The 111,455-nt window shown below is 68.8% G+C and carries 103 protein-coding genes, 2 tRNA genes, 1 pseudogene and 1 riboswitch (2 of these 107 running past the window's edge); of the genes and pseudogenes, 44 read left to right on the top strand and 62 right to left on the bottom strand.

The window, feature by feature from the left end:
* The 3 genes in view from LK409_RS16325 to LK409_RS16315 are tightly spaced (at most 26 nt apart) and all read left to right on the top strand, a layout consistent with a single transcriptional unit that may run on beyond the window.
* Positions 1–237, top strand: the final stretch of a protein-coding gene (locus LK409_RS16325; protein WP_010929166.1) for a TRAP transporter large permease subunit. The gene continues 1,866 nt to the left of window position 1, outside the view; only the last 237 of its 2,103 coding nucleotides appear in the window; its start codon lies beyond the left edge, outside the window; its stop codon occupies positions 235–237.
* Positions 234–1,628, top strand: a complete 1,395-nt coding sequence (locus tag LK409_RS16320) for an MmgE/PrpD family protein (RefSeq protein ID WP_010927027.1) — start codon at positions 234–236, stop codon at positions 1,626–1,628. The genes LK409_RS16325 and LK409_RS16320 overlap by 4 nt, the downstream gene beginning before the upstream one ends.
* 26 nt (positions 1,629–1,654) lie before the next feature.
* Entirely contained in the window at positions 1,655–2,611 is a 957-nt protein-coding gene (locus LK409_RS16315) for a tripartite tricarboxylate transporter substrate binding protein (RefSeq protein WP_003814351.1), read from the top strand.
* A gap of 18 nt (positions 2,612–2,629) precedes the next feature.
* Here the strand turns inward: LK409_RS16315 and LK409_RS16310 are convergent, their stop codons facing one another.
* The 4 genes from LK409_RS16310 to hda are packed head-to-tail and all read right to left on the bottom strand — an operon-like array spanning position 2,630 to position 5,870.
* Entirely contained in the window at positions 2,630–3,121 is a 492-nt protein-coding gene (locus LK409_RS16310; RefSeq protein ID WP_010929165.1) for a 2-amino-4-hydroxy-6-hydroxymethyldihydropteridine diphosphokinase, read from the bottom strand.
* A complete protein-coding gene (gene pcnB / locus LK409_RS16305; protein ID WP_010929164.1) occupies positions 3,118–4,473 on the bottom strand; it encodes a polynucleotide adenylyltransferase PcnB in 1,356 nt (451 codons plus the stop codon). The genes LK409_RS16310 and pcnB overlap by 4 nt, the downstream gene beginning before the upstream one ends.
* The gene (locus tag LK409_RS16300) at positions 4,474–5,172 is read right to left on the bottom strand and encodes an HAD family hydrolase (protein ID WP_003814344.1); all 699 of its coding nucleotides are present in this window, start codon (positions 5,170–5,172) and stop codon (positions 4,474–4,476) included. It abuts the gene before it with no gap.
* Positions 5,169–5,870, bottom strand: coding sequence for a DnaA regulatory inactivator Hda (hda, locus tag LK409_RS16295; protein ID WP_041937284.1), 702 nt, complete (start codon positions 5,868–5,870; stop codon positions 5,169–5,171). Before hda ends, LK409_RS16300 begins: the two co-directional genes overlap by 4 nt.
* 252 nt (positions 5,871–6,122) lie before the next feature.
* On the opposite strand from hda, the gene purM reads away from it, so the two are divergent.
* Complete coding sequence (gene purM, locus LK409_RS16290; RefSeq protein WP_010929162.1) at positions 6,123–7,172, top strand: phosphoribosylformylglycinamidine cyclo-ligase; 1,050 nt, start codon at positions 6,123–6,125, stop codon at positions 7,170–7,172.
* A gap of 105 nt (positions 7,173–7,277) precedes the next feature.
* Here purM and miaA read toward each other — a convergent pair whose 3' ends face one another.
* Both miaA and mutL read right to left on the bottom strand, forming a co-directional pair.
* Positions 7,278–8,219, bottom strand: coding sequence for a tRNA (adenosine(37)-N6)-dimethylallyltransferase MiaA (gene miaA / locus LK409_RS16285; protein WP_010929161.1), 942 nt, complete (start codon positions 8,217–8,219; stop codon positions 7,278–7,280).
* A complete protein-coding gene (gene mutL, locus LK409_RS16280; RefSeq protein ID WP_010929160.1) occupies positions 8,216–10,105 on the bottom strand; it encodes a DNA mismatch repair endonuclease MutL in 1,890 nt (629 codons plus the stop codon). The genes miaA and mutL overlap by 4 nt, the downstream gene beginning before the upstream one ends.
* Positions 10,106–10,191: 86 nt before the next feature.
* Here mutL and LK409_RS16275 point away from each other — a divergent pair, with 86 nt between their 5' ends.
* Complete coding sequence (locus LK409_RS16275) at positions 10,192–10,830, top strand: VTT domain-containing protein (protein ID WP_003814332.1); 639 nt, start codon at positions 10,192–10,194, stop codon at positions 10,828–10,830.
* Between the two features lie 142 nt (positions 10,831–10,972).
* Here LK409_RS16275 and LK409_RS16270 read toward each other — a convergent pair whose 3' ends face one another.
* Positions 10,973–12,358, bottom strand: coding sequence for an N-acetylmuramoyl-L-alanine amidase (locus tag LK409_RS16270; RefSeq protein WP_019247543.1), 1,386 nt, complete (start codon positions 12,356–12,358; stop codon positions 10,973–10,975).
* A complete protein-coding gene (locus LK409_RS16265) occupies positions 12,289–12,825 on the bottom strand; it encodes a bifunctional alanine racemase/tRNA (adenosine(37)-N6)-threonylcarbamoyltransferase complex ATPase subunit type 1 TsaE (protein WP_003814329.1) in 537 nt (178 codons plus the stop codon). The genes LK409_RS16270 and LK409_RS16265 overlap by 70 nt, the downstream gene beginning before the upstream one ends.
* A 151-nt stretch (positions 12,826–12,976) precedes the next feature.
* Here LK409_RS16265 and fumC point away from each other — a divergent pair, with 151 nt between their 5' ends.
* Positions 12,977–14,368: a class II fumarate hydratase gene (gene fumC / locus LK409_RS16260; RefSeq protein ID WP_003814327.1), complete on the top strand. Its 1,392-nt coding sequence runs from the start codon at positions 12,977–12,979 to the stop codon at positions 14,366–14,368.
* Positions 14,369–14,384: 16 nt separating this feature from the next.
* Here fumC and LK409_RS16255 read toward each other — a convergent pair whose 3' ends face one another.
* A complete protein-coding gene (locus LK409_RS16255) occupies positions 14,385–15,365 on the bottom strand; it encodes an AEC family transporter (protein WP_003814325.1) in 981 nt (326 codons plus the stop codon).
* 135 nt (positions 15,366–15,500) lie between these two features.
* Between LK409_RS16255 and LK409_RS16250 the strand changes: the two genes are divergently transcribed.
* Complete coding sequence (locus LK409_RS16250) at positions 15,501–16,484, top strand: tripartite tricarboxylate transporter substrate binding protein BugE (protein ID WP_010929159.1); 984 nt, start codon at positions 15,501–15,503, stop codon at positions 16,482–16,484.
* Between the two features lie 64 nt (positions 16,485–16,548).
* On the opposite strand, the gene LK409_RS16245 is transcribed toward LK409_RS16250, so the two are convergent.
* Positions 16,549–17,445, bottom strand: a complete 897-nt coding sequence (locus LK409_RS16245; RefSeq protein WP_010929158.1) for a LysR family transcriptional regulator — start codon at positions 17,443–17,445, stop codon at positions 16,549–16,551.
* Between the two features lie 106 nt (positions 17,446–17,551).
* Between LK409_RS16245 and ggt the strand changes: the two genes are divergently transcribed.
* Positions 17,552–19,306, top strand: coding sequence for a gamma-glutamyltransferase (ggt, locus tag LK409_RS16240; protein ID WP_059565532.1), 1,755 nt, complete (start codon positions 17,552–17,554; stop codon positions 19,304–19,306).
* A gap of 7 nt (positions 19,307–19,313) precedes the next feature.
* Here ggt and LK409_RS16235 read toward each other — a convergent pair whose 3' ends face one another.
* The 3 genes from LK409_RS16235 to LK409_RS16225 are packed head-to-tail and all read right to left on the bottom strand — an operon-like array spanning position 19,314 to position 23,177.
* On the bottom strand, positions 19,314–20,438 hold the full coding sequence (locus LK409_RS16235) for a CaiB/BaiF CoA transferase family protein (protein WP_010929157.1): 1,125 nt from the start codon (positions 20,436–20,438) through the stop codon (positions 19,314–19,316).
* 13 nt (positions 20,439–20,451) lie between these two features.
* Complete coding sequence (locus LK409_RS16230) at positions 20,452–21,432, bottom strand: Bug family tripartite tricarboxylate transporter substrate binding protein (RefSeq protein ID WP_003814318.1); 981 nt, start codon at positions 21,430–21,432, stop codon at positions 20,452–20,454.
* Positions 21,433–21,467: 35 nt separating this feature from the next.
* Complete coding sequence (locus LK409_RS16225) at positions 21,468–23,177, bottom strand: acyl-CoA dehydrogenase family protein (RefSeq protein WP_003814316.1); 1,710 nt, start codon at positions 23,175–23,177, stop codon at positions 21,468–21,470.
* 109 nt (positions 23,178–23,286) lie between these two features.
* On the opposite strand from LK409_RS16225, the gene LK409_RS16220 reads away from it, so the two are divergent.
* Complete coding sequence (locus tag LK409_RS16220; RefSeq protein WP_010929156.1) at positions 23,287–24,189, top strand: LysR substrate-binding domain-containing protein; 903 nt, start codon at positions 23,287–23,289, stop codon at positions 24,187–24,189.
* Between the two features lies 1 nt (position 24,190).
* Here the strand turns inward: LK409_RS16220 and purU are convergent, their stop codons facing one another.
* The 6 genes from purU to LK409_RS16190 all read right to left on the bottom strand — a co-directional run bounded on the left by purU (position 24,191) and on the right by LK409_RS16190 (position 29,340).
* Positions 24,191–25,045: a formyltetrahydrofolate deformylase gene (purU, locus tag LK409_RS16215; RefSeq protein WP_003814312.1), complete on the bottom strand. Its 855-nt coding sequence runs from the start codon at positions 25,043–25,045 to the stop codon at positions 24,191–24,193.
* Between the two features lie 46 nt (positions 25,046–25,091).
* Positions 25,092–26,201: an NAD(P)/FAD-dependent oxidoreductase gene (locus LK409_RS16210; protein ID WP_010929155.1), complete on the bottom strand. Its 1,110-nt coding sequence runs from the start codon at positions 26,199–26,201 to the stop codon at positions 25,092–25,094.
* Between the two features lie 10 nt (positions 26,202–26,211).
* Positions 26,212–26,730 (bottom strand): flavin reductase family protein, encoded by a 519-nt coding sequence (locus LK409_RS16205; protein WP_010929154.1) that lies wholly within the window; start codon positions 26,728–26,730, stop codon positions 26,212–26,214.
* Between the two features lie 29 nt (positions 26,731–26,759).
* Positions 26,760–27,392 (bottom strand): pyridoxamine 5'-phosphate oxidase, encoded by a 633-nt coding sequence (gene pdxH / locus LK409_RS16200; RefSeq protein WP_003814302.1) that lies wholly within the window; start codon positions 27,390–27,392, stop codon positions 26,760–26,762.
* A gap of 71 nt (positions 27,393–27,463) precedes the next feature.
* On the bottom strand, positions 27,464–28,123 hold the full coding sequence (locus LK409_RS16195) for a gamma-glutamylcyclotransferase (RefSeq protein WP_010929153.1): 660 nt from the start codon (positions 28,121–28,123) through the stop codon (positions 27,464–27,466).
* The gene (locus LK409_RS16190; protein WP_003814298.1) at positions 28,120–29,340 is read right to left on the bottom strand and encodes an MFS transporter; all 1,221 of its coding nucleotides are present in this window, start codon (positions 29,338–29,340) and stop codon (positions 28,120–28,122) included. The genes LK409_RS16195 and LK409_RS16190 overlap by 4 nt, the downstream gene beginning before the upstream one ends.
* A 268-nt stretch (positions 29,341–29,608) precedes the next feature.
* Here LK409_RS16190 and LK409_RS16185 point away from each other — a divergent pair, with 268 nt between their 5' ends.
* Positions 29,609–30,481, top strand: a complete 873-nt coding sequence (locus LK409_RS16185; RefSeq protein WP_010929152.1) for a tRNA threonylcarbamoyladenosine dehydratase — start codon at positions 29,609–29,611, stop codon at positions 30,479–30,481.
* 87 nt (positions 30,482–30,568) lie between these two features.
* Here the strand turns inward: LK409_RS16185 and LK409_RS16180 are convergent, their stop codons facing one another.
* Together LK409_RS16180 and LK409_RS16175 are read right to left on the bottom strand one after the other, a co-directional pair.
* Positions 30,569–31,306 (bottom strand): GntR family transcriptional regulator, encoded by a 738-nt coding sequence (locus LK409_RS16180; RefSeq protein ID WP_010929151.1) that lies wholly within the window; start codon positions 31,304–31,306, stop codon positions 30,569–30,571.
* A 2-nt stretch (positions 31,307–31,308) separates the two neighbouring features.
* The gene (locus tag LK409_RS16175; RefSeq protein ID WP_076879836.1) at positions 31,309–32,904 is read right to left on the bottom strand and encodes an AMP-binding protein; all 1,596 of its coding nucleotides are present in this window, start codon (positions 32,902–32,904) and stop codon (positions 31,309–31,311) included.
* A gap of 131 nt (positions 32,905–33,035) precedes the next feature.
* On the opposite strand from LK409_RS16175, the gene LK409_RS16170 reads away from it, so the two are divergent.
* Both LK409_RS16170 and LK409_RS16165 read left to right on the top strand, forming a co-directional pair.
* On the top strand, positions 33,036–34,040 hold the full coding sequence (locus LK409_RS16170) for a Bug family tripartite tricarboxylate transporter substrate binding protein (protein ID WP_010929149.1): 1,005 nt from the start codon (positions 33,036–33,038) through the stop codon (positions 34,038–34,040).
* On the top strand, positions 34,037–34,747 hold the full coding sequence (locus LK409_RS16165) for an SDR family NAD(P)-dependent oxidoreductase (RefSeq protein WP_010929148.1): 711 nt from the start codon (positions 34,037–34,039) through the stop codon (positions 34,745–34,747). The genes LK409_RS16170 and LK409_RS16165 overlap by 4 nt, the downstream gene beginning before the upstream one ends.
* 171 nt (positions 34,748–34,918) lie before the next feature.
* Here LK409_RS16165 and LK409_RS16160 read toward each other — a convergent pair whose 3' ends face one another.
* From LK409_RS16160 to uvrA, 3 genes are read right to left on the bottom strand one after another with little or no spacing between them, the layout of a single operon-like run.
* Positions 34,919–35,545, bottom strand: a complete 627-nt coding sequence (locus tag LK409_RS16160; RefSeq protein ID WP_003814287.1) for an aminotransferase class IV family protein — start codon at positions 35,543–35,545, stop codon at positions 34,919–34,921.
* Positions 35,546–35,600: 55 nt separating this feature from the next.
* Positions 35,601–36,728 (bottom strand): aminodeoxychorismate synthase component I, encoded by a 1,128-nt coding sequence (locus tag LK409_RS16155; protein WP_010929147.1) that lies wholly within the window; start codon positions 36,726–36,728, stop codon positions 35,601–35,603.
* A gap of 5 nt (positions 36,729–36,733) precedes the next feature.
* Positions 36,734–42,451 carry an excinuclease ABC subunit UvrA gene (gene uvrA / locus LK409_RS16150; protein ID WP_010929146.1) on the bottom strand — a complete coding sequence of 1,906 codons (5,718 nt, stop codon included), beginning with the start codon at positions 42,449–42,451 and terminating at the stop codon, positions 36,734–36,736.
* A gap of 370 nt (positions 42,452–42,821) precedes the next feature.
* Between uvrA and LK409_RS22710 the strand changes: the two genes are divergently transcribed.
* Positions 42,822–42,950 carry a hypothetical protein gene (locus LK409_RS22710; RefSeq protein WP_006226408.1) on the top strand — a complete coding sequence of 43 codons (129 nt, stop codon included), beginning with the start codon at positions 42,822–42,824 and terminating at the stop codon, positions 42,948–42,950.
* A gap of 70 nt (positions 42,951–43,020) precedes the next feature.
* Here the strand turns inward: LK409_RS22710 and LK409_RS16145 are convergent, their stop codons facing one another.
* Positions 43,021–43,965, bottom strand: a complete 945-nt coding sequence (locus LK409_RS16145) for a LysR family transcriptional regulator (protein ID WP_041937283.1) — start codon at positions 43,963–43,965, stop codon at positions 43,021–43,023.
* A gap of 188 nt (positions 43,966–44,153) precedes the next feature.
* On the opposite strand from LK409_RS16145, the gene LK409_RS16140 reads away from it, so the two are divergent.
* The 6 genes from LK409_RS16140 to LK409_RS16115 all read left to right on the top strand — a co-directional run bounded on the left by LK409_RS16140 (position 44,154) and on the right by LK409_RS16115 (position 50,729).
* Entirely contained in the window at positions 44,154–45,089 is a 936-nt protein-coding gene (locus tag LK409_RS16140) for a glycosyltransferase family 2 protein (protein WP_003814275.1), read from the top strand.
* Between the two features lie 117 nt (positions 45,090–45,206).
* On the top strand, positions 45,207–46,778 hold the full coding sequence (locus LK409_RS16135; protein ID WP_010929143.1) for an ABC transporter substrate-binding protein: 1,572 nt from the start codon (positions 45,207–45,209) through the stop codon (positions 46,776–46,778).
* 79 nt (positions 46,779–46,857) lie between these two features.
* Complete coding sequence (locus tag LK409_RS16130; RefSeq protein ID WP_010929142.1) at positions 46,858–47,844, top strand: ABC transporter permease; 987 nt, start codon at positions 46,858–46,860, stop codon at positions 47,842–47,844.
* A complete protein-coding gene (locus tag LK409_RS16125; protein ID WP_010929141.1) occupies positions 47,844–48,758 on the top strand; it encodes an ABC transporter permease in 915 nt (304 codons plus the stop codon). The genes LK409_RS16130 and LK409_RS16125 overlap by 1 nt, the downstream gene beginning before the upstream one ends.
* A 7-nt stretch (positions 48,759–48,765) precedes the next feature.
* Positions 48,766–49,740 carry an ABC transporter ATP-binding protein gene (locus LK409_RS16120; protein WP_003814268.1) on the top strand — a complete coding sequence of 325 codons (975 nt, stop codon included), beginning with the start codon at positions 48,766–48,768 and terminating at the stop codon, positions 49,738–49,740.
* Positions 49,737–50,729 carry an ABC transporter ATP-binding protein gene (locus LK409_RS16115; protein ID WP_010929140.1) on the top strand — a complete coding sequence of 331 codons (993 nt, stop codon included), beginning with the start codon at positions 49,737–49,739 and terminating at the stop codon, positions 50,727–50,729. Before LK409_RS16120 ends, LK409_RS16115 begins: the two co-directional genes overlap by 4 nt.
* Positions 50,730–50,741: 12 nt before the next feature.
* Here LK409_RS16115 and LK409_RS16110 read toward each other — a convergent pair whose 3' ends face one another.
* The 3 genes from LK409_RS16110 to LK409_RS16100 all read right to left on the bottom strand — a co-directional run bounded on the left by LK409_RS16110 (position 50,742) and on the right by LK409_RS16100 (position 53,489).
* Positions 50,742–51,239, bottom strand: a complete 498-nt coding sequence (locus LK409_RS16110; RefSeq protein ID WP_010929139.1) for a VOC family protein — start codon at positions 51,237–51,239, stop codon at positions 50,742–50,744.
* A gap of 132 nt (positions 51,240–51,371) precedes the next feature.
* Positions 51,372–52,853, bottom strand: coding sequence for an indoleacetamide hydrolase (iaaH, locus tag LK409_RS16105; RefSeq protein WP_003814263.1), 1,482 nt, complete (start codon positions 52,851–52,853; stop codon positions 51,372–51,374).
* A 120-nt stretch (positions 52,854–52,973) separates the two neighbouring features.
* Positions 52,974–53,489 (bottom strand): hypothetical protein, encoded by a 516-nt coding sequence (locus tag LK409_RS16100; RefSeq protein WP_010929138.1) that lies wholly within the window; start codon positions 53,487–53,489, stop codon positions 52,974–52,976.
* Positions 53,490–53,601: 112 nt separating this feature from the next.
* On the opposite strand from LK409_RS16100, the gene LK409_RS16095 reads away from it, so the two are divergent.
* The 4 genes from LK409_RS16095 (at position 53,602) to LK409_RS16080 (ending at position 57,266) form a co-directional block, all read left to right on the top strand.
* Complete coding sequence (locus LK409_RS16095; RefSeq protein WP_003814259.1) at positions 53,602–54,519, top strand: DMT family transporter; 918 nt, start codon at positions 53,602–53,604, stop codon at positions 54,517–54,519.
* A gap of 94 nt (positions 54,520–54,613) precedes the next feature.
* A complete protein-coding gene (gene ettA / locus LK409_RS16090) occupies positions 54,614–56,287 on the top strand; it encodes an energy-dependent translational throttle protein EttA (RefSeq protein ID WP_003820955.1) in 1,674 nt (557 codons plus the stop codon).
* A gap of 20 nt (positions 56,288–56,307) precedes the next feature.
* Positions 56,308–56,847, top strand: coding sequence for an isochorismatase family protein (locus LK409_RS16085; protein ID WP_003820956.1), 540 nt, complete (start codon positions 56,308–56,310; stop codon positions 56,845–56,847).
* Between the two features lie 197 nt (positions 56,848–57,044).
* On the top strand, positions 57,045–57,266 hold the full coding sequence (locus LK409_RS16080) for a glycine zipper 2TM domain-containing protein (protein ID WP_003814254.1): 222 nt from the start codon (positions 57,045–57,047) through the stop codon (positions 57,264–57,266).
* Positions 57,267–57,401: 135 nt separating this feature from the next.
* Here the strand turns inward: LK409_RS16080 and minE are convergent, their stop codons facing one another.
* The 4 genes from minE to LK409_RS16060 all read right to left on the bottom strand — a co-directional run bounded on the left by minE (position 57,402) and on the right by LK409_RS16060 (position 61,338).
* Entirely contained in the window at positions 57,402–57,653 is a 252-nt protein-coding gene (gene minE, locus LK409_RS16075; RefSeq protein WP_003814252.1) for a cell division topological specificity factor MinE, read from the bottom strand.
* Between the two features lie 3 nt (positions 57,654–57,656).
* Complete coding sequence (gene minD, locus LK409_RS16070; RefSeq protein ID WP_003814250.1) at positions 57,657–58,472, bottom strand: septum site-determining protein MinD; 816 nt, start codon at positions 58,470–58,472, stop codon at positions 57,657–57,659.
* A 112-nt stretch (positions 58,473–58,584) separates the two neighbouring features.
* Entirely contained in the window at positions 58,585–59,463 is an 879-nt protein-coding gene (gene minC / locus LK409_RS16065; protein WP_010929137.1) for a septum site-determining protein MinC, read from the bottom strand.
* 111 nt (positions 59,464–59,574) lie between these two features.
* Positions 59,575–61,338, bottom strand: coding sequence for a glutamine--tRNA ligase/YqeY domain fusion protein (locus LK409_RS16060; RefSeq protein ID WP_010929136.1), 1,764 nt, complete (start codon positions 61,336–61,338; stop codon positions 59,575–59,577).
* 115 nt (positions 61,339–61,453) lie between these two features.
* On the opposite strand from LK409_RS16060, the gene LK409_RS16055 reads away from it, so the two are divergent.
* Together LK409_RS16055 and LK409_RS16050 are read left to right on the top strand one after the other, a co-directional pair.
* On the top strand, positions 61,454–62,794 hold the full coding sequence (locus LK409_RS16055; protein WP_041937282.1) for a cytochrome ubiquinol oxidase subunit I: 1,341 nt from the start codon (positions 61,454–61,456) through the stop codon (positions 62,792–62,794).
* Complete coding sequence (locus tag LK409_RS16050; RefSeq protein WP_010929134.1) at positions 62,791–63,849, top strand: cytochrome d ubiquinol oxidase subunit II; 1,059 nt, start codon at positions 62,791–62,793, stop codon at positions 63,847–63,849. The genes LK409_RS16055 and LK409_RS16050 overlap by 4 nt, the downstream gene beginning before the upstream one ends.
* Before the next feature lie 16 nt (positions 63,850–63,865).
* Here the strand turns inward: LK409_RS16050 and risK are convergent, their stop codons facing one another.
* Entirely contained in the window at positions 63,866–65,281 is a 1,416-nt protein-coding gene (gene risK, locus LK409_RS16045; protein WP_010929133.1) for a sensor histidine kinase RisK, read from the bottom strand.
* Positions 65,281–65,982: a response regulator gene (locus LK409_RS16040; RefSeq protein ID WP_003814239.1), complete on the bottom strand. Its 702-nt coding sequence runs from the start codon at positions 65,980–65,982 to the stop codon at positions 65,281–65,283. Before LK409_RS16040 ends, risK begins: the two co-directional genes overlap by 1 nt.
* Before the next feature lie 157 nt (positions 65,983–66,139).
* Between LK409_RS16040 and LK409_RS16035 the strand changes: the two genes are divergently transcribed.
* Positions 66,140–67,591, top strand: coding sequence for a fimbrial protein (locus tag LK409_RS16035; protein ID WP_041937281.1), 1,452 nt, complete (start codon positions 66,140–66,142; stop codon positions 67,589–67,591).
* A 76-nt stretch (positions 67,592–67,667) separates the two neighbouring features.
* Complete coding sequence (recQ, locus tag LK409_RS16030; RefSeq protein ID WP_010929131.1) at positions 67,668–69,488, top strand: DNA helicase RecQ; 1,821 nt, start codon at positions 67,668–67,670, stop codon at positions 69,486–69,488.
* 6 nt (positions 69,489–69,494) lie between these two features.
* Here the strand turns inward: recQ and ruvB are convergent, their stop codons facing one another.
* Positions 69,495–70,568 (bottom strand): Holliday junction branch migration DNA helicase RuvB, encoded by a 1,074-nt coding sequence (gene ruvB, locus LK409_RS16025; RefSeq protein WP_003820965.1) that lies wholly within the window; start codon positions 70,566–70,568, stop codon positions 69,495–69,497.
* A gap of 122 nt (positions 70,569–70,690) precedes the next feature.
* Here ruvB and LK409_RS16020 point away from each other — a divergent pair, with 122 nt between their 5' ends.
* The gene (locus tag LK409_RS16020; RefSeq protein WP_010929130.1) at positions 70,691–71,659 is read left to right on the top strand and encodes a threo-3-hydroxy-L-aspartate ammonia-lyase; all 969 of its coding nucleotides are present in this window, start codon (positions 70,691–70,693) and stop codon (positions 71,657–71,659) included.
* Positions 71,660–71,734: 75 nt separating this feature from the next.
* A complete protein-coding gene (locus LK409_RS16015) occupies positions 71,735–72,646 on the top strand; it encodes a complex I NDUFA9 subunit family protein (protein WP_010927008.1) in 912 nt (303 codons plus the stop codon).
* Positions 72,647–72,664: 18 nt separating this feature from the next.
* On the opposite strand, the gene ruvA is transcribed toward LK409_RS16015, so the two are convergent.
* The 6 genes from ruvA to LK409_RS15985 form a co-directional block, all read right to left on the bottom strand.
* On the bottom strand, positions 72,665–73,237 hold the full coding sequence (gene ruvA, locus LK409_RS16010) for a Holliday junction branch migration protein RuvA (RefSeq protein ID WP_010929129.1): 573 nt from the start codon (positions 73,235–73,237) through the stop codon (positions 72,665–72,667).
* 80 nt (positions 73,238–73,317) lie between these two features.
* Positions 73,318–73,866 carry a crossover junction endodeoxyribonuclease RuvC gene (gene ruvC / locus LK409_RS16005; RefSeq protein WP_003820969.1) on the bottom strand — a complete coding sequence of 183 codons (549 nt, stop codon included), beginning with the start codon at positions 73,864–73,866 and terminating at the stop codon, positions 73,318–73,320.
* On the bottom strand, positions 73,866–75,455 hold the full coding sequence (gene purH, locus LK409_RS16000) for a bifunctional phosphoribosylaminoimidazolecarboxamide formyltransferase/IMP cyclohydrolase (RefSeq protein WP_010929128.1): 1,590 nt from the start codon (positions 75,453–75,455) through the stop codon (positions 73,866–73,868). Before purH ends, ruvC begins: the two co-directional genes overlap by 1 nt.
* 69 nt (positions 75,456–75,524) lie before the next feature.
* Entirely contained in the window at positions 75,525–75,764 is a 240-nt protein-coding gene (locus LK409_RS15995) for a helix-turn-helix domain-containing protein (protein WP_003814221.1), read from the bottom strand.
* Positions 75,765–75,804: 40 nt separating this feature from the next.
* On the bottom strand, positions 75,805–76,830 hold the full coding sequence (dusB, locus tag LK409_RS15990) for a tRNA dihydrouridine synthase DusB (RefSeq protein WP_023995141.1): 1,026 nt from the start codon (positions 76,828–76,830) through the stop codon (positions 75,805–75,807).
* Between the two features lie 65 nt (positions 76,831–76,895).
* Entirely contained in the window at positions 76,896–78,077 is a 1,182-nt protein-coding gene (locus tag LK409_RS15985) for a UbiH/UbiF/VisC/COQ6 family ubiquinone biosynthesis hydroxylase (RefSeq protein WP_010929127.1), read from the bottom strand.
* 96 nt (positions 78,078–78,173) lie between these two features.
* On the opposite strand from LK409_RS15985, the gene LK409_RS15980 reads away from it, so the two are divergent.
* Complete coding sequence (locus LK409_RS15980) at positions 78,174–78,626, top strand: TM2 domain-containing protein (RefSeq protein WP_003814215.1); 453 nt, start codon at positions 78,174–78,176, stop codon at positions 78,624–78,626.
* Between the two features lie 9 nt (positions 78,627–78,635).
* On the opposite strand, the gene LK409_RS15975 is transcribed toward LK409_RS15980, so the two are convergent.
* Entirely contained in the window at positions 78,636–79,976 is a 1,341-nt protein-coding gene (locus tag LK409_RS15975) for an aminopeptidase P N-terminal domain-containing protein (protein ID WP_010929126.1), read from the bottom strand.
* A 79-nt stretch (positions 79,977–80,055) separates the two neighbouring features.
* Positions 80,056–80,249, top strand: a riboswitch (yybP-ykoY riboswitch).
* Positions 80,250–80,292: 43 nt separating this feature from the next.
* Here LK409_RS15975 and LK409_RS15970 point away from each other — a divergent pair.
* The 4 genes and pseudogenes from LK409_RS15970 (at position 80,293) to LK409_RS15955 (ending at position 84,357) form a co-directional block, all read left to right on the top strand.
* Positions 80,293–81,301, top strand: a pseudogene (locus tag LK409_RS15970) (sodium:calcium antiporter).
* A 381-nt stretch (positions 81,302–81,682) separates the two neighbouring features.
* The gene (locus tag LK409_RS15965) at positions 81,683–82,042 is read left to right on the top strand and encodes a hypothetical protein (RefSeq protein WP_010929125.1); all 360 of its coding nucleotides are present in this window, start codon (positions 81,683–81,685) and stop codon (positions 82,040–82,042) included.
* 257 nt (positions 82,043–82,299) lie between these two features.
* Complete coding sequence (locus tag LK409_RS15960) at positions 82,300–83,394, top strand: porin (RefSeq protein WP_003814206.1); 1,095 nt, start codon at positions 82,300–82,302, stop codon at positions 83,392–83,394.
* A gap of 81 nt (positions 83,395–83,475) precedes the next feature.
* A complete protein-coding gene (locus LK409_RS15955; RefSeq protein WP_010929124.1) occupies positions 83,476–84,357 on the top strand; it encodes a cytochrome c oxidase assembly protein in 882 nt (293 codons plus the stop codon).
* Positions 84,358–84,378: 21 nt separating this feature from the next.
* Here the strand turns inward: LK409_RS15955 and galU are convergent, their stop codons facing one another.
* On the bottom strand, positions 84,379–85,218 hold the full coding sequence (galU, locus tag LK409_RS15950) for a UTP--glucose-1-phosphate uridylyltransferase GalU (protein ID WP_003814203.1): 840 nt from the start codon (positions 85,216–85,218) through the stop codon (positions 84,379–84,381).
* Positions 85,219–85,293: 75 nt separating this feature from the next.
* Between galU and LK409_RS15945 the strand changes: the two genes are divergently transcribed.
* Positions 85,294–86,811, top strand: a complete 1,518-nt coding sequence (locus tag LK409_RS15945) for a M48 family metalloprotease (protein ID WP_003814201.1) — start codon at positions 85,294–85,296, stop codon at positions 86,809–86,811.
* Positions 86,812–86,907: 96 nt separating this feature from the next.
* Here LK409_RS15945 and LK409_RS15940 read toward each other — a convergent pair whose 3' ends face one another.
* Genes LK409_RS15940 through LK409_RS15925 form a run of 4 tightly spaced genes read right to left on the bottom strand, consistent with a single transcriptional unit; the run spans position 86,908 to position 89,649 of the window.
* A complete protein-coding gene (locus LK409_RS15940; RefSeq protein ID WP_003814199.1) occupies positions 86,908–88,008 on the bottom strand; it encodes a YheT family hydrolase in 1,101 nt (366 codons plus the stop codon).
* A gap of 16 nt (positions 88,009–88,024) precedes the next feature.
* Positions 88,025–88,447 (bottom strand): YybH family protein, encoded by a 423-nt coding sequence (locus tag LK409_RS15935; RefSeq protein ID WP_003814197.1) that lies wholly within the window; start codon positions 88,445–88,447, stop codon positions 88,025–88,027.
* A gap of 22 nt (positions 88,448–88,469) precedes the next feature.
* Positions 88,470–88,682, bottom strand: a complete 213-nt coding sequence (locus LK409_RS15930; protein WP_010929123.1) for a zinc-finger domain-containing protein — start codon at positions 88,680–88,682, stop codon at positions 88,470–88,472.
* Between the two features lie 46 nt (positions 88,683–88,728).
* Positions 88,729–89,649, bottom strand: coding sequence for a branched-chain amino acid transaminase (locus tag LK409_RS15925; RefSeq protein ID WP_003814193.1), 921 nt, complete (start codon positions 89,647–89,649; stop codon positions 88,729–88,731).
* A gap of 182 nt (positions 89,650–89,831) precedes the next feature.
* Here LK409_RS15925 and LK409_RS15920 point away from each other — a divergent pair, with 182 nt between their 5' ends.
* From LK409_RS15920 to LK409_RS15910, 3 genes are all read left to right on the top strand, one after another.
* The gene (locus LK409_RS15920; protein WP_161952233.1) at positions 89,832–90,515 is read left to right on the top strand and encodes an AzlC family ABC transporter permease; all 684 of its coding nucleotides are present in this window, start codon (positions 89,832–89,834) and stop codon (positions 90,513–90,515) included.
* A gap of 2 nt (positions 90,516–90,517) precedes the next feature.
* Positions 90,518–90,847, top strand: a complete 330-nt coding sequence (locus LK409_RS15915; RefSeq protein ID WP_003814188.1) for an AzlD domain-containing protein — start codon at positions 90,518–90,520, stop codon at positions 90,845–90,847.
* A gap of 206 nt (positions 90,848–91,053) precedes the next feature.
* The gene (locus LK409_RS15910) at positions 91,054–92,487 is read left to right on the top strand and encodes a DEAD/DEAH box helicase (protein ID WP_010929121.1); all 1,434 of its coding nucleotides are present in this window, start codon (positions 91,054–91,056) and stop codon (positions 92,485–92,487) included.
* A gap of 11 nt (positions 92,488–92,498) precedes the next feature.
* Here LK409_RS15910 and LK409_RS15905 read toward each other — a convergent pair whose 3' ends face one another.
* Complete coding sequence (locus LK409_RS15905; protein ID WP_003814185.1) at positions 92,499–92,882, bottom strand: thioredoxin family protein; 384 nt, start codon at positions 92,880–92,882, stop codon at positions 92,499–92,501.
* A 61-nt stretch (positions 92,883–92,943) separates the two neighbouring features.
* Here LK409_RS15905 and LK409_RS15900 point away from each other — a divergent pair, with 61 nt between their 5' ends.
* From LK409_RS15900 to dnt, 4 genes are all read left to right on the top strand, one after another.
* A complete protein-coding gene (locus LK409_RS15900) occupies positions 92,944–93,744 on the top strand; it encodes an EI24 domain-containing protein (protein ID WP_003814183.1) in 801 nt (266 codons plus the stop codon).
* 54 nt (positions 93,745–93,798) lie between these two features.
* Entirely contained in the window at positions 93,799–94,611 is an 813-nt protein-coding gene (locus LK409_RS15895) for a competence/damage-inducible protein A (RefSeq protein WP_003814179.1), read from the top strand.
* A gap of 158 nt (positions 94,612–94,769) precedes the next feature.
* Positions 94,770–95,618, top strand: a complete 849-nt coding sequence (locus tag LK409_RS15890; RefSeq protein WP_003814178.1) for an IclR family transcriptional regulator — start codon at positions 94,770–94,772, stop codon at positions 95,616–95,618.
* Between the two features lie 200 nt (positions 95,619–95,818).
* Complete coding sequence (gene dnt, locus LK409_RS15885; RefSeq protein ID WP_010929119.1) at positions 95,819–100,213, top strand: dermonecrotic toxin; 4,395 nt, start codon at positions 95,819–95,821, stop codon at positions 100,211–100,213.
* Positions 100,214–100,306: 93 nt separating this feature from the next.
* Here the strand turns inward: dnt and LK409_RS15880 are convergent, their stop codons facing one another.
* Positions 100,307–101,284 (bottom strand): tripartite tricarboxylate transporter substrate binding protein BugD, encoded by a 978-nt coding sequence (locus tag LK409_RS15880; RefSeq protein ID WP_010929118.1) that lies wholly within the window; start codon positions 101,282–101,284, stop codon positions 100,307–100,309.
* 386 nt (positions 101,285–101,670) lie between these two features.
* On the opposite strand from LK409_RS15880, the gene phaP reads away from it, so the two are divergent.
* Positions 101,671–102,249: a TIGR01841 family phasin gene (gene phaP / locus LK409_RS15875; RefSeq protein ID WP_003814172.1), complete on the top strand. Its 579-nt coding sequence runs from the start codon at positions 101,671–101,673 to the stop codon at positions 102,247–102,249.
* A 147-nt stretch (positions 102,250–102,396) separates the two neighbouring features.
* Here the strand turns inward: phaP and LK409_RS15870 are convergent, their stop codons facing one another.
* From LK409_RS15870 to LK409_RS15850, 5 genes are read right to left on the bottom strand one after another with little or no spacing between them, the layout of a single operon-like run.
* Positions 102,397–103,446, bottom strand: a complete 1,050-nt coding sequence (locus LK409_RS15870) for a quinone-dependent dihydroorotate dehydrogenase (RefSeq protein WP_010929117.1) — start codon at positions 103,444–103,446, stop codon at positions 102,397–102,399.
* Between the two features lie 40 nt (positions 103,447–103,486).
* On the bottom strand, positions 103,487–104,221 hold the full coding sequence (locus tag LK409_RS15865; protein WP_010929116.1) for an arginyltransferase: 735 nt from the start codon (positions 104,219–104,221) through the stop codon (positions 103,487–103,489).
* 27 nt (positions 104,222–104,248) lie between these two features.
* Positions 104,249–105,013, bottom strand: coding sequence for a leucyl/phenylalanyl-tRNA--protein transferase (gene aat, locus LK409_RS15860; protein ID WP_010929115.1), 765 nt, complete (start codon positions 105,011–105,013; stop codon positions 104,249–104,251).
* Positions 105,014–105,017: 4 nt separating this feature from the next.
* A complete protein-coding gene (locus tag LK409_RS15855; protein ID WP_003814161.1) occupies positions 105,018–105,599 on the bottom strand; it encodes an NUDIX hydrolase in 582 nt (193 codons plus the stop codon).
* Positions 105,596–106,489: a LysR family transcriptional regulator gene (locus tag LK409_RS15850; protein WP_003814158.1), complete on the bottom strand. Its 894-nt coding sequence runs from the start codon at positions 106,487–106,489 to the stop codon at positions 105,596–105,598. Before LK409_RS15850 ends, LK409_RS15855 begins: the two co-directional genes overlap by 4 nt.
* Before the next feature lie 133 nt (positions 106,490–106,622).
* On the opposite strand from LK409_RS15850, the gene LK409_RS15845 reads away from it, so the two are divergent.
* Positions 106,623–107,024, top strand: a complete 402-nt coding sequence (locus tag LK409_RS15845; RefSeq protein ID WP_010929114.1) for a DoxX family protein — start codon at positions 106,623–106,625, stop codon at positions 107,022–107,024.
* Between the two features lie 17 nt (positions 107,025–107,041).
* On the opposite strand, the gene LK409_RS15840 is transcribed toward LK409_RS15845, so the two are convergent.
* The 8 genes from LK409_RS15840 to LK409_RS15805 all read right to left on the bottom strand — a co-directional run.
* Positions 107,042–107,644 (bottom strand): DUF2946 family protein, encoded by a 603-nt coding sequence (locus tag LK409_RS15840; RefSeq protein ID WP_010929113.1) that lies wholly within the window; start codon positions 107,642–107,644, stop codon positions 107,042–107,044.
* 57 nt (positions 107,645–107,701) lie between these two features.
* The gene (locus LK409_RS15835; protein WP_003814152.1) at positions 107,702–108,085 is read right to left on the bottom strand and encodes a membrane protein; all 384 of its coding nucleotides are present in this window, start codon (positions 108,083–108,085) and stop codon (positions 107,702–107,704) included.
* A 113-nt stretch (positions 108,086–108,198) separates the two neighbouring features.
* Positions 108,199–108,272: transfer RNA gene (locus tag LK409_RS15830), tRNA-Cys, on the bottom strand.
* Positions 108,273–108,332: 60 nt separating this feature from the next.
* Positions 108,333–108,408, bottom strand: a tRNA-Gly gene (locus LK409_RS15825).
* Positions 108,409–108,529: 121 nt separating this feature from the next.
* Positions 108,530–109,138, bottom strand: coding sequence for a LysE family translocator (locus LK409_RS15820; RefSeq protein ID WP_010929111.1), 609 nt, complete (start codon positions 109,136–109,138; stop codon positions 108,530–108,532).
* 74 nt (positions 109,139–109,212) lie between these two features.
* Entirely contained in the window at positions 109,213–109,986 is a 774-nt protein-coding gene (gene modA / locus LK409_RS15815) for a molybdate ABC transporter substrate-binding protein (RefSeq protein ID WP_003814148.1), read from the bottom strand.
* A gap of 132 nt (positions 109,987–110,118) precedes the next feature.
* Positions 110,119–111,129 carry a tripartite tricarboxylate transporter substrate binding protein gene (locus tag LK409_RS15810; protein WP_003814146.1) on the bottom strand — a complete coding sequence of 337 codons (1,011 nt, stop codon included), beginning with the start codon at positions 111,127–111,129 and terminating at the stop codon, positions 110,119–110,121.
* Positions 111,130–111,178: 49 nt separating this feature from the next.
* Positions 111,179–111,455, bottom strand: the 3' portion of a protein-coding gene (locus tag LK409_RS15805; RefSeq protein WP_010929110.1) for a gamma-glutamyltransferase family protein. It continues 1,481 nt past the right edge of the window; the window shows 277 of its 1,758 coding nt (coding positions 1,482–1,758); the start codon falls outside the window, past its right edge — the gene reads right to left on this strand; its stop codon occupies positions 111,179–111,181.

Raw genomic sequence — 111,455 nt, 5'->3', positions numbered from 1 at the left:
TCGCTGGGCCTGGACCCCATCTGGTTCGGCGTCTTCCTGGTGCTGATGATCGAGCTCGGGCTGATCACGCCGCCCGTGGGCATGGTTCTGTTCGTGTTGCGCAGCATGAACGAGAAGGCGCGTTTCACGGATATCATCCGCGGCGCCTTGCCCTTCGTGCTGATCATCCTGCTCTTCCTGTGCCTGATCTACATTTATCCGCAGATCGTGATGTGGCTTCCCCAACAAGTGAAATGACCATGAATCAAGCTGTCTCGCCGCTCGCCGGCACGCCCGCGGTCAGCGCGGAACTGGCGCGCTTCGCGGCCACCAGCCGCTGGGAGGATGTGCCGCAGGCGGTGCGCCACGAAGGCCGGCGCAGCCTGTTGAATTACTTCGCTGTGGCGCTGGCGGCCGCGCGCGATCCCGTCCTGGACACCGCCACGCGCACCTATGCCCGGTTCGCCTCGGACGCGCGGGCGTCGCTGGTGGGCCGCGCGCGGCGCCTGGACATGCTCAACGCGGCCGCGCTCAATGCCATGGCGGCCAATGTCTACGATTTCGACGACACGCATCACCCCACCATCATCCATCCCACGGCGCCCGTGGCGCCGGCCCTGTTCGCGCTGGCCGAAACCCGGCCGCTGAGCGGCGCGCAGCTGCTGCATGCGTTCGTGCTCGGCGTCGAGGCGACCTGCCGCATCGGCAACGCCATGTCGCCGGGGCACTATGCGCGCGGCTGGCATATCACGTCGACCTGCGGCGTATTCGGCGCCGCGCTGGGCGCCGCGCGCTGCCTGGGACTGCCGGGCGACGCCATGGTGGCGGCACTGGGTTGCGCGGCGGTGCAGGCAGGCGGGCTGGTGGAAACGCTGGGCACCGCGGCCAAGAGCATCAGCGTGGGCAATGCGGCGCGCAACGGGCTGCTGTCGGCCCTGCTGGCGGCGGAGGGGTTCGACGGACCGCCGCAACCGCTGGAGGGCGTGCGCGGCTATCTGCGCGTGGCCGCCGACGCGCCCGATATCGCTGCGGTCAGCGCCGGCCTGGGCGAACGCTGGGAGGTGCTGAACAACACGTACAAGCCGTATCCCTGCGGCGTGGTGCTCAATCCGGTGATCGACGCCTGCCTGGCGCTGGCGGCCGATCCCCGCATCGCCGGCGGCGGCTGGGCCGCCATCGAGCGCATCGAACTGACCGGGCACCCGCTGTTGAAACAGCGCACCGACCGGCCGGGCGTCGCCACCGGCCGGCAGTCGCAAGTCAGCGCCCAGCATGCCGTGGCCGTGGCGCTGGTGCGCGGCCGCGCCGGGCTGCCCGAGTTTTCGGACGAGGCGGTCGCCGACGCCGGGCTGCGGGCGTTGGGCCTGCGGCTGGGCTTTCGCGACGATGCCAGCATGTCGGTCGACGCCGTGAAGGTGCGCATCGCGTTCCAGGACGGCACGCTGCTCGAGCGCGAGGTGCAGGCCGCGCGCGGGTCGCGGGAGCGGCCGCTGCAAGACGGCGAGATCGAGGAAAAACTACGCGAACTGTGCCGCCATGGCGGCGCGCGCGTGGATGCGGACCGGCTGATCGAGGCGGTCTGGACATTGGATGAGGCGGGCGATGCCGCCGCCGTCATGCGACTGGCGGCGGAACAGCCGGCCGCCTGAATGCACGTGCAACATAGGAGACATACGTGAAGAAGAGAATCTGGGGAACGCTGCTGGCCGCGGCGATGACGGTGGGAAGCGGCGCGGCGCATGCCGGCTACCCCGACAAGGCGGTGCGCATCGTGGTGCCGTTTGCCGCGGGCGGCGGCGTCGATGCGCTGGCGCGTCCCTTCGCCAAGGAGCTTGGAGATATCCTGGGCCAGAGCATCGTGGTCGAGAACAAGCCCAGCAACACCGGGCAGATCGGCGCCACCGACGTCGCGCGGGCCGCGGCCGACGGCTACACGCTGCTGCTGAGTTCGGCCGCCTTCGCCACGACGCCGGCGTTCTATCCGCAGGTGCCGTACGACCCGGTCAAGGATTTCTCTCCGGTCATGATCATGGCGGCGGCGCCCCAGGTGCTGGTGGCCAGCAACAGGTTCAAGGCGGCGTCGCTGCCGGACGTGCTGGCGCAGGCCAGGCAGTCGGACCGCATCAATTTCGCCCTGAGCGCCAGCACCGGCATCCAGGCGCTGGCCACCGCCATGCTCGCCGGGCAGGGCGGGGTGACGTTCATGACGATTCCCTACAAGGGGGCGGGCGCGGCGTTCATGGACCTGATCAGCGGTGAAGTGGACCTGATGATCGACAACCCGGCTTCGTCCCTGGTCCACGTGCGCGCAGGCAAGCTGCGCGTGCTGGCGACCACGGGGTCCAAGCGCATGGCCATCCTGCCCGACGTGCCGACCGTGGCCGAGACCCTGCCGGGCTTCGAGGCCCGCAACTGGTTCGTGCTGGCCGCGCCGCAGGGCACGCCGCCGGCGGTGATCCAGAAGCTGAACGAAGCGTCGGCGCGCGCGCTGAACACGCCGGCCATGCGCCAGATGCTCGAGCGCGACGGTATCGATCTGGTGGCGGACAGCCCGGCGCACGCGGCGGCCTTTCTGCAGGACGAGATCGCCAAGTGGGGCAAGGTGGTCAAGGAAGGCAATCTGCAGCCCTGACCAGGGGAGCCGCTGCCCTCAGCGCAGCGGCTCGATGGCCTGGTCTTCCAGCGCGGCCAGCAGCGCCGCGCAGTCGCCTTGCGCCAGGCGCAGGCCGGGGGCCAGTTCGCACAGCGGCGCCAGCACGAAGGCGCGTTCATGTATGCGCGGATGCGGCACGCTCAGGCGGGGATGGTCGATGGCCTGTTCGCCATACAGCAGCAGGTCCAGGTCCAGGGTGCGCGGCGCATTGCGGTAGGGCCGCTCGCGGCCATGGCGCTGTTCCAGCGCCTGCAACAGGTCCAGCAGGTCCAGCGGCGCCAGCGTGGTGTCGAGCGCGGCGACCGCGTTGACGAAGTCGGGGCCCTGGGCGTCGACGGGCGCCGTCCGGTACAGGCGCGAAGCCTTGCAGGCGAGGATGCCTGGCGCGGCGGCCAGTTCGGCCAGCACGCTGCGCAGCGTGGCGGCCGCGTCGCCCAGGTTGGCTCCCAGGCCAACGTATGCCAGGGCGGAAGCCGGGCTGCCGTTCATTGCGGTTCGCGCGGGCGGTTGGACGGGCGGCGGCGCGGACGGCGGCGCTTTTGCGCCGGCGCGTCGCTCGCTTCGCGCGGCAGGTGGGCGGTTTCCTCGATCATTTCGGCGCGCGTGGCATCGTCGCCATTGGCCAGGTCCATCCACCACTGGGCCAGCACGCTGTCGAACTCGCCGGCGGCGGCGCGCAGCTGCAGGAAGTCGCAGGCGGCGCGAAAGCGCGGCTGCTCCAGCATGCGGTAGATGGTCTTGCCGGCGCGGCGCTCGAAGCGCGGCTGCATGAACCAGATCTCGCGCATATCGGACGAGAAGCGGCGCTGGATGGCCAGTTTCTCGGTCTGTTCGTCCAGCACCGAGTCGGCGGCCTGCACCAGCGCGGGGATGTTGTGCTCGCCCTGGGCCCGCAGCTGTTTCCAGCGCACGTCGACCAGTTGCCACAGCAGCGCCGCGAACAGGAAGCTGGGGCTGATGGTCTTGCCGGCGCGCACGCGCGCATCGGTGCGCTCCAGCGCCAGTTCGACGAAATTCTCGCCGCCGGGCTGCTCGAGCACGACGTCGAGCAAGGGCAGCAGGCCGTGGTGCAGGCCGTCGTTGCGCAACTGCCGCAGGCAGTCCATGGCGTGGCCGCAGGTCAGCAGCTTGAGCATTTCGTCGAACAGGCGCGAGGCCGGCACGTTCTCGATCAGGCTGGCCATGGTGCGGATCGGCTGCCGCGTGGCGGTATCGATGCTGCCGTTCAGCTTGGCGGCGAAGCGCACCGCCCGCAGCATGCGCACGGGGTCTTCGCGATAGCGCTTGACCGGATCGCCGATGATGCGCACCTGGCGCTTTTTCAGGTCCTGCACGCCCTGGTGGTAGTCGATGACTTCCTCGGTGTGCGGGTCGTAGTACAGCGCGTTCATGGTGAAGTCGCGGCGCGCCGCGTCTTCTTCCTGGCTGCCGAATACGTTGTCGCGCAGGATGCGGCCGTGCTCGTCGGTTTCCTGGTCGTCCGAGGCCGGCGCGCGGAAGGTCGAGGTTTCGATGATTTCCTGGCCGAACACCACGTGCACCAGCTGGAAGCGCCGGCCGATGATGCGGGCGCGGCGAAACAGCGGCCGGATCTGCTCGGGCGTGGCATTGGTGGCCACGTCGAAATCCTTGGGCTCCAGGCCCACGATCAGGTCGCGCACCGCGCCGCCGACGATATAGGCTTCGTAGCCATGCTGGCGCAGGACGTCGCAGACTTTGATGGCGTGGCGCGAGACATTGCGGCGATCGATGCCATGGCGTTCCGCGCCGATGCGCTGTGGGCCGCGCAGGGCCGGCGCGAACAGCCGGCCGACAAATTTTCTTATGGTTTCGGTAATCATTTAGGACTTCGCATCTTCGAGGTGGTCGAACAGGTCGATCACCTGCCATCCGCGCGCCTGGGCGATTTCGCGCAGGCCCGGGCTGGGATTGGCGGCGATAGGCCGTGTTACCGCTTCCAGCAAGGGAACATCGTTGACCGAATCGCTGTAGAAGTACGACTCGGCGAAATCGCCCAGCGCCAGGCCCATGCCGGCCAGCCACTGGTTGACCCGCACCACCTTGCCTTCGCGGAAGCTGGGCGTGCCTTCGATGCGACCAGTGTACCGGCCGTCGCGGTATTCCGGGTCGGTGGCGATCAGGTGCTGCACGCCGAAGGCGCGCGCGATCGGGGCGGTGACAAAACTGTTGGTGGCGGTCACCAGCGCGCACAGGTCGCCGGCCGCCAGGTGTCCGCGCACCACGTCCACCGCCTGGGCCGTGAGGCTGGGGCGGATCACATCGCGCATGAATTCCTCGTGCCAGGCGGCCAGCTCCACCGGCGAGTGCGCCGCCAGCAGGCCCAGCATGAACTCGGCGGCCTGCTCGGCGGTCAGTTCGCCGCGGTTGTAGCGCTCCATCAGGTCGTCGTTGCGCCGGCGCGCCTCGGCGGGATCGCCGGCGCGGCCGGTGCGGGCCAGGAAGTCGGCCCATTGGTAGTCGCTGTCCAACGGCAACAGGGTGTGGTCGAGGTCGAACAGGGCTAGGCGTCGGGTCGTCATGTCGCTTGCGAGTGAGGGTCTGCCAGCATGGCGCGAAGCAGGGGAGTGGTAATGGGCCGGCCGGTGGCCAGCGAATAGCGGTCCAGCGCGTCCAGCAAGGCGGCCAGCTTCCGGATGTCGCGTTCGTGGTGGGTGAGCATCCAGTTGATGACCTCGGGCGCCAGCTGCAGGCCGCGCTCGGCGGCCTGGGCGGTCAGCGCGGCCAGTTTGTCCGCGTCGGACAGGGGGTCGAGCCGGAAGACCAGGTCCCAGCCCAGCCGGGTGCGCAGGTCTTCGCGCAGCGGCAGCGACATCGGGGCGCGGTCGCCGGAGACGGCCAGCGCGAAGGCCCGGCCGGTGGCGGCCGATTCGCGCCAGCGATTGTACAGGGCGAACAGGCCGGCCTGCCGCGCGTCGTCCATGCGGTGCACGTCGTCGACGGCCACCAGCCGCGGCATGGGCGCGGTGGAGTCGGCCTCGGCCAGCTCGCGCAGCGACTGCGCCGCGCGCGCGGCGTCGATGTAGATGGCCTCGGGCCGGGCGCTCAGGCCGCGCAGCAGGTGCGTACGGCCGCAGCCGGCCGGCCCCCACAGGTAGATGGCCCGCCCGGCCGTCAGGGCGTGCGCGGCCGCCAGCGCCTGGCCGTTGGGACCGGCAATGTAGTTGTTCAGCGTAGGCGCAGGCGCAGGAAGAACGTCAAGCAGCAGCTGGCGGTTCATGTATGGCGATAAAACAGGCTTTCCGGATCGCGGCGCGCGGCGCATGGCATGCCCCGGCGCGGCCAACCCTGCATTAAACCACTGCGGGCCGGGCAGTGTCGCGCAATGGCGAACGCGCAGGGGCGAAACCCGGCGGGCGGAGCATTTCGGAGCATTTCCAGGGGTTTGCGGCCAGGATCGCGCCCGGCGTCGTAAAATCCCGGACGTACCACCCAAAATCCCGCAATTGTTACATACCCCACGGTTTTTCACATGACTAATCAACATTCCGCTCCCTTGACCTATCGCGATGCCGGGGTCGACATCGATGCAGGCGACGCGCTGGTCGACCGCATCAAACCCCTGGCCGCGCGCACCATGCGTCCCGGAGTGTTGGTAGGCATCGGCGGCTTCGGCGCCCTGTTCGAGGTGCCGAAGAAATTCCGCGAGCCCGTGCTGGTGTCCGGCACCGACGGCGTGGGCACCAAGCTGCGCCTGGCGTTCGACTGGAACCGCCATGACACCGTGGGCATCGACCTGGTCGCCATGAGCGTCAACGACATCCTGGTGCAGGGCGCCGAGCCGCTGTACTTCCTCGACTACTTCGCCTGCGGCAAGCTGTCGGTGGATACGGCGGCCGCGGTGGTGGGCGGTATCGCGCGCGGCTGCGAACTGGCCGGCTGCGCGCTGATCGGCGGCGAAACCGCCGAGATGCCGGGAATGTATCCCGACGGCGAATACGATCTGGCGGGCTTCGCGGTGGGCGCGGTCGACAAGTCGGCCATCATCGACGGCAAGTCGATCCAGCCGGGCGACGTGGTGCTGGGCCTGGCTTCCAGCGGCGCGCACTCGAACGGCTATTCGCTGGTGCGCAAGATCCTCGAGCGCGCCGGCGCGCGCCCCGACCAGGACTTCCACGGCCAGCCGCTGGTCGACGTGGTCATGGCGCCGACCCGCATCTACGTCAAGCAGGTGCTGGCGGCCCTGGATCGCCACGGCCCGGCCATCAAGGGCCTGGCGCATATCACCGGCGGCGGCCTGCTCGACAACGTGCCGCGCATCCTGCAACCCGGCATGGCCGCGCAATTGCAGCGCGACGGCTGGGAAATGCCCAAGCTGTTCCAGTGGCTGCAGCAGCAGGGCAGCGTGGCCGATGCCGAGATGCACCGCGTGTTCAACTGCGGCATCGGCATGGTGCTGGTGGTCGCGGCGGACCAGGCCGACGCCGTCGCCGCCACGCTGCGCGAGCAGGGCGAGATCGTCAACCGGATCGGCGAAATCGTGCCGCAGCAGGACGGCATGGCCCAGACCGTCGTGGTCTGAGGCAGGGTTCGGTGCCTGTCCCCGCGGGGACAGATACCGTCTTGGCCGTCAAGCGTTCATGGCGTATGACAGGGTGCCTGTCCCCGCGGGGACAGGCACCCTTGCTCAGTCGGGCAGCGCCCGCGCCATCGCGTCGACGGTGCGCGCCACGGCGTCGCCGGCCAGGCAATCGATGATCACGCGCTCCGGCTGCGCGCGCAGCCAGGTAAGCTGGCGCTTGGCCAGCTGGCGCGTGGCCGCCACGCCTTGTTCGCGCGCGGTATCCAGGTCGATATCGCCATCCAGGTACGACCACATCTGCCGGTAACCGACGCAGCGCACCGACGGCAGCCCCGGGTGCAGGTCCGGTCGCGCGTGCAGGCCGCGTACTTCCTCGACCAGCCCGGCCGCCAGCATGGCGTCGAAACGCTGCGCGATGCGCGCGTGCAGCGCCGCGCGCTCGGAGGGCTCCAGGCTGAGCGTGACGTAGCGGTAGGGCGATGGCGCGTCGCCGCGCCGTTCGCCTTGCAGCAGGGCCGACATGGGTTGGCCGGCCAGGCGGCAGATTTCCAGCGCGCGCTGGATGCGCTGGCTGTCGTTGGGCGACAGGCGCGCCGCGGTGGCGGGGTCCAGCAACGCCAGCTCGGCATGCAGCGCAGGCCAGCCCAGCCGCGCGGCGCGCGCCTCGAGTTCGGCGCGCAGCGCCGGATCGGCCTGCGGCAAATCGTCCAGCCCTTCGCGCAGCGCCTTGTAGTACAGCATGGTGCCGCCGGCCAGCAGCGGAATGCGGCCGCGCGCGTGGATCTCTGCGATCAGCCGCAGCGCGTCGGCGCGAAATTTGGCGGCCGAATACGATTGCGCCGGATCGCGGATATCCAGCAGGTGCTGGGGAACCTGGGCGCGCTCGGCCGCCGACGGCTTGGCGGTGCCGATGTCCATGCCGCGGTAGATGGTGGCCGAATCGACGTTGATGATTTCGAGCGGCCAGCGCTGCGCCAGCGCGAGGGTCGAAGCGCTCTTGCCGGCCGCCGTGGGGCCGGCCAGGCAGATGATGGCGCGCGGGGTCATTGGCCGCGCAGGAACAGTTTGTCGAGGTCGTTGACCGACCATTGCACCCAGGTGGGGCGGCCGTGGTTGCACTGGTCGGCGCGCTCGGTGATTTCCATCTGGCGCAGCAGCGCGTTCATTTCCTCCAGCGTCAGGCGCCGGTTGGCGCGCACCGAGCCATGGCAGGCCATGGTGCTCAGCAGCTCGTTGCGCTGCTCGGTCAGCAGGCGCGACACGCCCACCGCGCCCAGGTCGCGCAGCACGGCGCGCGCCAGGCTTTCGATGTCGCCGCGCGCCAGCAGGGCCGGCACGCTGCGCACCGCGATGGAGGCGGGGCCGGACGGGCGCATCTCGAAACCCAGCTCGTTCAGCTGGGTCTCGTGCTCTTCGACCAGCGCCACGTCCTTCTCGGCGGCGTGGAACACGACCGGCACCAGCAAGTCCTGGCGCGGCAGCGCCCGGTCGTCCAGGGCGCGCTTGAGCTGTTCGTAAACCACCCGCTCGTGCGCGGCGTGCATGTCGACCAGCACCAGCCCGCGCGAGTTCTGCGCCAGGATGTAGATGCCGTGCAGCTGCGCCAGGGCCTGCCCCAGCGGATGCTCGTCGGCCGTCGGCAGCGGCGTGGCGGGGGCGGCGCGCAGTGCCGTGGCGGCCGGCGCCGCATCTCCGGGCAGGGGGCGGTACAGGCTTTGCCAGTCGGTCGCGGGTATGCCGGCGGGTTCGCCGTGCAGGCGGAACGGCACCTGCGTGTGCGGCCGTGCCGGCGACCCTTGGTAGGGCGACTGGCCCGGCGACGGATACGCAGCGGGATAGGGCGCGCGTGGCTCGGCCAGGCCGGGCGCGGCGGCGGCCGGCTCGCCGGCGTAGGCCGCGTCGGGGGCGGCGCCGTCCGGGACGCCGGCCGGCACCGCTTCGGCCCCGCCGGTCTGCGCCAGCGTCTGGCCCACCACCTGCGAAACGAACCGGTGCACCGCGCCGCTGTCGCGAAAGCGCACTTCGTGCTTGGCCGGGTGCACGTTGACGTCGACCGCGCCCGGGTCGATGTCCAGATACAGCACATAGGCGGGTTGCCGGTCGCCGTGCAGCACGTCGGCATAGGCGCTGCGCAAGGCATGGCTGACGGTGCGGTCGCGCACGAAGCGGCCATTGACGTACAGGTACTGGCGGTCGGCGCGCGCCCGCGCGGCGGTGGGCCGCGTCACCATGCCCATCAGGGCGATGGCGCCGGCGGCCGCCTGCACCGGCAGCACATGGTCGACGAATTCGGCGCCCAGCACGTCGCGGATGCGCTGTCCATGGTCGGCCGGCAGCCATTGGCGCTGCGCGCGGTCGTGGTGGAACAGGCGGAAAGCGACTTCGGGATGGGCCAGCGCGATGCGTTCCATGGCGTCGACGCAATGGCCGAATTCGGTGGCTTCCGAGCGCAGGAACTTGCGCCGCGCCGGAACGCGGTCGAACAGCTGGCGTACGTCTATCGTCGTGCCTGGCGGCCCCGAGGCCGGGCTGACCTGCAGGCTGCCGCCGTCGATCTGCCAGGCGTGCTCGGCGCCGCGCGTGCGCGAGATGATGGTGAGGTCGGCCACCGAGGCGATCGACGCCAGGGCCTCGCCGCGAAACCCCATCGAGGCCACCGACTCCAGTTCGTCGAGCGAGCGGATCTTGCTGGTGGCATGGCGCGTGAGCGCCAGCGGCAGTTCCTCGGGCGGGATGCCGCTGCCGTCGTCGGTGACGGCGATGCGGCGGATGCCGCCGCCTTCCAGGCGCACCTCGATGGCGCGCGCGCCGGCGTCGATGGCGTTTTCAAGGATTTCCTTGAGCACCGACGCCGGCCGTTCGATCACCTCGCCGGCGGCGATCTGGCTGATCAACAGGTCGGGCAGGGTAGCAATCGGGCGGCGATCGGACATGGAGGGGCGGCAAACGGAATAGGCAATAATGGCGATTTTAGCCCTACGCTACCGCCCGGCGGCCGGCCTCGTATCCACGGACCCTCATGCTCGACTTCTTCAATATGGTGCTCCACATCGACCAGACCCTAGGCATCTGGGTCGAACAGTATGGCGTGTGGGTGTACCTGGTGCTGTTTCTCATCGTGTTTGCCGAGACCGGGCTGGTGGTGCTGCCGTTCCTGCCCGGCGACTCGCTGCTGTTCATCGCCGGCGCGTTCGGCGCCACCGGCCACATGGACCCGGTGCTGACGGCAGCGCTGCTGATCGTGGCGGCCATCAGTGGCAATACGGTCAACTACACGATAGGGCGCTACATCGGGCCGCGCGTGTTCTCGATGAACCTGCGCTTCCTGGACCGCAATGCGCTGATGCGCACGCACGCGTTCTACGAGAAGCACGGCGGCAAGACCATTGTCATGTCGCGCTTCATTCCCGTGATCCGCACCTTCGCGCCGTTCGTGGCCGGCGTGGCGGACATGCGCCTGGCGCGCTTCCAGCTGTTCAACATCGGCGGCGCGCTGCTGTGGGTGATCAGCCTGGTGGCCGCGGGCTATTTCTTCGGCAACATTCCGCTGGTGCGCGAACACCTGAACACCATCGTGCTGATCGGATTGGGCGCGGCCATCGTGCCCGTGGTGATCGGCGCGCTGGTGCGCCTGCTGCAGGTACGGCGCGGGCAGTGAGAAGCGGGCGCCCGTCCCCGTTGGGGAGGAGCGACACCCGCGGCAAGGGTGCCTGTCCCAGCCGGGACAGGCACCCTGCTGTACGCCATCGACGCTTGACGGTCAAGGCGGTATCTGTCCCTGCCGGGGCAGGCGCTCCGGCTCAGCTCACGTCGCCTACGCGCGCCAGCGGCGGGTTGGCGGTGAAGTAGCGGTCGATGCCGGTCATCATGGCCTGCGCCAGCTTTTCCTGGTGCGCCGCGCTGCGCAGCAGGGCTTCTTCCTTCGGATTGCTGATGAAGGCCGTCTCGACCAGGATGGACGGGATATCGGGCGCCTTCAGTACCGCGAAGCCCGCCTGCTCGACCCGGTTCTTGTGCAGCCGGTTGATCTTCTTGATCTCGTCCAGGAAGGCGCTGCCGACCTTGAGCGAATCGTTGATCTGCGCCGTGGTGGACAGGTCCAGCAGCACCTTGGCCACCTGGCGGTCGTGGCTGCCGAGGTTGACGCCGCCGATCAGGTCGGCCGCGTTCTCCTTGTCGGCCAGCCAGCGCGCCTGCGTGCTGGATGCGCCGCGTTCGGACAGCGCGAACACCGACGAGCCGTTGGCCGTGGGCTTGATGAAGGCGTCGGCGTGGATGGACACGAACAGGTCGGCGCGCACGCGCCGCGCCTTCTGCACGCGCACGTGCAGCGGCACGAAGTAATCGTCGTCGCGCGTCAGATAGGCGCGCATGTACGGCTGGGCGTCGATCAGGGTCTTCAGCCGCCGCGCGATGCGCAGCACCACGTCCTTCTCGCGCAGGCCCGAGCGGCCGATGGCGCCGGGGTCCTCGCCGCCATGTCCGGGATCGAGCGCGATGGTCAGCATGCGCTTGCGGCTGGCCGAGCGGCCGGGCGCGGGAAGCGGCTTGATGGGCGGGGCGGGCAGCGCGGGCGCCGGCTCCTGGCCGCGGGCCAGCGGCGCGGCCGGCTGGTCGGGCGCGGGCTGGTTGCGCGCGATCTCGTCGAGCACGCGCGCCAGCGGGTCGTCGACATCGGGCCCGGACTGCTTGTTCAGGATCGCCATCAGCGGGTCCTGCGCCACCTTCGGGTACAGGTCCAGCACCAGGCGGTACTGGTAGTCGGCCACCGGCTTGAGGGTGAACACCTGGGGCGCCACCGACTGCTTGAGGTCGAATACCAGGCGCACCACGTTGGGCCGGTTCTGCGCCACGCGCAGGCCCTGGATGTACGGGTCGTCGTGCCGCACCTTGGACACGAGGTCGTTGAGGGCGGCATTGACCGACAGGCCTTCGATGTCGACCACCAGGCGGTGGGGGTTCTCCAGCGTGAAGTGTTCCGCCTTGAGCTCGCTGTCGAGCTCGAGCGTGACGCGCGTGTACTCATCGGCCGGCCAGGTGCGCACGGCCAGGATGGTGGCCGCATGCGCCAGGCGGGGAACGACAGGGAGGACGAGCAGGGTCGCGGCGACGCTGATCAGGCGTCGGCGGGCGGCGGCGCGGGGAGAGAGCGCGCCGTGGGCGGGGGGACAATCGCGTTCAACCATGTTTGTCCTCGGGCGGTATGGGCGGTCAGGCTGGCGTCCCGTCCCTGGTCCGCGTAAGCCAGGGAGATCAGCAGGTCCGGAGGGGGCAGCAAGCCTGCCGCGCGCTCCGGCCATTCGATCAAAACTACCGCGTCGTCACGCAGTAAATCTCGGAAACCGGCGTCCAGCCATTCGCGCGAATCGCTAAACCTATAAAAATCAAGGTGATAGAAGTATAAGTTAGAAACTTTATAGGATTCAAGCAGCGCGTAGCTGGGACTCTTGATCCGGCCCTGGATGCCGCATTCACGCAACAGTGCGCGCGTGAAGGCCGTCTTGCCGGCGCCCAGGTCGCCTTGCAGGTGGATCTGTCCCCCCGGCTGGCCGCCGCGCCGCCCGTCGACCAGCGGCGCAAGCTGGCGCGCCAGGTCTTCGGTGGCGGCTTCGTCGGGCAGGTGCAGGCAGAGGGTGGTCGGTGGGGCGGACATGGCGGGTCTCGAGTGGTAAAACGCAAAGCGTGGAGCGGATTATAGGAAGCGTGCTTTCTGCTACGCTTGCCGACAGGATTGATTCTCGTTCACCTGTTGCCGGATGCGTCCGGCAACCCGACCAACTCGCCGCAAACGGAGCTGTACCGCCATGAAAACCCGCACCGAAAAAGACACTTTCGGCCCGATCGAGGTGCCCGAGCAGCACCTGTGGGGCGCGCAGACCCAGCGCTCGCTGCATTTCTTCGCGATCTCGACCGAGAAGATGCCGGTGCCGCTGGTCGCCGCCATGGCGCGCCTGAAGCGCGCCGCCGCCAAGGTCAACGCCGAGCTGGGCGAGCTGGATCCGCAGGTCGCAGACGCCATCATGCGGGCCGCCGATGAGGTGGTCGCCGGCAAGTGGCCCGACGAGTTTCCGCTGTCGGTCTGGCAGACCGGCTCGGGCACGCAGAGCAACATGAACATGAACGAGGTGCTGGCCAACCGCGCCTCCGAGCTGCTGGGCGGCGAGCGCGGCGAAGGCCGCAAGGTGCACCCCAACGACCACGTGAACCGGGGCCAGTCGTCCAACGATACCTTTCCGACCGCCATGCACGTGGCCGCCGCGGTCGAGGTCGAGCACCGCGTGCTGCCCGCCCTGAAGGCGTTGCGCGGCACGCTGGCCGCCAAGAGCGCGGCGTTCTACGACATCGTCAAGATCGGCCGCACCCATTTGCAGGACGCCACCCCGTTGACGCTGGGCCAGGAGATCTCCGGCTACGTGGCGCAGCTGGACCTGGCCGAGCAGCAGATCCGCGCGACGCTGGCCGGCCTGCACCAGCTGGCCATCGGCGGCACGGCGGTGGGCACCGGCCTGAACGCGCATCCGCAGTTCAGCGCCAAGGTATCGGCCGAACTGGCCCATGACACGGGCAGCGCGTTCGTGTCGGCGCCCAACAAGTTCCAGGCGCTGGCTTCGCACGAGGCGCTGCTGTTCGCGCACGGCGCCTTGAAGACGCTGGCCGCCGGCCTGATGAAGATCGCCAACGATGTGCGCTGGCTGGCCAGCGGCCCGCGCTCGGGGCTGGGCGAAATCAGCATTCCCGAGAACGAGCCGGGCAGCTCCATCATGCCGGGCAAGGTCAACCCGACCCAGTGCGAAGCCGTCACGATGCTGGCCGCGCAGGTCATGGGCAACGACGTGGCCATCAATGTCGGCGGGGCCAGCGGCAACTTCGAGCTGAACGTCTTCAAGCCGCTGGTGATCCACAATTTCCTGCAGTCGGTGCGCCTGCTGGCCGACGGCATGGTCAGCTTCGACAAGCACTGCGCGGCCGGCATCGAGCCCAACCGCGAGCGCATCACCGAGCTGGTCGAGCGTTCGCTGATGCTGGTGACTGCGCTCAACCCGCACATCGGCTACGACAAGGCCGCGCAGATCGCCAAGAAGGCGCACAAGGAAAACCTGTCGCTGAAAGAGGCGGCGCTGGCGCTGGGGCACCTGACCGAGGCGCAGTTCGCCGAGTGGGTGGTGCCGGGCGACATGACCAACGCGCGCCGCTAGAGCGGCGCCGGGCGCGTCAGTTGGGCGCGCCCAGCCCCGCGGCCGCGGTCAGCCAGAGCGGGATGGTCGCGGCCGAGGCCAGCGTGCCCAGCGAGATCAGCACCGCGACCATGCGGCCGTCGCCGCCCATGCGCATGGCCAGCACATACGCCGCCGAGGCGGTGGGCAGGGCGGAAAACAGCACCAGCATGCGCGTCTCCAGCGCCGGCAGCCCCAGCGCCCAGGCGATGCCCAGCGCCGCCGACGGCATGGCGGCCAGCTTGACCGCCAGCATCCAGCCGATCAGCCGGCCATGGCCCTTGCCGCCTTCCCAGGCGAGGCTGGCGCCCACGCACATGATGCCCAGCGCCAGGGCGGCCGCGCCCAGCCGCGCCATCACGGTGTCGATGGGCCCGGGCAGGCTCAGCCCGGCGAGGTTGCAGGCCAGGCCCAGCAGGGTCGAGACCAGCAGCGGGTTGCGCGCCAGCTCGCGCAGCAGGCCGTTGCCGCTGTGGCGCGCCAGGCCGTACACGGCGGCGACATTGGCCATGGGCACGGCAAAGCCCACGATCAGCGCCATGATGGTCTGGCCGGGGCCGCCGGCCAGGCTGGCGGCCAGGGCCAGGCCGATATAGGTATTGAAGCGGTAGCCGCATTGCGCCGCCGAGGCCAGCGCCACCGGCGCGGGCCTGAGCACGGGGCCGGCCAGCCAGGCCAGCGCCACGCCGCAGGCCATCAGGGCCGCGGTGGCCTGCAGCAGCTGCATGGCATGGCCGGCGCTGATGGGAGTGCGCAGGATGGACTGGAACAGCAGCGCGGGGAACAGCACGAAATACACCATGCGCTCGGTGCCGGCGAAGAATTCGCGGGAGAATCCCAGTTTGTGGCGCAGGGCCCAGCCCAGGGCGACGAGCATGAAATCGGGCAAAACCAGCAGGGCAACCGACATGGAACCTGGAAGGAAAATTGACAGGAGCGGCGCTTCCGCGTCGCGGCGCAAGCTGCTATTCTCCGACATTCTGGCAGCGCCTTGGCCATAAGCAATCCTTTGAAGGCGCGCGCCAACACTCAAAAAGGCCGCCGCACACCGGTACGCCCACCGCACAGCCGGCCCGTTACGCACGGCGCCGAAATCCCTGGAGGAAACAAACTCATGAATAAAGTACGCACCCTGGTTCAGGCCATTGCCGTGGCCACCGGCCTTGTCGCCGCCGCTGGCGCGCAGGCCGCCGATGCCTATCCCAGCAAGGCCATTCGCGTGATCGTTCCGTTTGCCCCGGGCGGCTCGACCGACATCATCGCCCGCCTGGTGACGCAGCGCATGAGCCAGGAGCTGGGCCAGCCCATGGTGGTGGAAAACAAGGGCGGCGCCGGCGGCGCCATCGGCGCGTCCGAAGCCGCGCGGGCCGAGCCCGACGGCTACACGCTGTCGATCGCCACCGTGTCGACCATGGCCGTCAACCCGGCCTGCCGACCCAAGGACCTGCCGTACGACCCGATCAAGGATTTCCAGCCGGTCACCAACTTCGCCAACACGGCCAACGTCGTGGCGGTCAATCCCAAGTTTCCCGCCAAGGATTTCAAGGGCTTCCTGGAAGAGCTCAAGAAGAACCCCGGCAAGTACTCGTATGGCAGCTTGGGCACCTGCGGCGTGCTGCACCTGATGGGCGAGTCGTTCAAGATGGCCACGGGCACCGATATCGTGCACGTGCCCTACAAGGGTTCGGGCCCGGCCGTGGCCGATGCCGTGGGCGGCCAGATCGAACTGATCTTCGACAACCTGCCGTCGTCCATGCCGCAGATCCAGGCCGGCAAGCTGCGCGCCATGGCCATCGCGTGGCCGACCCGCATCGACGCCATCAAGGACGTCCCCACGTTCGCCGATGCCGGTTTCCCGGTGCTGAACCAGCCGGTGTGGTACGGCCTGCTGGCGCCCAAGGGCACGCCGATGGATGTCGTGAACAAGCTGCGCGATGCCGCCGTGGTGGCCCTGAAGGACCCGAAGGTCATCAAGGCCCTGGACGACCAGGGCTCGGCGCCGTCGGGCAACACGCCCGAAGAGTTCGCCAAGGAAATCAAGGAGCAGTACGACTGGGCGCAGGACGTGGTCAAGAAGCAGAACATCAAGCTGGACTGATGGCTGCCTGACACCGTGCACGCCGAAAGCGCCCCGCGGGGCGCTTTTTTCTTGCGCGCGTTGTTTATTCCGGTTGCGGCGCGGGCTGCGCCTGCAGCACCGAGCAGGCCTGGCGCAGGCGCTCGATGAAGTCGTGGTGCAGGGTCGAGAGCGCGTCCTGGCTGCGGGTCATGACGCTGATGGGCACGCGCAGCGCCGGCTCCAGGCGCCGCAGCGCCATGCCGGGACGCAGCATGGCGCGCGCGGTGATGGCGTCGACCACGGCGTCGCCGCAACCGGCCTCGGCCAGCGCGCAGGCCACGTAGTGGGTCTGTACCTGGATTGCCACGCGGGGGGCCAGCCCTTGCGCGTCCAGCGCCATTTGCAGTAGCGAGCCCGAGGCATCGCGGGCGTCGAGCACGATGAGGGTTTCGCCGCCGAGTTCCTGCAGGCGCGTCGTGCCGGCGCCGGGGCGGCGGCTCAGGTGCACCAGTTCGGTATGGCCCAGGCTGGTGCGCGTCAGGCCGGGGTGGTCGTTGGCGTCGAAGGTAATGGCCAGGTCGAGCTCGTGCGCCAGCAGGCCCTGCACCAGCTCGGCGCTGTGATGGGTGTGGATGTCGAAGGTGATGCCGGGCTGGGCGTCGCGGCTGGCGCGCACCACGCCGGGCAGCAGGCCCAGGCCGAGAGCCGGCGCGCAGCCCAGCCGCAGGTGGCCGTGGGGGCGGTCGCGCAGGCTGGCGGCCAGCCTGCGCACGCTGCCGAGGTCCTGGTTCAGGCGCGCCACCTCGGGCGCCAGGATTTCGGTTTCGCGCGTGGCCACCAGGCGCCCCTTGACCCGCTCGAACAGCTTGAACCCGAGCTGGGCCTCGGCGTGCGCCAGCAGCTTGCTGGCCGCGGGCTGAGAAATATGCAGGGCCGCCGCCTCGGTCAGCGACCCGGTACGGCGGATGGCCTCGAAGATCTCGATGTGGCGCAGGCGCATGGCTCAAACCCGGGATGGAAAATGCGATTCTATGCCGAGGCGGGTTCGCCGCTGCCGGACAGCCTGTTTATCATGTGCCGTTGGACCAGCCTGAGGAGGGGAGACCATGCCATTGCGGACGCTGTTGGCGGCGCTGTGCGCCGCCGCCATTTGCCAGGCGCCGGCCTGGGCGCGCGAGGCGCCGGGCGTGGCGCGCGAGGACGTCAATCCGGAGATCGCCAGCGCGCGCAGCGAGCGCGCGCAAGCGCACGCCCAGCGCTACATGATCGCCACCGCCAACCCGCTGGCCAGCGAGGCCGGCTACCGTATCCTGCGGGCCGGCGGCAGCGCCACCGACGCCATCATCGCCGCGCAACTGGTGCTGAACCTGGTCGAGCCGCAATCCTCGGGCATAGGCGGCGGCGCCTTCATGGTGCACTACGACCGCGGCGCCGGCGAGCTGCGCGTCTACGACAGCCGCGAGACCGCGCCCGCGGCTGCGCGGCCCGACCGCTTCCTGCGCGAGGGCAAGCCGCTGTCGTATGCCGAATCGGTCAACAACGGCCGCGCGGTCGGCACGCCGGGCCTGTTGCGCGGCCTGGAGCTGGCGCATCGCCAGCACGGCAAGCTGCCATGGCAGGCCCTGTTCGAGCCGGCCATCGCGATGGCCGAGCAGGGGTTCGCCGTGTCGCCGCGCCTGCACGAGTCCATCGCCGGCGACAAGGCGCTGGCGGCGCAGCCCGCGGCGGCGCGCTACTTCTACGGCCCCGACGGGCAGGCCTGGCCGGTCGGCCACCGGCTGCGGAATCCCGAGTTCGCGGCCACGCTGCGCAGCATCGCGCGCGAGGGGGCCGATGCCTTCTACCGCGGGCCGATCGCGCGCGACATCGTGGCGGCGGTGCGTGCCCATCCCACGCCGGGCGACCTGGCCGAGGCCGACTTGGCCGGCTACCGGGCCGTGGTGCGCGAGCCTGTGTGTGGCCTGTACCGGGGCTACCGCCTGTGCGGCGCGCCGCCGCCGAGCAGCGGCCCGCTGGCGGTGCTGCAGATGCTGGGCGAACTGGAACAGTACCCGCTGGCGCGCATGCGTCCCGGCAGTGTCGAGGCCGTGCATTATTTTTCCGAGGCCGGGCGGCTGGCCTTCGCCGACCGAGACTTCTACGTGGCCGATCCGGCCTTTGTCGATGTTCCGGTGCGGGCGCTGCTCGATCCCGCCTACCTGCGCCAGCGCGGCGCGCTGATCCGCCCCGGCCGCAGCATGAAGACGGCCCTGCCGGGCGATCCGCAGGGGCTGCTGGCCGAACGCGCGCGCGACGACGCCATCGAGGTGCCCTCGACCAGCCACCTGGTGGCGGTGGATGCCGCGGGCAACGTGGTTTCCATGACGTCCACCATCGAGGCCGCGTTCGGCAGCAAGATCTTCGTGCGCGGTTTCCTGCTCAACAACGAGATGACGGACTTCTCGTCCTCCTACCGCGATCCGGAAGGGCGGCTGGTCGCCAACCGGGTCGAGCCGGGCAAGCGGCCGCGCAGCTCGATGGCGCCCATGATCGTGTTTCGCGCCGGCAAGCCCGTGCTGGCGCTGGGTTCGCCCGGCGGCAGCGCCATCATCAACTACGTGGCCAAGACGCTGGTCGGCGTGCTCGATTGGAAGCTGGACGTGCAGCAGGCGATCGCGCTGCCCAACCTGGGCAGCCGCAACAAGGAAACCGAGCTCGAGCGCGGCACGGCGCTGGAAGCGCTGGCCCCGGCGCTGCGGCGCATGGGCCATGAGGTGCGCATCACCGATTTTCCCAGCGGAATCCAGGGCATCGTGATCGGGCCGCACGGCCTGGCCGGCGGCGCCGATCCGCGCCGCGAAGGCCTGGCGCTGGGCGACTGAGGGCGGTTCAGGCCCCGGCCGGTTCCTGCAAGGTCGGCGGCACGCTGCGCAGGCGCGCGGGGGTGCGCGACAGCTTGATGGGCGAGGCGATGCCCCGGTAGTCGCCGGCTTCCAGCAGCATGCCGCGGTGGCGGGCGTGCGGATGGTCGAGCGCCTGCGCCACGTCCAGCACGGCCGCGGCCGGCACGCCCAGCCGCAGCAGGCGCTCGGCCAGCGAGGCCGCTTCGTGCGGCCGCAGCAGTTCGGTCAGCGCGGCGCACAGGGCGTCGCGATGCGCCAGGCGCTCGGCGTTGCTGGCAAAGCGCGCGTCCTGCGCCAGTTGCGGGGCGCCCAGCGCGTCGGCCAGCGCCGCGAACTGGCGGTTGTTGCCCACCGCCAGGAAGATCGGCCCGGCGCCGGTGGGCAGGGTTTCATACGGCGCGATGTTCGGATGCGCGTTGCCGGTGCGCGTGGGCACCCGGCCGCTGTAGAAGTAGTTCGGCGCGTGCGGATGCAGCAGCGACAGCGCGCAGTCGTACAGCGTGATGTCCAGGAACTGGCCCAGGCCGCTGCGCTGGCGCTCCTGCAGGGCCAGCAGCACGGCGACGGCCGCGTTCAGGCCGGTCACCATGTCCACGACCGGCAGGCCCACCCGCGTGGCCGGGCCGTCGGCCTCGCCGTTGACGCTCATCAGCCCGCACATGGCCTGGGCGCAGGCGTCGTAGCCCGGCAGGCCGCCCAGCGGGCCGTCGGCGCCGAAGCCGCTGACGCGGCAATGCACCAGGCGCGGAAAGGCCTGGCTCAGCGTGTCGTAGCCCAGCCCCCACTTCTCCAGCGTGCCGGGCTTGAAATTCTCCACCAGCACGTCGGCGTCGGCCAGCAGGCCGCGCAGCAGCTCCTGGCCGGCAGGCTGCGACAGGTCCAGCGCCATGCCACGCTTGTTGCGGTTGACGCCGATGAAGTAGGAGGCGGTCTGGCCGGAGAACGGCGGCCCCCAGCCGCGCGTCTCGTCGCCGCCGGGCGGTTCGATCTTCAGCACGTCGGCGCCGTGGTCGGCGAGGATCTGGGTGCAGTACGGGCCGCCCAGCACGCGCGACAGGTCGATGACGCGGCAGCCTTGCAGGGCGCCGGGGGGCAATGCGGCAACAGCCATGGTGGATACGCCTTTAGTCCAGGGAAATCTGCGCGGCGCGGATCAGCTCGCCCCACTTGTCGACTTCCTCGTTGATGAAGCCGGCCAGGGCCTGCGGCGTGCGCTCGGGCGCCGGCACGATGCCTTGCTTGCGCAGCGTGTCGCGCACTTCGGGCGCGTCCAGCGCGGCGATGAAGGCGGCGTTCAGTTTCTGCACGATGGCGTCGGGCGTGCCCTTGGGCGCCACGATGCCGAAGAATACGCTGACGTCGTAGCCGGCCAGCCCCTGTTCGGCAATCGTGGGCAGCTCGGGCAGGGCCTGCGAGCGCTGCGCGCTGGCCAGGCCGATGGCCTTCAGCTTGCCGGCCTGTATGTGCGGCAACGCGGTAAGGATGTCGGTGAACGACATCGAAACCTGCCCGCCCAGCAGGTCGTTCAGGGCCGGGCCGGTGCCCTTGTAGGGCACGTGCAGGATGCGCGTGCCGGCCATGCGGTTGAACAGCACGCCGGCCAGGTGCGAGGAGGCGCCGTTGCCCGAGGACGCGTAGCTCAGCTTGTCGGGATTGGCCTTGGCGTAGGCGATCAGTTCCTGCACGTTGTTGGCCGGCACCGAGGGATGCACCACCAGGATGTTGGGCAGGTGGCCGATGCGCACGATGGGCGCGAAGCTGGTGCGCGGGTCGTAGTTCTGTTTCTTGTACAGGCTGATGTTGATGGCCAGCGGGCCCGAGGTGCCGAACAGCAGCGTATAGCCGTCGGGCTTGGCGTGGGCCACCAGTTCGGCGCCGATATTGCCGCCCGCGCCGCCGCGGTTTTCCACCACCACGGTCTGGTCGAGTTGCGTTTTCAGGCCTTCGGCCAGCCGGCGCGCCATGGCGTCGGTGGGGCCGCCGGGCGGGAAGGGAACGACCAGGGTGACCGGCCGGTCGGGGTAGTCGGCCAGCGCCGGCGCGGCGGCGCCGCCCAGCAAGGCCAGGCCGGCGGCCAGGACGAGGCTGCGAATCAGCTGTTGCATGGTATGTCTCCGTCGTTGTTATGTGGGAACCGCCGCTACAGCGCGGTCTGCAGCACGGCGCGGCACGCCGCGTCGTCGTCGGCGGGCAGCGCGCAAGGGTCGCGGGGAGCGAGCCGGTGGCGCAGCGCCAGGTCGGCCAGCGCGGCGCGCGAGGCCAGTCGGGGATCGCGCGCCGCTTCCCAGCGCAGCGCGGCGATGGCGACGACGTGGTACAGGGCCGAGGCCGCCTGGCGCGCCAGGTCGTCGCGTTCATGGGCGGCCGCGTGCGCGGCCAGCGCATAGGCGCCGTCGAAGGCGCGCGCCTGGATCGGCGCCAGCTCGGGCGGGCACGGCGCGCCGGCGGCCAGCAAGGCCTGCACATGGCGCTGCAGCGCCGGCAGGGCGTCGGCCTTGCGGATGGCGCGCAGTACGTCCAGCGCCACGATGTTGCTGGTGCCTTCCCAGATCGAGCCGAGATGCGCATCGCGCATCAGGCGCGGCTCGACCCATTCTTCGATATAGCCGCAGCCGCCGCGGACCTCCATCGCGTCGCCGGTCACCTGGCGCGCGTCGCGGCAGGCGCGGAACTTGATCAGCGGCGTGAGGATGCGCGGCAGCGCCGCCTCGCCCTCGCCGCGGTCGGCGGCGGCCAGCGCCTGGGCGGTCTGGAACATGACGCTGCGCGCCTGCTCGGCGCGCATGGCCATCTTGGCCAGTTGCCGGCGCATCAGCGGCATGTCGATCAGGCGCTTGCCGAAGGCGCGCCGCTGCTGGGCGAAGAACACCGCCTCGGTCAGCGCGCGGCGCATCAGGCCGGCGGCGCGCATGCCGTTGGACAGGCGCGAGTTGTTGATCATGTCGGCCATGTGCTTGAATCCCTGGCCGCGCTGGCCGACCAGCCATGCCAGCGCGCCTTCCAGGCGGATCTCGCCGCTGGCCATCGAGCGCGTGCCCAGCTTGTCCTTCAGGCGCAGGATGCGGTAGTGGTTGGGGCTGCCGTCGGGCAGGCGGCGCGGCAGCAGGAACAGCGACACGCCGCGCAGGCCTGCGTCCGGCTCGCTGCGCGCCAGCACCATGGCAAAGCCGGCATCCGGGTTGGAGCAGAACCACTTGTCGCCATGCAGCGCCCAGCGCCCGTCGGCCTGCGCCTGGGCGGTCACCGTGGTGGCGCTGACGTCCGAGCCGGCGCCTTGTTCGGTCATGAACATGGCGCCTTGCTGCAGCTGGTCGAAATCCTGCGTGATGACTTGCGGCAAGACCTGTTCCACCAGCGCGGGGTCGCCGAACTTGCGCAGCGTGCGCGCCAGCGAGTCCGTCATGCTGACCGGGCAGCACAGGCCGAATTCGGCCTGCACGAACAGATGGCTGAGCGCGTACTTGGCCGCGGCGGGCATGGGGTCCGGCCAGCCGAGCACGCCGCCGCGATGCGACAGGGCCGCCAGGCCGAACTCGCTGTAGGCCAGGCGCTCCAGCTCCACATAGGCGGGATGCTTGTCGATGCGCGATTCGTCCGTGCCGGTGCGGTGCCGCACCGACAGCGTGGGCGGGTGGCGGTCGGCCGTCATGGCCAGTTCGTCCATGCGGCCGCCGGCCAGCGCGCCCAGGCGATCCAGGTGCGGCAACAGGTGGTCGCAGAGATCGGCGGGCAGGTAGCAGCGCGCCAGGCCGGCCGCATACGGATCGGCGCGGAACAGGTTCAGGCCGCGCGCGTCGGGCACCGGGCTGGCCGCCGTGGCGGACGTGTCGGTGGAGGAAAGCGTATCCATGGTGTCTCCCTTGCCGGATTCTTTGCCGCCATGGTCGCCCGTTCGATATATCTATACAAATACCGTTTTGGTGTAGAACAATACAATTAAAGTATGGATAGGAGGAGGCATGGACCTGGAGCCCCGTTTGCTGCGCTATTTCATCGCCGTGGCGCAGGAGCGCAATTTCAGCCGCGCCGCCCAGCGCCTGCATATCTCGCAGCCGCCGCTGAGCTACGCCATCCGCCAGCTGGAAACCCAGCTGGGCGCGCGCCTGTTCGAGCGTTCCAGCCGCCATGTGGCGCTGACCGACGCCGGCCGCGTGCTCTATGGCGAAGCGCTGTCGCTGCTGCGCCAGGGCGAGGAGGTGGGGCGGCTGGTGCGGCACGCCGAGGCCGGGCTGCAAGGCCGCCTACGCATCGGCTTCGTGGGGTCCATGCTGTACCGGGGCCTGCCCGACCTGCTGGCGGCCTTGCGCGCCGAACTGCCCGATGTGGAGCAGGTGCTGGCCGAGCGCAATTCGCACGACCAGCTCGAGGCGCTACGGCGCGGCGAGCTCGACCTGGGTTTCATCCATGCCAATCCGCCGCCCGAGGGTGTGAGCGCGCGCGACCTGGTGGCCGAGCCGTTCGTCGTCTGCCTGCCCGACACGCACCGCCTGGCAGGCCAGCGTTCGCTGCGCCTGGCCGACCTGGCCGGGGAGGATTTCGTGTTCTTCGCGCAGGCCGCCTCGCCCAGCTATTACGAGACGGTGTTGTCGCTGTGCGTGGCGGCCGGCTTTCACCCGGCGGTGCGCCACGAGGTGCGGCATTGGCTCAGCGTCGCGGCGCTGGTGGCCAGCGGGTTGGGGGTGTCCATCGTGCCGGCGTGCCTGGCGCGGGCCGGGCTGGCCGGCACCTGCTATGTGGCGTTCGAGCACCAGGCGCGCTCGGTGTGCCAGATCGCCTGGCCCAGCCTGGCGCCCACGTCCCTGCAGGCAACGGCCTTGCAGGCGGCCTTGCGCCATTTCGCGCCGCCGCCCGTGCGCGCCTAGTTCAGCGGAACACGACGGTCTTGCTGCGGTTGAGCAGGATGCGGTGCTCGACGTGGCTGCGTACCGCGCGCGACAGCACCAGCGATTCGATGTCGCTGCCCACCTGGGTCAGGTCGGCGGCCGTCATGGTGTGGTCCACGCGCTCGATGTCCTGCTCGATGATGGGGCCTTCGTCCAGGTCGGAGGTCACGTAGTGCGCGGTGGCGCCGATGATCTTGACGCCGCGCGCGTGCGCCTGGTGATAGGGGCGCGCGCCCTTGAAGCTGGGCAGGAAGCTGTGGTGGATGTTGATGGCGCGCCCGGCCAGCGCCTGGCACATGTCGGCCGACAGGATCTGCATGTAGCGCGCCAGCACCACCAGGTCGATCTGCTCGCGTTCCACCAGCTCCAGCACCTGGCGCTCCTGCGCGGCCTTGGTGTCGGGCGTGACGGGCATATGGTGGAACGGGATGCCGTATGACGCCGCCAGGCTGGCATAGTCGTTGTGGTTGGACACGATGGCGGCCACTTCGGCGCGCAGCTGGCCGCTGCTGACGCGAAACAGCAGGTCGTTCAGGCAGTGGCCCTGCTTGCTCACCATGATGAGCAGGCGTGCCTTGCGATGCGCGTCGTGGATCTGCCATTGCATGTCGTAGCCGTTGGCCAGCGCCGCGAACTGCTCGCGCAGCGCGCTTTCGGCCGCTGCGCGCGGCAGGTCGAAGTGCACGCGCAGGAAGAAGCGCCCCGTCTCTTCGTCGCCGAACTGCTGCGAATCCCGGATGTTGCACCCCAGTTCGAACAGCAGGCCGCTGACGCGGAACACGATGCCGGTGCGGTCGGGGCAGGACAGGGTCAGGATGTAGTCGTTGTGCTGCATGGTCGGAGAATATGGGGCAGGGGTTGGTACGGGCCGGCCGGCGCGCTCAGGCGGCCAGGCGGGCCAGGGTTTCTTCGGCGATGGCCAGGCTGGCCGTCAGCCCGGGCGATTTGATGCCGTACAGGTTGACCAGGCCGGCCACGCCATGGCTGGCGGGGCCGGCGATGGCGAAGTCGGCGGCCGGTTCGTGCGGGCCGGAGATCTTCGGGCGGATGCCAGTGTAGCCGGGCGCCAGCGCGCCGTCGGGCAGGGCCGGCCAGTAGCTGCGTACGGCGGCGTAGAAGACGTCGGCGCGGCGCGGGTCCAACGTGTAGTCTTCGGTGGTTATCCACTCGGTATCGGGACCGAATTTGGCCTGTCCGCCCAGCTCCAGCGTCAGGTGCACCCCCAGCCCGGCATGCTGGGGGACGGGGTAGATGAGGCGCGAGAACGGCGCCCGGCCGGCCAGCGTGAAATAGCTGCCCTTGCACAGGTATTCGGGCGGAATGCTGTCCTGCGGTATGCCCTCGATGCGGCGCGCCAGGCCGGGGGCGTGCAGGCCCGCGGCATTGATCAGCACCCGGCAGCTCAGCGTCATGGGCTCGGCGCCGCCGAAATCCAGCTCGAAGCCGCCCTCGGGGCGCACTCGGCCGGCTATCAGCGGAGTATGGAAAACCAATTGCGCGCCGTCGTTCTCGGCGTCGCCCTGATAGGCCAGCATCAGCGCGTGGCTGTCGACGATGCCCGTGGACGGCGATACCAGGGCCGCCGTACAGTGCAGCGCCGGCTCCAGCCGGCGCGCGGCGGCGCCGTCGATGTGCTGCAGGTCGTCGACGCCGTTGGCGCCGGCGCGCCGCGCGATGCTGTCGAGCTGGCTGGCTTCCGCGTCGGAGGTGGCGACGATCAGCTTGCCCAGCCGCTGGTGCGGCACGCCGCGCGCGGCGCAGTATTCGTACAGCAGGTGCTTGCCGCGCACGCACAGGCGCGCCTTGAGGCTGTCGGCCGGATAGTAGATGCCGGCGTGGATGACTTCCGAATTGCGCGAACTGGTGCCGGTGCCGATGCCCTCGGCCGCTTCGGCCACCAGGACCTCATGGCCGCCGGCGGCCAGGGCGCGCGCGATGGCCAGGCCGACCACGCCGGCGCCGATGACGATGCAATCGATGTCGGTGCTCATGGAGATTCTCTCAGCTGGAAGCGCCGCCATGCGGCGGCGTGAGATCGAAGCTGCCCGCGTGGAACACCAGCGGCGGCACGCCGCTGTGCCCGCAGTGCTCGACCTGCCCGACCATGATGATGTGGTCGCCTTCTTCGTAGCGGCTGCGGTTGCGGCACTCGAACCAGGCGGCGCAGCCTTCGCCCAGCATGGGCGTGCCGGCCGGCGCCTGCGCCAGCGTCAGCCCGGCGAAGCGCTCGGGCGTCTTGCCGGTGGCGAAGCGGCGCGCCAGCGCGATCTGGCTGGCCGAGAGCACGTTGACCACATAGCGCTGGCAGCGCTCGAAGGCCGCCAGCGAGGACGAGGTGCGCGCCAGGCTCCACAGGATCAGCGGCGGGTTGAGCGACACCGAGTTGAACGAGCTGACGGTCAGCCCGACAGGCTGGCCGTCCGGCCCGGCCGTGGTGACGACCGTGACGCCGGTGGCGAAACGGCCCAGCGCGGTGCGGAAGAAGGCGGCGTCAAAGGCGGGGGGGAAAGCTGCGGACATTCAGGCGGCGATGGCGGCAAAAGGGCGCGTCAGGGCGAGAGGCGATCGATGGTCCAGCCCTGTTTGCCGTCGGGCTCGTAGCGCAGCCGGTCATGCAGGCGCGACGGGCGGCCCTGCCAGAATTCGAAGCGGTTCGGCTTGAGGCGGTAGCCGCCCCAGTGCGGCGGACGCGGCGGATGCTCGCCGTAGCGGTCGCGGAACTCGCGCTCGCGCGCTTCCAGCTCGTCGCGGGTAATGGGCTGGCTCTGGCGCGAAGCCCAGGCGCCCAGGCGCGAGCCGAGCGGGCGGCTGTGGAAGTATTCGTCCGATTCGGCCGCGCTGACTTTCTCGATCACGCCTTCGATGCGCACCTGGCGCTCCAGCGGCTGCCAGAAGAACAGCAGGCTGGCGCGCGGGTTGGCGTCCAGGTCCAGGCCCTTGCGCGATTCGTAATTGGTGAAAAACACGAAGCCGGCGTCGTCGTAGCCCTTGATCAGCACGATGCGGGCGCTGGGCTGGCCCTCGGCGTTGACCGTGGCCAGGGTCATGGCGTTGGGTTCGGGCACCCGGGCCGCGACGGCTTCGTCGAACCAGCGCGCGAACTGCTGGAACGGCGAGGCGGCGGCCTGCTCTTCGACGAGAACGCCTTTTTCGTAACTCTGGCGCAGATCGGACACGGACATGGCTGTTGCGGAACCGGCTGGATGGAAGGCTGTCAGTGTACCGCCAACGCCGCGCCCGCGTGGGCGCGGCCCTATACGCCCAGCGGATGGACTTCGGCCTCCAGCTGGCGCGCGATCTGCTCCAGGCGCGCATCGCGGATGCCGGCCTGGCGCAGCGCCTGCGCCGTCTGCACCACGTACTCGGTGCAGGGGCCGTAGCGGCCCGAGGCGCGCCGCACGATGGCCAGCAGTTCGGGTTCGGGCAAGGCGCGGATATAGGCCGGGTTGGCGCGGTTCATGATGAACACCAGCGCGTTGACCGGACCGTGCTCGGTGGCGCAGCGCAGCCAGCGCGGCAGATAGGCGCCGGTGGACATCTCGCGGTCCCACAGCGCGGGGAAGTAATCGGGCACCTGCCGGCCGGCCAGGCGGTAGACCACGCCGCGGCACGAGCCGCCGCGGTCCAGCCCGAACACCAGCCCGGGGCATTCCGGCGTGCCGCGGTTCACGCGCGACCACAGGCACAGCGCCCGGTGATGACCGTGCAGGGTGGCCAGCCTGCGCTCGACGAAATCGAAGTCGGGCCGCCAGATCAGCGATCCATAGCCGTATACCCAGACGTCTTCGCCGTCGCGCCATTCGCGCAGCGCGGTGTCGAGCGAGGCGCGCCGCTCCTCGGCAGTCCAGAGGCGAAAGGGCAGCGCGGCGGCGCCGTGCGGATCGTGCGGGGACGGAGGGGACTGCGTATTCACGAAGACTTGGAGGAATCGGATTCTTGCGGGGGATTGCGGTTGGCCCAGCCGCCCGCCACCAGGGCGAGCGCATAGGCCCAGAACAAGGGCGCCACGCCAATTACCGCACCGAGCGCGCCGAACGTCAACGGCAGCGATACCTGCGAGGCGTTGATCAGCGCCATGCGCAGGCCCACGGCCTCGGCTGCGCGGCCGGGCGGCGAATACTGGTGCAGCAGGGACAGCATACTCGGCTGGCAGCAACCCAGCGCCAGTCCCAGGACGAACGACAGGCCGATCAGCATGCCTACGTCGGTGAAAAACGGATAAAGCAGGAAATCGATGGCGGCGGTGGCCATGGCGGCGCGCACCAGCGTCCACGAGCGCACGCGCGTCTGGATGAACGGCAGAACCAGGCGGATGACGAACGTTGCCGCCGCGAAGGCGGCAAGTATGACGCCGATGGTGGTGGCGGACAGGCCGATCGCCACGCCGAAGATGGGCACCACGAACAAATGCGTATCCCAGGCCCCCGACAGGATGGTGTTGACCATCAGGATGCGGCGCAGCGGCGGCACCGCCAGCAGCTCGGTGATGCGGCGCCGCTCGGCGGGGCGGTTGCTGCCCCCGGTCAGCGCGCCGTTCATGGTGCGCAGCGGTTGGCGCAGCAGGTACAGGCCCACCAGCGACAGCATGGGGCCGAGCGCCAGCATGCCGAACGCCAGGCGCGTGCCCAGGTGGTCGATCGCCAGGCCGGCGATCAGCGGACCGGAGAACCCGGAGGCGGCCAGCGCCAGCGACATCCAGGAGAAGTTGCGCAGCCGCTCGCGCGGCTCGGCGTGTCCCAGCAGGTCCTGCGTCGCTACCTGATGCAGCATGAAGCCGATACCGATGCAACACGACGCCACCAGCAGCGCCGCCTGGGTTTGCGAGACGAAGGGCAGGGCCGTGCCGAAGGTGACCAGCGAGGAGCCGATCACCAGCGGCCGCACGACGCCGATCTTGTCCACCCAGCGCCCGGCATGCACCGAAGCGAACATAGGCAGCACGGCGAACACCGCCACCAGCATGCCGACCGTGAAGGTCGACAGGCCCAGTTTCAGGGCGGTCAGCGAGACGGTGATGCGTCCCCCGGTAAGGGCCATGTGATTGAGCATGGCCAGCAGGCACAGATACCCTGCTCCCGAAAGTTCGGGGCCATGGGTCGGGCGCGAGGGGGTAGGGTCGGAGGTAGACACGGCGTAACTGCTTTCATTCTGTCCCTAACTTCGGCCTATGTCGAGCAGCCCGCCTCGCGCGCTCCGGCGCGCATGGCGCGAGGTAGGCGGCCTGTATGGCGCAGGTGGCGGCCAGTTGGCGGCATTTGGCAGCAGTTGGCGCAAGCCTCGCCGTGGGCATGTCCTGGCCTGGCGGCGGCTTTCGGCGCGGTAATGTGTCGTATGTGCAACGTAACCGCCTCGGCGGCGAGTCCGGCCTATCGTCCCGCGTCGGGGCCGGCATGGGAAAATGGCGCCCATGAACTCTCAGCCTTCTGTGATCGCGCCGGCCTGCGAGGCCGATGCCGAACGCCGCTTCGGCGGCTTGGCCCGTCTGTATGGCCCGGATGCGCCGGCCGCCCTGCGCGGGGCCCATGTCGCGGTGGCGGGCCTGGGCGGCGTCGGCTCCTGGACCGCCGAAGCGTTGGCGCGTTGCGGCGTGGGCGCCCTGACCCTGATCGACCTGGACCACATCGCCGAATCCAACGTCAACCGCCAGATCCATGCGTTGTCGGACACGCTGGGGCAGGCCAAGATCGAGGCCATGGCGCAACGCATCGGCCAGATCAACCCGGCCTGCGCCGTGACCCGTGTCGACGAATTCGTCGCGCCCGATAACGTGATGCAAGTGCTGGGCGGTCCCTATGCCGCGATCGTCGACTGCACCGACCAGGCGGCGGCCAAGATCGCCATGATCCTGCACGCGCGCCAGCGCGGCGTGCCGCTGCTGCTGTGCGGCGGCGCCGGCGGCAAGACCGACCCGCTGGCGCTGCGCGCCGGCGACCTGTCCGAAGCCGTCAACGACGCGCTGCTGGCCAAGCTGCGCAACAAGCTGCGGCGCGAGCATGGCTTCCCCCGGGCCTCGGACGCCAACGGCAAGGTCCGCAAACGGGTGCCGCGCATGGGCGTGCGTGCCTTGTGGTTCGACCAGCCCGCCATCCTGCCCGACGCCTGGACCCGCGCCGTCGAGGGCGAGGACGATATGGGCGCGGCCGGGACCCGCGCGGCCCCCCAGGGCCTGTCGTGCGCCGGCTACGGCTCGGTCGTCACCGTGACCGCCGCCATGGGCCTGGCCGCGGCCAACGAAGTGCTGGGATGGGTGGTGGGCAAGCCGGGCGCTTGAGCAGTGGCGCCGGCGCACCGGTACGCTGCGGTCAAGCGTGCTGGCGTATGACGAGGTGCCTGTCCCCGCTGGGACAGGCACCCCGCTTTATCGAAGGAGGTCGAATTCCATCCGCACCTTGTGGAAGGGGAATTCCAGGCGGGCGAAGTAGACGACGCGCGCGTCGATGCAGACGTAGCGGCGCAGTTCGGCCACCGGCGCGGATACGGGAATGCGCAGGGCCTGGGCCGACGCGGCGCCGGCCTCGATGACGTTGAGCACCTGGCGCGCGTGGCTGAGCCGTGCCCGGTAGTGGCGGTCCAGCACGGGCGTGACGGTGCTGGCGCGGATCTCGGCGCGGTGCTTGCGGAACAGCGCGCTTTCCAGGTAGACCTCGCTGAAGCAGAACGGGCCGGCGGCGGCGGTGTGCAGGCGGCGCAGGTATTGGAAGCGGCCGTCGCGGGCGAAGTCGCAGGGTATGCCCAGGTCGTCGGGTAGCGGCTGCTGCGCACTGGATTCGTGCAGCGCCACGGTGCCCAGCTGCCTGCTCAGGGCCACGGTCTCGGCCCAGTTCTTGGGGATGAGCAGCGTGGGGGTTTCGGGCAGGGTGTCCTCGACGAAGGTGCCGCTGCCGCGCGAGCGGCGGATCAGGCCGTCGGCCTCCAGCAGGCCGAGCGCCTGCCGCACGGTCGAGCGGGCGATGCCGTAGCGGGCCGCCAGCGCATCCAGCGGCGGGATCTGCCGGCCGGGCCGCCAGACGCCGGTCTGGATGTGGCCGCGGAATACCGCCGCGGCTTGCAGGTACAGCGGCTGGGGACTGCGGGCAAAGAGCCGGGCGGCGGACATGGTCAGGCGGCAGGCGCGGCGGCGAGCAAGGCCTCGGCCTGTTCGCGCAGCTTGTGTTTCTGGATCTTGGCCGAGTTGGCGCTTTCGACCACCGGAAACGCCTCCAGCACCTGGAAGCCGGCCGGCACCTTGAAACCGGCCATGCCCTGTCTGCAGGCGGCCATCCAGCCGGGCGGATCGGGGCTCGCGCCTGCGTCCAGCAGCACGAAGGCATACGGCACGGTCTTGCCGTCGCGGGTGGCGCCGACGACCTGGCAGGCCCGTATGCCCGGCAGCGCCTCGACGGCCTGTTCGATTTCGGCCGGGTTGACCAGGAACCCGGACAGGCGCAGCGAGTCGCCCATGCGGGTCTGGAACACGAACTGCCGCGTACCCAGGGTGTAGCCGAGATCGCCGGTCCTGAAATAGCCGTCGTCGGTCAGGGCGCCGGCGCTGGCCTGCGGGTTGTCCAGGTAGCCGCGCATCAGGCTGGGCGCCAGGATTTCGATTTCGCCCGATTCGCCATCGGCCAGGATCCGGCCGTCCTGCGGATCGCGGGCGCGCACGCGCGCCTCGGGGTGGATCAATGCGCCGCCGGGCTCGTAGCGCACCGAGACGTCGCCATCGGCCGGTTCGCGCGGCTGCGCCGCCACCAGCGCGATCAGTTCGCTGGAGCCATACAGGCCGGTCAGCGGTACGCCTTGCGCCCGGGCCAGCGGCAGCAGGTCGCCCAGGGCCGGCGCGAAGCTGGCGAAGCCGAACAGCCGCGCCGTCGCGAAGTCGGCCCGTTCGCCGAGGCGGAACATCTGCACCAGGGCCTCGTTGTTGGCGTAGGTATGGGTGACGCGGTGGCGGCGGACGGCCGCCACCGAGCGCGCCGCGTCGAACGCGGGTTCGCATATCACCGGCACGCCGCGCGCCAGCGCGCCCACCAGGGTGGCGAAGCCGAACGCGCCGCAAAAGGGGGCGCTGGCCAGGATGCGGCTGTCGTCGTCATAACCGTACGAGCGCGCGATGGCGTCGCCATGGCGCAGCAGGGTGTCCTGGTCGTGCAGGACGAACTTGGGCAGCGACGTGGTGCCCGAAGTGGTAAAGCACAGCACGCCGGCATTGGGCGCCGGCAAGGGAGCGGGGCCGTGCAGCGCGGCCAGGGCGTGGGCCGCCAGGCCGGCGGGGCCGGGGGTAGCCTGTGCGCCGCTCCCGTCCACGACGATGGCGCCGCGCAGGCGCGCGCGTGCGGCGGGCGGCACGGCGGCCAGGATGCCGGCGAAGTCGATGCCCTTGAAGCCCGGCCAGTAGACCAGCCAGTCGGCCTGGCCGCGCCCGAGAATGTCGCCCAGCTCCTGGGCGCGAAAGCGGGTATTGACCGCGAGCGTCAGCGCGCCCAGGCGGGCGCAGGCCAGGAACATCGTCACCCAGTGCGCGCAATTGGGCAGCCACAGCGCGACGCGCTCGCCGCGGCACACGCCCAGCGCCGCCAGGCCGCCGGCCAGGTCCAGCACGCCGGCGCGCAGCGCGGCATGCGTGACGGGGCGGTCGCGGTCGATCAGCGCGACGGCCTCTGGGCGCTCGCGGGCATGCGTGTCGGGCCTCGTGGCGAACAGTTCAGCGGCGGGCATGGCGGCCTCCGGAAGGGGCGCAAGCGCGGCACGCATGCGGTTGTCTGCCCTGGACGTTTATGTTTAGATGAATAAAGTACGTATTTACGTACTTTAGAAAAAGCCGGCGACGGATACAAGTGGAGGCAGGCATGAAGCGAACACCTGGGCAGTGGCGCGCGTGCAGGGCGGCAGTCCGCGCCCTTATTGTCGCGTGCATGGCGACGCTGGCGGCGCAGGCAGGCGCCGCGGGCTACCCCGAGCATCCCGTGACGGTCGTGGTGCCGTATCCGCCCGGCGGCGCGGCGGACATCTTCGGGCGCGCCATCGCCCATGCGATGCAGCCGCACCTGAAGCAGACCGTGCTGGTGGAAAACCGGCCGGGCGCCGGCGGCAACGTCGGCATGACGTACGTCACGCGCAGCAAGCCCGACGGCTACACGCTGGGCCTGGGCACCATCGGTACGCAAAGCATCAACCAATTCCTCTACGCCGACATGCCGTACGACCCGGGCCGGGACCTGGTGCCGGTCGCGCTGGTGTCGACCACGCCCAACGTGCTGGCCGTCAGCGCCAGGTCTCCCTACCGCACACTGGCCGACGTGATCGAGGCGGCCCGCCAGCGCAAGGACAACAAACTGACCTACGCGTCGCCGGGCGTGGGCTCGTCGGTGCACCTGACCGGCGCCTATTTCGAGGCCGTGGCCGGAATCAGCCTGCTGCACGTGCCGTTCAAGGGCACTTCGGCCTCCCTGCCGGCGGTCGCGGGCGGGCAGGTCGATCTCCTGTTCGACAACCTGCCCGGCGCGCTGGCGCAGATCAAGGACGGTTCGCTGGTGCGCGGCATCGCCATCACCTCGGCGCAACGCGATCCCTCGGTGCCCGACCTGCCCACTTTCGCCGAGGCCGGCGTCGCCGGTTTCGATGTGACGGCGTGGTTCGCGCTGTACGCGCCGCGCGGCACGCCGCAGCCGGTGGTCGAGCAGCTGGTGGCGGCGGCCCGCCAGGGGCTGCAGGCGCCGGAGCTGGCGCGCCAGTTCGGCGCCATGGGCGCGCGGCCGGGCGACAAGTTCGGCGCGCAATTGGGCCAGTTCGAGCAGGCCGAACGCCAGAAGTGGGGCGAGCTGATCAAGCAACGCGGGATCCGCGCGCAATGAGCCGGCCCGTCGTCCTGGTCACCGGCGCGAGCCGCGGCATCGGCCGCGCCATCGCGCAACGCCTGCTGGCCGATGGTTATGACGTCGTGAACTTCAGCCGCGGCAAGCCGGCCGATGTGCTGCCGGGCGAGCGCTTCGTGCCGGTCGACCTGTCCGACACCGAAGCGGCGCGCCGCACGGCCACTGAACTGGCGGCGCAGCGAGAAGTGCTGCATCTGGTCAACAACGCCGGCCTGATCGAAGTGGCCGGGATCGACCAGGTGGCGCCGGACGCCATGCAGCGCACGCTGGCGCTGAACCTGGTGGCGCCGCTGGTGCTGCTGCAGGCGCTGCTGCCGGGCATGCGGGCGCGCGGTTACGGGCGGGTCGTCAATATCGGCAGCCGCGCCGCGCTGGGCAAGCCCGGCCGTTCGGCCTATGGCGCCAGCAAGGCAGGGCTGGCCGGCATGTCGCGCACCTGGGCGCTGGAGCTGGCGCCGGCCGGCATCACGGTCAACGTCGTGGCGCCCGGTCCGATCGCCACGGAGCTGTTCAACCAGTCCAACCCGCCGGGCGATCCGCGCACCCGGCAACTGGAAGCCGCCATTCCGGTGGGCCGCGTCGGCCGTCCCGACGAAGTGGCCCATGCGGTGGCCAGCCTGCTCGACCCGCGCGCCGGGTTCATCACCGGGCAGGTGCTGTATGTGTGCGGGGGCATGACGGTGTGAGCGTGGCGGCCAAGTGCGCATGGCGTAGGGCGGGGTGCCTGTCCCCGCGGGGACAGGCACCCTTGCCGCAGCGGGGACAGGCACCGGAGGAGTTTGCCGGAGCCAGTCCGCATGCGGGGACAGGCAAGGAGTTTGCCGGTGCCAGTCCCCCTGCGGGGACAGGCACCGGAGTCAGTGGTATTGCACCTCTATCCATCCGCGCAGGGCGTTGGACAGGCGGATCGATTCGGCGCTGCGCAGGTCCGACATGGTGAGGGTGCGTTCCTGGACTTTGCCCTGGTCGATCAGTTCGGCGCGCTGCACGCCGGGCAGGCAGCCGCTGGCGATGGGCGGGGTGTACCAGCGTCCGCCCAGTTCGAGGTAGACATTGCTGCGGCTGCCTTCGCACAGTTCGCCGTGCTGGTTCAGGTACAGCAGGTCGAACACCCGGGGATGGGATGGCAGCCATTCGATGGTGTGGGCGTACCAGGGGCGGTAGGTCGTCTTGTAGCGCAGCAGCGGCTCGTCGGCATCCAGCGCCTCCGGCGCCAGCATCACTTCCTGGTCGGGCGGCAGCGGCGCCAGCGGCGCGGTCTGGATGTCGTGGCTGCCGTCGCGCGCCAGCAGCAGGCGCAGCCGGTGCGGACCGGGGGCGTGCAGGCCGCGCACGGCGGCCATGATGGCGGATTCGACGGCCGGCTCGTTGCAGCGATACCGCAATGCCTGGCAGGAGGTCAGCAGCCGCGCGAGGTGGCGCCCCAGCAGCGGCAGCTGGCGGTCGGCCGTGACCAGGATGGTTTCGATGAGCTCGGGTTGCATGCGGTTCCTTGCGGCGCGGTGCCCCGGCTAGTGTAGGCCAAGCGGCGCGCCGGCGTCAGCCCAGGATGCGCGCTTTCCAATGGCATTCCTGCCATTCCTGCGCGGCGTCCGAGTCGTGCACGATACCGCCGCCCACGCCGTACACGCCGTGGCCGGCGCGATCCAGCACCAGCGTGCGGATCGCCACGTTGAGCGAGAAATCGCCATCGGGCGCCAGCCAGCCGATACTGCCGCAATACAGCCCGCGCGGCGCCGCCTCCATCTGGCGAATGCGCCGCATCGCGGCGATCTTGGGCGCGCCGGTGATCGAGCCGCAGGGAAACAGCGCGCGCAGCACGTCGGCCAGGCCGGCGTGCGGCGCATGGGCCGAGACGGTCGAGGTCATGGTCCACACGGTGGGGTAGCGTTCCAGCGAGAACAGGGCATCGACCTTGACCGAGCCCGGCGTGGCCAGGCGCCCCAGGTCGTTGCGCAGCAGGTCGACGATCATGAGGTTTTCGGCGCCGTTCTTGTCGCTGGCCAGCAGCTCGCGCCCCAGCCGCGCGTCTTCGGCCGGATCGGCGTGCCGCGGCGCGGTGCCTTTCATCGGGCGCGTCACCAGGCGTTCGCCCTGGCGCGCCACGAACAGTTCCGGCGAGAACGACAGGATGGTGCGTTCGCCGTCCTCGATGTAGGCGCCGTTCCCCACGGGATGGCGCGCCGCGATCTGCCGGTACAGCAGGCGGGGGTCGCCCTCGATGCGCACGTCCAGCGGCTGGGTGTAGTTGACCTGGTACAGCTCGCCCGCGGCGATCAGCTCGCGGATGGCGTCGACCGCGCGCAGATAGTCGTCCCGCGCCATACGCGGCGCGACCGAGACGATGCGCGCCGCCGGCGTGGCGGGCGCGGGCCAGGGCGCTTCGACCTCGGCGCGCTCGAAGGCCAGCGCGGTCAGGCGCGCCCGGCCGTCCTCGCGGGGCGCGGGCGCCGCCCCGGACGCGGGCGCCCGCAAGGCCTCCGGCAGCAGCCATTCGCCCAGTTCGTAGTCGAGCAGCAGCGCGATCCAGCGGCCGCCGGCGCGCGCCCGCTCGATCTCCCGCAGGGCGGGCGCCACGGCGTCGGCGCTGCGCGCCTCGATGCGGATCGGGTCGCCGGCCAGGCGCAGGGCGCGTCCGGCCAGCCGGTCTTCAAAACGGCATTCCATTGCTTCTACTGCTGCAGGAACTCACTGAGTACGCGCCCGGTGTGCGAACGCTCGCGCAAACTTACCACGTGTTCGGGCGAACCCTCGGCCACCAATTGGCCGCCGCCGCTGCCCCCTTCGGGCCCCAGGTCGAGCAGCCAGTCGGCTTCGGCGATCACGTCCAGGTTGTGTTCGATCACCACCACGGTATTGCCGGCTTCGACCAGCCGGTGCAGCACATGGATCAGCTTCTCCACATCGGCCATCGACAGGCCCACCGTGGGTTCGTCCAGCACATACAGCGTGTGCGGCGCGCGCGAGGCGCGCCCGGTGGTGATGACGCCTTCGGTCAGGCGCGCCTTCGACAGCTCCGTGACCAGCTTGATGCGTTGCGCCTCGCCGCCGGAGAGCGTGGGCGAGGGCTGGCCCAGCGTCAGGTAGCCCAGGCCGACGTCCTGCATCAATTGCAGCGGACGGTGGATTTTCGGATGCGCGGCGAAGTAGCCGATGGCGTCGTCCACTTCCATGGCCAGCAGTTCGCCGGCGTTCTTGCCGCGCATCTGCACGCTCAGGGTATCGCTGCTGAAGCGCGCGCCGTTGCATGCGTCGCAGGGCACCTTCACATCGGGCAGGAAACTCATTTCGATGGTGCGCATGCCCTGGCCCTCGCAGATCGGGCAGCGGCCGTCGCCAGTATTGAACGAGAAGCGCGCCGCGGTCCAGCCGCGCATGCGCGCCTCGCGCGTATCGGCGAATTGCTTGCGCACATCGTCCCAGAACCCGACATAGGTGGCGGGACACGAGCGCGGCGTCTTGCCGATGGGGGTCTGGTCGACCTCGAGCACGCGATCGATGACCTCCCAGCCGGTGATGCGTTCGCAGCCGCTCCAGCCCGGCGCCTTGCCCTGCGACACGGCCTGGACCAGGTTGTCCAGCAGCACTTCGCGCGCCAGGGTGGATTTGCCCGAACCGGACACGCCGGTCACCACGCTCAGGCGCCCGATCGGAATGCTGGCGTCCACGCTGCGCAGGTTGTGCAGGCGCGCGCCGTGCACGCGGATCATGGGCGTGTCCGCGGTGACGGCGCGGCGGCCGTTGAGCGGGTGCGCCAGCGGCTTGGCCAGGTAGCGGCCGGTGACCGACTCGGGGGCGTCGATCAGGTCCTGCACGCTGCCCTGCGCCACCACGCGGCCGCCGCGGATACCCGCGCCTGGGCCGATATCGATGATGTGCGAGGCGCGCCGGATGGTGTCGTCGTCGTGTTCCACCACCACCAGGGTGTTGCCATTGCCTTCCAGGCGCGCCAGCGCGTCGAGCAGGATGCGGTTGTCGCGCGGATGCAGGCCGATGGTGGGTTCGTCCAGCACGTAGCACACGCCCTGCAGGTTGGAGCCCAGTTGCGCGGCCAGCCGGATGCGCTGCGCCTCGCCGCCCGAGAGCGTGGGCGCGGCGCGGTCCAGCGCCAGATAACTCAGCCCGACCTCCTGCATGAAATTGAGCCGGCCGCGGATTTCCGCCAGGATGTCGCGCGCGATCTCGCCTTCGCGGCCGCGCGTGACCAGGCCGGTGAAGAAGGTATGGGCGTCGGAGACGGGCAGCGCAGCCAGCTCGGCGATCGAGCGGTCGCGCCAGCGCACCGCCAGCGCGACGCGGTTCAGGCGCTGGCCATGGCATACCGTGCAGGTCCTGGCTTCGCCTTCGTACCAGGCGTTCCAGGCGGTTTCCTCGCCGGTCTGTTCGGCGTCGAAGCCCTGCAGCTGCAGGCCGGTGCCGAAGCAGCCGCCGCACCAGCCGTGCTTGGAGTTGTACGAGAACAGGCGCGGGTCGGGCTCGGGGAAGCTGACGCCGCACGACGGGCAGGCGCGCTTGACCGAGAAGTGCTGCTGTTGCAGATCGCCATCCAGGCCTGCGCGCAGCCGGTCCAGCGGGTACACCACGCTCAGCACGCCCTGCCCATGCTCCAGGGCCTGCCGCACGGCATCGCGCAGCGCCGCTTCGTTGCCGGGGTCGACCACCACATCGGCCACCGGCAGTTCGATGGTGTGTTCCTTGTAGCGGTCCAGGCGCGGCCAGGGGCTGACCGGGATGAAGGCGCCGTCGACGCGCAGATGGGTGTGGCCCTTGCTGCCTGCCCATTTGGCCAGGTCGGTGTAGTAGCCCTTGCGCGCCGTCACCAGCGGCGCCAGCACGCCGATGTGCTGGCCCTTGTGTTCGCGCAGCAGGCGCGCCACGATCTGGTCGGCGTTCTGCGGCTCGACCGCCACCTTGCAATCGGGGCAGTACTGGGTGCCCAGCTTGACGTACAGCAGGCGCAGGAAGTGATGGATTTCCGTCATGGTGGCCACGGTCGACTTGCGTCCGCCGCGGCTGGTGCGCTGTTCGATCGCCACGGTGGGCGGGATGCCGAAGATGGCGTCCACGTCGGGCTTGCCGGCAGGCTGCACGATGGCGCGCGCATAGGCGTTGAGCGATTCGAGGTAGCGCCGCTGGCCTTCGTTGAACAGGATGTCGAAGGCCAGGGTCGACTTGCCCGACCCGGACACGCCCGTGATGACCGTGAACTTGTCGCGCGGGATCTCGACGTTGACGTTCTTCAGGTTGTGCTCGCGCGCGTTGCGGATCTCGATGGACTGGGCCGCCTGGCGGCGCCGGCGCATCAGCGATTGCAGCGGCGTGCCGGCTTCCTCGCCATAGGCGGCGGCCGGCTCGGCCAGCGCGCTGACCGGCGCCACGGGCAGGATGCTGCCTTCGTAGTCGCGCAGCGCCAGGCCGGTATGCGAGCGGTCATTGGCCATCAGGTCCTGCGGCGTGCCCACGCCCACCACTTCGCCGCCGGCGTCGCCGCCTTCCGGGCCCAGGTCGATCAGCCAGTCGGCGGCGCGGATGACGTCCAGGTTGTGTTCGATCACCAGCAGCGTATGGCCGGCGGCCAGCAGCTTGCGGAAGGCGCGCATCAGGCGCGCCACGTCGTCGAAGTGCAGGCCGGTGGTGGGCTCGTCGAACAGGAACAGGCTGCCCTTCTTGGCAACCTTGGCGGTGGAGATGCCGCTGCGCGCCGCCTCGGCCAGGTGGCCGGCCAGCTTGAGCCGCTGCGCCTCGCCGCCCGACAGCGTGGGCACGGGCTGGCCCAGCCGCACGTACTCCAGGCCCACGTCGGCCAGCGGCGCCAGGCCGGTCTGCACGTCGCGCAGTCCCTTGAAGAATTCCAGCGCCTCGCTGACCGTCATTTCCAGCACCTGGTCGATCGAGGCGCTCTTGCCCAGGTGCTCGACGCGCACCTCCAGCACTTCGGGGCGGAACCGCTTGCCGTCGCAATCGGGGCAGCGCAGGTAGACGTCGGACAGGAACTGCATTTCGACGTGCTCGAAACCGGTGCCGCCGCAGGTCGGGCAGCGTCCGTCGCCGCTGTTGAAGCTGAAGGTGCCGGCGGTGTAGCCGCGCTCCTTGGACAGCGCCGCCTGGGCGTACAGCTTGCGGATCGCGTCGAATGCGCCGACGTAGCTGGCCGGGTTGGAGCGCGCCGTCTTGCCGATGGGCGTCTGGTCCACCATCACCACGTCGGCGATCTGCTCGGCGCCCAGCAGGCGATCGAACGCGCCGGGCGCTTCGGACGGCTTGCCCTTCTGCTTGAGCAGGGCGGGGTAGAGCACGTCCTGCACCAGCGTCGATTTGCCCGAGCCGGACACGCCCGTGACGCACACCAGTCGGCCCAGCGGCAGTTCGATCGACACGTTGTTCAGGTTGTGCGCGGTGGCGCCTTCGAGGATGAGCCGCGGCGTATTGTTGGCCACCGGCATGGGCCGGGGGGCCTCCACGCGCTGGCGCCCGCCCAGGTAATCGCCGGTCAGGGTATTGGCGGCGCGCAGCTGTGCCGGCGATCCGTCGAACACGATGCGTCCGCCGCGCTCGCCGGGGCCGGGGCCGATATCGATGATGCGGTCGGCGGCCACCATGACCTGCGGGTCGTGCTCGACCACCACCAGCGTGTTGCCGGCGTCGCGCAGGCGGTGCATGACCTCGACCACGCGATGCATGTCGCGCGGATGCAGGCCGATCGAGGGCTCGTCCAGCACGAACAGCGTGTTGACCAGCGAGGTGCCCAGCGCCGTGGTGAGGTTGATGCGCTGCACTTCGCCGCCCGACAGCGTACGGCTCTGGCGGTCCAGCGTGAGATAGCCCAGCCCGACGTCGCACAGGAACTTCAGGCGCGCGCGCACTTCGGTCATCAGCAGGTCGGCCGCGGCGTCCAGCACGCCCTCGAAGCGCAGGCCGTCGAAGAAGCGGCGCACGCGTTCGATGGGCAGCTGCATCACATCGTGGACGGACAGGCCGTCCAGCGCCTCGAGCTGCGGCCGGCTCCAGCTGGTGCCGGCCGGCATGAAGCGCTGGTAGCGGCCTTCGCCTGGCGGCAGCACCGTATCGGCCTCGGCGCGGCTGCCCAGGCGCCACAGCAGGGCGTCGGGTTTCAGGCGCGCGCCGTGGCAGGTGGGGCAGGGGGTATAGCTGCGGTATTTCGACAGCAGCACCCGCACATGCATCTTGTAGGCCTTGCTCTCCAGCCACGCGAAGAACTTGTGCACGCCGTACCACTGCGTCTTCCAGGCCTGGTTGCCGCCTTTCCAGTCGGGGTCGCCGTGCAGCACCCAGCCGCGCTGTTCGGGCGTCATGGATTTCCATGGCACCGACAGCGGGATGCCGGCGCGCGGCGCGTACTTGACCATGTCGTCCTGGCATTCCTTGAACGAAGGCGTCTGCCACGGCTTGATCGCGCCTTCCAGCAAGGTCTTGTTCTCGTCGGGAATCACCAGCCCGATGTCGATGCCGATCACCCGCCCGAAGCCGCGGCAGGCTTCGCAGGCGCCCAGCGGCGAGTTGAACGATAAGCTGCTGGGCAGCGGATCGGTGTATTCGATGTCGCAGTCGGCGCAGTGCAGCCGGTCGCTGTATTTCCAGACCGCCTGGTCGGCGCCGCCTTCCTCGCCCATGGCGTACACCGCCAGATGGCCCGCGCCCATGCGCAGCGCGGTATCCAGCGCCTCCATGACGCGCTCGCGCTCGGCTGCGGCAAAGCGGAAGCGGTCCTGCACGACGTGCAGGATGCGGCGCGCGACCGGCGCGGCGCCGTCCTTGGCGCCCTTGGCGCTTTTGCCGCGGCGCGCCTTGGGCGCGGGCGCGGCGGCGCTGGCGGCTTCCTCGGCATGCACGCGCGTGTAGCCCTGCTGGTCGAGGAAGCCGCGCACCTCGTCCTCGGTGAAATTGGCCGGCACCGCGATGGGGAAGGTCACCACCAGGCGCGGATCTCCCAGCGCGGCCGCGCGCCCGGCCAGCGAATGGAACACCGACTCGGGCGTATCGCGCCGCACCTGCTTGCCGCAGCCGCGACAGTACAGCCGCGCGCCGCGCGCGAACAGCAGCTTCAGGTGATCGTTGAGCTCGGTCATGGTGCCGACCGTGCTGCGCGAGCTGCGCACCGGGTTGGTCTGGTCGATGGCGATCGCCGGCAGGATGCCTTCGATGCGGTCGACCTGCGGCTTGTCCATGCGGTCGAGGAACTGGCGCGCGTAGGGCGAGAAGGTCTCGACGTAGCGGCGTTGTCCTTCGGCATACAGGGTGTCGAAGGCCAGCGAGCTTTTGCCCGAGCCGGACACCCCGGTTACCACCACGAGTTCGCCGGTGGCGATGGTCAGGTCGAGGTTCTTGAGATTGTTCTGGCGGGCGCCAACGATGCGGATCTGGGAGCTCATGGGGCGTAATCGTAGCCTGAGGGAGGACAGCGGCGGAGTACGGGCTGCGCCGCCATGCGGGAACGCGGCGCCGGCGGGCAGTCAACGGCCGGACTGTTGCCTTGCCAGCGCCGCAGCGTCCGGATTTTCTTGCTGTATAAATAAACAGTATCGCAGATTTTCCTGATGTCTTGCTGGCCAGGATCCAGGAAGACTGTCCGATGGGGCGTGACCGCCGGTGGCGCCGGCCTGGCCGGGCCCATGCTCCCTCGCGGCTTGGCGGCCCCGCCTGTTTCAGGCTAGAATGCCGAGTTATTCAGATTTTCGCCGTCGCCTTTTCGCGCCTGCAATGGCAGGCGCGGGCGCGGCGGCCATCCCACTGGAGATCATCATGGCCGAACGCAAACGCGTGCGTCGCAACACCCTGGAACGCCGTTGCCTGGGCAAGGCTTTCAAGCGTCTTTTCGTGAAGTCGCCCAAGGGCGTTTTCAAGATGCTGGAAAAGATCAAGCGCGTGTAAGTTGCGTTGCTTGCAGGTAAAAAAAAACCGCTGGCCCTTGCCGGCGGTTTTTTTATGCGCGGCGCCGGGGTCAGGCGCGCGGCTGCGGGCCGGTCGGCGCGGGTCCGAGCATCGGCCGGACGAAATCCATGAACACGCGCGTGCGGCCCGGCAGGATCGGCGAGGGGTACACCGCGTAGATGGAGATCGGCTGCACCCGCCACTGGGGCAGTACGCGGCGCAGCGAGTTGCGTTCGATCACGGGATCGAGCGCCTGGCAATGCGGCAGGCGCGTGATGCCCAGCCCCAGCCCGGCCAGCGTGCCGACCACGCTGATGTTGTTGCCCGCCACGTGGCCGCTTACCTCGACGCGCTCGATGCGCTCGCCATTGTGCAGCGTCCAGTGCGAATGTTCCGGGTCGATGGCCGTGCGCAGGCATTCGTGGCGGTCCAGGTCGGCGGGGTCGCGCGGCTCGCCGTAGCGGGCCAGATAATCTTCCGAGGCGTACAGGTAGCTGTCGAGCGAAATGATTTCGTCGACCACGGTATTGGGATCCGGCGTTTCGTCGTCGCCGCTGTCGCGCCCGAAGCGCAGGATGACGTCGAAGGGGGCGCCCTGCGAGGTCGCGCTGGCATTCAGGTTGAGATCGAATTCGCAATCGATCTCGGGGTAGCTGTCCAGGAATGCGCCCAGCGAGGTCGGCAGCAGCCAGATCGCCAGGCTGTACGGCATGGATATGTTCAGCCGGCCCTTGGGGCGGCCCGTCAGCGATTCCAGTTGTTCGCGCGCCAGCCGCGTTTCGTCGATCAGGCCCTGGCAACGTAGCAGATAGACCGTGCCGGCGTCGGTCAGCTCCAGGCGCCGGGTATTGCGGTTGATCAGCCGCAGGCCGATGGCCTTTTCCAGCTGGTTGATGCGCCGCGACAGCGTCGACGTCGGCATGTCCAGCGCGCGGGCGGCCAGGCTGAAGCTCTTGCGTTTGGCGACTTCGACGAACAGGGCGATATCGTTGAGCTGGACGGTTTGCGCTTGCATGACGGGGTCGGACAGGTACGGCGCGAGTGTACCGCGTCCTATAGCGAAGTAAGAATATGCCAATAGATGACATATTCAATTGCAAAATGAGAGGGAGTGCGCGTGTGCCTGCGAGGCTTATCCCATACACTGCAACTCTCGCGCCACCCCCATAACCGACTCGTCCGTTGCGTACCGGCTAAACGAGCATGATCGATTCGCAATTCCAATTCACGGTGCTGACGCCCACGTATAACCGGGCCGTCACGTTGCACCGAGTGTTCCAGTCACTGCAACGCCAGACCTGTCGGGATTTCGAATGGGTCGTCGTCGACGATGGTTCCACCGACAATACGCACGAGGTGGTGCGGGCCTGGCAGGCGCAGGCGGATTTTCCCATCCGCTATGTGTGGCAGCACAACCAGCACAAGAAAACCGCCTTCAACCGCGGCGTGCGCGAAGCGCGCGGCATGCTGGTGGTGGGCCTGGACAGCGACGACGAAATCCCGCCCGACGCCCTGGCCATACTCAAGGACGCCTGGGAGGGCATACCCGCCGACCGGCGCGAGACCTATGTGGCGGTCACCGGCCTGTGCGCGCGGCCCGACGGTTCCATCGTGGGCGACCGCTTCCCGCAGGATGTCTTCGACAGCACGGCGGTGGACATGTACTTCCGCTACCGCGTGCAGGGCGAGAAATTCGGCGCCATGCGCGCCGATGTGCTGCGCCGCTTTCCGTTTCCCGAGGACGTGGCCGGCTTCGTGCCGGAAAGCCTGGTGTGGTGGGCGATCTCGCGCGCCGGCTATCTCAGCCGCTTCATCAACCGGGTCGTGCGTGTGTACCACGACACGCCGGGCGGCCTGAGCCAGGGCGGCGTGTCCCTGAGCAGCAATATCCAGGGCCTGTACCTGCTGGCCTGGGACATGCTGCAGCATCACCTGGACTGGTTTCGCTACCGGCCGCGGGAGTTCATCATGGCGGCGGCGCGCTACACGCGTTTTCGCCTGCACCTGGACAACTCCGGCCTGCCCACCGCGGTGCAGGCGTACCGGCTGACCCAGCCGTCCGCGCGGCTGCTGGTCCTGCTGATGTGGCCGCTGGGCTATCTGCTGTATCGCCGCGATCGCCGCCGCGGCGTGGCCTGAGCGCCTGCGCCCGCGGCGGCGGGTGCCCCCCAGTATCGGCACAAACCCCTAATTGACGCGCGAAGCGGCGCTACGGCAATATCCGGCGGTCATTCAGATATCTGTCAGGAGCTAACCATGCGTCGCACCATGATTGCTATCGCGATCGCCGCTGCTTGCGCCCTGCCGTCGATCGGGCAGGCGAAGACTTTCCGCTGGGCTTCGCAGGGCGACATTCTCACGTTCGACCCGCATTCGCAAAACGAAGGCATGACGATTGCCGCCAACAGCTATGTGTACGAACCGCTGGTGGCCTATGACAAGGATTTCAAGGTGGTGCCGGCGCGGGCCACCGAATGGACCCAGGTCTCGCCCACGCTGTATCGCTTCAAGCTGCGCGAGGGCGTGAAGTTCCACGACGGCGCGCCGTTCACCGCCGAGGATGCGGTGTTCTCGATCCATCGCGCCATGGCGCCCACCTCGAACTACAAGGCGTACACCACGGGCATCAAGGAAGCGCGCAAGATCGACGACTACACCATCGAGATCGAAACCAGCGCGCCCAACCCGGTGCTGCTGCGGCAGCTGCCCAACGTGTTCATCATGAACAAGGCCTGGTCGGAGAAGCACAACGTCGCCAAGCCGCAGGACTTCGTCAACAAGGAAGAAACCTTCGCGGCGCGTAACACCAACGGCACCGGCGCCTACAAGCTGAAGTCGCGCGAGGTGGACGTGCGCACGGTGTTCGTCGAGAACACCGAGTGGTGGAACAAGGACAGGAAGATCGGCAACGTCACGGAAGTGGTCTTCACCCCGATCAAGCAGAACGCCACCCGCACCGCCGCGCTGCTGTCCGGCGAGATCGACTTCGTGCTCGATCCGGCCGCGCAGGACCTGGAGCGCCTGCGCCAGCAGGCCAAGGTGGTGGAGGGCAACGAGTACCGCACCATCTATATCGGCTTCGACCAGAAGCGCCCGGAGCTGCTGTATTCCAGTGTCAAGGGCAAGAACCCGTTCGCCGACGTGCGCGTGCGCGAGGCGCTGTATCGCGCCATCGACGTCGAGGCGATCAAGCGCGCGGTCATGCGCGGCTTGTCGGCGCCGACCGGCACCATGATCGCGCCGCAGGTGCATGGCTGGACCGAAGCCCTGCACAAGCGCGTGCCCTACGATCCCGAGAAGGCTCGCGCGCTGCTCAAGGAGGCGGGCTATGACGGTACGCTCAGCTTCACGCTGGACTGCCCCAACAACCGCTACATCAACGACGAGGCGATCTGCCAGGCCGTGGTGGGCATGTGGGCCAAGGTGGGCGTGAAGGCCTCGTTGAACGCCATGCCGCGCGCCACCTATTTCCCCAAGGTGCAGTCGCGCGACACCAGCGCCTTCCTGTTCGGCTGGGGCGTGCCGACCTTCGACGCCATGTACACGCTGCAGAACCTGGTGCGCACCAAGGGCGAGGGCGCCGACGGCATGTACAACCTGGGCGACTACAGCAACAAGGAAGCCGACGCGATCATCGACCGCATCAAGACCGAGACCGACCCGACCAAGCGCGACGCCGACATCGTCCGCGCGCTCGAAATCCATGCCCAGGAGTTCGGCCATATTCCGCTGCACGACCAGGTCATTCCCTGGGCCATGCGCAAGAACGTGACGGTGATCCATCGGGCCGACAATCGCCTGTCGGCCGACTGGGTGCGTATCGACTGAGGCCCGCGAGGGACGCTGCGCGCCGGCGTCCCGCCCCGGGTGCGGCGCCTGGCGGCGCCGCACCCCGTATCGAGTTGCCATGCTTGCATTCATTCTGCGCCGCATCCTGCAGGCCGCGGCGGTCATGCTCACCGTCGCCCTGCTGGCTTTCGTGCTTTTCCAATACGTCGGCGATCCCGTCACCATCATGCTGGGGCAGGACGCCACCGACGCCGAGCGGGTCGAGCTGCGCGAGCGCCTCGGCCTGGACGACGCGCCGCCGGTCCAGTTCGCCCGCTTCGTCGGCAACGCCCTGCAGGGCGATTTCGGCATTTCGCTGCGCCAGAGCGAGAAGGTCTCCAGCCTGATCCAGGCCCGCCTGCCCGCCACGCTGGAGCTGTCGCTGGTGGCGGCGGTTCTCGCGCTGGTCGTCGGCCTGCCGCTGGGCGTGTACACGGCGCTGCGCCGCCACGGCCTGCTGGCGCAGCTGGTGCTGGCCGGGTCCCTGCTGGGCGTATCCCTGCCCACCTTCCTGATCGGCATCCTGCTGATCCTGGTGTTCTCGGTGCAGCTGGGCTGGCTGCCCAGCTACGGCCGCGGCGATACCGTCAGCTTCGGCTGGTGGACCTCGGGGCTGTTCACCGCCACGGGGTGGAAGCACCTGATCCTGCCCTCGATCACGCTGTCGCTGTTCCAGATGACGCTGGTGCTGCGGCTGGTGCGTTCCGAGATGCTGGAAGTGCTGCGCTCGGACTACATCAAGTTCGCCCGCGCGCGCGGCCTGCGCCAGCGCGCCATCCATTTCGGCCACGCGCTGAAGAACACCATGGTGCCCGTCATTACCATCACCGGCCTGCAGCTGGGCGGCATCATCGCGTTCGCCATCGTCACCGAGACCGTATTCCAGTGGCCCGGCATGGGGCTGCTGTTCATCCAGGCGGTGCAGTTCGCCGACGTGCCCGTGATGGCGGCCTATCTGTGCCTGATCGCGCTGGTGTTCGTGGTGATCAACCTGATCATCGATCTGCTGTATTTCGTCGTCGACCCGCGCCTGCGTTCCGGGCTGTCGCGCAACGGAGGCCACTGATGCGCGCCGTACTTAAACGCTGGTGGGACAGCGACCTGGCCTGGTCGTGGCGCTACAGCTCGGTGGCCATGGTCGCCACCCTGGTCCTGGCGCTGCTGCTGGTCAGCGCGTTCGGCGCGCGCTGGGTGGCGCCGCACAATCCCTTCGACCTGACCACGGTCGAGCTGCTCGATGCGCTGCTGCCGCCGGCCTGGTCCGACAATGGCCAGCCGCAGTACTTGCTGGGGACCGACAGCCAGGGCCGCGACCTGTACTCGGCCATCCTGTACGGCACCCGCGTGTCGCTGCTGATCGGGCTGGCCTCGGTGGCGCTGTCCATGCTGATCGGCGTGGTGCTCGGCCTGGTCTCGGGCTACGCGGGCGGCCGGCTGGACGCGTTGATCATGCGCGTGGCCGATGTGCAGCTGTCGTTTCCCGCCATCCTGATCGCCCTGCTCATCGATGGCGTGGCGCGCGCCGCCGTGCCGCGCGAGCTGCACGAAGTGATCGCGTTCCCGGTGCTGATCGGCGCCATCGCCCTGGCCGGCTGGCCGCAATATGCCCGCACCGTGCGCGGCTCCACCCTGGTGGAGAAGAACCGCGAATACGTGCAGGCGGCCCGCGTCATCGGGGTGGCCCCGCCGGTCATCATGTTCCGCCATGTGCTGCCCAACGTCATGGGGCCGGTCCTGGTGCTGGCCACGGTGCACCTGGCCACCGCGATCATCACCGAGGCCACGCTGTCGTTCCTCGGCGTGGGCGTGCCGCCCACCGCGCCCTCGCTGGGCACGCTGATCCGTATCGGCAACGATTTCTTGTTTTCCGGAGAGTGGTGGATCACTATCTTTCCCGGCGCCGCCCTGGTGCTGCTGGTGCTGTCGGTCAACCTGGTGGGCGACTGGCTGCGCGACGCGCTCAACCCCCGGCTGAATTGAGGCGACCATGAGCGCATTGCTTGAAGTGAAGAACCTGTCGGTCGAATTCCCGACCCGCCGGGGCACCCTCAAGGCGCTGGACGATGTGTCGTTCACCATCGCGCCGGGCGAAGTGCTGGGCGTGGTGGGCGAATCCGGCGCCGGCAAGTCGTTGACCGGCGCCGCCATCATCGGCCTGCTCGAACCGCCGGGGCGCATCAGCGCGGGCCAGATCCTGCTGGCCGGGCGGCGCATCGACAACCTGCGCGAAGACCAGATGCGGCGCGTGCGCGGGCGCGAAATCGGGGCGGTGTTCCAGGATCCGCTGACCTCGCTCAATCCGCTGTACACGGTTGGCCGGCAGCTGGCCGAAACCATCGTGACGCATCTTCCGCTGTCCTGGAGCCAGGCGCGCGAGCGCGCCATCGAGCTGCTGGCGGCCACCGGCATTCCGGCCGCGCGCGAGCGCATCGATCATTTTCCGCACCAGTTCTCCGGCGGCATGCGGCAACGCGTGGTGATCGCGCTGGCGCTGGCGGCCGAGCCCAGGCTGGTGGTGGCCGACGAGCCCACCACGGCGCTGGATGTCTCCATCCAGGCGCAGATCATCGAATTGCTGAAGAAGCTGTGCCGCGAGCAGGGCGCCTCGGTCATGCTGATCACCCACGACATGGGCGTGATCGCCGAGACCGCCGATCGCGTGGCCGTCATGTACGCCGGGCGGCTGGCCGAGATCGGGCCGGTCGGCGATGTCATCCATCGTCCGCGCCACCCATACACCGAAGGCCTGATGGGGTCGATCCCGGCGCTCGACAGCCATGCCGAGCGTCTGGTCCAGATCGACGGCAGCATGCCGCGCCTGAACGCCATTCCGCCGGGCTGCGCCTTCAACCCGCGCTGCAAGGTCCGGCTGCCGCGCTGCGGCAGCGAACGTCCCGAGCTGATGCCGGCGGGCGCCTCGCGGGCCGCCTGTTGGCTGCACGATGCGCGGGAGGCGGCATGAACGCGCCATTGGTACAGGTACGGGATGCCGCGCGCTGGTTCGACGTGTCGGCGCCGTGGCTCGAGCGCGTCCTGGCGCGCAAGCCGCGCCAGATGCTGCGCGCGGTCGACGGGGTCAGTTTCGAGATCGCGCGTGGCGAGACCCTGGCGCTGGTGGGCGAGTCGGGCTGCGGCAAATCGACCGTGGCGCGCATGCTGGTGGGTCTGTATGGGCTGACGCGCGGCGCGATACAGTTCGACGGCCAGCCGCTGTCGGCGCTTGCCACGCCGCAGGGCAAGCAGTTGCGCAGCCGCCTGCAGATGATCTTCCAGGACCCCTATGCCAGCCTCAATCCGCGCTGGCGGGTCGGGCGCATCATCGCCGAACCCCTGCTCACGCATGCCAGCCTGGCGCCGGCGCAGCGCCAGGAACGGGTCGGCGAGCTGCTGCGCCAGGTCGGGCTCGACCCGGCCGACCAGCACCGCTATCCGCACCAGTTCTCGGGCGGCCAGCGCCAGCGCATCTCGATCGCGTGCGCCCTGGCGGCGCGGCCGCAGTTCCTGGTGTGCGACGAGCCGACCTCGGCGCTGGACGTATCGGTGCAGGCGCAGGTGCTGAACCTGATGAAGGATCTGCAGCGCGAACTGGGCCTGACCTATCTGTTCATCTCGCACAATCTGGCGGTGGTGCACCATGTGGCCGACCGCGTGGGCGTGATGTACCTGGGCAAGCTGGTCGAAGTGGCGCCGCGCGACGAGCTGTTCGCGCAGCCGCGCCATCCCTACACCCGCATGCTGCTGGAGGCGATTCCCGACCTGAACGGCGCTGGGCGGCCGCGTACCGCGGTGGCCGGCGAGGTGCCCAATCCGCTCAATCCCCCGACAGGCTGCGCCTTCCATCCGCGTTGCCCGCATGCGAACGCGCGCTGCAAGAGCGAGGCGCCGCGGGCGCTTGGGCACGGCCTGGCCGTGGTCGCCTGCCACGCGGTGGAGGAGGGCCGCCCGGCCTGAGCGTGGCGCCGCTCAGGCGCCGTCGTAGGCGCGCCGCAGGGCGGCGATGTCCAGCTTCTTCATGCCCAGCAGCGCCGCCATGGCGCGCTGCACGCCGGCCGGGTCGCCGGTCATCCACTCGGCCACCATGGCGGGCACGATCTGCCACGACAGGCCGTATTGGTCGGCCAGCCAGCCGCATTGTTGCGCCCGCGGATCGCCGCCGGCGCCCAGCCGCTCCCAGTAGTGGTCGATTTCTTCCTGGGTGGCGCAGCTGACCTGCAGCGAAATCGCCGGGCTGAACTGGAACGCCGGGCCGCCGTTGAGCGCCGTGAAGGGCGTGCCGTCCAGTTCGAACTGCACTGTCATGACCGAGCCGGGCGCGCGTCCGTGCACCTCCTTGCCGGTCTCGCCGTAGCGGCTGATCGCGCCGACGCGCGAGTTGTCGAATATATCCGCGTAGTAGCGGGCGGCTTCCTCGGCCTGGTGGTCGAACCACAGGCAGGGAACGATGCGGGTGAGGCGGGCCATGGCGCGGCTCCAGTGGACGGGGTCGTTCCACCTTAAAGCGCCGCGGCGCGCGCCGGCAAGCGCCGCGATGCACTGCGCCGCGATCGCCCCGCGGCGGGCGTGCACTGGCCGCCTGCGGCGGGCCGCCGCGTCTCAGGCCGCCGCGATGGCAGGCGGCGCGAGCCGGCCCAGGATGGTTTCCAGCATCAGGCCGATGGCCAGTACCTTGCGGTCTTCGCCGGGCAGGCCGTCCAGTTCCAGGCCCACGGGCAGGCCGTGCGCGTCCAGCCCGGCGGGCAGGCTCAGGCCGGGCAGGCCGGCGTTGCTGCCGGGGTCGACGTTGCGCGCCAGCCTGGCGAAGTTCTCCAGCGAACTGGCGTCGGGGCCGGCCAGGGGCGCGCCCACCGGCACGGTGGGAAACAGCAGGGCGTCGATGCGATGGCGCGCGAAGGCGTCGCGATAGATACCGATCAGCGCCGGCCGCCCGGTGGCGATGGCCTCACGGTACAGGGGCTCCAGGTCGAGGCCGGCGCCGTCGGGGCCGGGCAGCCGCAGCGGCGCGATCATGTCGGTGAAAATGGCGCGCACGTCGGGGCTGGCGATCTGCGCCACCACGCCGTCGAAATCCGGTCCGGCTTCGTAGCGCCGCAGATAGTCGATCAGGTCCATCTTCTGTTCGTACAGGGCCAGCACGAAGCTGATTTCCTGGTTCTGCTCCTTCAGCCCCGGCATGTCGAGTTCGATCAGGTCGACGCCGGCGGCGCGCAGCTTGTCCAGCGCGGCGCGCGCCACCGCTGCGATGGCGGGATCCAGGCCGGTCCAGAACCAGGCCGGCAGGCCCAGGCGGATGCGGGTCGCCGGGATCGGCGCCGGCGCCGGCTCGCCGGAGATCACGGCGTCCAGCAGCATGACGTCGGTCACGCTGTTGGCCATGGGGCCGGGGGTGTCGCGCGTATGCGAGATCGGCGTGATGCCGGCGGCATCGTAGCGGCCTACCGTGGGCCGCAGCCCCACGCCGCCATTGAGCGCGGCCGGCAGGCGGATCGAGGCGCCGGTGTCCGTGCCCAGCGCCGCGGGGGCCAGGCGCGCGCCCACGGCCGCGCCGCTGCCCGCCGACGAGCCGCCGGCGATGCGGGCCGTGTCGTAGGCATTGCGCACGCCGACGGTGCGCTCGCCATGGAACGCGGTGTTGTAGCCGCTGACGCCGTAGGCCAGCTCGTGCATATTGGTCTTGCCCAGGATGACGGCGCCGGCCTGGACCAGGCGCTGCACGACCGGGGCATGCGCGCGCGGCACGAATCCCCGCAGCGCCGGCGTGCCGGCGGTATTGGGCAGGCCGGCCACGTGGATGTTGTCCTTGATGGCGATGGGCACGCCGCCCAGCGGCTGCGCGGCGGCGCCGGCGGCGCGCGCCGCGTCCCAGGCGCGCGCTTGCGCCAGCGCGCCGTCGGCGTCCACCGTGATGAAGGCGTTGAGTTCCGGATGCGCCGCGATGCGGGCCAGGTAGGCGGCGGTCAGCGCTTCGCTGCCGATTTCGCCGGCGGCCAGCTCGCGCGCGGCCTCGTAGGCGGTCAGGCTGGCCAGGTCGGGGCGCTTGGCGCCGGCGGGGAACGCGGGGGGCGGGGTCGAGGTCATGGGGCTCCTTGCACGACGGATCGGCCGCGCGGCCTGGGCCGGCCGGCTGGCGGGACGGCTGCTGCATGGCCGCCCGGACAGAAGCCAGACTACCGCAAAATCCGCCCGATTCCCGCCCGCTTAGTGACGGTGTGTATCGCCGTTGTGGCCGGGACCGTCGTCGTCGGCCCCGTCCTCGTCGTCCTCGTCGTCTTCGTCGTCGTCCGGCGGCAGCTCGTCTTCGCTCAGCGCGAACGGCAGCACATCGGTGAGCTGGTCCGACCAGGCGCATTCGTCGCCGTCCTGGTCCAGCTTGATGAAACGCTCGCCTTCGACGAGCGAGATCTGCACCGCCCACAGATACAGGCAGTCATAGCTTTCCGTGTCGGAGTCGGGCAGGCCGCCGCGCCCGCCCAGCAGGCGCGCGCCGGCGCCGCCCATCTGGACATGCGGCGCGGCGTCGTCGGTTTCGTCGGCGTCGGTATCCAGCGCGACCCCGAACGTGACCCATTCGGTGCCTTCGTCGCCGAGCGCCACTTCGGCCTGCACCGGCTTGCCCAGATAGGCGCTGAGCGCGTCGGCGGTCTTGGCCAGCATGTCCAGTTCGGCGGGACTGAAATGCGTGAGCGAGGCGGGCGGCTGGGCGGAGGCGGACATGGTGATTCCTGGTGGGACAACGAAAGGCAGCCCGTATTGTCGCGCTTTCCGCGGCCGGGCGCATGGCGGCCCTGCGCTAACATCGCGGGGTTTCCCCAATTCCGGATTTTCGATGCGCAGCATCCCTTCGCCGCCCGGCGCCGCCCAGCCGCAGCCGCGCCACATGGCGTTTCCCCTGCTGGCGACGACGATCTGGTCGGTCAACATGGTGGTAACCAAAATGGCGGCCGACGTGATCGCGCCAGCCTCCATCGGTTTCTACCGCTGGGTGCTGGCCGGCCTGCTGCTGGCGCCGTTCGCCCTGCCCGGGGTGCTGCGGCAATGGCCGCAGATCCGGCCCAACCTCGGCAGACTGGCGGTCCTGGGCGGCCTCGGCATGGCCTTGTACCAGGGCCTGATGTACGTGGCGGCGGGCACGACCACCGCCACCAACATGGGCATCATCACCGCCATGGTTCCCTTGCTGACGGTCGTGGTCGGCTCGCTGGTGCTGCGCGAACGGCCGGCGCTCACCGCCATCCTCGGCGCCGTGGTCTCGCTCGCGGGGCTGGGCATCCTGCTGGGCGAGGGCAATCCGCTGCGCCTGCTGGCGCTGGGCGGCAGCCGCGGCGACGCGCTGATGGGACTGGCGGCGCTGGCGTATGCGCTCTACGGCGTGCTGTTGCGCAAGTGGCCGATGTCGGTCGGGCCGTGGCAGTCGCTGTTCGTGCAGGTGCTGTTCGGCATTGTGTTCCAGTTGCCGGCATTCCTGCTGACGCCGGCCTCGCCCCTGAATGCCCAGAACATCCCGCTGGTCCTGTATGCCGGCATTTTCCCGTCGCTGTTCGCGCCATTTCTGTGGATGCAGGGGGTGCGCTACCTGGGGCCCAACCGGGCCAGCATCTTCCTCAACCTGATGCCGGTCGTCACGGTCGCCATCGCCGCCGCCTTCCTGGGCGAAACGCCGCACCTGTATCACATTGCCGGCGGCCTGATGGCGCTGGCCGGCGTCAGCCTGGCCCAGTGGCGCCCCGCGCGGCGCCGCGCCTGAGGCGGTTGCGGCCGGCCTGCGGTGGGCCGGCGGGTTCCGGCCTACAATCAGGGCTTGTTCCGGTATATCACTGTCTTTTTCCGACCCTGAGTCCATGGCCCAATACGTCTACACGATGAACCGTGTCGGCAAGATCGTGCCGCCCAAGCGGCAGATCCTGCGCGACATCTCCCTTTCCTTTTTTCCTGGCGCCAAGATCGGCGTGCTGGGCCTGAACGGCTCGGGGAAATCCACGCTGCTCAAGATCATGGCCGGCGTGGACAAGGAAATCGAAGGCGAAGCCATCCCCATGCCGGGGCTGAACATCGGCTACCTGCCGCAGGAGCCCGAGCTCAACCCCGAACATACGGTGCGCCAGTCGGTGGAAGAGGGCCTGGGCGCCGTCTTCAACGCCAAGCAGCGCCTTGACGAGGTCTACGCCGCCTACGCCGAGCCGGATGCGGATTTCGATGCCCTGGCGGCCGAGCAGGCCGAGCTGGAGGCCGTCATCGCCGCCGCCGCGTCCAGCGGCGCCGACGATATCGAGCACCAGATGGAAATCGCCGCCGACGCCCTGCGCCTGCCGCCGTGGGACGCGATGGTGGGCAAGCTGTCCGGGGGCGAAAAGCGCCGCGTGGCGCTGTGCCGCCTGCTGCTGTCCAAGCCCGACATGCTGCTGCTGGACGAGCCCACCAACCACCTCGACGCGGAAAGCGTGGAGTGGCTGGAGCAGTTCCTGCACAAGTTCCCCGGCACCGTGGTGGCCGTGACCCACGACCGCTACTTCCTCGACAACGCGGCGGAGTGGATCCTCGAGCTGGACCGCGGCTACGGCATCCCCTGGAAAGGCAACTACAGCTCCTGGCTGGAGCAGAAGGAAGACCGCCTCAAGCAGGAAGAAGCCACCGAGTCGGCGCGCCAGAAGACCATCAAGAAGGAACTGGAGTGGGTGCGCCAGAACCCCAAGGGCCGCCAGGCCAAGGCCAAGGCGCGTATCGCCCGCTTCGAGGAGCTGTCCTCGTACGAATACCAGAAGCGCAACGAAACCCAGGAAATCTTCATTCCGGTGGGCGATCGCCTGGGCAATGAAGTCATCGAGTTCAACCATGTCAGCAAGGCCTATGGCGACCGCCTGCTGATCGACGACCTCAGCTTCAAGGTGCCGGCCGGCGCCATCGTCGGCATCATCGGCCCCAACGGCGCGGGCAAGTCCACGCTGTTCCGCATGCTGGCCGGCCGCGAGCAGCCCGATTCGGGCGAAGTGAAGCTGGGCCAGACGGTCAAGCTGGCCTACGTGGACCAGTCGCGCGATTCGCTCGAGGGCAACAAGACCGTGTTCGACGCGGTGGCCGACGGCGCCGACCTGCTGACCGTGGGCAAGTTCGAAATGCCCTCGCGCGCCTACCTGGGCCGCTTCAACTTCAAGGGCGGCGACCAGAACAAGATCGTCGGGCAATTGTCCGGCGGCGAGCGCGGCCGCCTGCACCTGGCCAAGACCCTCATCGCCGGCGGCAACGTGCTGCTGCTGGACGAACCGTCCAACGACCTGGACGTCGAAACGCTGCGCGCGCTGGAAGACGCGCTGCTCGAGTTCCCGGGCAGCGTCATGGTGATCAGCCACGACCGCTGGTTCCTGGACCGGATCGCCACCCACATCCTGGCGTTCGAGGGCGATTCGCAAGTGGTGTTCTTCGACGGCAACTACCAGGAGTACGAAGCCGACAAGAAGCACCGCCTGGGCGAGGAGGGCGCCAAGCCCAAGCGCCTGCGCTACAAGGCCCTCAAGTAAGGCCGCAACCGGAGGTCCGCATGTCCGCACTGCTGCAAGCCAACCAGGCCACGCTGCTCATCGTGGACATGCAGGGCCGCCTGATGCCCGCCATCCACGATGGTCAGGCCGTGCTGGCCGCCGCGCACAAGCTGGCGCAGGCGGCCCGCCTGCTGGATGTGCCCGTGGTGGCCACCGAACACCATGCGCGCATGCTGGGCGTCACGGTGGCGCCGCTGGACACGCAGATCCAGGCCCGTTTCCCCAAGATGCATTTCTCGGCCACGCGCGAGCCCGGTTTCACCGCCTGGCTGCCGCCGGCCCGCAAGACCATACTCGTGGCCGGCTGCGAAGCGCACATCTGCGTGCTGCAAACCGTGCTGGGCCTGCTCGAGGAAGGCTACCGCGCCTTGCTGGTCTCGGATGCCGCCGGCTCGCGCAAGCCGGCCGATCACCATGCGGCCTTGCGCCGCGCGCGCGGCGCCGGCGCCGAAATCGTCACCACCGAGATGGCGATATTCGAATGGATGGAAACTTGCGAACATCCCAGATTCCGTGACGTGTTACGTTTGGTCAAATGAGCGCGCGTTCCGGCAACAACCTGCCTGCATCCGGGTGGGATTGCCTACCCATTGACACAATTCCTGGGCAAACCTAACAGCATCCGGTGCAGTATTTTGCGATTCTGTAGGCTCTAAGTTTCATGGGACGCGCTTTGTGCGTGCTGCGCTCGCTTCGCTGCTGGTGCGCTATCCCGGCACAAGAATAGGAGCTTGTTATGAAGATCGGTACCCTCTCCAAAGCCTGCATGGCCGCCTTGCTGGCCGTTTCCATGGCCGGCTGCTCGTCCTGGGACAGCATGAGCCGCCGCCAGAAGAGCACCGTGGGCGGTGCCGCACTGGGTGGCGTGGCGGGCGCCGTGATCACCAACGGCGGCATTCTCGGCACGGTCGGCGGCGCCGCCATCGGTGGCGTGATCGGCGACCAGGTCGGCAAGTAGATCCGCGCCCGCGCCTGAACGAGAAACCCGGCTTCGGCCGGGTTTTTTTGTGGCTGCCGAGACGCCGTCGGGGGAGGCGGCCGGCATGAATTCAGCGGGTGCCTGTCCCCCGTGCGGGGACAGGCACCCGAGTGTTCAGTTTTGCGGCATTTCGATCTTGACCTCGAGCACTTCCAGGGTGTCCTGGCGTTCGAGGTGGACTTTGATGTCTTCGGGGTCGATCTTGACGTATTTCGAAATGACGGCAACCAGCTCCTGCTGCAGTTGCGGCAGGTAGTCCGGCGAGTCGCCGCGGCCGCGCTCGTGGGCCAGGATGATCTGAAGACGTTCTTTGGCGACGCTGGCCGAGGACTTCTTCTGACCGAGCAGAAACGACAGGAAGGACATTGCTTACTTTCCCCCGAACAGCCGCTTCAACAAGCCAGGCTTTTCATAGTCGGTAAAGCGCAGCGAGCGTTCTTCGCCCAGGAAGCGCGCCACGACGTCCTTGTAGGCTTCGGAGACGTCGGTATCTTTGAGGTGGATGGCGGGCAGGCCCTGGTTGGAGGCCTGCAGCACGGCTTCGGATTCCGGGATCACGCCGATCAGCTTGATGCGCAGGATATCCTCGATGTCGCTCAGCGACAGCATTTCGCCGTCGTTGACGCGCTTGGGGTTGTAGCGGGTCAGCAGCAGGTATTCCTTGACCGGCTCGTCGCCCTGCACGGCGCGGCGCGACTTGGCGGCCAGGATGCCCAGGATGCGGTCGGAGTCGCGCACCGACGATACTTCGGGGTTGGTCACGACCAGCGCGTCGTCGGCGAAATAGGCGGCCATCAGCGCGCCCGCCTCGATACCGGCGGGCGAGTCGCAGACGATGTAGTCGAAGCCCATTTCCTTGAGCTCGTCGATCACCTTCTCGACGCCTTCCTGCGTCAGCGCGTCCTTGTCGCGGGTCTGCGAGGCGGGCAGGATGAACAGGTTCTCGAGTTGCTTGTCCTTGATGAGCGCCTGCTTGAGGGACGCCTCGCCCTGGATCACGTTGACGAAGTCGTAGACGACGCGGCGCTCGCACCCCATGATGAGGTCCAGGTTGCGCAAGCCGACATCGAAGTCGATGACAGCGGTCTTGTGGCCTCGCATTGCGAGGCCAGCGGAAAAGCTGGCGCTGGTGGTGGTCTTGCCCACCCCGCCCTTGCCGGAAGTCACCACAACAATACGTGTCATGACGCTCGAACCCTTATTTATGTGCGTACAAATCGCGTTATCGTAAAGCAAAAAGCGTATGAAGGCTTCTTACAAGATGTAGGCAGTCGTGTGCCGTTTGCCTGGTGCCGTTTCAACCCTTCAGCGCCTCGATGCGCAAGGTGTCGCCGTCGAGCCGCACCAGGGCCGGCTGGTTATGCAACGCCCGGTCCAGTTTGTCCTCCACCACCCGGTACACGCCGGCTACGGCCAGCAGTTCGGCATCGAGCTGCGTGGTGAAGATGCGCGCCGAGGTGTCGCCGCGCGCGCCGGCCATGGCCTTGCCGCGCAGCGGGCCGTACACGTGCACGTTGCCGTCGGCGATGACTTCGGCGCCCTGGCTGACCATGCCGATCACGATCAGGTCGGTATGGCGCGCATAGACGCGCTGGCCCGAGCGCAGGGGCTTGGTGATGACCAGCGCCGACGAGGACTGGGGCGGCGTGGCGGTAGGGCGGTTGGCCTCGGTGGTCTCGCGCGCCGCGCGCGTCGGCACCGACTCGGGGTTGTGCGCGGGCGCTTCGTCGGCCTGCTCGCCGTCCGCTTCGTCGTCCTGCGGGCCGGCCTTGGCCGCGGCCTCGGCAGTGGCCTCGGGCACGGACGGCACCGGCGTGGCCACATCGTTGGGCGGTGCCGTGTCGATCACCTGGGGCGCGCGGGCCACCGGGGTCGACAGCTCGACCGGCACCAGTCCGGCATCGCGGGCGCCCTGCAGGTTGGCGTCCTCGGCCACCACGCCGATGGGCGGCAGATTGTGGTCGGCCAGGGCCTGCAGCAGGGCGGGCCAGTCCACCGGCGCATCGACGCGGGTGGCATCGATGACCACCGGCTCGTTCTCGAAGAAGCTGCCGGCGTCGGCCATGCGCTTGTCCAGCGCGGCGCGCAGGCGGGTGGTGTCGGCATCGTGCAGCACCACGCGAATGGCATAGAGCGTGGCGCTCTTGAAGTCCAGGGCGAGGGATTCAGTGTTCATGGATTGGAATGGAAGCGCCGGCCGCCGGCCCGAAGCGGAGGGCGGCCGGCGACAGCGGATTGTCGGGCATGATAACCCGGCCAGCGCCGCGCGGAGCGTCCTGGCGCGCGGTCAGGCCGCCTGCCAGGAGTCGCGCAGGGTCACGATGCGGTTCAGGACCGGCGCCTCGGGGCGGGAGTCCTTGCTGTCCACCGTGAAATAGCCCAGCCGCTCGAACTGCCACGTGGCGCCCGGGACGGCCTCGATGCCCGGCTCCAGCCAGGCCTGCACGGTCTGCTTGGAATTGGGGTTCAGGCAGGCCAGGAAGTCCTTGTCGCCGCCGTCGGGATGCGCATCGGCGAACAGCCGGTCGTACAGGTGTACCTGGGCCGGTACGGCGTGGGCCGCGCTCACCCAGGTGATATTGCCTTTGACCTTGACGCTGTCGGCGCCCGGCGTGCCGCTCTTGGTATCCGGCAGGTACTCGGCCTGCACTTCCACGACCTTGCCCGATTCGTCCTTGGTAAAGCCGGTGCAGCGCACCACGTAGCCGTACTTCAGCCGCACCGTGTTGCCGGGAAACAGGCGGAAGTACTTCTTGGGCGGCTCTTCGCGGAAGTCGTCCTGCTCGATCCACAGCTCGCGCGTGAACGGGAATTCGCGCACGCCGGCCTGCGGATCGTGCGGGTTGCGCGGGGCCGAGCAGGTCTCGCTGCGGCCTTCCGGGTGATTGGTGATCACCAGCTTGAGCGGGTCCAGCACCGCGACCGAGCGCGGCGCCACCGGGTCGAGGTCGTCGCGCACGGCCTGCTCGAGCAGGCTGTAGTCGATGCGCGAATCCGACTTCGACACCGCGGTGCGGTCGCAGAACAGCCGGATCGAGGACGGCGTGTAGCCGCGCCGGCGCAGGCCGAACAGCGTCGGCATGCGCGGGTCGTCCCAGCCATCCACGTAGCCTTCGCGCACCAGTTGCAGCAGCTTGCGCTTGCTGGTGACCACGTAGGTCAGGTTCAGCCGGGCGAACTCGTACTGGTGCGGCAGCGGGCGCGCCAGCTTGCCCAGCTCGGCCAGGCGCGCCAGGATCCAGTCATAGAACGGCCGCTGGTCTTCGAATTCCAGCGTGCAGATGCTGTGGGTGATGCCTTCCAGGGCGTCTTCCACCGGATGGGCCCAGCTGTACATCGGGTAGATGCACCATGCGTTGCCGGTGCGGTGGTGGGTGGCATGGCGCACGCGGTACATGACCGGGTCGCGCAGGTTGATGTTGGGCGAGGCCATGTCGATCCGGGCGCGCAGCACCAGGCTGCCGTCGGGATGCTTGCCGTCGCGCATCTCGCGCAGGCGCAGCAGCGACTCGTCGGCCGGGCGGTCGCGCCACGGCGAGTCGGTGCCCGGCTCGGTCAGCGTGCCGCGGCTGGCGCGGATCTCTTCGGCGCTTTGCTCGTCGACGTAGGCGTGGCCGGCCTGCACCAGCGCCTCGGCGAACTCGTACATGAATTCGAAGTAGTCGCTGGCGAAATACAGGTTGTCATTGCCATCGGCCTGCCAATCGAAGCCCAGCCAATGCACGGCCTCGATGATGGCGTCGACGTACTCCTGCTCTTCCTTCTCGGGGTTGGTGTCGTCGAAGCGCAGGTGGCAGACGCCGCCGTAGTCGCGCGCCAGCCCGAAGTTCACGCAGATGCTCTTGGCGTGGCCGATGTGCAGGTAGCCGTTGGGCTCCGGCGGAAAGCGGGTGCGGATGCGCGCCGGGTCGGGCTGTCCCTGCGCCTGCAGCGCGGCCGGGCCGGGTTTGCCGGCCCACAGCTTGCCCTGGAAGCGGTTCGCTTGCAGGTCGTCTTCGATGATCGGGCGCAGGAAATTGCTGGCGGCAGGCGGCGTCGGGGCGTGGGTCATTCTGAAAGAATAGGAAAAAGCGGCGACAAAGAGTCAATTTTGCCACGTTCGCGCGGAAACACTGTTGCAAGCCGTCCCCCACATGCCGGAAACAGGCTCTAAACTACCGCCCATCATGAATATCCCTCCACTCCTGCTGGCACGCGCGCAGTTCACGGCAAGCCTGGGCTTTCTGGCGCTGTTCCTGGCGATATCGCTGGCGCTGGCCTGGCTGCTGCTGTTCTTCAAGCTGCGCGCCCGCTGGTCGGGGCAGTCCGGCTGGACGGCCGCCTACCGCTTCTGGGTGCGCATTTTTGCGCTGGCGTTCGTGCTGGCGCTGGCCTGCACGGTGCCGGTGCTGATCCAGCTGGGCAGCCTCTGGTCGGGCCTGATGGACAAGATCGGCAACCTGGCCGGCCCCTTGCTGGGCTACGGCGTGCTGTCGATCTTCATCGTCAAGTCGTGCTTCCTGGGCGTGATGCTGTTTGGCCAGCGCCGGGTCTCCGACGCCGCCCATACGCTGGCGGTGCTCATGGTCGCGATCGGGCAGCTGGTGGCGGTGGGCTGGGTGCTGGCCCTGTTTTCCTGGCTGCAGACGCCTGACGGCGCGGTCCTGATCGACGGCCGCTACCAGGTATACGACTGGCGCGCGGTGGTCCTGAATCCGTCGTTCGGCTGGCGCCTGGGCCTGACCGTGCTGGGCGCTTTCCTGACGGCCGGGTTCCTGATGCTGGGCGTGACCGCCATGCAGGCCCTGCGCCGCCCGCTGGACGACGGCGAGCGCCACGCCTTTCGCGCCGGCCTGGCCGTCGCGTTGCTGGCCTCGCTGCTGCTGGGGCCGCTGGCCGCCGGCATGGGCGAGGTCACGGCGCGCCTGCAGCCGGCCAAGGCCGCCGCCGCGGCGGGCTTCTGGCACAGCGGCGCCGAGCCCGAGCTGGTGGTGTTCGGCTGGCCCAGCGCCCGCGCCCAGGCCAACCTGGCCGCGGTCTCGCTGGCCGGGGCGGGCGGGCGCTGGCTGCACCGCGACGCTTCGCTCGGCTACCTGGGCCTGGACAAATTCTCCGGCATGCAGCCGCCCGTGGCCTTCACGTTCTGGTCCTTGCGGCTGGCGCTGGGGCTGGGCCTGCTGATGCTGGCGGCCTCGTGCGCCACCCTGGCGCTGACCTGCCGGCGCGGTTTCGATCCGGCGGCCCTGCCGCGCTGGTGGCTGAGGGTGCTGTCGCTGCTGATGTTCGCCGGCGCGCTCGGGGTCGTGGCCACCTGGTGCTACGACCTGGCCGGCATGCAGCCGTATGCCGTCAATCGCGCCGTGACGCAGTCCGAAGTGCTGGGGCCGGTGACCACGCCCGCGCTGCTCTACAGCCTGGCCGGCCATGTCGCGCTGTACGCCGTGCTGCTGGCCGCGTTCGTGGGCATGCTGTTCCATGCCGCGCGCTATGGCGTGGTGCCCGTGCGCAAGACCGGAGGATCCTCATGATCGCGACCCTGGCCGCCTCGCTGGGCCTGAGCCCCGACGATCCCTCGTTCTGGATGCCGCTGGTTTTCGTCGGGCTGTTGCTGCTGCTGATGGCGGCCGGCATCGTGCTCGACGGATTCGACATCGGCGTCGGACTGCTGCTGCAGCTGGCGCCCTCGGAAGAGCGCGGCCGCATGATGGGCCTGCTCAGCCCCTGGCGCGATGCCAACGAGTTCTGGCCGTTGCTGGGGCTGGGGCTGTTCGTCTCGGCGTTCCCGTTCGCCTGGGGGGTGGTGCTGGGCAAGCTGTTCGGGCCATTGACCGTGATGGCGCTGGGCATGGTGTTGCGCAGCGTGTCGTTCGAGTTCCGCATCCGCGCCCGCACCGAGATCAAGCCGCGCTGGATCTTCGGGTTCTGGGTGGGGTCGCTGCTGACCGCGCTGGGCCAGGGCATGGTGCTGGGGCGCATCGCCACCGACTACCAGGCCGACGCCGGCTACGGCTGGTTCGCCTTCTTCGTCGGGCTGTGCGCCATGGCCGCGTATGCGCTGCTGGGCGCGTGCTGGCTGGTCATGCGGGTCGACGGCGGCGAGCTGCAGCGGCGCGCCGCCGGCTGGGCGCGGCACTCGATCCGCTGGACCGCCGCCGGCATGGTGGCCATCGCCGTGACGCTGGGCCTGGCCAACGCCGGCATCTTCTACAAATGGAGCAATACGGCCCACCTGGGCGTGGCCGCCATGGTCTGGGCTCTCATGCTGCTGGGCTTCGTGGCGGCCGAGATGCTGCTGGCGCGGCTGCCGGGCAAGGCCGACGGCTTCAGCTGGCTGCCGTTCGTCCTGTGCGTGATGCTGTTCGTGCTGATGCTGTGCGGCCTGGCCTACAGCTTCTTTCCGTACCTGATCCTCGACGACATGACCATCTGGGATGGCAGCGGCGCGCTGGATTCCATGCGGCTGGTGCTGGCCGGCACCGTGATCGGGGTGCCCGTGGTGCTGGTATTCAACATCCTGGCGTACCGTTCGGTGTTCGGCAAGGAACGCCGGCCGGTGCCGCTCTTGCCGCCGCCGGGCGCCTGACGGCGCGGCCGGCGGGTCAAGCGGCCGCAAGCGGCAGGGTGATGCGCACCAACAGGCCGCCCGAGGGCGCCTGGCGCAATTCGAGCCCGCCGCCGTGGGCGCGCGCGATGGCCTCGGCCAGCGCCAGCCCCAGGCCGACGTTGCCGGTGCGCGTGCGGGCGTCGTCCAGCCGCGCGCAGGGCCGCAGCGCCTCGGTGCGCCGCTCGGGCGCGATGCCGGGCCCGTGGTCCGACACTTCCAGCACCGCCATGTCCGCGTCGCGCCGCAGGCTGACCTCGATCGGCGGCGCGCCATGATGCAGGGCGTTGCCGATCAGGTTGTCCAGCAGGCGGCCCAGCGCCACCGCGTCCGCCTGTATGCCCAGCGCGCCATTGTCGGGCGCCTGCAGGCGGATGTCGGTGCCCGCACCCTGCCATGCGCCCACGCGCTCGGCCAGCCATTCGCCCAGCGCCAGCGGCGCGTAGCGGTAGGCGGCCGGGTCGGTGCCGCGCACGAAGCCGATGAACTGGTCGACCATGTGCTGCATGTCCTGCAGGTCCTTGCGCAATCCTTCCTTGAGCGTCGGGTCGTCGGCCATCTCGATGCGCAGCCACATGCGCGACAGCGGTCCCTTCAGGTCGTGCGGCAGCCCTGACAGCAGCGTGCGCCGCACCGAGTCGGACTCGGCCAGCGCGTCCAGCATGGCGTTGAAGCGTTCGCCCAGCACGCGCGTTTCATGCGGCCCCGAGGGTTCGACGCGCTGGGGCTGGCCGGCGGCCAGCTGGTCGGCGGCGTCGGCCAGGCGCGTGAGCGGCCGCGTGATGTGCCACGAAAACCAGGCGAGCACCAGCCCGATCCCGCCGACCCAGGATACGATCAATGGGGTGGCGACGGGCGGATCCAGGCGTTCGAGCGGGATGACCAGCCATTCGCGCAGCGGCGGCGCGTCGTCGGGCGAGGGGCTGGGCGCCAGCGAGATGAAGATTTCCGGCCGGGGGCCGCGCGACAGCGCCACGCGCGTGCCGTCGCTGAGGCGCTCGTTGAGTTCGCTGACCAGGCCGCGCAGGTCGCGCCGGATGTCGTCGGGCGGCGGATGGCGGCGTTCGTACTCGCGCCGCATCCGCTCGCGCTCGGCCTCGTCTTCCTGGGGGCCGCGATGCCAGCGCTGCAGCCGCGCGTCGGCCGGCAGCGAGCGCGACCAGAGCCGCCACTGGTTGCCGGAAGCCTGGCGCACGAACTCCGCGCGTTCGTCGGTCGGCACCTGCGACAGCGAGGCGCGCAAGGTGCGGATGGTGGTGGCGATGTAGTCGATCGCCACGTCCTCCATGAATTTGTGCCGGAAATAGGACACCGTGGCCAGCGTGGCGGCCTGCGCCAGCAGGACCGAACCCAGCACCAGCAGGATCAGGCGCATGCGCAGCGAGCGCGGCGCCGGCAGGCGGGGCAGTTTCATCAGGGCGAAAACCGGTAGCCGATGCCCCACACGGTCTGGATCCAGCGCGGCTGCTTCGGGTCTTCCTCGATGGCGCGCCGCAGGCGCAGGATGGCGATATCGATGGCGCGGTCGTTGCGCTCGCCGCCGTCGTCGTCGCGCGCCAGCGCCAGCAGGCGTTCGCGCGAGAGCGGCTTGCCGGCATTGCGTACCAGCGCTTCGAGCAGGTTGATTTCCCCGCCGGTCAGCTTGACCGGCGTGTCATCGCGCAGCAATTGCCGCGTGGCAGGATCGAATACGAAGGGCCCGAAACTGACCGGGGCGTCCTTGGTCAGGGCCGAGGGGCCGCGCTTGCGCCGCAGCACGGCTTCGATGCGCGCCAGCAGCTCGCGCGGGTCGAAGGGCTTGCCGAGGTAGTCGTCGGCGCCGGCTTCCAGGCCGATGATGCGGTCCACGGCTTCGTCGCGCGCCGTCAGCAGGATGACGGGGATGTCTTCGCCCTGGTCGCGCAGGCGGCGGCAGGCGTCGGCGCCGTCGCCGCCCGGCAGCATGCGGTCCAGGACGAGCAGGTCGGGGGCGTAGCGCGTGATGCGCGCGGCCAGGTCGCTGGCGTCGGGCGCCAGCAGGGTGTCGTAGCCATGCCGGTTGAGGTAGTCGGCCAGCAGTTGCCGCAAGGCGGGGTCGTCGTCGACGACCAGCAGCTTGGTATGAGGATTGTCCATGTTCGCATAGTGACGCGGCGCCCCGGGCGCCGCAAGAGGCGGGAAATCGACTGAAACGGACAGCGCCGGCGAAGCCGGCGCGCGCGGACGTAAAATCAGGCCCGTTGGCCGCCGCGCCGGGTCAGTTCCCGTGCCGATTTATCAAGAAAGTTTACAGATGCCTCGCTCGGGAATTCCTACACTGGTGCGCGTGATGCTTGCCTGCGAACGCGAACACAGAGGCGTCTCGCGCGTGGCGGTGGCCGCTGTCCTGGCCGGCAATATGGCGCTGGCGGCCTGCGCCATGCCCGACCCGCCGGATATCTCCAGGGCCCCCGCGGGCCTCGAGGCCGGCCCCGAGACTGCCGCGATCGACACCACCCCGCCCGAGACGGCGGCCCCCCGGCCCGCCGGGCGGGCCTATGCGCGCGCGGCCGACGACGTCGCCCGCTACGGCATCTCCGTGCTGGCGCCGGCCAGCTCGCAGCCGGTCGCGCCGGCGCCGGTGCTGCAGGAGCGCGCCATTCCCGAACCCTGCCGCATGCTGCCGGCGGAAACCGGCGCCGACGCCTCGGTGCACGCGGCCGCGCCGGCGCTCGGGCATGACCCCGCCGTGCCGCTGCCGCCTGCCGGCGACGGCGCCGATGCGCCCGCCAGCATGCCCCTGGGCTGCGAGGACTTGTTTCCCGACGTGCCGCCGGCCGAGCCGAACTACTCCTTCGGTCTCGAAACCGACGACCTGACGGGCAAGCGCTCGGTCTACCTCATGACCGGCGTGGCCCAGCCGCGCAGGCCCTGGTTTTCCTCCGCCAGCGCCGTGCCCACCGTCAGCTACGGCGACCGCAGCTGGGTCTACCGGCCCGTGACCGGCCCTTCGCTGGCCATGGGCAACGTCGTTTCCAAGGCGCCGGGCTGGGGCAGCACGGCGCCGATCGGCGGCGTGCAACTCAGCGACCGGCTCTCGCCCGGCGGACTGCTGCCCGAGGGGCAGCTGGGTTATTCGTCGGTGTTCGGGCGCCTGAACAACATGGATCCGGCCGCCACCTCGGGCGCGGTCGACTATGGCGCCTCGGCGGGCAGCGGCATGGTCCGCTACGGGCTGACCCCCAGCCTGACGCTGGAAGGGCAGATGCAGTCGGCGCCTTCGCTGACCACGCGCGGCGTGGGTACCACTTACGCGGCGGGCGAACTGGGCACCTTCCAGGTCGGCGCCACCCAGAGCACCTTCGACGCGGTCAACGCCTGGCGCTACCGGTTCGGCTACAACGTCAACCTGGCCGACGACGCGGTCACGCTGGGCGTGGCGACCGAGGAAGTGGGCGCCGGGTTCGGCGACCTGGCCAGTTTCCAGGACGGCGGCTTCGCCCATCGGCAGATGCGCAATACCTTGTCGGCCGGCGTGCCGATCAGCGGGTGGGGCACGCTGAGCGGCACCTACCAGGCCAGCGGCATGGGCGTGGACAGCGTCACCGAGCGGCGCTTCGGCCTGCAGCACAGCATGCTGCTGGCGCCCAGCGTGAAGTTCGCGGTGGGCGCGGACCGCGACGTCATCTCCGGCGACTACGAAATGCGGGCCAATATCAGCATGCCGGTGGACGCCTTCATGCGCGGGCGCTGGCTGGGTTTCTAGCCGGCGGCCGGGGCGATTAGGGACAGGCCGGCGCTGGGGCTTAAAATCCCCGCCATGATGCATCTGCCTGCTACCCATGTCTGACCCGCGCGCCCTGGGCGTGCTTGCGCGCGTTTTTGGTTACGAATCCTTCCGTGGCGACCAGCAAGCCATCGTCGATCACGTCATCGGCGGCGGCGACGCGCTGGTGCTGATGCCTACCGGCGGCGGCAAGTCGTTGTGCTACCAGGTGCCCGCGCTGGTGCGCGAAGGCACCGGTATCGTGGTTTCCCCCCTGATCGCCCTGATGCAGGACCAGGTCGACGCCCTGACCGAACTGGGGGTGCGGGCCGCGTTCCTCAATTCCACCCAGGATTGGCGCGTGGCGCGCGAGGTCGAGCAGGCATTCCTGGCCGGCGAGCTGGACCTGCTCTACGTGGCGCCGGAGCGCCTGCTGACCGACCGCTGCCTGCAATTGCTCGAGCGCGGACGCATCGCCCTGTTCGCCATCGACGAGGCGCACTGCGTCTCGCAATGGGGGCATGATTTCCGGCCCGAATACCTCGGGCTGTCGATGCTGCACGAGCGCTGGCCCGAGGTGCCGCGCATCGCGCTGACGGCCACCGCCACCGCGGCCACGCGCAGCGAGATCGCGCAGCGCCTGGCCCTGGACGAAGCCCGCCATTTCGTGGCCAGCTTCGACCGTCCCAATATCCGCTACCGCATCGTCGAGAAGAACGAAGTGCGGCGCCAGCTGCTGGACCTCATCCGCAGCGAGCACGAAGGCGAATCGGGCGTGGTGTACGGCCTGTCGCGCGCCCGCGTCGAGGAAACCGCCGACTTCCTGTGCGCCAATGGCGTCAACGCCTTGCCCTACCATGCTGGCCTGAGCCCGGCGGTGCGCGCCGCCAACCAGGCGCGCTTCCTGCGCGAGGATGGCATCGTCATGGTGGCCACCATCGCCTTCGGCATGGGCATCGACAAGCCCGACGTGCGTTTCGTGGCGCACATCGACCTGCCCAAGTCGGTCGAGGGCTACTACCAGGAAACCGGCCGGGCCGGCCGCGACGGGCTGCCGGCCTCGGCGTGGCTGGCCTATGGCCTGCAGGACGTGGTGCAGCAACGCCGCATGATCGACGAGTCGCCCGGCGACGATGCCTACCGGCGCCGGCTCGGCCAGCAGCTCGATGCCATGCTGGGCCTGTGCGAAACCGTCGAATGCCGGCGCGTGTGCCTGCTGGCTTACTTCGGGCAGACCATCACGGCTTGCGGCAACTGCGACGTCTGCCTCGAACCGCCGCAGGCCTGGGACGGCACGGTCGCCGCGCAGAAAGTGCTGTCGGCCGTGTACCGCCTGTGGAAGGAGCGCGGCCAGCGCTACGGCGCCGGCCATATCATCGATATCCTGCGCGGCAAGAGCACCGACCGCACGCGCCAGCACGACCACGAAACCCTGAGCGTATTCGGCGTGGGCGCCGACCTGTCCGAGAATGCCTGGCGCGGCGTGCTGCGCCAGCTGCTGGCCCAGGGCCTGCTGGCGGTCGATCACGAGGGTTTCGGCACCCTGGCGCTGACCGAGGGCAGCCGCGCCGTGCTCAAGGGCGAGCATCAGCTCATGCTGCGCCGCGAGGCCGAGAAAAAGCCGCGCGGCTCGCGCGCGGGCGCCCGCGCGCGGCCCGACCCCATCGACCTGCCGGCCGAGGCCAAGCCGGTGTTCGAGTCGCTGCGCAGCTGGCGCGGCGAGGTTGCCAAGAGCAACGGGGTGCCGGCCTATGTGATCTTCCACGACGCCACCCTGCGCGAGATCGCGCTGGCCCGGCCGGAGTCGCTGGACGATCTCAGCCACATCAGCGGCGTGGGGGCGCGCAAGCTGGAAGCCTACGGCGAGGAAATCCTGCGCTGCGTGCAGCGCCCGTAACGGCGCCTACTTGCTGAACAGCTCGCCCGTGCCGCCGCTCGCCGCGGCCGGCGGGTTCAGCCCCAGGTGGCGCCAGGTCGTCAGCGTGGCGGTGCGGCCGCGCGGCGTGCGCTGCAGGTAGCCGTGCTGGATCAGATACGGCTCGATGACGTCTTCGATGGTGTCGCGCTCTTCGCCGATCGCCGCCGCCAGGCTGTCCACGCCGACCGGGCCGCCGTCGAACTTGTGCACGATGGCCTCGAGCAGCTTGCGGTCCATGACATCCAGGCCCTGCGGGTCCACATCCAGCATGGCCAGCGCGCGGCCGGCGGCGTCCTGGTCGATCACGCCGTGAGCCTTGACCTGCGCATAGTCGCGCACGCGCCGCAGCAGGCGGTTGGCGATACGCGGTGTGCCGCGCGAGCGGCGCGCCACTTCGTGCGCGCCGTCGGCGGTGATGTCGGCGTTGAGCAGGCTGGCGCTGCGCGTGACGATGCGGGCCAGTTCGTCGGTGTTGTAGAACTCCAGCCGCGACACGATGCCGAAGCGGTCGCGCAGCGGATTGGTCAGCATGCCGGCGCGGGTGGTGGCGCCCACTAGCGTGAAGGGTTGCAGGTCCAGCTTGACGCTGCGCGCGGCCGGGCCTTCGCCGATCAGGATGTCGATCTGGAAGTCTTCCAGCGCCGGATAGAGGATTTCCTCGACCACCGGCGACAGGCGGTGGATCTCGTCGATGAACAGGACGTCGTTGCGTTCCAGGTTGGTCAGCAGCGCCGCCAGGTCGCCCGGGCGCTCTAGCACGGGGCCGGACGTCTGGCGCAGCTGCACGCCCATTTCGTGCGCGATGATGTGCGCCAGGGTGGTCTTGCCCAGGCCCGGCGGGCCGAACAGCAGGACATGGTCGAGCGCCTCGCCGCGCTTGCGCGCGGCGGCGATGAAGATCTCCAGCTGTTCGCGCGCGCGCTGCTGGCCGACGTATTCTTCCAGCGCCTTGGGCCGCAGGGCGCGTTCGATCGACTCCTCGTTGGGCGACACCGGTTGCGGCGCGACAATGCGGGGAGAATCGGGCAGGGAAGAGAGCGAGTCGGACTGAATGGCCATAAATTCGGATCTGGGCGTGCGCGAAAGGCATCGTACACCACCCGGGCAGGCCTTGCGCCCGCCGGGCGCCGGCGATAGCGATATGATGCGGCAATCGCAGCCCGCCCATCGAGGATTCCCCCATGCAGCCCCAATTGCCCACTTATGCCGACGTCGAACAGGCGGCCGCCACGCTGGCTGGCGTGGCGCATCGCACCCCCGTGCTGACCTCGGCCACCGCCGACGCCATGGCGGGCGCGCAGGTCTTTTTCAAGTGCGAGAACTTCCAGCGCATGGGGGCGTTCAAGTTCCGCGGCGGCTACAACGCCATCGCCCGCCTGACGCCCGAACAGCGCCGCGCCGGCGTGGTGACGTTTTCGTCGGGCAACCATGCCCAGGCCATCGCCCTGGCCGCGCGCCTGCAGGGCGTGCAGGCCACCATCATCATGCCGCAGGACGCGCCGGCGGCCAAGCGCGCGGCCACCGAGGGCTACGGCGGCCGGATCGTCACCTACGACCGCTACAGCGAGGACCGCGAGGCCATCGCGCGCCGGCTGCAGGAAGAAACCGGCGCCACGCTGATCCCGCCCTATGACCACGCCGACGTGATCGCCGGGCAGGGGACCGCCGCCAAGGAACTGTTCGACGAGGTCGGCGAACTCGACTACCTGTTCGTGTGCCTGGGCGGCGGCGGACTGCTGGCGGGCTCGGCCCTGGCGGCGCGGGCCCTCAGCCCGGCCTGCCGCGTCTACGGCGTCGAGCCGGCGGCCGGCAACGACAGCCAGCACTCCTTGCGCAAGGGCGAGATCGTCACCATCGCCGCCCCCAAGTCGATCGCCGACGGCGCGGTCACGACGCACCTGGGCCGGCTGACCTTCGCCATCATCCAGCAGCAGGTGGCGGACATCCTGACCGTCAGCGATGCCGAACTGGTGCAAAGCATGAGGTTCTTCGCCGAGCGCATGAAAATGGTGGTCGAACCCACCGGCTGCCTGGCCGCCACCGCCGCGTTGCGCAAACTCATCCCCGAGGCGGCCGGCAAGCGCGTCGGCGTCATCATCAGCGGCGGCAACGTCGACCTGCCGGTCTACGCGCGCCTGCTGGCCGACTGAGCGCGCGCCCTTGCGGGCGCGCCCGGGGCAGGGCAGAATGGACCGGTCGACAATGATGCTACAGGGGGCTGCGCGATGCGTATCCTTGTCATCGGCGGAACCGGCTTCATCGGCCGTCATCTGGTTGCGCGCCTGGCGGCGCAAGAGCACAAGGTCCTGGTGCCGACGCGCCGCTACAACAAGGGGCGGGACCTGCAGGTGCTGCCCACGGTCACCCTGATCGAAGCGGACGTGCACGACGACGCCGAGCTGGACCGGCTCATGCACCGGTGCGATGCGGTCGTCAACCTGGTGGGCGTGCTGCATGGCGGCCGCGGACGTCCCTACGGCGCCGGCTTCGCCCGCGCGCACGTGCTGTTGCCGGAGCGCATTGCCCAGGCCTGCGTGCGCAACGGCGTGGCGCGCATGTTGCACGTCAGCGCGTTGGGCGCCGACAGCGGCGGCCCCAGCATGTACCTGCGCTCCAAGGGCGACGGCGAGGCCGCCATCCAGCGCGTGTTCGGCGCCACGGGCGGCTGGACGCTGTTCCGGCCCTCGGTGGTGTTCGGTCCCGACGACAACTTCACCCGGATGTTCGCGCGGCTGGCGCGCCTGTTTCCCGTCCTGCCGCTGGCCGGCGCGCGTTCGCGCATGCAGCCGGTCTATGTGGGCGACGTGGCCGACGCCATGATGGCGGCGCTGGCCAACGGCCATACGGCCGGCAAGATCTACGAGCTGTGCGGCCCGCAGGTCTACACCCTGGGTGAAATCGTGCGTTTGTGCGCGCTCTGGAGCGGCCACCCGCGGCCGGTATGCGAAATGCCGATGGCGCTGGGCCGGATGCAGGCGCTGTTGTTCGAATGCCTGCCCGGCGACCCGCTGGTCTCGCGCGACAACCTGGATTCGCTCACGCGCGACAACGTGGCCAGCGGCGCCGCGCCCTCGGGGCTGGCCGCGCCGCCCGCCGCGCTGGAGGCGGTCGCGCCGGCCTACCTGGCGCGGCGCTAGGGGCGCTGCCCGCCGGTCCTAGCGGACCAGGGCCTTGAGCGCCAGGCGGATGCCTTCCGATACGTCCACCCCTTCGGGCAGCTTCTTGAGCGCCGCCTGGGACTCCTTGTCGGAGTAGCCCAGCGCCAGCAGCGCGTTGAGGATATCGCTCTGGTGGCCGCCGGCCGCGTGCGGGGTGGCGCCGATGTCCGCGCCCAGCTTGCCGCGCATCTCCAGCAGCAGGCGCTCCGCGGTCTTCTTGCCGATGCCCGGCACGCGCGTGAGGCGCCCGGTCTCCTGCAGCGTGATGGCCTGCGACAGCTCGGCCACCGACAGCCCCGACAGGACCGCCAGCGCGGTGCGCGCGCCGATGCCGGTCACCTTGATCAGCTCGCGGAACGTGCTGCGCTCGGCGCTGCTGCCGAACCCGTACAGCAGCTGCGCATCCTCGCGCACCACCAGGTGGGTGAACAGGGTGACCCGCGCGCCGGTCTCGGGCAGCGCGTACAGGGTGCTCATGGGGACATCGATTTCATAGCCCACTCCGTTGACGTCGACACAGACGACGGGCGGCGATTTCTCGATGAGGGTTCCGGTAATGCGTCCGATCATGGGGTGACAGGCCAGGATGAGGGCGCCGCCACGGCGGCGGCGTTTGCCCGCATTCTATACGCAGCGCCGCCGCGCCGCGCTCAGCCGACCAGGCGGCCGTTGCGCAGGCGCGGGCGGCTGCCCAGTTGCGCGGCCGTGCCCAGGCGGTCCAGCCTGTCGTGCAGCGGGCCGACGTGGGCATGGCAAATGGCGCAGGCCAGCGCGTCGGCCGAGTCGGGCGCGGGCGTGCCGTCCAGCGACAGCAGGCGCTGCACCATCATCTGCACCTGCTCCTTGGCCGCGCGGCCGGTGCCCACGACGGCTTTCTTGATCTGCAGCGCGGTGTACTCGTGCACGTCCAGCGCGCTGTCGGCCAGCGCGCACAGGGCCGCGCCGCGCGCCTGTCCCAGCAGCAGCGTGGAGGCCGGGTTGGTGTTGAGAAAGACGATTTCCAGCGCGGCGACGTCGGGCCGGGTCTCGCGCGCGACTTCGCGCAGGTTGTCGAGGATGACCTTCAGGCGTTCGGGCAGCGACAGCGCCGGCGGGACCACGATGGTCCCGCTGGCGACGTAGCGCAGGCGCATGCCCTCGGCATCGATGACGCCAAAGCCGGTACGGCGCAGGCCGGGGTCGATGCCGAGTACGCGCATCAGTGGCGGAAGTGGCGCGTGCCGGTCAGGACCATGGCGATGCCATGCTCGTCCGCCGCCGCGATCACTTCGTCGTCGCGCACGCTGCCGCCGGGCTGGATGACGCAGGTCGTGCCCGCCGCCACCACCACGTCCAGGCCGTCGCGGAAGGGGAAGAAGGCGTCCGAGGCGACCGCCGAACCGCGCAGGGTCAGGCCGGCGTTCTCGGCCTTGATCGAGGCGATGCGGGCCGAGTCGATGCGGCTCATCTGGCCGGCGCCCACGCCCAGCGTCATGCCGCCGCCCACGAACACGATGGCGTTGGACTTGACGTACTTGGCGACCTTCCAGGCAAACGCCAGGTCGTTCATTTCCTGCTCGGTGGGCTGGCGCTTGCTGACCACTTTCAGCGCGTCGCGCGGCACGTTGTAGGCGTCCGGGCTCTGCACCAGCCAGCCGCAGCCCACGCGCTTGATGTCGAAGGCGTTCTGGCCCGGGCCGGCCGGCACTTCCAGCACGCGCACGTTCTTCTTGGCCGCCAGGATGGCCAGCGCCGCGCCGTCGTAGGCGGGGGCCAGCAACACTTCCAGGAACTGGCCGCTGACCGCTTCGGCGGTGGCGGCGTCGACCGGGCGGTTGAAGGCGATGATGCCGCCGAAGGCCGAGGTCGGGTCGGTCTTGAAGGCCTGCTGGTAGGCGTGCAGCGTGCCGTCGCCGATCGCCACGCCGCACGGGTTGGCGTGCTTGACGATGACGCAGGCGGTGCTGTCGAAGCTGCGCACGCATTCCCAGGCCGCGTCCGCGTCGGCGATGTTGTTGTACGACAGCTCCTTGCCCTGCAGCTGGCGATAGTTGCCCAGCAGGCCCGCCGGACGCTGCGCGTCGACGTAGAACGCCGCGGTCTGGTGCGGGTTCTCGCCGTAGCGCAGCGCCTGCTCCTGGCGCACCTGGATGGTCAGGGTGCCGGGCCATTCGTTGCGCGCGGGCACCGCGTCCTGGGCCGGGGCGGCCTCGGCCAGGCTGGTCAGGTAGGCGGCGATGGCGCCGTCGTAGGCGGCGGTATGGCTGTAGACCTTGGCCGCCAGCTCCAGGCGCAGCGCGTACGAGGTGCTGCCGCCCTGGTCCATCTGGGCCAGCACGCGCGAGTAGTCGGCCGGATCGATCACGACCGTCACCCCGCCGGCGTCGGTGCCGTGGTTCTTGGCCGCGGCGCGCAGCATGGCCGGGCCGCCGATGTCGATGTTCTCGATGGCGTCGGCGAAGGTGCAGTCGGGCTTGGCCACGGTTTCGCGAAACGGGTACAGGTTGACCACCAGCATGTCGATGCGATCGATGCCGCAGGCGGCGATCGTATCCATGTGCTCGGCGCTGTCGCGCCGCGCCAGCAGGCCGCCGTGGATCTTGGGATGCAGCGTCTTCACGCGGCCTTCCAGGATTTCCGGCGAACCGGTGTGCTGGGCGACCTCGGTGACGGCCAGGCCGGCTTCGGACAGCAGGCGGGCGGTTCCTCCGGTCGACAGCAGGCGCACGCCGCGAGCGGTCAGGGCGCGGGCGAATTCGACGATGCCGGTCTTGTCGGACACCGAGAGCAGGGCGGTTTCGATTTTCATGTCAGCAGGCAGGTGGGGCGCCGCCGTCGCGGGCGAGCAGGGCGCGGGATACGGGAAAAGGGCGATGTTCTACGGCTGGATGTTGTGCGCCAGCAGCTTCTTGCGCAGGGTGTTGCGCGTGATGCCGAGCATTTCCGATGCCCGCGACTGGTTGCCGCCGGAGCGCTCCAGGGCCACTTCGAGAACCGGGCGCTCCACGCAGCGCATCACCATGTCCCACATGTCGTGGGGCTCGGAGTCGCCCAAGTCTTCGAAATAGCGCTCCAGGCTGGCGCGCACGCATTCTTCCAGGACATCTTTCTTGCTCATTTTGAGTGCAGAGTGTTTTTATGTTGGTGGTGACTGGCGGTCATGCCGCCAGCAGGGGTTGCGCCACAAAGGCCTGCTGGTCGCGGCCCTCGCGCAAAATGGTGTCGAACCAGTCGGCCACCGCGCGCCATTGCTCGCGCGTGTTGTCGATCTGGTTCATGCGGGCGCAGAACGCGGCTGCGCCCGGCAGGTCGTCCAGGTACCAGCCTATGTGCTTGCGCGCCGTGCGTACGCCGGTGTGTTCGCCATAGAAGCGGTAGTGGTCGTCCAGGTGTTCGAGCAGCAGGTCGCGCATCTCGCCGTACGACGGCGGCGCCAGCCTGGCGCCGGTGCGCAGGTAGTGGTCGATCTCCCGGAATATCCAGGGACGCCCCTGCGCGGCCCGGCCGATCATGACGGCGTCGGCGCCAGTGTAATCCAGGACCTGGCGCGCTTTCTCGGGCGAATCGATATCGCCGTTGGCGATAACGGGAATCTTCAGTTCGGCCTTGACGGCCCGTATCGTGTCGTACTCGGCCTGTCCGGTGTACAGGTCGGCGCGGGTGCGGCCATGCAGGGTCAGGGCGGCGATGCCCGCCTGTTCGGCCAGGCGGCCCACCCGCAAGGCGTTGCGGTGCTCGCGGTCCCAGCCGGTGCGGGTCTTGAGCGTCACCGGCACGCCCAGCGGCGCGCAGGCTGCCACCACGGCCTCCAGGATGCGGACGATCAGGTCTTCGTGGCGCAGCAGCGCCGAGCCGGACGCCACGTTGCACACCTTTTTGACCGGGCAGCCCATGTTGATGTCGATGATGCGGGCGCCCTTGGCGACATTGAAAGCGGCGGCTTCCGCCATCATCGTGGGGTCAGCGCCGGCGATCTGCACCGAAATCGGGTCTATCTCGCCCTCATGGTTCAAGCGGCGCGAGGTCTTGACGCTGTCCCACAGCCGCGGGTTGCTCGCGGCCATTTCCGAGACCGCATAGCCCGCCCCCAGCCGCTTGCAGAGCTGGCGGTAGGGACGATCCGTCACCCCGGCCATCGGGGCGACCAGAACGTTGTTGGGAAGGGACCACGGACCGATGCGCATGCGCACATTTTAACCGCCTTGCGTCCATCCCCATTTTTCCGGATCGCGCGGACCCTGTTTCAGGGTCAGACCCTGAGGCCTTGCAACAGATGGCGAGCCAGCGGCGCGCGCAATGGCGCGGCGATGTCCAGCCCCAGCAGGGCCAGTCCGCAGGCGTGTTCGACCGGGGCCAGGCCGGTGGCGAAAATGCGCGGCATCAGGTCGGTCAGGCCGGCGGTCACCCAGCGGTCGGCCAGCCGGGCGCGGGCAAAGGCGGCCAGCAGGGGGGATGGGTCGGCCTGCGGGGCGGCCAGCCAGTCGGGCAGGGCGTGGGCCAGCTGCGCGGCGTCGCGCAGCCCCAGGTTGAGGCCCTGGCCGGCCACCGGGTGCAGCGTCTGGGCGGCGTTGCCTATCGTGGCGAGGCGGCCGTGCGCCTGCGCATGGCGCGCCTTGAGCTCCAGCGGGAAAACGTGGCGCGGCGCCGCGCTGCGCAGGCGCCCCAGCCGGGTGCCGAACGCCTCGGTCAGTTCGCGCGAGAACGCCTCGTCATCCAGGCCGGCCAGCCGCTGGGCGCGCGGCGGCGCGCAACACCATACGACCGAGTAGGCCTCCGGCGTCTGGGGGTGCGGCAGCATGGCCAGCGGACCTTCGTTGGTAAAGCGCTCCCAGGCCCAGCCGGACCGCGGCAGCGTGGCGTGGGCGCTGGTCAATACCGCGTGCTGGGCATAGTCGCGCCGCACGTCGCTGCCCCCGGCGCCGTCGCACTGGACGGCCAGCCGGCAATGCAGCGCGGCGTCGCCCTGGCGCACCGTCAGGCCTTCGCCATCCTGGCCGTCGACGCGGGCAGGCGGGCCGGACAAGACCGTAACGCCGCAGTCCTGCACCGCCTGTTCCAGCTGCGCATGCAGGGCCGCGTAGGCGACCACATTGCCCAGTTGCGGCACGTCGAAATCCTCGCGGTCGATGACCGTGCGGCCGAGGCGGCCGCGCTGCGAAACGTGGATATGGCGGATCTCGGCGGCATGGGCCGGCCAGGCGCGCAGCGATTCCAGCAGCACCCGGCTGCCGTGGTTCAGCGCCAGCACGCGCGGGTCGGCGGCCGGGCCGAGCGTGCCCGCCGGCGTCGGGGGCAGGCCCGCGCCGCCTTGCAGCAGGGCGATGCGCTGCGGCTGCGGCGTCAGGCGCGCCAGCAGCAGGGCCAGCACGCGGCCGACCGGGCCGGCGCCCAGGATGGCGATATCGTAGGCGGGCAGAGTCATGCAGCGCATTCTACCCGTTCCCTCCGGGGCTTCCCTTGGCCGCGCCAGCCCCTAAAATGCCCCTGTCCGGCACGCGCCGCTTTTCCGATTTCCTCACAATCCGACATGACGCAGGCACACCTTTCCGTTCCCGGCGCCGCCCGCCGGCCGCGCAGCAAGATCGCCCTGGGCCTGCTGGCCTGCGCATTGGGCTGGATCGGCGCGCACTGGTGGTATCTGGGGCGGCGCCGCGCCTGGATGGTCACCCTGGCGGCCATCCTGTGCCTGGCGGCCACCCAGTGGTTTCCGGTCTGGTACGACAACCCGGCGTTCTTCCTGCTGTTCATTCCCATGATCGACGGGTTCATCGAAGGGGTGGTGTTCAGCCTGATGCCCGACGAGAAATTCGATCGCCTGTACAACCCCGGGCTGGGGCAGGTCTCGCGCACCGGCTGGGGGCCGGTGCTGGTGGCAATATTCGGTGTGCTGGTGGGCGCCATCGCGTCGATGTTCGCCGTCGCGATGGTCGTGGTCTACACCTGGGTCGCCATGGGCTGGCTCGACGGCTACGTGTTCTAGGGCGCGCCGCTATTCGCGCATCAGGGCTTCGATCTCGCGCGCCTGCACCGGCACGCCGCGGGTGATGAGTTCGCAGCCTTCCTCGGTCACCAGGGCGTCGTCCTCGATCCGGATGCCGATATCCCAGAAGCGCGCCGGCACGTCGTCGGCCGCGCGCACGTAGATGCCCGGCTCCACCGTCAGCATCATGCCCGGCTCGAGCATGCGCCACGGGCGTGGCGCGCCGGCCGGCCCGGCGCCGCGGTAATCGCCCACGTCATGCACGTCCAGGCCCAGCCAATGCCCGGTGCGATGCATGTAGAAGCGGCTGTAGGCGCCCGATTCCAGCACCCCGTCCAGCGATCCCGTCAACAGTTTTTCGTCCAGCATGCCCTGGGCCAGCACGCGTACCGCCGCTTCGCGTCCGTCGTTCCAGCTGCGGCCCGGGCCGGTGGCCGCCACGGCCGCCTCCTGGGCGTGCGCCACCAGGTCGTACAGCGCGCGCTGCGGTCCGCTGAACCGGCCGTTGACCGGGAAAGTGCGGGTAATGTCGGCGGCGTAGCTGTCGTATTCGCAACCGGCGTCGATCAGCACCAGGTCGCCGTCGCGCAGTTCGGCGTCGCCGGCGGGGTAGTGCAGCACGCAGGCATTGGCGCCGGCGGCCACGATGCTGTTGTACGCCACCGATTGCGCGCCCTGGCGGCGGAATTCGTACAGCAGCTCGGCCTCCAGCTCATACTCGCGCATGCCGGGACGGGCCGCGCGCATCGCGCGCTGGTGCGCGGCGGCCGAAATCTTGGCCGCGCGGCGCATGGCGGCGATCTCGGCGGCGTCCTTGACCAGCCGCATGCCGGCCAGGACGGGGGCGGGGTCGCGCAGCACGGCCGGCGCCAGGCGGCCGCTGCGGCCCTGCGCGCGCGCCGCGGCCAGCCAGCCGCGCGCCCGTTCGTCGAGCGCCGCGCTGGCCGCCACGGGCGTCCACAGGGCGGGCTGGTCCAGCAGCAGGGCGGGCACCAGTTCGTCCAGCGTGCCGATCCCGTGGGCGTCGTCGAAACCGAAGCGCGCCGCGGCCGCCTCGGGGCCGAAGCGGAACCCTTCCCAGATCTCATGCTCGGGATGCTTGTCGCGGCAGAACAGCAGGGCGCGATCGGTGGCGCCGGCGACCAGCACCAGCCAGGCCTCGGGCTCGGTGAAGCCGGTCAGGTAGAAGAAATCGCTGTCGTGCCGGTACGGGTACTCGGCGTCGCGATTGCGCAAGGCCTGCGGCGCGGTGGGCAGGATGGCGATGCCGCCGCCCGCGGCGCGCATGTGATCCATCAGGCGCCGGCGGCGCGCGGCAAACGGGGCGATGTCGTCGGGAGGCAGGCTCATTGCGTGGCGCGCTCGGATACGGGGCCTTTTACTTTACCGCGCCCGCGCGCCGGCCAGGCAGATTGCCTGCTACAATCCGCGCACTGTCATTGGGGAGTAGCCATCTCTATCCCCGGATCCGCCTCCGAACAGAGGCCGGCTCCAGAGAGTCAGCGTCAACACACTTGGTGGTTTCGTACCCCATGGCGCTGACGGCCCGCACGCACGGATCATCCGCGCGCAGCAGCCCGGCGAGACCTTTGGCCGCGATGCGTTCACCCTGCCGGGCGAGCCGCGTCGTCGTGCCATGGGGATCTGCTCGTCCGGCCGCGTCATCATGTTCATCACCCTGCTGTTGTTCTTCCTCTCGGCCGCGATCATCTATTTCGCGTGCGAGTTCTTCGTCAACGGCGTCGAATGGGTCGGCCACCGCTTCAAGCTCGGGGCCACCGCGACCGGCACCGTGCTGGCGGCCTTCGGCACGGCGCTGCCGGAAAGCGCCGTCACGTTCATGGCCGTGGTGTTCGGCACCACGCCCGAGCAGAAGGATATCGGCGTGGGCGCCGCGATGGGCGGACCGCTGGTGCTGGCGACGCTGGCCTATGCCGTGGTGGGGCTGACGCTGGCGTGCACGCGCCGCGCCGGCTCCAGCCAGGTGGAGGCCGCCATCAATGCCGACCAGCGGCGCCTGGCGCGCGACCAGGCCTGGTTCATGGGCGTGTTCGTGTTCAAGGTGGCGCTGGGCCTGCTGGCATTCGCCTGGAAGGCCCTGGCTGGGCCTGCTGTTCCTGGCGGTCTACGGACTGTACGTCAAGCGCGAACTGACCCGCGAGGAAGAGTGCCTGGATTGCGAAGACCTTGAGCCGCTCAAGCTGCGGCCGCGCGATCCCAGCCCCAGCCTGTTCTGGGCCTGTACGCAGACGGTGCTGGCGCTGGCCGTGATCGCGCTGGCTTCGCACGTGTTCGTGCGCCAGATCGAGCTGCTGGGCCTGGCCATGGGCGCCTCGCCGCACGTGGCGGCCCTGCTGCTTGCCCCGGTGGCCACGGAACTGCCGGAAATCATGAACGCCCTGATCTGGGTGCGGCAGGGCAAGGAGCGCCTGGCACTGGCCAATATTTCCGGCGCCATGATGATCCAGGCCACCATTCCCAGCGCGCTGGGCATCTTCCTGACGCCGTGGCTGCTCGACGCCCCCTTGCTCGCCGCCGGCGGCTTCACCCTGGCGGCGATCCTGCTGCTGTGGCTGCGCTTCCGGCGCGCCGCCATGAGCGTGCCGGCGCTGTCGGCGGTGGGCGGCCTGTACGCCCTGTTCGCGGGATACCTGGGCTGGCATTTCTACGCTTGAGCCGCATGACGCCGCCACGCTGGCCGTTTCAGCGCGGCGGCGGCCCAAAAGTGTTGTTTATTAGTAGAAACCCGAGTAGAATCGACGTGTTTATATCCCCTGGAGTTGTTCTGTGAATACCGATTCCGGCGACAGTAGTCGATCTTGCATCGACGCTATTGCCTGACAGGACGCAAGCAGAGCACCCATCTGCCGCATCCTGTCATGCAGGGTGCGGTATGTCCGACGCGCAGCGCGCCGGGCCTTCCCACCAAATCCGCCAGAACCGCCGCCTGCCGCCAGCGTAAGTCCGCGCGCGTATCGTCGTGCGCCGCCTTTGCTGCGTGGTTGTCGCGTGCGCGCGTATCCGCAGTCCGATTCCGCTCAGTAACGGAGGTCGACATGCGTTTCTTTGACTTGTTCCTGCGCCGTGCCGGGGTTGATCGCACCCATGCGCTCAGCCAACGCCGCGGCACCTCCCGCCTTACCTTCGTCTGCCCGCGCGATGCGCTGGGCGCCGTGCGCAAGCAGATCTGCCTGGATTTCTCGGCCGCCGGCCTGAGCGTGGCCCAGTTCCAGGTCGACAGCGGCCGCGACGCCGAGCTGGCGTCGGCCTGCATCACGGTCAGCTGCCCGCCCGAGCTGCGCGCCGAGCTGATGTCGCAGGCGCGCCGCCTCAGCGCCAACCCGGCGGTACAGCAGCTGCGCTTCGGCGCCGCCGAGCCAGCCAGCGCGCGCGCCTGTGCCGAGGCCGTGGCCTGAACCGCGCGGGCCATGCGCGCTTCCTCCCTCCAGCCGCGCCGCGCGGCCGGCGCCATACCGGCGCGGCCGCGCACGCCGGCGGTCTAGGCGCTTTTCTTCCATTCTTGTATCTCCGCGTGCGGTTTGGCTCCGGGACAGGTGAATGTCTGCGGGTTTTGGCGTCGGACCAGTCTGCTTTTCTTCTTGGCTAACCTCCGGGTACGACGCGGCGCGCTAGGCTGAACCCTGTTTTCACCCTTGATTCGGGAGTTCCAGGCATGCGTCGTCTTCTCGTCGTGGCCGCCATGGCGGCCGGCTCTTCCAGCGTTTTCTGGTCCGTCGCGCCAGCAAGGGCCGCCAACCAGCTCGAGTTGTATGGGGTGGTGGACGTGGGGCTGGCCACCACGCGCGTGTCCGGCCTGGGCACGCGGCAGCAGGTGCTCGGCGGGGGGCAGACCGACAACCTCTGGGGCCTGCGCGGCACCGAGGAGCTGGACGGCGGCTGGCGGGCGTCGTTCGGCCTGGAAAGCGGTTTCGACGCCGCCAACGGCACCCGCAACGACGACGCCCGGCTGTTCGACTACGGCACCTGGGTCGGCCTGGGCCACGCCGGCGTTGGCGAATTGAGCCTGGGCCGCCAGCAGTCCATCGGCCTGCAATACGGGGGCCAGCTCGAAATCGCCTCGTGGCGCGACATGGGCATGGGGGCGCTGTTCAAGGCGTCCGACAACTATCGCGTCAACAACCTGGTCAATTACCTGTCGCCGGAGTTCTCCGGCTGGCAATGGGGGGTGGGCTACGCCTTCGACGTCGAAAGCGGCGACACCGGGCGGTTCGACCGCAGCCCGGCTTTCAGCACCGGTCTCAAGTACGAGGATGGCCCGCTGCTGGCCGCCTTCACCTGGGACAAGCTCAACCTCCACGACACGTCGGCAACCGGCGGCCGCTCGCCGCAAGCCTTGCAGGCCGGTTTCACGTACGACTTCGAGGCGCTCAAGATGGCGCTAGCCTGGTCGCGCCAGCGCAACGGTTTCGTGGGCCTGAACGGTGGCGGCCAGATCGGCCTGGGCCCGGAGCCGTTCGCCCATGGTGGCGCCATCAATGCATGGCTGCTGGGTCTGGAAGTGCCCGTGCACGGCAATGGCGCATGGCTGGTGCAGGGCTCCATGGCCCGCCCCGACTGGCATTGGGCCAATGGCCAGCAGGCAAGCAAGGCCTATGTCGTGACGCTGGGCTATCGCCAGGATCTTTCCGCGCGCACCAGCCTTTATGCCTATGGCGGGTATATGAAAGGCTACGATCCGGAAGACCCCTTCGCCTCCGACGTGGGCCGCGCCACGCGGTTTGGCGTGGGAATGACCCAGCGCTTCTGAGCATTCCCGGCCTTTCAGCGCGTCGTCAACTACAATCAGGCGGCGAGGCGTCGCGCCTCGCCACCTGCTGGCTGTTTTCGGATGACGCGCATGGATTGGCTGGAGTGGCTCATACCTTGGGAATTTTCGCCCACGCTGGTGGCGGCGTTTGTCGTCGCCATTGTGTTGTTCGTGCGTGGACAGCACGTGCATCACGTGACCGCGGCACGCCAATGGCTGTTCTGGTCGGGCATGGTGCTGCTGTACCTGTCGATGCATACGCGGCTGGACTATTACGCCGAGCGCATGTTCTTCATCCACCGCGCCCAGCACCTGGTGCTGCACCATCTGGGGCCCTTGCTGGTGATGGCGGCTTTCCCCGGTTCGGCGATGCGTGCCGGCCTGCCCATGGCGTGGCGCGTGCGCTTGCGCGACTTCCTGCGTACCGGCACGGGGCGGGCGCTGGCGGCGGTGCTGACCCACAAGGTGTTCGTGCCGACGCTGTTCGTCTTCCTGGTGCTGGTGTGGCTGCTGCCTTCCGTCCAGTTCTATTCCATGCTCGACTGGCGCCTGTACCGGCTGATGAATTGGTCGGTCGTCATCAGCGGTTTCATGTACTGGAACCTCATTCTTGATCGCCGCCCCAGTCCTCCCGCGGCCATGACGCCGGGCGGGCGTGTGCTGTCGCCGGCGCTGACCATGGCGCCGCAAATGGTGGCCGGCGCGGTCATCGCCTTTACCGAGCGCGACCTGTATCCCCTGTTCGAACTGTGCGGCCGGGCCATCGCCATGTCGGCACAGACCGATCAGACCATAGGCGGGCTGACCATGTGGATACCGGCGGCGCTGGTCGAAGTGGTGGGCCTGCTGGTGGCGCTGGGCACCTTGATGCGCCTGTCGGGCAAGGGCCGCCTGCGGCCGCAGGACCGCGCGGCGCGGGCCCGGCAGCGGGCCGCCGGGAGTCCGACCAGTCCGGCCGCCTGAGCGCGGCCTCGATACCCGGCCTTATTCCGGAATCAGGCCGTGGTATTTGCGGCCCAGGGCCACGGTGGCCTGGAACATGCCCGCCTTGCTGCCGCAGTCATAGCGCTTGCCGTCATAGCGGTGCGCATAGACGTCGCGTTCGCGCAGCAGCGCGGCGATACCGTCCGTCAGCTGGATTTCATTGCCCGCCCCGACCGTGGTGGCACGCAGATGGTCGAAAATGGCTGCCTCCAGCACATAGCGGCCGACGACCGCCAGGGTGGTGGGGGCTTGCTCGGGGGCGGGTTTCTCGACGATGTGGGTGACACGCTCGGTGCGCGCATCGACTGGCTGGCTGGCCACGATGCCGTATTTGCGCGTGTCTTCGCGCGGCACCTCCTGTACGCCCAGCACGCTGCCCTGGCGCGCCACCGCCACGTCGATCAGCTGCTTGAGCACCGGCGTGTCGGCGTCGATCAGGTCATCGGCCAGCAGCACCGCGAAGGGCTCGTTGCCTACCGCCGGCGCGGCCGTCAGCACGGCATGTCCCAGGCCCAGCGGGGCCGATTGGCGGATGTACAGGCAGTTCACGTGCGCGGGGAGGATGTCGCGGACCAGCGCCAGCAGTTCGTGCTTGCCCTTCGCTTCCAGGTCGGTTTCCAGCTCGGGGGCGGCATCGAAATGGTCTTCGATGGCCCGCTTGTTGCGGCCCGTGACGAAGATGAGGTCGGTGATCCCAGCGGCGACGGCCTCTTCGACGGCATATTGGATCAGGGGTTTGTCCACGACCGGCAGCATTTCCTTCGGCATGGCCTTGGTGGCGGGCAGAAAACGGGTGCCCATACCGGCCACGGGAAAGACGGCTTTGCGGACAACTTGCATGAAAACTCCAGGGGGAAGTGCGGGAAAATTTGTCGAAGCGGCAAACTTTTTACCACCTCTGGCTATCATAGTGCCATGAACCGCTGGAACCTGACATTTTCGCCATCGCTGGGCAGGCGCGCGCTTGCCGCGGCGTTGAGCCTGGCGCTGGGCTTGCCGGTCGCGCCGGCGGTGGGGCAGCCTTCCGGCCTGCCTTCAATGGGCGCGGCGTCCGCCTCCGAGCTTTCGCCCATGCTGGAGCGCCAACTGGGCGACGCCATCATGGCCCAGGGCCGGCGGGACCCCACCTATATCAACGATCCCGAACTGCGCCAGTACCTGACCACCATGGGGCGCAAGCTGGCTTCGTTCGCTCCAGGCGCCGCGCCGCACGTCGAGATGTTCGGCGTGCGCGATCCGGAAATCAACGCTTTCGCGATGCCGGGCGGGTATATCGGCGTCAACACGGGCCTCATCGTGTCCTCGGCGAGCGAATCGGAACTGGCGGCGGTGCTGGCGCACGAAATCGGCCACGTTGCCCAGCGCCATATCGCCCGGGGGATGACGCAGCAGAACCAGAACAGCATGGTGATGCTGGCCAGCCTGGCCGGCGCCTTGCTGGCGGCGCTGGCCGGCGGCGGAGGCAACCTCGCCATGGGGGTGGCCGCGTTCGGCCAGGCGGCGGCGATCAATCGTCAACTGGGTTTTTCGCGCGATGCCGAGCGCGAAGCCGACCGCACCGGGTTGCAGATGCTTGCCAAGGCCGGCTACGACCCCGACGGCATGGCCCAGATGTTCTCGCGCCTGATGAATGCGTCGCGCCTGAACGAAGGCATGGGCGGCGGCGCATGGGCCAGTACTCACCCCTTGTCGATCGATCGGATGTCCGACGTACAGAACCGCATCCGCGGCCTGCCGGGCTCGCGCCATGTGGACAGCGACGATTTCTGGTTCATCCGCGCCAAGATGCGGGTGGCGCAGGGGCGCGATGCGCTCAGCCTGCGCACCGCGCAGCAGCAGCTGCAGGACGAGTCGCGCGCGCTGTCGGGCGTGCGGCAGGCGGCCGCTTTCTATGGGTTGGCCTTGTATGCGTTCCAGCGCAACGACCTGGCCCAGGCGCGCGCCTTCCTGGAGCAGGCGGGGGCGGGCGGCCGTTCCTCGCCCCAGATGGCCCGCCTGGCGATCGACGTCGCCGTGGCTGCCAAGGACAATGACCAGGCGCTGGCGCTGGCGCAAGCCGCCGTCAAGCGCTGGCCGGATCGCAAGGCGCTGGGCATTGCCTACGCCCAGGCGCTGCAGGCTGCCGGCCGGCATGCCGACGCGCAGGCCTATTTGCGCGAGCGCGCCAGGCAGTGGGGCGGCGACGAGCCCAGCCTGTACCAGCTGCTTGCGCAAAGCGAAGAACGCACCGGCCACCCGGTGGATGCGCGCCGCAACATGGCGCGCTACTACGACCTGACCGGCGCCTATGCCTCGGCCGAGTCGCAGCTGCAGCAGGCGCGCGGCCTGTCGAACGATTTCTACGAGCAGTCGCAGATCGACGTTTCGATCCGCGAAATCAAGCAGAAGCTGGCCGACGAGCGGCAGCTGCTGGAACGGTTCAAGTCGGGCTGAGGCGGGCAAGCATGGATGCCGGCAGCGTTGCGCGGCCAGCCGCGCGATTGCTGGCTGTATGCCCAGTGGCGGAGGACGCTCGCCGAGGCCCGGGCCTCAGCTGCCCATCTCGAAGAAGCGTCCCAGCCGCTGCGGCAGCCAGTTCAGGTGCGCCGGGAACGGCCCGGTAGGGAACCCCGCGTGGCCGCCTTCGGCCGGCTGGTGCAGCAGCACGCTGTCCGAGCATTCGGCCGGGATGGGCAGGGCGCTTTCGGGCAGGAACGGATCGTTGCGGGCGTTGAGCACCAGCGTGGGCGTCTTGATATGGGCCAGCCAGGGCTTGCTGGACGCGCGCGTCCAGTAGTCCAGCGCATTGCGGTAGCCATGCATGCGCGCCGTATAGGCATCGTCGAAGTCGCGCAGGTCGCGCGCGTGGGCGATGCGTATGACGTCGATGGCGCCCGGAAAGCGCTTGGCCTTCTCCAGTACCTTGCGCCGCATGGTCTTCAGGAAGTACGCGGTGTAGATGCGCCGTGCGATGAAGCCGGTGCACAGGGCCTTGCCGCCGGCCACCAGGTCCAGGGGTACCGACACGCCGGCCGCGGCGGCCAGCCAGCTGGCCTCGTCGTGGTGTTCGCCCAGGTACTTGAGCAAGGCATTGCCGCCCAGCGAAACGCCCACCGCGTGCCAGCGCGCGTGCGGGATGCGCGCGCGCACGGTATCGAGCATGAAGCCGACTTCGGCCGAGTCGCCCGAATAATAGGCGCGCGCCAGCCGGTTGGGGACCCCGGAGCAGCCGCGGAAATGGGCGATGACGACGATCCAGCCGCGCGCCCGGAAATAATGGGCGATCGACTGCGCGTAGCGGCTGGTGCTGCCGCCTTCCAGCCCATGGAAGAGGATCAGCGCCGGCGTGTCGGCCGTTTGCGGCAGCGAGGCCCAGTCGGTCGCGGTGATCCAGCGCGCCGCCGCGATGCGGCCATTGCCTTGCGGCGCCGGGCCGGCGGGCGCGGCGCCTTCGGCGGTCTTGTGCGGGAACAGGCCAGGGCCGGTCCAGTCGAAGTCGACGAAATCGGTATCGGGGGTGTCGACCCGCTCGCGCACGAAAGCGATGCGGTGGTATTGGGCCAGCACCGCCGCGTATACCGTCTGGCTATGCCGGTCGGGCAGCCAGGGCGGAACGGGGCAGGGCGTCAGGTCGATTCTGGAGGCAGCCAACGAGATCCACCCGCCCTTAGTGGAGACGGTCGGGGAAGTCGTGCAGGTCGAGCACCCCGGCCTCGGCCGGCGCCTGCGAGGCATGGTGCAGCACCATGCGCCAGCCGGCCGGCCCCTTGTGATAGACGTTGGTGGCGTAGCAATTGGCGAACTGCGCGCCTTCGCGCGTCATTACCGTCACTTGTTCGACCAGCACATGCACGGCGCACATCATGCTTTGCATGACCAGCGGCCGCAGCGGCCGCAGGTGCAGCGGCCCGTTGGCCAGGACCTGCTGCCACGACTCATGGACGGCCGTGTGCCCGACGATACGCAGGCCGCCTGGATGGATGCAGGCGATTTCCTCGTCGTCGGACCAGACCTGCATCAGACGATCCAGGTCGGCATGTTCCAGTGCTTCGTAGAACGCGTGTTCGGCTTCGTCGGGCGTGGCAAACATGGTGGCGATGGCGGTAGGGATTTCAGTGGCCGTGGACGACCGTGCCGGGCTTGAGGCGGTAGGCGGCGCCACAGTACGGGCAGCTGGCCTGGCCGGTATGGGTGACGTCGAGGAAGACGCGCGGATGCATGCTCCACAGGGGCGCTTTCGGGCCCGCGCAGTACACGGGCAGGTCTTCGGCCCCGACTTCGATGGCGTCGTGGGCGGGGACGGCGGCTTGGGCGGCGGCGGTCATGAGTGATTCCTGAAAAAAAAGACAGCGTGGACAGCGTGGCTGGCGGTCATACCGGGGTCAGCCAATGCTGGTATTTGGGGTTGCGGCCGTTGACCAGGTCGAAGAAGGCCTGCTGCAGCTTCTCGGTGACCGGGCCGCGGCGGCCGGCGCCGATCTGCCGGTTGTCGACCTCGCGGATCGGCGTGACCTCGGCCGCGGTGCCAGTGAAGAAGGCTTCGTCGGCAATGTAGACGTCATCGCGTGTGAGGCGCTTGGTGACGACGCGCAGGCCGAGGTCGGCGGCCAGCGCATGGATGGTGGAGCGGGTGATGCCCGTCAGCGCCGAGGCGATCTCGGGCTCGCACAGCACGCCGTCCTTGACGATGAAAATGTTCTCGCCGGCGCCTTCGGCCACGAAACCCTCGGTATCGAGCAGCAGGGCCTCGTCGTAGCCATCCTGCAGCGCTTCGGCATTGGCGATGATGGAATTGGCGTACGTGGTGGCCACCTTGGCGCGCGGCATGGTGACGTTGACGTGCTGGCGCGCGAACGAGGACACCTTGACGCGGATGCCCTGCGCCAGGGCGGTCTCGCCCAGATAGGCGCCCCAGGGCCAGGCGGCGATGGCCACGTGCACCTGGGCGCCCTTGGGCGAGACCCCCATTTTTTCCGAGCCATAGAAGGCCAGCGGGCGCAGGTAACACGATGCCAGGCCGTTGGCGCGCACCACTTCGCGCTGGGCCTCGTTGAGGGTGTCGCGGTCGTACGGCAGCGGGATCTGGTAGATGTGGGCCGAATTGAACAGGCGGTTGGTGTGGTCCTGCAGCCGGAAGATGGCGGTGCCGGCCGCGGTTTCGTAGGCGCGCACGCCTTCGAAGACGGACAGTCCGTAGTGGAGGGAGTGGGTCAGCACGTGCGTGGTGGCCTCGCGCCAAGGCACCAGCTTGCCGTCATACCAGATGAAGCCGTCGCGGTCCGACATCGACATGATGTTCTCCCTCTATAGAGGCGCGTATTGTATCAAGCAGCGAGGTTACAATGATGTCGTGCTGGCGGCGTGGCCGCCCGTCGCGCGGTTTGCGCGCCGCCTGGCGTCTGCCTGGCCGGTCGCGCGTTTCGTTTCTCCTGTGAGTCCCATGTCGTCCTGTCCGTATCGCCAGGGGCTGCGCCTTGGCTTCTGATCCTGCCACTTCCGCGCTCGAAGACGCCCGCCAGGCCCGGCAGGAACGCGCGGACGCCTTTCGCGCCGGCGTGCGCGCCATTACCCCCGCCCTGATCGCCACCGGCACCTGGGGCATGGTCACGGGCGTGGTCATGGTCAAGTCCGGGCTGACCGAGTCCATGGCGCTGGCCATGACGCTGCTGATGTACGCCGGATCGGCGCAACTGACCTCGCTGCCGCTGATCGCCACCGGCGCGCCGCTGTGGCTGATTTTCGCCGCCGGCTTCGTGGTCAACCCGCGCTTTCTCATCTTCGGCGCGGCCCTGCACCCCTATTTCCGCCATATGTCCTGGCCGCGGCGCCTGGGGCTGGGCTATTTCACCACCGACATGGGCTTCGTGCTGTTCATGCCGCGCTTTGGCGACGCCGCCGAACGCGGCACCCGCGAGCAACTGTGGTTCTTCCTGGGCACGGTGGCGCCCGGCTGGATGGTCTGGCAGGTGACCTCGATCGTCGGCATCTACCTGGGGTCGCTGGTGCCGGAAGCCTGGTCGCTGGACTTCGCCGCGGTGCTGGCCTTGCTGGCCATCACGGTGCCGCTGGCCAATTCCAAGCCCATGCTGGTGTCGATGCTGGCGGCGGGCATCGTGGCCGGCATCTGGGCCGAACGCTTCTTCAAGGGGCGCACCTGACCATGTCGGACAGAGATCTCTACGTCTACGGCGCCATCCTGTTGTTGACGCTATGCAGCGTGCTGACGCGGGCCGGCTTCATGCTGTTCGGCGACTACATTCCCCTGCCCGATGGCGTCCGGCGGGCCTTGCGCTACGCGCCGGCGGCGGCCTTGACGGCGATCGTCGTGCCGGACCTGCTGCCCTGGAAAGCCGGCCTCGGGCCGGCGTTCGACTACAAGCTGGTGGCTGGCGTTCTTGCCATCATGGCGTTCCTGCGTACGCGCAGCGCGGTGCTGGTGATCGTGGTCGGGATGGTGGCCCTGTGGGGCCTGCGCTGGCTGGCCGGCTGAGGGTAGAAAAGCCCCCACGCTGCGCTCGTTGCGCCAGCTTGCTGCCCCCCAGGGGGGCTTTTGCCTTGGGGCGGCCCGGCGGCAAAAAAGCCCGCGTGGGCGCCCCGGGCCGCCGGTGCGCTAAAATAAGTTATCCACAAGCAATCCGGGCCTGGCCGTACGTCCGTTCTTGTTCTTTTTGCAGCCCCCGGCATCTGCCCATCTTAATGACTGAATCTACCTCCTCCGACGCGCCTGTTACCGACGCGCCTACGCGCACTTTCGCAGACTTCGGCCTGCATCCGTTACTGCTCAAGTCGATTGCCGACACCGGCTATACGAATCCCACGCCGATTCAGGCGCAGGCGATTCCGGTCGTAGTGGAAGGCCGCGATGTGATGGGCGCCGCCCAGACCGGCACCGGCAAGACGGCGGCATTCACGCTGCCGATCCTGCATCGCCTGATGCCGCTGGCCAATACCAGCGCATCGCCGGCGCGCCACCCGGTGCGGGCCCTCATTCTCACGCCCACGCGGGAACTGGCCGACCAGGTTTACGAAAGCGTCAAGCGCTACAGCCTGCATACGCCGCTGCGCAGCGCCGTGGTGTTCGGCGGCGTGGACATCGGTCCGCAGAAGGAAGCCCTGCGGCGCGGTTGCGAAGTCCTGGTGGCCACGCCGGGGCGCCTGCTCGATCACGTCGAGCAGAAGAACGTCAACCTCAGCCAGGTCGGCATCCTGGTGCTCGACGAGGCCGACCGCATGCTCGACATGGGCTTTCTGCCCGATCTCGAACGCATCATCCGCCTGTTGCCGGCGCAGCGCCAGGGGCTGCTGTTCTCGGCCACGTTCAGCAATGAAATCCGCAAGCTGGGCCGTTCGTACCTGAACCACCCGGTGGAGATCGAAGTCGCCGCGCGCAACGCCACGGCCGACACCGTCACGCAGATCGCCTACCAGATGCATGGCGATACCAAGCGGGCGGCGGTGGTGCACCTGGTCAAGTCGCGCGGCCTGAAGCAGGTCATCGTGTTTTCCAACACCAAGATCGGCACCGCGAGGCTGGCGCGCCAGCTCGAGCGTGACGGCGTGAAGGCCGAGTCGATCCACGGCGACAAGACCCAGGGCGACCGCATGAAGGCGCTCGAGGCGTTCAAGGCCGGCGATCTGGAAGTGTTGGTGGCGACCGACGTCGCGGCGCGCGGCCTGGACGTGGCCGGCGTGCCCTGCGTCATCAACTACGACCTGCCGTACAACGCCGAAGACTATGTCCACCGGATCGGCCGCACCGGCCGCGCCGGCGCGTCGGGCGAGGCGATCGCCCTGTTCACCGCCGACGAAGAGCGCTATCTGCTCGACATCGAGAAGCTGATCAAGCGCCAGGTGCCGCGCGGCAAGCTGGAACTGCCGGCCGACCTGGTTGCGCGCAGCCATGGCCGCGACCGCGACGCCCCGCGCGAGCGTGGCGCCGACCGCCACCGCGGCGAACGCCGCACTTCAGGCGCGGCCGCGCCGCGCCAGCCGGTCGACGAACTCTTCTACAAGCCTTACGAGCCTGCCAACGGCCAGCCGGCCTCGCCCGAGACGCCCAAGCAGGAAGGGCGCAGCAACGCGCCCAAGCGCCAACTGGCAGTGCTGCTGGGCGGCAGCCGCAAGGGCTGAGCGGCGCCGCTTCAGGCCGCGGCCAGCAGCCGCGCCACGTCGGGCAGGCCGGTTGCCACGGGCCTGCCTTGCGGATCCAGGCTGTCGAGCAGGCGCTCCAGATGGCCGATATGCGGCAGCATCGGGCCATAGAACAGCACCTTGCCATGCGCCTGCACCAGCAGCGTCGGGAAGTTCTCGACGTCTTCCTCGCCCAGCAGGTCCGGGTGGTCCTCGATGTCGATCCACGCAAAGGTATGTCCCGGCCGAGCCCGCGCCAGCTCCAGCAGCTTGGGCCGGTATTGCTGGCAGGTATCGCACCAGGCGGCGCAGAAGCAGGCAACCAGCCAGGCGTCGGAGCGCGCCAGGGCGGCGCGCAGGGTGGGGATGTCGGAACCAGGTACGTGTAGCGGCATTGTGGGCAAATCGCAGCGTGTTTGACTATCATAGCCGGCATATCCGTTCTCCGGCCGCGCCATGACTGTACCCCGTCCCGAATCGATCATCCCGCCCGCCGGCAACGCCGCCACGGGCGCCGCCGGCATCGCGCGGGCCTTCAAGCGGGCGCTGGTATCGCAGTGCCATCCCAACATGCTGTTCGCGGTGCTGCTGCCGTTCCTGATCGCGCTGCTGGGCGCCATCCTGTTGCTGTGGCTGTTCTGGACGCCCCTGAACGAGTGGCTGCGCTTCGAGGCATCGCAGTGGCAGGCCATCAACCAGGTCGACGACTGGATGGTCGCGGCGGGGCTGTTCTCGCTCAAGATCTACCTGGTGCCCGTCATCGCGGCGGCGATCCTGCTGCCGATCTCCGGCATCCTGGGCCTGGCCATCGCGGCGGTGTTCGTCATGCCGCTGGTGCTGCGGCATGTCGGCGGCCGGGAATATGCCGGCCTGGCCCGCCAGGGCAGGAACGCCACGGCGGTCAGCGTCTGGAACGCGCTATGGGTCAGCCTGGCGTTCGGCGCCGGCTGGTTGTTGACGCTGCCCTTCTGGCTGATCCCGCCCATGGCGGTGATCCTGTCGGTGTTCTGGTGGGCGTTCGCCTTCACCCGCATGCTGCGCCTGGATGCCATCGTTGAACACGCCAGCCCGGCCGAACGCGCCATCCTGCTCAAGCGCCACAACAGCGGGTTCTGGCTGATCGGACTGGTCTGTTCGCTGCTCAACCTGCTGCCGCCGGCCTGGATCATCCTGCCCGTGTTCTCGGGGCTGGTGTATGCGCACTATGGCCTGGACGCCCTGCAGCGCCTGCGCCAGGAACGCACGATCGACGTCTAGCGCATTGCCCTGCACGCCCCCCCGGGGGGGCCTCATTTTTTCCGGAAACCAGACATGGCAGCCGAATCCGCCCGCCGCATCGGGCTCATCATCGTAGGCGACGAGATCCTCTCCGGCCGTCGCCAGGACAAGCATTTTTCCAAGGTGGTCGAACTGCTGGGCGCACGCGGCCTGAAGCTGTCCTGGGCCGAACTCCTGCCCGACGATCGCGCCACGCTGGCGGCCGTCTTGCGGCGCAGCTTCGCCAGCGGCGATATCGTCTTTTCGTGTGGCGGCATCGGCGGCACGCCCGACGATCACACGCGCCAGGCCGCGGCCGAGGCGCTGGACCTGCCGCTGGCCCTGCATCCCGAGGCCGAACAGGCGATCGCGCTGCGCGCGGCCGAAATGGCCGCCAAGGGGCAGGGTACGGCCGACATGGGCACGCCGGAAAACCAGCAGCGCCTGCAGATGGGAATGTTCCCGCGAGGCTGCGAGATCGTGCCCAACCCGTACAACCGCATTCCTGGCTTCTTCGTGCGCGACCATACGTTCGTGCCGGGCTTTCCCGTGATGGCCTGGCCCATGCTGGAATGGACCCTGGATACCCGCTACCGCGCGTTGCATCACCAGGTGCGGCATGCCGAACATTCGTTCCTGGTGTTCGACATGCCCGAGTCGCGCATCACGCCGGCCATGGTGGAAATCGAGCAGCGCTGGCCGGGCGTGCGCGCCTTCAGCCTGCCCAGCGTGGGCGAGACGGGCGGGCCATCGCATATCGACCTGGGCGTCAAGGGCGAACCCGAGGCGGCGGCGCAAGCCTTGGCCTTCCTGCGCGCCGAGGTGGTGCGCCTGGGCGGAAAACTGGCTCCGCCAGCTCAAAACTGACGATGAGTTGACGTCATGCTGACGTTCTGCTGAAAATAGGGGGACGAGAAAAATAGCGGTTGCCAAACGGCTTTATAGATTTCACAATACGATAAATCTGCTCCTTGTTGCGGTGCCGCATCGGCGCCGCCCCGGGGCGGCATCTATCCGTAACCACTATGTCCCGTATTCCGAACGCTACAGCCAGGGGGCCGGGGTCTCACTCCGACGATGGCGCCGGCCAGCATCCCATCGCCATCCAGGTGATCGACCGCGCCATGCGCCTGCTCGATGCGCTCGCGGCCCAGCCCGAACCCGTCACGCTCAAGGAACTGTCGGCCACTACCGGCCTGCATGCCTCCACCGCGCACCGCATTCTCAATGACCTGGTGGTAGGGCGCTATGTCGAGCGGGTCGACAACGGCCTGTACCAGCTGGGCATGCGCCTGCTGGAGCTCGGTTCGCTGGTCAAGGGGCGGCTGAATGTGCGCGAGGCGGCCATCGGCGCCATGCGTTCGCTGCACAAGCAGACCGGGCAGACGATCAACCTGTCGGTCCAGCAAGGCGACGAAATCGTCTATATCGACCGGGCCTGGAGCGAGCGCTCCGGCATGCAGGTGGTGCGCGCCATCGGCGGGCGGGCGCCCCTGCACCTGACCTCCACCGGCAAACTGTTCCTGTCCACCTACGATACGCGGCTGGTGCGCGCCTATGCGCTGCGTACCGGGTTGGCCGGGCACACCCGCAACAGCCTGACCGAGCTCGACCGCCTCGAGCGCGAGCTGGCCCTGGTGCGCCGGCACGGCTACGCGCGCGACAACGAAGAGCTGGAACTGGGCGTACGCTGCATCGCCGCTGGCATCTACGACGACACCGGCAAGCTGGTCGCGGGCCTGTCCATTTCGGCCCCGGCCGAGCGCCTGCAGGACGAATGGATACGCCTGCTGGTCGATGCCGCCGCCAGCATTTCCGAGGCGCTCGGCTACGAGCCCGGCGTCAACGGGATCCACGCGCCAGCGGCTGCCTGAGTCCGGCCTGGCCTGGCGATAAGGCGGTGCGTGCAGGCGTGGCTGCGATCGCACCGTAACCGTTGGTGCGGCGTCCTGATCTCCGGAGCGTTCGGCTGGGAGATGGCTGCGCATCCGATGGGCCGGTTCTTGTGTGTTTGCTAGCCTGACTAACAGGCGACCTGGGGTCGTTTCCGGTTTCCGGTCAGGGGCAAACAAACGTGGATAAAGATGAATCGGCATTGCGGCAACTTGTCGACATGGCGCTTGTAGGCTACGACGGCGTGGTGGAAGAGTTGCTGGCGCTGCCCTCGGAAGAGTCCGGGGATCTTGCGGGTGGACGGGCCAAACGAGAGAAGGCCGAATTCGCGCTGTTTAGCGAAGCGCCCAACGGGGATGAACCCATCGGCCAGGATGCTCGTACATGGTTCTATTATCCCAAGTACCGCCCGGTGGCGGTTTCCAATTTGAAGAAAATGCAGGTGGCGATTCGTGCTCGTCTCGAGCCTGAGTCATTGATCCTGCAGTGGTTGATCGGACTCGATGTCTATCTCGGCGTGTTGATCGCCGCCTTGTCCCGCACTGCGATCAGCGACCTGGTATTCGAGTATGTCAAGGCGCGCTACGAGATCTACTACCTACTGAATCGCGTGCCGCATCCGCTGGCGGCGGCGTACCTCAAGCGCCGCCGCCAGCGTCCGGTGGATCGTTCGGGACGTCTGGGCTCGGTGTTCGAACACCCGCTATGGTTCGCCTACGACGAATTGGCCGGCACCGTCGATCTGGATGCCGACATCTACGAGCAGGCGCTCGCCGAAAGCATCGAACGCCGCATGGACGGAGAGCCGGACGACGGCAGTCTGGATACCGCCGAACACGACGTATGGCGTTTGTGCCGCGACGGCATCAATCGGGGCGAGCAGGCGATTTTCCAGGCATCCGGCCCATATGGCGTGGTCGCGGATGCAGGGTATATGCGCACCGTTGCCGATCTGGCGTATGCCGATGCATTGGCGGATTGCCTGCATGCCCAACTGCGCATCCGGGCGCAAGGCTCGGTCGATAGCCCGGGAGACGAGATGCCACGCAAACTTGATGCGTGGGAAATCGCCAAGTTTCATCTGGCCGCGACCCAGCAGGCGCGGGTTGATCTGCTCGAGGCGGCGTTCGCGCTCGACTACGCCGCCTTGCGCGATGTGCGCGTCTACGGCGATTACCGCAATGCGCTGGCTCTTCGGTTCATCAAGCGCGAGGCCTTGCGGTTGCTGGGGGCGCGGCGCGGCAACGCCTCTACGATGCCGGCGGTTGCGGCTGGCGAGTACGACGAAATCGTGGCCAGTGGAGCAGCCAATGACGCGGCTTATGTATCCATGGCCGCCGCGTTGATCGCGGGCGTGCTCTGCGATCTCGAGAGCGCGCAGCGCACGTTGCCCGTCGTATTGGCCAGGTTTCGGCCCCTTGGCGTGCTTGCGCGATTCAGAAGGCTGGAGCAGGAAACCGCGGGCATGCTGCTTGGCGACCAGGAGCCGGAGCCTCGGGGCTTCATCAGTTTTACCGATTTTCGCGATAGCGACGCGTTCGCCAGCTACGCGGAGTATGCGGCCCAGTTCAACGACTATATCGATCAATACAGCATACTCGAGGCGCAGCGGCTGGCGCGGATTCTGGCCCTGGGCTCGCGGATGACGGTCGATCAATGGTGCCTTCCCCTGCAGAAAGTACGGCACTACAAGGTGCTGACATCGCAGCCAGGGCTGATCGCGCGTGGAATCGAAAATCACAACAGGGGCATTGAATATTGCCTGGGGCGGCCGCCGCTGACCGATCTGCCGGGTCTTTTCACCATGTTCCAGCTCCATGATTCCAGCTGGCTGTTGGTATCGAACATCAACGGTGAGCTTTGGTCTGATGTCCTTGCGAACGCTGAGGTGATGCAGAATCCTACGCTGGCCGCCCTTGCCGAGCCGCAAGGCCGCTTTCGAACCGGCCGTCGAACGGGCGGGTGGTTTCTCGGCGGCCCCGCGACTGAAGGGCCAAGTCTGCGCGACAACTACCTCCTCAAATTGAGGCGGAGCAATCCGGGGCTGGATGTCAAGAAATGCTGGTATTTCGGGTATCGGCAAGAGTACAGGCTGCCCGCAGGCGCGCTGGGTGTGCCGCTATTCGCTGTTTCCGTTGCCCTGAGGCACAGTCTGGACGACCTCGCGGCGCACGCGAAGTCCGCTTTGTACAAACCCAGCGAATGGCAGAAGTTCGCCTTCTGGATCGTGCCGTTCTACCGGGAAATATTCTTTTCGACCCAGGATCGTTCCTATCGGGTCGATGTGGGGAGCATCGTCTTTGATTCGATTTCCTTGCTTGCCTCGGTGTTCAGCATAGGAGGGAAGTTGGGCAGTTTCACCTGTACCCAGTATGGCAACCTGCGCAATTTCGTGGTGCGGCAACGCATCGCGGGGTTGAGCGGGCAGCGCTTGTGGCGTTCGGTGCTCAAGGAGCTTCCGGCATTGATCGGAGCCAGCGGGTTGCGCCTGTCGCGTTCGCTGCTCGTCGATCTGTATGAGATCTTCGAGCCCGTGCCGATCCGTCGGCTTGTCGCGGGATTCGTGAGCGCCACTACGGTCGGCGGGCGTAACCAGGCCTTCCTGCGGCAGGCATTCTCCGCTGCCAGTTCCTCGGCCGGGCGCACGGGGGGCCAATTGGCAAGCGAATGGCGGATGGCCGGCGTGGACGCCACCGGTTTGGTCGAGTCCACGTCGGGCGGCAGGTTTGAGGGCATCTACACGCGCGGCTTGGGACCGTTGAGCGAGCGCACCGAGCACTTCATCGTCGAATCCGGGAATGCCTACAGAGTCATCTGGGATGCATACACGCATGGTTGGCGCGTGGTCAATGGGCGCTTGCCGCCGAGGCTGACCTATACCGTTCCGGTTCGGCTGAACGGGCAAGGCCACTGGGAGACGCATCTGGATGTCCCTGGCCGGGGTGGGGCGCCGGAAATCTTCGGACGCATCCGCACGCGTAATCTGGTCGCCCTTGCCGCCGAGCAGGCCGCGCCGATGCGCCGCCTGCTCAACCAGGCGAGGCGTGTGGCGCTCAGGCATATCGATACCTGCAGGAGCAGGCTTGCGTCGCCGCGCGCTGAATCCGATATGGACGCGGCGATCCGGATTTTCTTCGGCGAGCCGGACGCCGGCCTTCGCCAGCGCATCGGGCGACGCCTGCAGGAGGTCAGGGCCTATATCGGCGATCTGAGTCCGGTCAATGACGTGCTGTACCGGGCGGGATATGACCTCGACGATGTCGCAACGCTGTTTAACGCAGTGGACCGGAACACGTCGCTGGGCAGGCAGGCTCGGATGGAGTTGTATCTGGATGCCATTGTCGATTTGCATGCCAGGCTCGGCTATGAAAATGCGCGTTTTGTCGACCTGATGGCGTTCCACCTGCTCAGCCTGGGCCATGCCGCGACGGCCAGTGAGGTCGTGGAGGCCGTTTCGCCCCGGCTGCTGGGCAATGTGTTCGATATCTCGAACGTCGCCCAGCTCGAACGCGGTATCGGGAATCCCGCCAGCACCGGTCTTTTCGTCATGCTGGGCGCCTATTCGGAATCGTCGCCCGCGATATTCCAGTCGTTCGTGAACGATATATTTCCCGCATGGCGACAGGCTTCCGGCGGGGGGCCGCTGGTATGGAACTTCGGTCCTGCCGCCATCAGCCCGACGCGCCTGGATTACGCAAATACCGATATCGGATTGCTCAACCATGGGGATATTTCCCCGCTGCGCGCCAGGCCGCCATTGGGCGGCAGGCGCGACATCGATCTTCCTCCGGGGCTGGATATTTCGTTCGTGCGTTACGACCGCCCGGTGCGCATGTCCGCGCCGCGTGCGCTCGACGCCAGCGTCTTCAGGCCGGTCGACGGGCCTGTCCATGGCTATATTCAATCGTGGACGGGGGCTGAGATCGAATATGCGTACGGCGCGCCCGCAGCGGCACGCAAGGTCATGCTGACCGACAATGTGCGGATCATCAGCATCGAGAACGGCGATGAAGGGGCGATCGGGGTGCGCGTGAGGCTCGACACTGTTCCCGTCGCGACGCCGCTCATCCTGACTGGCGGCTCCTTGAGCGGGTGCACGACGATGGTTGGGGTCAAGGAGGGCTACCTGGCCTTCTACCACACTGGCAAGTCGACCGAACTCGGGGATTGGGCGACTGCGCGCGAAGGCGTACAGGCGCTTTACCAGGCCCATTTGGCGATGGGGTACGCGCCGATCTCAATCCCGGCGCCGATGCGCAATGACGACTTGGTCAGCATCGCCGCGACCTACGACCGGGCGGTCATTGCCTATCTGGGCAAGGATGTGCCGGGAGGCGGCAGTACGCGCATAACGCGTCACGATGCGGGGGCGGGCAGTGTGGTTTCGTTCGACTACAACGCAGCAGTCCAGGCGTCGGCCGTTCCCCGCCTCGGCCAGGTATACGTTCTGATTTCCAACGACGGACAAGGGGCGCGAGCCGTCCTGCTGGCGGAGGATCTGGCCTGGGCAGGCAGCGGCAGTGCCTTGGATGTGTTGAACGAACGATTGGTGACGTTGTTTCCGGCGCCGGTCTGAATCGCATTCCGCGAAACGGCGGGCGCGCAGGCCTCGCCCGATCGGCCGGCCGGGCCGCGCGATGCGCGGCCCGGCCGCATTGGGACGCGGCCTTTATTGCTTTTCCACGCCCGCCTTCTTGAACAGCTCGGCCCATTGCGGCACCTGCTGCTTGACCTTGGCTTGCAGCGCCTCGGGATTGGCCTCGTTGGTCAGCACCTCGGCGCCCAGCTGCTTCATGCGCTCCTGGAACTTGGGATCGGCCAGGCCGGCCTGCAGGCTCTTGACCAGCTTGTCGACCACCGGCTTGGGCGTGCCCTTGGGGGCCCACATGCCGTGCCAGATACCCACTTCGAAACCCTTGTAGCCGGACTCGTCCATGGTGGGCAGGTCGGGCAGGGTGGGCACGCGCTTGAGGCTGGTGACCGCGTAGGCCTTCACCTTGCCGCTGGTGATCTGCTGCGTGGTATTGGTGGTCTGGTCGCACATCAGGTCGACCTGCGTGCCCAGCAGATCGTTCATGGCCGGCGCCGTGCCCTTGTAGGGAATGGTCAGCAGGTTGACGCCCAGCGCCTCGACCAGCATGGTGCCGCACAAGTGGCTGGCCGCGCCGATGCCGGCATTGGCCAGTGAAATCTTGTCGGCGTTCTTCTTGACGTACTCGGCCAGTTCCTTGATGTTGTTGGGCGGGAAATCGCCGCGGGCAATGATGGTCATCGGCACGTCCACCACCAGGCCGATGGGCTCGAAGCTGGTGTAGGGCTCGTAGCCGGGGTTCTTGTACAGCGAGGGCGCGGTCGAGAAGCCGGCGTGCATGAGCAGGATCGAGTAGCCGTCGGGCTGGGCGCGCGCCACCTGGGTGGTGCCGATGGTGCCGCCGGCGCCGCCCTTGTTCTCGACCACGACGGTTTCGCCCAGGGTCGGCCGCATGGATTCGGCCAGCGAGCGGGCCACGTTGTCGGTAGGACCGCCTGCCGCGAACGGCACGACCATGTTCACGGGGCGCTCGGGATACTCCGCCAGGGCAGTGCCCGCGCCGGTCAGGGCGACGGCGGCGAACAGGGCCGAGAGCTTACGGGAAATGGGGGGCATGAGGTCTCCAATGCAGTTGGTATGGCTGCGGTTGATTCGGGCCGGGTTGGCCTTTCTTGTTATGTCTGACGGTCGATGAGGGTAATGCCGTCAGGCTGTCGGAAGTGTAGAAAACAATCGAAACAGCGTCATTGCGGGTATCCCCCAACCGGATTAATCCTGGCTGCAGAAAAAGGGGGACGCAGGTTGCGCCACGGGGAGTCCGGCAAGCAATTGTTGCGACGCACAAAAAGTGCTTGACAAGACTTTTTAGGTCCGTAGAATGGCAATTGTGCAATGCAGCAAACGCGCCGGCGGTGAATTTTCCTATCAGATCCGCGCACGTTTTGTCGTCACAGACCGTCGTGAAATTTTCCGGCCCGGCCGGACCCTGACAGGAGATACCTATGAGCGCCATCCCCCAACAAGTTCTGGCCCGCCAGAAAGCCACCGTCAACTCGCTGGTCGCCGCGCAATCGGCCATGTTCGCCGGTTTCGAAAAGCTGGTCGACCTGAATCTGAAGGTCGTGCGCGCCACGCTGGACGAAGTCGCCCAGCAGTCGCAGCAAGCGGCTGAGCTGAAGGATCCGCAAGACGTTGCCTCGTTCACCAGCGGCCTGGTGCAGCCGGGCGCCGAAAAGGCGCTGGCCTATGGCAAGCATGTATACGACATCGTGGCCGGCGTGCAAGCCGAACTGGCCCAGCTGGCCGAGGCCCAGATCGCCGAAGGCCAACAGCAGCTGACCGAAGCGGTCGAGCAGTTCTCCAAGAACGCGCCCACCGGCTCGGAAAGCGCCGTGGCCCTGATCAAGTCGTCGCTGGCGACGGCCAACAGCGCCTACGATTCGCTGACCAAGGCTGCCAAGCAGGCCGCCGAAGTCGCCGAAAGCAACCTGAACGCCGCCGCCAATGCCTCTTTCAAGGCTGCCAGCGACGCCGCCGAGGTCGCGACCAAGGCCGCGGGCCGCAATCGCCGCGCCGCCTGATCGTACCAGGGGGCTGTTGCGACAGCCCATACTGTAGTACTGTTGAGTGACAGAGCAGAGCTGGAATTCGGGCCACCTTCGGGTGGCCTCTTTTTTTGCCCAAGGCAAAAAGTCCTCTTGGGGCTCATGCCCGCTCGGGATCCCGCCTCAGCGGCTGCCTTGGGCCAGTGCCCGCACGCATTCGCCGACCAGCGCCGGCCCGCGGTAGATCAGCCCGGTATACAGCTGCACCGCCTGGGCGCCGGCGGCCATTTTCTCGCTGGCCTGGCGGCCCGAGAGAATGCCTCCCACACCGATGATGGCCACCGCGTCGCCCAGGCGGCTGCGCAGCCGTTCGATGACACGCAGCGACAGTTCATGGACCGGCGCGCCCGATACGCCGCCGGCTTCCTCGGCGTGCGGCAGGCCTTGCACGGCATCGCGCGCCAGCGTGGTGTTGGTGGCGATGACGCCGTCGATGCCATGGCGCGGCAGGATCTCGGCGATGGCGTCGATCTGGTCGTCGCTCAGGTCAGGGGCGATCTTGACCGCCAGCGGCACGTGGCGCTGGTGCTGGTCGGCCAGCGCGAGGCGCCGCTCCTGCAGTTGCCCCAGCAGCGCCGACAGTTCGTCGCCACCCTGCAGCGCGCGCAGGTTCTTGGTATTGGGGGAGGAAATGTTCACGGTCACGTAGTCGGCGTGCGGATAGACGCCGGCCAGGCTGATCAGGTAGTCCTCGGCCGCGCGTTCGATGGGCGTGTCGGCGTTCTTGCCGATGTTCAGGCCCAGGATCCCGCCCTGCGAGCGCCACTGGCTGCGCTGCACATTGGCGATGAAGGCATCCAGCCCCTGGTTGTTGAAGCCGAGGCGGTTGATCAGCGCGTTGGCGCGCGGCAGCCGGAACATGCGCGGCTTGGGGTTGCCGGGCTGGGCGCGCGGGGTGACGGTGCCTACTTCCACGAAGCCGAAGCCCAGGTTGCCCAGCGCGTCGATGTGGGCGCCATTCTTGTCCAGGCCGGCCGCCAGCCCCACCGGGTTGCGCAGCGACAGGCCCATCAGCGTGGCGGGCGCCTCGGGCTGGGCGTGCAGCAGCTTGCGGGTCAGGCCGCAGTCGTAGGCGCGCTGCAGCTGGGCAAGCGTGACTTCGTGCGCGGTTTCCGCGTCCATGGCGAACAGCGCCGGGCGGGCCAGGGGGTAGGCGTGGAAGAGGATAGACATGGGGCGGAATTGTAGATCGACTTTGCCGCCCCGCGCGTGCTCAGGGCGGCGTTTCGCGCCAGGCGCCGTCCACGTGCATCTGCAGCGGCCGGAAATTGGCCTTGTAGGCCATCTTGCGGCTGTCGGCGATCCAGTAGCCCAGGTACAGCCAGGGCAGGTCCAGCGTGCGGCACTGTTCGATCTGCCACAGGATGCTGTAGGTGCCCAGGCTGCCGGCCATGTCGGGGTCGTAGAAGGTGTAGACCGACGACAGGCCGTCGTCGAGCACGTCGATGATGGAGATCATGGCCAGCTGGCCCTGCGGCGTGCGGAATTTCACCAGGCGCGTGTTGACGCGCGTGGTCAGCAGGAACTGCGCATACTGGGTGCGGCTGTCTTCGTCCATGCCGCCGCCGGGGTGGCGCCCTTGCTGGTAGCGGGTGTACAGGTCGTAGTGCTCGGGGGACCAGGCCAGTTCGGCCACGAAGGCGCGCAGCGCCTGGTGGCTGCGCCAGGCGCGGCGCTGCGTGCGGTTGGGCTCGAAGCGGGCCGCATCGACGCGCACCGGCACGCAGGCGTGGCAATTGTCGCAATGGGGCCGGTAGGTGAACAGGCCGCTGCGGCGAAAGCCCTGTTCCACCAGTTGCGAGTACGTGCCGGTGTTGATCAGGTGCCCGGGCGCCGCCACCTGCGAACGCGCCTGCCTGCCTGGCAGGTAGCTGCAGGGGTAGGGGGCAGTGGCATAAAACTGCAGCGTGGAGAAGGGGAGTTCTTTTAGCTGGCTCATGTCGGGCATGCCGGCGTCTGGTCGCCGGCACGTGGCTTACATCATAACGCCGTTGGCCGGCGGCAGCGGATGCAGCATGCCGGCGCTGTCGAGCCGGCCGCTGCGCCACGGCAGGCGGGGTTGCGCGACGGCATGGGCGATGTGTTCGATGAAGCGCGCGCGCGGCACCGGACGCGCGCCCAGGCGCGCCAGGTGGCCGGTCTGCTGCTGGCAATCGATCCAGGCCACCTGGTGGCGGCGCAGGAAAGCCACCAGGTGCGCCAGGGCGATCTTGGAGGCGTCGGTGGCGCGCGCGAACATCGATTCGCCATAGAACATGCGCCCCAGGCTGACGCCGTACAGGCCGCCGGCCAGCTCGCCGTCTATCCAGGTTTCGATGCTGTGCACGAATCCCGCCGCATGCCAGCTGTGATAGGCTTGCTGGACGGCCGGGCTGATCCAGGTGCCGGGCTGGCCGTGGCGCGGCGCGGCGCACTCGTGCAGGACCCTGGCGAAGGCCGTGTCGACGCGCACCTGCAGGCGCGCGGCGGGGTCGTGTTCGGTGCGGGCCAAGGCGCGCAGGCGCTTGCGCAGCGAGTGCGAGGGCGCGAAGTCGGCGCATGCCAGCACCATGCGCGGGTCCGGGCTCCACCACAGGATGGGTTCGCCCTCCGCGTACCAGGGGAAAATGCCGTGCGCATAGGCCTGGGCCAGCCGTTCGGGCGACAGGTCGGCGCCCGCGGCCAGCAATCCGTCGGGATCGCGCAGCGCTTGTTCGACCGGGGGAAACGGCGTGTCGGCGGCCAGCCAGGGCAGTTTCAAGGGATCAGCGGTGCGATTCGAGGCTGTAGTGGTGGGTGGGGAATTCGCCCTTGCGCCGGTCTTCCAGATAGCGCCTGAGCGTGGTGACCACGGTGCGGAACGACAAATCGTCCCAGGGGATTTCCGCCTCGTCGAAATAGCGCGCCTCCAGGCTTTCCGGTCCGGGGTCCAGGCCCGGCCCGAGCGCCTCGGCCAGGTAGAAGAAGTGCACCTGCTCGACCTGCGGCACGTCGATCACCGTATACAGCTGGCCCAGCCGGATGCGGGCGCCCGATTCCTCGAGGGTTTCGCGTTCGGCGCCCTGGGCGGTGCTTTCGCCCAGCTCCATGAAGCCCGCCGGCAGCGTCCAGGTATCGTAGCGCGGCTCGATGGCGCGCCGGCACAGCAGGATGCGGTTCTCCCAGACGGGAACGGTGCCCACCACCATGCGAGGATTCTGGTAATGAATGGCGCCGCAGCGGTCACAGATGTCGCGGGCGCGGTTGTCGCCCTCGGGCACGCGGTGATCGACCGGCGAGCCGCATTGGCTGCAAAAGCGCGCGCGGCGCGGCGCGGGGAAATACTGGAGGGACTGTTGGGCGCTCATGAACGCGATTCTAACGGTTGGCGCGCGCCGCCGAAGCGCTTTTCCAGGTGCTCGACGAACGAGCGGACCTTGGGCGACAGGAAACGCCGGTGGGGGTAGACGGCCATCATCGTGATGAGCGAATGGCGGTAGTCGGTCAGCAGCGCCGTGAGGCGGCCGGCGCGCAGGTCCTCGCCCACCAGGAATTCGGGCTGCAGGATGATGCCGTGGCCGGCCAGCGCGGCGGTGCGCAGCACATCGCCGTTATTGGCGCGGAAGGTGGCGTTGACGCGCACCACGTGGGTCTGGCCGTCCTTTTCGAAGTGCCAGTCGTTGCCGGTGCTGGCATAGGCATAGTGCAGGCAGCGATGGCGGCGCAGGTCCTCCGGTTGCGCAGGCGCGCCGTAGCGTTCGAGATAGGCCGGGGCGGCGCAGGCCACCAGCTGCTGCGGCGCCAGCGGCCGGGCCACCAGCGAGGAGTCGACCAGCGGGCCGATGCGCACCGCCACGTCGTATCCTTCCTCCACCAGGTCGACGACCCGGTCGTTGAGATCCAGGTCGATGACCACTTCGGGGTAGCGCAGCAGGTAGTCGGCGATGGCCGGGCCCAGGTGCAGTACGCCGAACGACACCGGCGCGCTGATGCGCAGCCGTCCGGCAGGCTGGCTGCCCTGGGCCTGCAAGGCCAGGTCGAGCTCGGCCAGTTCGGCCAGCACCGGCCGGATGCGGTCGTAGAACGCCCGTCCTGCGTCGGTCAGGCTCAGCTTGCGCGTGGTGCGGTTGAGCAGCCGTACCCCGTACTTCCGCTCGAGAAAGGCGACCTGGCGCGTCACCACCGAGCGGGCCTGGTCCGTCTTGTCGGCGGCCGCGGCGAACGAGCCGAGTTCTACCACCCGGGCGAAGGTCTGCATGGCAGTGTGCGTGTCCACTATTGTTCCTGCTTTGACAACAATGATTTGCTATTTTGCATGTTTATCTTCATTTCGGGAATCGAGACAATGCCCGGGCTTGGCGCGCCGTCCGGCGCGCCCATTGGAGAAAGACATGATCGATTCCCGTACGGCTCCCTATGCCGTCCTGTTGCTGAGACTGGCGCTGGGCGTGATGTACCTGGCCCATGGCCTGACCAAGCTGCTCGTGTTCACGCTGCCCGGCACGGCCCAGTTCTTCGCCAAGGTGGGGTTTGCCGGCTGGCTGGCCTATCCCGTGACGTACTTCGAGATCGTTGGCGGGGTGCTGCTGATCCTGGGTATCTACCCGCGCTGGGTTGCGGCCATTGCCGCCGTGCAATTGCTGGCTGCCGCCACGGTGCACGCGGGCAATGGCTGGGCGTTCGGCAATCCGGGCGGGGGCTGGGAGTATCCGGTTTTCCTGGCGGTCGGTGCCGCGGCGCTGACGCTGCTGGGCAATGGCAAGGCCGCGCTCCTGCCGCGTCCGCGCGCCTGAGGACGGCGCGGCAGGCCCTAGGCGGGCTTGGCCGGGTTGGCCACGAAGCCCAGGCGGCGCGCGACATCGCCGCTGGCCACGCCATGCAGCGGCGCGGTGTTCGGCCAGGCAGGGTGCGACACCATGAGGGGCGGCCGGCCCGGTTCGGGCCAGCCTGTTTCCAGCACGTCGGCCAGCGCCTGGCCGTCCACGTGCAACTGCGCCAGCAGCGGCGCCAGTTCGCGGTCTTCGACCAGCCCGGGGCCCGCCGCCGTGGATGCGTACAGGCGCCCCTCGTCGTCCAGCCACCACTGCCGCACGGCGGTGACGGCCTGGCCGGTATGGGTCTGCAGGCCGGGGAATTCGTCGGCGCGGCGCAGGATCAGCGGCGCCGCATCCAGGCGCACATACACACGCTGCGGGCCGTTCTGGAAAAACCAGTTGCCCTGCGCATCGCATTCGTAGTTGCGGCCGATGAAGGTGAGGATCTGCGGGCTGGTGATGGACTCTCCCGGGGCGCCGCGCGCCGCGTCGCCTTGCGGATGCAGGTGCCAGCGGCCGCGGGCGTCCAGCGACAGCCAGCCGTACACTGCCGGCACGTCGGGCCAGCGGGCCAAAGCGTCTTTTACCAGTTGATCCATAGCGCCACGGGACGGATTCCGGCCGCCATTATAGGCAAGCGCGCGCGCCGGGCCGCGCTACGGCCGGATCACGATGGGCGGCGCGCTGATGATGATGGCAGGGTTGGCGGGGATCATCGGCACCATGGCTGGCTGCGCATAGCCATAGTCATAGCCGGACCGGTAGCCCGGGCATTTGCGCTTTTCGCGGTACTCGCCGTTGCGTTTCCACTTGCGCTCGACCTTGCACGCGCCGTCCCAGTATTTTTCCTTGTATTCGCGGCGCGGGCGGTAATCGTCATCGTCGTCATCATCGTCGGCGCGCGCCATCATGGGCGCGCAGGCCAGGGTCAGCGCAACCAGCGCCAGCAGCAGGCGGGCTCCGTGGCGCGCCGACGGACGGGGAAAATGCAGGGTAGGCATGGGCGTGCGGACGTAATTGCGACGGCCACACGTTAGCAACGCGCGCGCAAATCTTGGGTACGCAGAGGTAGGGAAGGGTAACCAGATGCGCAGGGCGCCAAACCCGCATCCTGGAACAAGAAGGCCCGCGACGCGGCGGGCCTTGAAGTGTTTGGAGGCGCAAGCCGGAATCGAACCGACGTACACGGATTTGCAATCCGCTGCATAACCACTCTGCCATTGCGCCGGCAGGCTACAAGAAAAAAGGAAGCACGGCAGGTAACCGCTAGCTTCCCTTTTTGGTGTTTGGAGCGGGAAACGAGTCTCGAACTCGCGACCTCAACCTTGGCAAGGTTGCGCTCTACCAACTGAGCTATTCCCGCATGGGTACTGCTTAAGGCCAAGCAACGCAGAAGTCCCCGTCTGGAAAATTCCCACACGCTGCTCAACGAAGAAAAAAATTATACACGATTTCGGCTGTCGGGTTCAAGTCGCAGGCGGCGCTTACGTGCCGGGCAGGGCGATCCCCATGGCGGCGAACATGCCGCCGCAGGTCTTGTTGAAACGCCGGCCGGCCCGCTGCAGGAAGGGCCTGACCTTGTGGGCCGCGCGCGCCAGTCCGTACTCGACCACGAATTCCATGGCGGCGAAGGTGGCGGCCATGACGGCGAATTGGGTAGCCAGGCTGCGCGCCGGGTCGATGAACTGCGGCAGGAACGCGCCAAAGAAAAGCAGGGCCTTGGGATTGGAGACGGCGGCCAGCAGGCCCTGGCAGAACAGGCGCGCGCCGCGCGCCGACGACGATCCGGCCGGCGCCTGCAATGGCACGGCCGGTGCGCGCCACAACTGGATGCCCAGGTAGACGAGGTAGGCGCCGCCGATCCATTTCAGCAGGATCAGCGCCGGCGACCAGGCCTTGAGCAGGGCGCTGATGCCCAGCATGGACAGGCCGATTACCAGCGTGAAGCCGAGCGCGCCGCCGGTAATGGTGCAAAGCGCCTTGCGGTGGCCATGCATCGCGCCGTGCGTGAGGGCCAGCAGCGTATTGGGGCCGGGCGTCAGCGACAGCCCGATGACGGCGATCAGGTAAAGCAGCCAGGTATGCAGTGACATGGATGGAGGCGGAGCAAGGTGGAGAGCCCGGTGTCGGTGCTCCACAGTGTAGCCGCGGCCGCGGGCCTGGCCGATCAGAGCGATTCGGAGAACAGCTGGTAGCGGTAGCCGTGGGAGATCAGGATGGAGCCGGCCTTGGGGCCCCTGAGGTAGAACAGGAACGAACGCGCCACGGGATTGTCGCGTCCGGGCTTCAGGATGACGGCCTGCTGTTCGATCGGATCGTAGAGCGTTTGCGGAATCAGCCATGCCGACCCGCGCTGGAGTTTCCCGTTGGCGTAGACCTGGGACAGCGTCACGATCCCCAGGTCGGCGCCGCCGGCCGTGACGAATTGGCGCGACTGCGCGAGGTCGTGGCGTTCGACCAGCTTGTCCTCGACCGCCTTGGCGAGGCCCAGGTTGTCCAGTACCTGCGCCGCCGGCCGGCCATAGACCCGGTTGGGGCTGGCGACCGACAGGCGCTGGAATTGGTTGCGCCTGAGCACCTGCCCCTGGTCGTCGACGTAGTCCTTGAACGGCGACCACAGGACCAGTACGTTCTGGGCATAGGTGTGGCGCGTCCCGGGCACGACCCGGTCGAGAGCCTCGAGTTCGCTCAGCGCCGCCTTGTTGTTCGGCAACAGCACGTCGAAATCCGCGCCCTCGGCGATCTGCCGCAGGAAGGCGCTGGTGGGCGCCACGGTGTAATGCACCTTGTTGCCCGTGTCCTTTTCGAAACTGGCGGCGACCAGGCGTATCGGTTCGGCAAGCTTGGTCGCCACGGCCACGCGCACCTCGCCGGCCGAGGCCTGGCCGGCCAGCAAGGCGGCTGCAAGCAGCGCCGCGCCTGGGATGCGGGGGTATTCCATGGTGGTGCCAGCAGACGGTCCATGCGTCGCGGAGAACGAATAGCGCTGGAACTTAGCACGTATTCGTGTCCATGGACACCAATGGGCCGGGCTGCGGGGCTTGCGGCCCGCACCCGGTAGCCACCCGCAAGCCTAGTTCAGCGATGCGCCCGACTCGGCGACGACTTTCTGCCACTTCGCGAGTTCCTTGTCGATGTGCGCCTGGAACTGCGCCGGCGTGCTGCCCACCGGCGTGGCGCCGATGGCGGTCAGCTGCTTGACGACCTCGGGCTGCTTGAGGACCTGGGCGATCTCGCCGCTGAGCCGTTCGACGATGGGGGCGGGCGTCTTGGCTGGTACCGAAATGCCGTGCCACGCCACCGCCTCGTAGCCGGGCACGCCGGCCTCGGCCACGGTCGGCACGTCCGGCAGCACCGGGCTGCGGCGGCTGCTGGTGACCGCCAGCGCCCGCACCGCGCCGGCCTGTACCTGCGGCAGGGCCGAGGGAATGTTGTCGAACATCAGCTGCACGCGGCCGCCGCGCAGGTCGGTCATCGCGGGCGCGCTGCCCTTGTAGGGAACGTGCAGGATGTTGACGCCCGCCATGGTCTTGAACAGTTCGGTGGCCAGGTGGGTGGAGGTGCCCGTGCCCGCCGATGCGTACGTCAGCGCCTTGGGGTCTTTCTTGGCCAGCGCGATGACCTGGGCGATCGAGTTGACCGGCACGTCCGGGCCGGTGATGACCACGTTGGGCAGTTCCACCAGCTGGGTCACCGGCTCGAAGGCCTGCTTGAAGTCGAACGGCAGGTCCTTGTACAGGCTTTCGTTGATGGCGTTGGCGGTGGTCGAGAACAGCAGCGTATAGCCATCCGGAAGCGCCGAGGCGACCATCTGCGAGCCGATGTTGCCGCCCGCGCCGGGTTTGTTCTCGACGATTACCGATTGGCCCAGGCGAGCGCCCAGGTGCTGTGCGACGATGCGCGCCACCATGTCGGTCGCGCCGCCCGGCGTGTAGGGCACGATCAGCCGCACCGGCTTGGACGGATAGGTGTCGGCGCTGGCGGCGCCGGCGGGCAGCAGGGCCGCCCCGAGCATGGCCGAGGCGCAGGCCAGGCGGGCTTTGCGGCCGAATGCGCCGAGCAGGTAGCGGGAAATGACAGTCATGGAGTCTCCTTGTCGTTGTATGCGAGGGGTGTCTTGTGACGGGGGGCGCCTACCAGCCCAGCGCGTAGGCGGCCGCGCGCCGCGGGTCGGCGCCGGCCTGGTAGATGCCTTGTTCGAGATCGGCGTCGATGGCGCAGACGCCGCCGGCGCGCCAGAGCCAATCGGGCCAGCGCTGCATGTCGTGTCCGAGCGCGGCCAGGGTCTGCTCGGTCTGCGCCGGGATGCGTCCTTCCACGTTCAGGCGGCCGGGGTAGTAGGCGTGCGGCGCGAACGAGTCGGGATGGCTATAGGAAATGAAACGCGGCGCTTCGATCGCCGTCTGCGGA

Origin of the sequence: Bordetella parapertussis (assembly GCF_020735925.1) — a bacterium.
In the GTDB taxonomy this organism is placed as follows: Bacteria; Pseudomonadota; Gammaproteobacteria; order Burkholderiales; family Burkholderiaceae_B; genus Bordetella; species Bordetella pertussis.
This window is presented reverse-complemented; position numbering and strand designations above follow the sequence as displayed.

Coding starts and splice junctions, on each gene's coding strand:
- LK409_RS16320 (WP_010927027.1), top strand. CDS start 234: ATGACCATGAATCAAGCTGTCTCGCCGCTCGCCGGCACGCCCGCGGTC.
- LK409_RS16310 (WP_010929165.1), bottom strand. CDS start 3,121: ATGAACGGCAGCCCGGCTTCCGCCCTGGCATACGTTGGCCTGGGAGCC.
- pcnB (WP_010929164.1), bottom strand. CDS start 4,473: ATGATTACCGAAACCATAAGAAAATTTGTCGGCCGGCTGTTCGCGCCG.
- LK409_RS16300 (WP_003814344.1), bottom strand. CDS start 5,172: ATGACGACCCGACGCCTAGCCCTGTTCGACCTCGACCACACCCTGTTG.
- hda (WP_041937284.1), bottom strand. CDS start 5,870: ATGAACCGCCAGCTGCTGCTTGACGTTCTTCCTGCGCCTGCGCCTACG.
- purM (WP_010929162.1), top strand. CDS start 6,123: ATGACTAATCAACATTCCGCTCCCTTGACCTATCGCGATGCCGGGGTC.
- miaA (WP_010929161.1), bottom strand. CDS start 8,219: ATGACCCCGCGCGCCATCATCTGCCTGGCCGGCCCCACGGCGGCCGGC.
- mutL (WP_010929160.1), bottom strand. CDS start 10,105: ATGTCCGATCGCCGCCCGATTGCTACCCTGCCCGACCTGTTGATCAGC.
- LK409_RS16275 (WP_003814332.1), top strand. CDS start 10,192: ATGCTCGACTTCTTCAATATGGTGCTCCACATCGACCAGACCCTAGGC.
- LK409_RS16270 (WP_019247543.1), bottom strand. CDS start 12,358: ATGGTTGAACGCGATTGTCCCCCCGCCCACGGCGCGCTCTCTCCCCGC.
- LK409_RS16265 (WP_003814329.1), bottom strand. CDS start 12,825: ATGTCCGCCCCACCGACCACCCTCTGCCTGCACCTGCCCGACGAAGCC.
- fumC (WP_003814327.1), top strand. CDS start 12,977: ATGAAAACCCGCACCGAAAAAGACACTTTCGGCCCGATCGAGGTGCCC.
- LK409_RS16255 (WP_003814325.1), bottom strand. CDS start 15,365: ATGTCGGAGAATAGCAGCTTGCGCCGCGACGCGGAAGCGCCGCTCCTG.
- LK409_RS16250 (WP_010929159.1), top strand. CDS start 15,501: ATGAATAAAGTACGCACCCTGGTTCAGGCCATTGCCGTGGCCACCGGC.
- LK409_RS16245 (WP_010929158.1), bottom strand. CDS start 17,445: ATGCGCCTGCGCCACATCGAGATCTTCGAGGCCATCCGCCGTACCGGG.
- ggt (WP_059565532.1), top strand. CDS start 17,552: ATGCCATTGCGGACGCTGTTGGCGGCGCTGTGCGCCGCCGCCATTTGC.
- LK409_RS16235 (WP_010929157.1), bottom strand. CDS start 20,438: ATGGCTGTTGCCGCATTGCCCCCCGGCGCCCTGCAAGGCTGCCGCGTC.
- LK409_RS16230 (WP_003814318.1), bottom strand. CDS start 21,432: ATGCAACAGCTGATTCGCAGCCTCGTCCTGGCCGCCGGCCTGGCCTTG.
- LK409_RS16225 (WP_003814316.1), bottom strand. CDS start 23,177: ATGGATACGCTTTCCTCCACCGACACGTCCGCCACGGCGGCCAGCCCG.
- LK409_RS16220 (WP_010929156.1), top strand. CDS start 23,287: ATGGACCTGGAGCCCCGTTTGCTGCGCTATTTCATCGCCGTGGCGCAG.
- purU (WP_003814312.1), bottom strand. CDS start 25,045: ATGCAGCACAACGACTACATCCTGACCCTGTCCTGCCCCGACCGCACC.
- LK409_RS16210 (WP_010929155.1), bottom strand. CDS start 26,201: ATGAGCACCGACATCGATTGCATCGTCATCGGCGCCGGCGTGGTCGGC.
- LK409_RS16205 (WP_010929154.1), bottom strand. CDS start 26,730: ATGTCCGCAGCTTTCCCCCCCGCCTTTGACGCCGCCTTCTTCCGCACC.
- pdxH (WP_003814302.1), bottom strand. CDS start 27,392: ATGTCCGTGTCCGATCTGCGCCAGAGTTACGAAAAAGGCGTTCTCGTC.
- LK409_RS16185 (WP_010929152.1), top strand. CDS start 29,609: ATGGCGCCCATGAACTCTCAGCCTTCTGTGATCGCGCCGGCCTGCGAG.
- LK409_RS16180 (WP_010929151.1), bottom strand. CDS start 31,306: ATGTCCGCCGCCCGGCTCTTTGCCCGCAGTCCCCAGCCGCTGTACCTG.
- LK409_RS16175 (WP_076879836.1), bottom strand. CDS start 32,904: ATGCCCGCCGCTGAACTGTTCGCCACGAGGCCCGACACGCATGCCCGC.
- LK409_RS16170 (WP_010929149.1), top strand. CDS start 33,036: ATGAAGCGAACACCTGGGCAGTGGCGCGCGTGCAGGGCGGCAGTCCGC.
- LK409_RS16165 (WP_010929148.1), top strand. CDS start 34,037: ATGAGCCGGCCCGTCGTCCTGGTCACCGGCGCGAGCCGCGGCATCGGC.
- LK409_RS16160 (WP_003814287.1), bottom strand. CDS start 35,545: ATGCAACCCGAGCTCATCGAAACCATCCTGGTCACGGCCGACCGCCAG.
- LK409_RS16155 (WP_010929147.1), bottom strand. CDS start 36,728: ATGGAATGCCGTTTTGAAGACCGGCTGGCCGGACGCGCCCTGCGCCTG.
- uvrA (WP_010929146.1), bottom strand. CDS start 42,451: ATGAGCTCCCAGATCCGCATCGTTGGCGCCCGCCAGAACAATCTCAAG.
- LK409_RS22710 (WP_006226408.1), top strand. CDS start 42,822: ATGGCCGAACGCAAACGCGTGCGTCGCAACACCCTGGAACGCCGTTGC.
- LK409_RS16145 (WP_041937283.1), bottom strand. CDS start 43,965: ATGCAAGCGCAAACCGTCCAGCTCAACGATATCGCCCTGTTCGTCGAA.
- LK409_RS16140 (WP_003814275.1), top strand. CDS start 44,154: ATGATCGATTCGCAATTCCAATTCACGGTGCTGACGCCCACGTATAAC.
- LK409_RS16135 (WP_010929143.1), top strand. CDS start 45,207: ATGCGTCGCACCATGATTGCTATCGCGATCGCCGCTGCTTGCGCCCTG.
- LK409_RS16130 (WP_010929142.1), top strand. CDS start 46,858: ATGCTTGCATTCATTCTGCGCCGCATCCTGCAGGCCGCGGCGGTCATG.
- LK409_RS16125 (WP_010929141.1), top strand. CDS start 47,844: ATGCGCGCCGTACTTAAACGCTGGTGGGACAGCGACCTGGCCTGGTCG.
- LK409_RS16120 (WP_003814268.1), top strand. CDS start 48,766: ATGAGCGCATTGCTTGAAGTGAAGAACCTGTCGGTCGAATTCCCGACC.
- LK409_RS16115 (WP_010929140.1), top strand. CDS start 49,737: ATGAACGCGCCATTGGTACAGGTACGGGATGCCGCGCGCTGGTTCGAC.
- LK409_RS16110 (WP_010929139.1), bottom strand. CDS start 51,239: ATGGCCCGCCTCACCCGCATCGTTCCCTGCCTGTGGTTCGACCACCAG.
- iaaH (WP_003814263.1), bottom strand. CDS start 52,853: ATGACCTCGACCCCGCCCCCCGCGTTCCCCGCCGGCGCCAAGCGCCCC.
- LK409_RS16100 (WP_010929138.1), bottom strand. CDS start 53,489: ATGTCCGCCTCCGCCCAGCCGCCCGCCTCGCTCACGCATTTCAGTCCC.
- LK409_RS16095 (WP_003814259.1), top strand. CDS start 53,602: ATGCGCAGCATCCCTTCGCCGCCCGGCGCCGCCCAGCCGCAGCCGCGC.
- ettA (WP_003820955.1), top strand. CDS start 54,614: ATGGCCCAATACGTCTACACGATGAACCGTGTCGGCAAGATCGTGCCG.
- LK409_RS16085 (WP_003820956.1), top strand. CDS start 56,308: ATGTCCGCACTGCTGCAAGCCAACCAGGCCACGCTGCTCATCGTGGAC.
- LK409_RS16080 (WP_003814254.1), top strand. CDS start 57,045: ATGAAGATCGGTACCCTCTCCAAAGCCTGCATGGCCGCCTTGCTGGCC.
- minE (WP_003814252.1), bottom strand. CDS start 57,653: ATGTCCTTCCTGTCGTTTCTGCTCGGTCAGAAGAAGTCCTCGGCCAGC.
- minD (WP_003814250.1), bottom strand. CDS start 58,472: ATGACACGTATTGTTGTGGTGACTTCCGGCAAGGGCGGGGTGGGCAAG.
- minC (WP_010929137.1), bottom strand. CDS start 59,463: ATGAACACTGAATCCCTCGCCCTGGACTTCAAGAGCGCCACGCTCTAT.
- LK409_RS16060 (WP_010929136.1), bottom strand. CDS start 61,338: ATGACCCACGCCCCGACGCCGCCTGCCGCCAGCAATTTCCTGCGCCCG.
- LK409_RS16055 (WP_041937282.1), top strand. CDS start 61,454: ATGAATATCCCTCCACTCCTGCTGGCACGCGCGCAGTTCACGGCAAGC.
- LK409_RS16050 (WP_010929134.1), top strand. CDS start 62,791: ATGATCGCGACCCTGGCCGCCTCGCTGGGCCTGAGCCCCGACGATCCC.
- risK (WP_010929133.1), bottom strand. CDS start 65,281: ATGAAACTGCCCCGCCTGCCGGCGCCGCGCTCGCTGCGCATGCGCCTG.
- LK409_RS16040 (WP_003814239.1), bottom strand. CDS start 65,982: ATGGACAATCCTCATACCAAGCTGCTGGTCGTCGACGACGACCCCGCC.
- LK409_RS16035 (WP_041937281.1), top strand. CDS start 66,140: ATGCCTCGCTCGGGAATTCCTACACTGGTGCGCGTGATGCTTGCCTGC.
- recQ (WP_010929131.1), top strand. CDS start 67,668: ATGTCTGACCCGCGCGCCCTGGGCGTGCTTGCGCGCGTTTTTGGTTAC.
- ruvB (WP_003820965.1), bottom strand. CDS start 70,568: ATGGCCATTCAGTCCGACTCGCTCTCTTCCCTGCCCGATTCTCCCCGC.
- LK409_RS16020 (WP_010929130.1), top strand. CDS start 70,691: ATGCAGCCCCAATTGCCCACTTATGCCGACGTCGAACAGGCGGCCGCC.
- LK409_RS16015 (WP_010927008.1), top strand. CDS start 71,735: ATGCGTATCCTTGTCATCGGCGGAACCGGCTTCATCGGCCGTCATCTG.
- ruvA (WP_010929129.1), bottom strand. CDS start 73,237: ATGATCGGACGCATTACCGGAACCCTCATCGAGAAATCGCCGCCCGTC.
- ruvC (WP_003820969.1), bottom strand. CDS start 73,866: ATGCGCGTACTCGGCATCGACCCCGGCCTGCGCCGTACCGGCTTTGGC.
- purH (WP_010929128.1), bottom strand. CDS start 75,455: ATGAAAATCGAAACCGCCCTGCTCTCGGTGTCCGACAAGACCGGCATC.
- LK409_RS15995 (WP_003814221.1), bottom strand. CDS start 75,764: ATGAGCAAGAAAGATGTCCTGGAAGAATGCGTGCGCGCCAGCCTGGAG.
- dusB (WP_023995141.1), bottom strand. CDS start 76,830: ATGCGCATCGGTCCGTGGTCCCTTCCCAACAACGTTCTGGTCGCCCCG.
- LK409_RS15985 (WP_010929127.1), bottom strand. CDS start 78,077: ATGCGCTGCATGACTCTGCCCGCCTACGATATCGCCATCCTGGGCGCC.
- LK409_RS15980 (WP_003814215.1), top strand. CDS start 78,174: ATGACGCAGGCACACCTTTCCGTTCCCGGCGCCGCCCGCCGGCCGCGC.
- LK409_RS15975 (WP_010929126.1), bottom strand. CDS start 79,976: ATGAGCCTGCCTCCCGACGACATCGCCCCGTTTGCCGCGCGCCGCCGG.
- LK409_RS15965 (WP_010929125.1), top strand. CDS start 81,683: ATGCGTTTCTTTGACTTGTTCCTGCGCCGTGCCGGGGTTGATCGCACC.
- LK409_RS15960 (WP_003814206.1), top strand. CDS start 82,300: ATGCGTCGTCTTCTCGTCGTGGCCGCCATGGCGGCCGGCTCTTCCAGC.
- LK409_RS15955 (WP_010929124.1), top strand. CDS start 83,476: ATGACGCGCATGGATTGGCTGGAGTGGCTCATACCTTGGGAATTTTCG.
- galU (WP_003814203.1), bottom strand. CDS start 85,218: ATGCAAGTTGTCCGCAAAGCCGTCTTTCCCGTGGCCGGTATGGGCACC.
- LK409_RS15945 (WP_003814201.1), top strand. CDS start 85,294: ATGAACCGCTGGAACCTGACATTTTCGCCATCGCTGGGCAGGCGCGCG.
- LK409_RS15935 (WP_003814197.1), bottom strand. CDS start 88,447: ATGTTTGCCACGCCCGACGAAGCCGAACACGCGTTCTACGAAGCACTG.
- LK409_RS15930 (WP_010929123.1), bottom strand. CDS start 88,682: ATGACCGCCGCCGCCCAAGCCGCCGTCCCCGCCCACGACGCCATCGAA.
- LK409_RS15925 (WP_003814193.1), bottom strand. CDS start 89,649: ATGTCGATGTCGGACCGCGACGGCTTCATCTGGTATGACGGCAAGCTG.
- LK409_RS15915 (WP_003814188.1), top strand. CDS start 90,518: ATGTCGGACAGAGATCTCTACGTCTACGGCGCCATCCTGTTGTTGACG.
- LK409_RS15910 (WP_010929121.1), top strand. CDS start 91,054: ATGACTGAATCTACCTCCTCCGACGCGCCTGTTACCGACGCGCCTACG.
- LK409_RS15905 (WP_003814185.1), bottom strand. CDS start 92,882: ATGCCGCTACACGTACCTGGTTCCGACATCCCCACCCTGCGCGCCGCC.
- LK409_RS15900 (WP_003814183.1), top strand. CDS start 92,944: ATGACTGTACCCCGTCCCGAATCGATCATCCCGCCCGCCGGCAACGCC.
- LK409_RS15895 (WP_003814179.1), top strand. CDS start 93,799: ATGGCAGCCGAATCCGCCCGCCGCATCGGGCTCATCATCGTAGGCGAC.
- LK409_RS15890 (WP_003814178.1), top strand. CDS start 94,770: ATGTCCCGTATTCCGAACGCTACAGCCAGGGGGCCGGGGTCTCACTCC.
- LK409_RS15880 (WP_010929118.1), bottom strand. CDS start 101,284: ATGCCCCCCATTTCCCGTAAGCTCTCGGCCCTGTTCGCCGCCGTCGCC.
- phaP (WP_003814172.1), top strand. CDS start 101,671: ATGAGCGCCATCCCCCAACAAGTTCTGGCCCGCCAGAAAGCCACCGTC.
- LK409_RS15870 (WP_010929117.1), bottom strand. CDS start 103,446: ATGTCTATCCTCTTCCACGCCTACCCCCTGGCCCGCCCGGCGCTGTTC.
- LK409_RS15865 (WP_010929116.1), bottom strand. CDS start 104,221: ATGCCCGACATGAGCCAGCTAAAAGAACTCCCCTTCTCCACGCTGCAG.
- LK409_RS15855 (WP_003814161.1), bottom strand. CDS start 105,599: ATGAGCGCCCAACAGTCCCTCCAGTATTTCCCCGCGCCGCGCCGCGCG.
- LK409_RS15850 (WP_003814158.1), bottom strand. CDS start 106,489: ATGCAGACCTTCGCCCGGGTGGTAGAACTCGGCTCGTTCGCCGCGGCC.
- LK409_RS15845 (WP_010929114.1), top strand. CDS start 106,623: ATGATCGATTCCCGTACGGCTCCCTATGCCGTCCTGTTGCTGAGACTG.
- LK409_RS15840 (WP_010929113.1), bottom strand. CDS start 107,644: ATGGATCAACTGGTAAAAGACGCTTTGGCCCGCTGGCCCGACGTGCCG.
- LK409_RS15820 (WP_010929111.1), bottom strand. CDS start 109,138: ATGTCACTGCATACCTGGCTGCTTTACCTGATCGCCGTCATCGGGCTG.
- modA (WP_003814148.1), bottom strand. CDS start 109,986: ATGGAATACCCCCGCATCCCAGGCGCGGCGCTGCTTGCAGCCGCCTTG.
- LK409_RS15810 (WP_003814146.1), bottom strand. CDS start 111,129: ATGACTGTCATTTCCCGCTACCTGCTCGGCGCATTCGGCCGCAAAGCC.